The 114,624-nt window shown below is 61.3% G+C and carries 105 protein-coding genes and 7 pseudogenes (1 of these 112 only partly in view); 45 read left to right on the forward strand and 67 right to left on the reverse strand.

Annotation, left to right across the window (positions count from 1 at the left end):
• Positions 1–227: 227 nt before the first annotated feature.
• Entirely contained in the window at positions 228–2,282 is a 2,055-nt protein-coding gene (locus IVB22_RS09075; RefSeq protein ID WP_247516997.1) for an ATP-dependent helicase, read from the reverse strand.
• 555 nt (positions 2,283–2,837) lie between these two features.
• On the opposite strand from IVB22_RS09075, the gene IVB22_RS09080 reads away from it, so the two are divergent.
• From IVB22_RS09080 to IVB22_RS09095, 3 genes are all read left to right on the forward strand, one after another.
• Positions 2,838–3,074: a hypothetical protein gene (locus IVB22_RS09080; RefSeq protein WP_247516998.1), complete on the forward strand. Its 237-nt coding sequence runs from the start codon at positions 2,838–2,840 to the stop codon at positions 3,072–3,074.
• 439 nt (positions 3,075–3,513) lie between these two features.
• Positions 3,514–3,666, forward strand: coding sequence for a DUF2171 domain-containing protein (locus tag IVB22_RS09090; RefSeq protein WP_247517000.1), 153 nt, complete (start codon positions 3,514–3,516; stop codon positions 3,664–3,666).
• A 275-nt stretch (positions 3,667–3,941) separates the two neighbouring features.
• Positions 3,942–4,415 (forward strand): hypothetical protein, encoded by a 474-nt coding sequence (locus IVB22_RS09095; protein ID WP_247517001.1) that lies wholly within the window; start codon positions 3,942–3,944, stop codon positions 4,413–4,415.
• Here IVB22_RS09095 and IVB22_RS09100 read toward each other — a convergent pair.
• The 3 genes from IVB22_RS09100 to IVB22_RS09115 all read right to left on the reverse strand — a co-directional run bounded on the left by IVB22_RS09100 (position 4,409) and on the right by IVB22_RS09115 (position 8,114).
• A complete protein-coding gene (locus IVB22_RS09100) occupies positions 4,409–4,633 on the reverse strand; it encodes a hypothetical protein (RefSeq protein WP_247517002.1) in 225 nt (74 codons plus the stop codon). The two genes, IVB22_RS09095 and IVB22_RS09100, sit on opposite strands and share 7 nt — an antisense overlap.
• Positions 4,634–4,701: 68 nt before the next feature.
• Positions 4,702–5,364 (reverse strand): SOS response-associated peptidase, encoded by a 663-nt coding sequence (locus IVB22_RS09105; RefSeq protein WP_247517003.1) that lies wholly within the window; start codon positions 5,362–5,364, stop codon positions 4,702–4,704.
• A 1,085-nt stretch (positions 5,365–6,449) separates the two neighbouring features.
• Positions 6,450–8,114, reverse strand: a complete 1,665-nt coding sequence (locus IVB22_RS09115; protein WP_247517005.1) for a recombinase family protein — start codon at positions 8,112–8,114, stop codon at positions 6,450–6,452.
• A 188-nt stretch (positions 8,115–8,302) separates the two neighbouring features.
• On the opposite strand from IVB22_RS09115, the gene IVB22_RS09120 reads away from it, so the two are divergent.
• Together IVB22_RS09120 and IVB22_RS09125 are read left to right on the forward strand one after the other, a co-directional pair.
• On the forward strand, positions 8,303–8,650 hold the full coding sequence (locus IVB22_RS09120) for a hypothetical protein (protein WP_247517006.1): 348 nt from the start codon (positions 8,303–8,305) through the stop codon (positions 8,648–8,650).
• A 46-nt stretch (positions 8,651–8,696) separates the two neighbouring features.
• Positions 8,697–9,074 (forward strand): type II toxin-antitoxin system HigA family antitoxin, encoded by a 378-nt coding sequence (locus tag IVB22_RS09125; protein ID WP_247517007.1) that lies wholly within the window; start codon positions 8,697–8,699, stop codon positions 9,072–9,074.
• A gap of 631 nt (positions 9,075–9,705) precedes the next feature.
• Here IVB22_RS09125 and IVB22_RS09130 read toward each other — a convergent pair.
• From IVB22_RS09130 to IVB22_RS09155, 6 genes and pseudogenes are all read right to left on the reverse strand, one after another.
• Positions 9,706–10,017: pseudogene (locus IVB22_RS09130) on the reverse strand (ATP-binding protein); the annotation flags it as partial.
• A gap of 76 nt (positions 10,018–10,093) precedes the next feature.
• Positions 10,094–12,061: an AI-2E family transporter gene (locus tag IVB22_RS09135; protein WP_247517008.1), complete on the reverse strand. Its 1,968-nt coding sequence runs from the start codon at positions 12,059–12,061 to the stop codon at positions 10,094–10,096.
• 21 nt (positions 12,062–12,082) lie between these two features.
• Entirely contained in the window at positions 12,083–13,132 is a 1,050-nt protein-coding gene (locus IVB22_RS09140) for an alpha/beta fold hydrolase (RefSeq protein ID WP_247517009.1), read from the reverse strand.
• A gap of 213 nt (positions 13,133–13,345) precedes the next feature.
• Positions 13,346–13,935: pseudogene (locus IVB22_RS09145) on the reverse strand (hypothetical protein).
• Between the two features lie 12 nt (positions 13,936–13,947).
• Positions 13,948–14,265, reverse strand: a pseudogene (locus IVB22_RS09150) (hypothetical protein).
• Between the two features lie 464 nt (positions 14,266–14,729).
• Positions 14,730–15,893: a sensor histidine kinase gene (locus IVB22_RS09155; RefSeq protein WP_247517010.1), complete on the reverse strand. Its 1,164-nt coding sequence runs from the start codon at positions 15,891–15,893 to the stop codon at positions 14,730–14,732.
• Positions 15,894–16,356: 463 nt separating this feature from the next.
• Here IVB22_RS09155 and IVB22_RS09160 point away from each other — a divergent pair, with 463 nt between their 5' ends.
• Positions 16,357–17,370 carry a PhnA-like protein gene (locus IVB22_RS09160; RefSeq protein WP_308200372.1) on the forward strand — a complete coding sequence of 338 codons (1,014 nt, stop codon included), beginning with the start codon at positions 16,357–16,359 and terminating at the stop codon, positions 17,368–17,370.
• Positions 17,371–17,538: 168 nt separating this feature from the next.
• Here IVB22_RS09160 and IVB22_RS41340 read toward each other — a convergent pair whose 3' ends face one another.
• From IVB22_RS41340 to IVB22_RS09175, 4 genes are all read right to left on the reverse strand, one after another.
• Positions 17,539–17,664: a hypothetical protein gene (locus tag IVB22_RS41340; protein ID WP_256467392.1), complete on the reverse strand. Its 126-nt coding sequence runs from the start codon at positions 17,662–17,664 to the stop codon at positions 17,539–17,541.
• Between the two features lie 263 nt (positions 17,665–17,927).
• On the reverse strand, positions 17,928–19,697 hold the full coding sequence (locus IVB22_RS09165) for an adenylate/guanylate cyclase domain-containing protein (protein WP_247517011.1): 1,770 nt from the start codon (positions 19,695–19,697) through the stop codon (positions 17,928–17,930).
• A gap of 294 nt (positions 19,698–19,991) precedes the next feature.
• On the reverse strand, positions 19,992–20,174 hold the full coding sequence (locus IVB22_RS09170) for a hypothetical protein (protein WP_247517012.1): 183 nt from the start codon (positions 20,172–20,174) through the stop codon (positions 19,992–19,994).
• 791 nt (positions 20,175–20,965) lie between these two features.
• Positions 20,966–21,181 (reverse strand): hypothetical protein, encoded by a 216-nt coding sequence (locus tag IVB22_RS09175; protein ID WP_247517013.1) that lies wholly within the window; start codon positions 21,179–21,181, stop codon positions 20,966–20,968.
• A 361-nt stretch (positions 21,182–21,542) separates the two neighbouring features.
• On the opposite strand from IVB22_RS09175, the gene IVB22_RS09180 reads away from it, so the two are divergent.
• Complete coding sequence (locus IVB22_RS09180; RefSeq protein ID WP_247517014.1) at positions 21,543–21,746, forward strand: cold-shock protein; 204 nt, start codon at positions 21,543–21,545, stop codon at positions 21,744–21,746.
• Positions 21,747–21,941: 195 nt separating this feature from the next.
• Here IVB22_RS09180 and IVB22_RS09185 read toward each other — a convergent pair whose 3' ends face one another.
• The 3 genes from IVB22_RS09185 to IVB22_RS09195 all read right to left on the reverse strand — a co-directional run bounded on the left by IVB22_RS09185 (position 21,942) and on the right by IVB22_RS09195 (position 22,970).
• Positions 21,942–22,106: a hypothetical protein gene (locus tag IVB22_RS09185; protein WP_247517015.1), complete on the reverse strand. Its 165-nt coding sequence runs from the start codon at positions 22,104–22,106 to the stop codon at positions 21,942–21,944.
• Between the two features lie 430 nt (positions 22,107–22,536).
• Entirely contained in the window at positions 22,537–22,683 is a 147-nt protein-coding gene (locus tag IVB22_RS09190; RefSeq protein ID WP_247517016.1) for a hypothetical protein, read from the reverse strand.
• Complete coding sequence (locus IVB22_RS09195; protein ID WP_247517017.1) at positions 22,680–22,970, reverse strand: hypothetical protein; 291 nt, start codon at positions 22,968–22,970, stop codon at positions 22,680–22,682. The genes IVB22_RS09190 and IVB22_RS09195 overlap by 4 nt, the downstream gene beginning before the upstream one ends.
• Before the next feature lie 640 nt (positions 22,971–23,610).
• On the opposite strand from IVB22_RS09195, the gene IVB22_RS09200 reads away from it, so the two are divergent.
• On the forward strand, positions 23,611–26,949 hold the full coding sequence (locus IVB22_RS09200; protein WP_247517018.1) for an adenylate/guanylate cyclase domain-containing protein: 3,339 nt from the start codon (positions 23,611–23,613) through the stop codon (positions 26,947–26,949).
• A gap of 857 nt (positions 26,950–27,806) precedes the next feature.
• Complete coding sequence (locus IVB22_RS09205; protein ID WP_247517019.1) at positions 27,807–28,226, forward strand: VOC family protein; 420 nt, start codon at positions 27,807–27,809, stop codon at positions 28,224–28,226.
• Between the two features lie 329 nt (positions 28,227–28,555).
• Here IVB22_RS09205 and IVB22_RS09210 read toward each other — a convergent pair whose 3' ends face one another.
• From IVB22_RS09210 to traA, 4 genes and pseudogenes are all read right to left on the reverse strand, one after another.
• A complete protein-coding gene (locus IVB22_RS09210; RefSeq protein WP_247517839.1) occupies positions 28,556–28,990 on the reverse strand; it encodes a hypothetical protein in 435 nt (144 codons plus the stop codon).
• 175 nt (positions 28,991–29,165) lie between these two features.
• Positions 29,166–29,345 (reverse strand): annotated as a pseudogene (locus tag IVB22_RS09215) (transposase); the annotation flags it as partial.
• Between the two features lie 89 nt (positions 29,346–29,434).
• Positions 29,435–29,650 carry an AlpA family transcriptional regulator gene (locus tag IVB22_RS09220; protein ID WP_247517020.1) on the reverse strand — a complete coding sequence of 72 codons (216 nt, stop codon included), beginning with the start codon at positions 29,648–29,650 and terminating at the stop codon, positions 29,435–29,437.
• Between the two features lie 129 nt (positions 29,651–29,779).
• A complete protein-coding gene (gene traA / locus IVB22_RS09225; RefSeq protein ID WP_247517021.1) occupies positions 29,780–32,743 on the reverse strand; it encodes a Ti-type conjugative transfer relaxase TraA in 2,964 nt (987 codons plus the stop codon).
• A gap of 171 nt (positions 32,744–32,914) precedes the next feature.
• Here traA and IVB22_RS09230 point away from each other — a divergent pair, with 171 nt between their 5' ends.
• The 5 genes from IVB22_RS09230 to IVB22_RS09250 all read left to right on the forward strand — a co-directional run bounded on the left by IVB22_RS09230 (position 32,915) and on the right by IVB22_RS09250 (position 37,443).
• Positions 32,915–33,241, forward strand: a complete 327-nt coding sequence (locus IVB22_RS09230; RefSeq protein ID WP_247517840.1) for a conjugal transfer protein TraD — start codon at positions 32,915–32,917, stop codon at positions 33,239–33,241.
• A 1-nt stretch (position 33,242) separates the two neighbouring features.
• Positions 33,243–33,488 (forward strand): conjugal transfer protein TraD, encoded by a 246-nt coding sequence (locus tag IVB22_RS09235; RefSeq protein ID WP_247517022.1) that lies wholly within the window; start codon positions 33,243–33,245, stop codon positions 33,486–33,488.
• A 433-nt stretch (positions 33,489–33,921) separates the two neighbouring features.
• Positions 33,922–34,188, forward strand: a complete 267-nt coding sequence (locus tag IVB22_RS09240) for a hypothetical protein (protein ID WP_247517023.1) — start codon at positions 33,922–33,924, stop codon at positions 34,186–34,188.
• A 526-nt stretch (positions 34,189–34,714) separates the two neighbouring features.
• Positions 34,715–36,793: an ATP-binding protein gene (locus IVB22_RS09245; protein ID WP_247517024.1), complete on the forward strand. Its 2,079-nt coding sequence runs from the start codon at positions 34,715–34,717 to the stop codon at positions 36,791–36,793.
• The gene (locus IVB22_RS09250) at positions 36,790–37,443 is read left to right on the forward strand and encodes a response regulator transcription factor (RefSeq protein WP_247517025.1); all 654 of its coding nucleotides are present in this window, start codon (positions 36,790–36,792) and stop codon (positions 37,441–37,443) included. The genes IVB22_RS09245 and IVB22_RS09250 overlap by 4 nt, the downstream gene beginning before the upstream one ends.
• A gap of 67 nt (positions 37,444–37,510) precedes the next feature.
• On the opposite strand, the gene IVB22_RS09255 is transcribed toward IVB22_RS09250, so the two are convergent.
• The 14 genes and pseudogenes from IVB22_RS09255 to dctP all read right to left on the reverse strand — a co-directional run bounded on the left by IVB22_RS09255 (position 37,511) and on the right by dctP (position 46,067).
• Positions 37,511–37,816 carry a DUF6719 family protein gene (locus IVB22_RS09255; protein WP_247517026.1) on the reverse strand — a complete coding sequence of 102 codons (306 nt, stop codon included), beginning with the start codon at positions 37,814–37,816 and terminating at the stop codon, positions 37,511–37,513.
• A gap of 1 nt (position 37,817) precedes the next feature.
• A complete protein-coding gene (locus tag IVB22_RS09260; RefSeq protein WP_247517027.1) occupies positions 37,818–38,192 on the reverse strand; it encodes a hypothetical protein in 375 nt (124 codons plus the stop codon).
• A gap of 65 nt (positions 38,193–38,257) precedes the next feature.
• Complete coding sequence (locus tag IVB22_RS09265) at positions 38,258–38,521, reverse strand: hypothetical protein (protein ID WP_247517028.1); 264 nt, start codon at positions 38,519–38,521, stop codon at positions 38,258–38,260.
• A 354-nt stretch (positions 38,522–38,875) separates the two neighbouring features.
• The gene (locus IVB22_RS09270) at positions 38,876–39,079 is read right to left on the reverse strand and encodes a hypothetical protein (protein WP_247517029.1); all 204 of its coding nucleotides are present in this window, start codon (positions 39,077–39,079) and stop codon (positions 38,876–38,878) included.
• 14 nt (positions 39,080–39,093) lie between these two features.
• On the reverse strand, positions 39,094–39,291 hold the full coding sequence (locus IVB22_RS09275) for a hypothetical protein (protein ID WP_247517030.1): 198 nt from the start codon (positions 39,289–39,291) through the stop codon (positions 39,094–39,096).
• 451 nt (positions 39,292–39,742) lie between these two features.
• Positions 39,743–39,904 carry a DUF2934 domain-containing protein gene (locus IVB22_RS09280; RefSeq protein ID WP_247517841.1) on the reverse strand — a complete coding sequence of 54 codons (162 nt, stop codon included), beginning with the start codon at positions 39,902–39,904 and terminating at the stop codon, positions 39,743–39,745.
• Positions 39,905–40,824: 920 nt separating this feature from the next.
• Positions 40,825–41,050 (reverse strand): annotated as a pseudogene (locus IVB22_RS09285) (transposase); the annotation flags it as partial.
• A 298-nt stretch (positions 41,051–41,348) separates the two neighbouring features.
• Positions 41,349–41,636 carry a hypothetical protein gene (locus IVB22_RS09290; RefSeq protein WP_247517031.1) on the reverse strand — a complete coding sequence of 96 codons (288 nt, stop codon included), beginning with the start codon at positions 41,634–41,636 and terminating at the stop codon, positions 41,349–41,351.
• A 402-nt stretch (positions 41,637–42,038) separates the two neighbouring features.
• Positions 42,039–42,329 carry a hypothetical protein gene (locus IVB22_RS09295; RefSeq protein ID WP_247517032.1) on the reverse strand — a complete coding sequence of 97 codons (291 nt, stop codon included), beginning with the start codon at positions 42,327–42,329 and terminating at the stop codon, positions 42,039–42,041.
• 24 nt (positions 42,330–42,353) lie between these two features.
• Positions 42,354–42,674: a hypothetical protein gene (locus tag IVB22_RS09300; RefSeq protein WP_247517033.1), complete on the reverse strand. Its 321-nt coding sequence runs from the start codon at positions 42,672–42,674 to the stop codon at positions 42,354–42,356.
• Between the two features lie 207 nt (positions 42,675–42,881).
• On the reverse strand, positions 42,882–43,106 hold the full coding sequence (locus IVB22_RS09305; RefSeq protein WP_247517034.1) for a hypothetical protein: 225 nt from the start codon (positions 43,104–43,106) through the stop codon (positions 42,882–42,884).
• Positions 43,103–44,428 (reverse strand): TRAP transporter large permease, encoded by a 1,326-nt coding sequence (locus IVB22_RS09310; protein ID WP_247517035.1) that lies wholly within the window; start codon positions 44,426–44,428, stop codon positions 43,103–43,105. The genes IVB22_RS09305 and IVB22_RS09310 overlap by 4 nt, the downstream gene beginning before the upstream one ends.
• Complete coding sequence (locus IVB22_RS09315) at positions 44,425–44,937, reverse strand: TRAP transporter small permease (protein WP_247517036.1); 513 nt, start codon at positions 44,935–44,937, stop codon at positions 44,425–44,427. Before IVB22_RS09315 ends, IVB22_RS09310 begins: the two co-directional genes overlap by 4 nt.
• 134 nt (positions 44,938–45,071) lie before the next feature.
• Positions 45,072–46,067 (reverse strand): TRAP transporter substrate-binding protein DctP, encoded by a 996-nt coding sequence (gene dctP, locus IVB22_RS09320; protein WP_247517037.1) that lies wholly within the window; start codon positions 46,065–46,067, stop codon positions 45,072–45,074.
• A 1,743-nt stretch (positions 46,068–47,810) separates the two neighbouring features.
• On the opposite strand from dctP, the gene IVB22_RS09325 reads away from it, so the two are divergent.
• Positions 47,811–48,200: a recombinase family protein gene (locus IVB22_RS09325; RefSeq protein ID WP_247517038.1), complete on the forward strand. Its 390-nt coding sequence runs from the start codon at positions 47,811–47,813 to the stop codon at positions 48,198–48,200.
• Positions 48,201–48,350: 150 nt separating this feature from the next.
• Here the strand turns inward: IVB22_RS09325 and IVB22_RS09330 are convergent, their stop codons facing one another.
• Together IVB22_RS09330 and IVB22_RS09335 are read right to left on the reverse strand one after the other, a co-directional pair.
• Complete coding sequence (locus tag IVB22_RS09330) at positions 48,351–49,064, reverse strand: hypothetical protein (protein WP_247517039.1); 714 nt, start codon at positions 49,062–49,064, stop codon at positions 48,351–48,353.
• A 255-nt stretch (positions 49,065–49,319) separates the two neighbouring features.
• On the reverse strand, positions 49,320–50,681 hold the full coding sequence (locus tag IVB22_RS09335; RefSeq protein ID WP_247517040.1) for an integrase family protein: 1,362 nt from the start codon (positions 50,679–50,681) through the stop codon (positions 49,320–49,322).
• Positions 50,682–51,256: 575 nt separating this feature from the next.
• Between IVB22_RS09335 and IVB22_RS09340 the strand changes: the two genes are divergently transcribed.
• Both IVB22_RS09340 and IVB22_RS09345 read left to right on the forward strand, forming a co-directional pair.
• The gene (locus IVB22_RS09340; protein WP_247517041.1) at positions 51,257–51,436 is read left to right on the forward strand and encodes a hypothetical protein; all 180 of its coding nucleotides are present in this window, start codon (positions 51,257–51,259) and stop codon (positions 51,434–51,436) included.
• Between the two features lie 274 nt (positions 51,437–51,710).
• The gene (locus IVB22_RS09345; RefSeq protein ID WP_247517042.1) at positions 51,711–53,693 is read left to right on the forward strand and encodes an autotransporter outer membrane beta-barrel domain-containing protein; all 1,983 of its coding nucleotides are present in this window, start codon (positions 51,711–51,713) and stop codon (positions 53,691–53,693) included.
• A 252-nt stretch (positions 53,694–53,945) separates the two neighbouring features.
• On the opposite strand, the gene IVB22_RS09350 is transcribed toward IVB22_RS09345, so the two are convergent.
• Complete coding sequence (locus IVB22_RS09350; protein ID WP_247517043.1) at positions 53,946–54,431, reverse strand: hypothetical protein; 486 nt, start codon at positions 54,429–54,431, stop codon at positions 53,946–53,948.
• Positions 54,432–55,266: 835 nt separating this feature from the next.
• Positions 55,267–55,562: pseudogene (locus IVB22_RS09355) on the reverse strand (catalase-related domain-containing protein); the annotation flags it as partial.
• Positions 55,563–56,186: 624 nt separating this feature from the next.
• Between IVB22_RS09355 and IVB22_RS09360 the strand changes: the two are divergent.
• Complete coding sequence (locus tag IVB22_RS09360) at positions 56,187–57,053, forward strand: hypothetical protein (protein ID WP_247517044.1); 867 nt, start codon at positions 56,187–56,189, stop codon at positions 57,051–57,053.
• Between the two features lie 13 nt (positions 57,054–57,066).
• Here the strand turns inward: IVB22_RS09360 and IVB22_RS09365 are convergent.
• The 9 genes and pseudogenes from IVB22_RS09365 to IVB22_RS41875 form a co-directional block, all read right to left on the reverse strand.
• Positions 57,067–57,300 (reverse strand): annotated as a pseudogene (locus IVB22_RS09365) (AAA family ATPase); the annotation flags it as partial.
• A gap of 59 nt (positions 57,301–57,359) precedes the next feature.
• Positions 57,360–58,532, reverse strand: a complete 1,173-nt coding sequence (locus IVB22_RS09370) for an LLM class flavin-dependent oxidoreductase (protein WP_247517045.1) — start codon at positions 58,530–58,532, stop codon at positions 57,360–57,362.
• Positions 58,533–58,724: 192 nt separating this feature from the next.
• Positions 58,725–59,009 carry a GYD domain-containing protein gene (locus IVB22_RS09375; protein ID WP_247517046.1) on the reverse strand — a complete coding sequence of 95 codons (285 nt, stop codon included), beginning with the start codon at positions 59,007–59,009 and terminating at the stop codon, positions 58,725–58,727.
• A 139-nt stretch (positions 59,010–59,148) separates the two neighbouring features.
• Positions 59,149–59,619, reverse strand: a complete 471-nt coding sequence (locus tag IVB22_RS09380) for an isoprenylcysteine carboxylmethyltransferase family protein (RefSeq protein WP_247517047.1) — start codon at positions 59,617–59,619, stop codon at positions 59,149–59,151.
• Positions 59,620–59,627: 8 nt separating this feature from the next.
• Positions 59,628–59,948, reverse strand: coding sequence for a hypothetical protein (locus IVB22_RS09385; RefSeq protein WP_247517048.1), 321 nt, complete (start codon positions 59,946–59,948; stop codon positions 59,628–59,630).
• Between the two features lie 49 nt (positions 59,949–59,997).
• Positions 59,998–64,821 (reverse strand): NAD-glutamate dehydrogenase, encoded by a 4,824-nt coding sequence (locus tag IVB22_RS09390; protein ID WP_247517049.1) that lies wholly within the window; start codon positions 64,819–64,821, stop codon positions 59,998–60,000.
• A gap of 325 nt (positions 64,822–65,146) precedes the next feature.
• On the reverse strand, positions 65,147–65,416 hold the full coding sequence (locus IVB22_RS09395) for a hypothetical protein (RefSeq protein WP_247517050.1): 270 nt from the start codon (positions 65,414–65,416) through the stop codon (positions 65,147–65,149).
• A 320-nt stretch (positions 65,417–65,736) separates the two neighbouring features.
• Positions 65,737–67,056, reverse strand: a complete 1,320-nt coding sequence (locus IVB22_RS09400) for an alpha-hydroxy acid oxidase (RefSeq protein ID WP_247517051.1) — start codon at positions 67,054–67,056, stop codon at positions 65,737–65,739.
• Positions 67,057–67,861: 805 nt separating this feature from the next.
• The gene (locus IVB22_RS41875; RefSeq protein ID WP_374207518.1) at positions 67,862–68,062 is read right to left on the reverse strand and encodes a serine hydrolase domain-containing protein; all 201 of its coding nucleotides are present in this window, start codon (positions 68,060–68,062) and stop codon (positions 67,862–67,864) included.
• A gap of 117 nt (positions 68,063–68,179) precedes the next feature.
• Here IVB22_RS41875 and IVB22_RS09405 point away from each other — a divergent pair, with 117 nt between their 5' ends.
• The 6 genes from IVB22_RS09405 (at position 68,180) to IVB22_RS09430 (ending at position 75,087) form a co-directional block, all read left to right on the forward strand.
• Positions 68,180–69,427, forward strand: coding sequence for an FAD-binding oxidoreductase (locus IVB22_RS09405; protein WP_247517052.1), 1,248 nt, complete (start codon positions 68,180–68,182; stop codon positions 69,425–69,427).
• A 365-nt stretch (positions 69,428–69,792) separates the two neighbouring features.
• The gene (locus IVB22_RS09410) at positions 69,793–70,710 is read left to right on the forward strand and encodes an ABC transporter permease (protein ID WP_247517053.1); all 918 of its coding nucleotides are present in this window, start codon (positions 69,793–69,795) and stop codon (positions 70,708–70,710) included.
• A complete protein-coding gene (locus tag IVB22_RS09415; RefSeq protein WP_247517054.1) occupies positions 70,707–71,588 on the forward strand; it encodes an ABC transporter permease in 882 nt (293 codons plus the stop codon). Before IVB22_RS09410 ends, IVB22_RS09415 begins: the two co-directional genes overlap by 4 nt.
• Entirely contained in the window at positions 71,585–72,565 is a 981-nt protein-coding gene (locus IVB22_RS09420) for an ABC transporter ATP-binding protein (RefSeq protein ID WP_247517055.1), read from the forward strand. Before IVB22_RS09415 ends, IVB22_RS09420 begins: the two co-directional genes overlap by 4 nt.
• Positions 72,562–73,494, forward strand: coding sequence for an oligopeptide/dipeptide ABC transporter ATP-binding protein (locus tag IVB22_RS09425; protein ID WP_247517056.1), 933 nt, complete (start codon positions 72,562–72,564; stop codon positions 73,492–73,494). Before IVB22_RS09420 ends, IVB22_RS09425 begins: the two co-directional genes overlap by 4 nt.
• A 63-nt stretch (positions 73,495–73,557) precedes the next feature.
• A complete protein-coding gene (locus IVB22_RS09430) occupies positions 73,558–75,087 on the forward strand; it encodes an ABC transporter substrate-binding protein (protein ID WP_247517057.1) in 1,530 nt (509 codons plus the stop codon).
• Positions 75,088–75,337: 250 nt separating this feature from the next.
• Here IVB22_RS09430 and IVB22_RS09435 read toward each other — a convergent pair whose 3' ends face one another.
• Positions 75,338–75,703: a hypothetical protein gene (locus tag IVB22_RS09435; protein WP_247517058.1), complete on the reverse strand. Its 366-nt coding sequence runs from the start codon at positions 75,701–75,703 to the stop codon at positions 75,338–75,340.
• A gap of 373 nt (positions 75,704–76,076) precedes the next feature.
• Between IVB22_RS09435 and IVB22_RS09440 the strand changes: the two genes are divergently transcribed.
• Positions 76,077–76,310 (forward strand): hypothetical protein, encoded by a 234-nt coding sequence (locus IVB22_RS09440; protein ID WP_247517059.1) that lies wholly within the window; start codon positions 76,077–76,079, stop codon positions 76,308–76,310.
• 90 nt (positions 76,311–76,400) lie between these two features.
• Here the strand turns inward: IVB22_RS09440 and IVB22_RS09445 are convergent, their stop codons facing one another.
• Positions 76,401–77,105: a glutathione S-transferase family protein gene (locus tag IVB22_RS09445; protein ID WP_247517060.1), complete on the reverse strand. Its 705-nt coding sequence runs from the start codon at positions 77,103–77,105 to the stop codon at positions 76,401–76,403.
• A 109-nt stretch (positions 77,106–77,214) separates the two neighbouring features.
• Between IVB22_RS09445 and IVB22_RS09450 the strand changes: the two genes are divergently transcribed.
• Entirely contained in the window at positions 77,215–77,568 is a 354-nt protein-coding gene (locus IVB22_RS09450; RefSeq protein ID WP_247517061.1) for a helix-turn-helix domain-containing protein, read from the forward strand.
• Positions 77,569–77,585: 17 nt separating this feature from the next.
• Here IVB22_RS09450 and IVB22_RS09455 read toward each other — a convergent pair whose 3' ends face one another.
• The gene (locus IVB22_RS09455; RefSeq protein ID WP_247517062.1) at positions 77,586–79,316 is read right to left on the reverse strand and encodes a tetratricopeptide repeat protein; all 1,731 of its coding nucleotides are present in this window, start codon (positions 79,314–79,316) and stop codon (positions 77,586–77,588) included.
• Positions 79,317–79,518: 202 nt separating this feature from the next.
• Between IVB22_RS09455 and IVB22_RS09460 the strand changes: the two genes are divergently transcribed.
• Positions 79,519–82,713: an autotransporter domain-containing protein gene (locus IVB22_RS09460; protein WP_247517063.1), complete on the forward strand. Its 3,195-nt coding sequence runs from the start codon at positions 79,519–79,521 to the stop codon at positions 82,711–82,713.
• Between the two features lie 103 nt (positions 82,714–82,816).
• Positions 82,817–82,990 carry a hypothetical protein gene (locus IVB22_RS09465; protein WP_247517064.1) on the forward strand — a complete coding sequence of 58 codons (174 nt, stop codon included), beginning with the start codon at positions 82,817–82,819 and terminating at the stop codon, positions 82,988–82,990.
• Between the two features lie 134 nt (positions 82,991–83,124).
• On the opposite strand, the gene IVB22_RS09470 is transcribed toward IVB22_RS09465, so the two are convergent.
• The 5 genes from IVB22_RS09470 to IVB22_RS09490 form a co-directional block, all read right to left on the reverse strand.
• On the reverse strand, positions 83,125–84,600 hold the full coding sequence (locus IVB22_RS09470; RefSeq protein ID WP_247517065.1) for an amidase: 1,476 nt from the start codon (positions 84,598–84,600) through the stop codon (positions 83,125–83,127).
• 128 nt (positions 84,601–84,728) lie between these two features.
• Positions 84,729–85,007, reverse strand: a complete 279-nt coding sequence (locus IVB22_RS09475) for a DUF1488 domain-containing protein (RefSeq protein WP_247517066.1) — start codon at positions 85,005–85,007, stop codon at positions 84,729–84,731.
• A gap of 47 nt (positions 85,008–85,054) precedes the next feature.
• Positions 85,055–85,237 (reverse strand): hypothetical protein, encoded by a 183-nt coding sequence (locus tag IVB22_RS09480; protein ID WP_247517067.1) that lies wholly within the window; start codon positions 85,235–85,237, stop codon positions 85,055–85,057.
• Positions 85,238–85,322: 85 nt separating this feature from the next.
• Positions 85,323–85,622: a hypothetical protein gene (locus IVB22_RS09485; protein ID WP_247517068.1), complete on the reverse strand. Its 300-nt coding sequence runs from the start codon at positions 85,620–85,622 to the stop codon at positions 85,323–85,325.
• Positions 85,615–85,884, reverse strand: coding sequence for a hypothetical protein (locus IVB22_RS09490; protein WP_247517069.1), 270 nt, complete (start codon positions 85,882–85,884; stop codon positions 85,615–85,617). The genes IVB22_RS09485 and IVB22_RS09490 overlap by 8 nt, the downstream gene beginning before the upstream one ends.
• Positions 85,885–86,077: 193 nt before the next feature.
• On the opposite strand from IVB22_RS09490, the gene IVB22_RS09495 reads away from it, so the two are divergent.
• Positions 86,078–86,884 (forward strand): transglutaminase family protein, encoded by an 807-nt coding sequence (locus IVB22_RS09495; RefSeq protein ID WP_247517070.1) that lies wholly within the window; start codon positions 86,078–86,080, stop codon positions 86,882–86,884.
• A 43-nt stretch (positions 86,885–86,927) separates the two neighbouring features.
• On the opposite strand, the gene IVB22_RS09500 is transcribed toward IVB22_RS09495, so the two are convergent.
• Positions 86,928–87,155, reverse strand: coding sequence for a hypothetical protein (locus IVB22_RS09500; protein WP_247517071.1), 228 nt, complete (start codon positions 87,153–87,155; stop codon positions 86,928–86,930).
• 567 nt (positions 87,156–87,722) lie between these two features.
• Between IVB22_RS09500 and IVB22_RS09505 the strand changes: the two genes are divergently transcribed.
• The 7 genes from IVB22_RS09505 to IVB22_RS41345 all read left to right on the forward strand — a co-directional run bounded on the left by IVB22_RS09505 (position 87,723) and on the right by IVB22_RS41345 (position 93,583).
• Complete coding sequence (locus IVB22_RS09505; RefSeq protein WP_247517072.1) at positions 87,723–88,658, forward strand: class I mannose-6-phosphate isomerase; 936 nt, start codon at positions 87,723–87,725, stop codon at positions 88,656–88,658.
• A complete protein-coding gene (locus tag IVB22_RS09510) occupies positions 88,655–90,940 on the forward strand; it encodes a glycosyltransferase family 4 protein (protein WP_247517073.1) in 2,286 nt (761 codons plus the stop codon). The genes IVB22_RS09505 and IVB22_RS09510 overlap by 4 nt, the downstream gene beginning before the upstream one ends.
• A 39-nt stretch (positions 90,941–90,979) precedes the next feature.
• Positions 90,980–92,275, forward strand: a complete 1,296-nt coding sequence (locus IVB22_RS09515) for a glycoside hydrolase family 130 protein (RefSeq protein ID WP_247517074.1) — start codon at positions 90,980–90,982, stop codon at positions 92,273–92,275.
• A 45-nt stretch (positions 92,276–92,320) separates the two neighbouring features.
• Positions 92,321–92,563 carry a hypothetical protein gene (locus IVB22_RS09520; RefSeq protein WP_247517075.1) on the forward strand — a complete coding sequence of 81 codons (243 nt, stop codon included), beginning with the start codon at positions 92,321–92,323 and terminating at the stop codon, positions 92,561–92,563.
• Positions 92,564–92,927: 364 nt separating this feature from the next.
• Positions 92,928–93,125 (forward strand): hypothetical protein, encoded by a 198-nt coding sequence (locus tag IVB22_RS09525; protein WP_247517076.1) that lies wholly within the window; start codon positions 92,928–92,930, stop codon positions 93,123–93,125.
• 32 nt (positions 93,126–93,157) lie between these two features.
• The gene (locus IVB22_RS09530) at positions 93,158–93,397 is read left to right on the forward strand and encodes a hypothetical protein (RefSeq protein ID WP_247517077.1); all 240 of its coding nucleotides are present in this window, start codon (positions 93,158–93,160) and stop codon (positions 93,395–93,397) included.
• Between the two features lie 51 nt (positions 93,398–93,448).
• A complete protein-coding gene (locus tag IVB22_RS41345) occupies positions 93,449–93,583 on the forward strand; it encodes a hypothetical protein (RefSeq protein WP_256467394.1) in 135 nt (44 codons plus the stop codon).
• A gap of 102 nt (positions 93,584–93,685) precedes the next feature.
• Here IVB22_RS41345 and IVB22_RS09535 read toward each other — a convergent pair whose 3' ends face one another.
• Positions 93,686–94,648 carry a VOC family protein gene (locus IVB22_RS09535; protein ID WP_247517078.1) on the reverse strand — a complete coding sequence of 321 codons (963 nt, stop codon included), beginning with the start codon at positions 94,646–94,648 and terminating at the stop codon, positions 93,686–93,688.
• 174 nt (positions 94,649–94,822) lie between these two features.
• On the opposite strand from IVB22_RS09535, the gene IVB22_RS09540 reads away from it, so the two are divergent.
• Positions 94,823–95,107: a hypothetical protein gene (locus IVB22_RS09540; protein WP_247517079.1), complete on the forward strand. Its 285-nt coding sequence runs from the start codon at positions 94,823–94,825 to the stop codon at positions 95,105–95,107.
• Between the two features lie 57 nt (positions 95,108–95,164).
• On the opposite strand, the gene IVB22_RS09545 is transcribed toward IVB22_RS09540, so the two are convergent.
• Positions 95,165–96,907 carry an ATP-dependent Clp protease adaptor ClpS gene (locus IVB22_RS09545; RefSeq protein WP_247517080.1) on the reverse strand — a complete coding sequence of 581 codons (1,743 nt, stop codon included), beginning with the start codon at positions 96,905–96,907 and terminating at the stop codon, positions 95,165–95,167.
• 626 nt (positions 96,908–97,533) lie between these two features.
• Here IVB22_RS09545 and IVB22_RS09550 point away from each other — a divergent pair.
• Both IVB22_RS09550 and IVB22_RS09555 read left to right on the forward strand, forming a co-directional pair.
• A complete protein-coding gene (locus IVB22_RS09550; protein WP_247517081.1) occupies positions 97,534–98,100 on the forward strand; it encodes a thiamine pyrophosphate-binding protein in 567 nt (188 codons plus the stop codon).
• The gene (locus tag IVB22_RS09555) at positions 98,097–98,699 is read left to right on the forward strand and encodes a thiamine pyrophosphate-dependent enzyme (protein ID WP_247517082.1); all 603 of its coding nucleotides are present in this window, start codon (positions 98,097–98,099) and stop codon (positions 98,697–98,699) included. Before IVB22_RS09550 ends, IVB22_RS09555 begins: the two co-directional genes overlap by 4 nt.
• Before the next feature lie 156 nt (positions 98,700–98,855).
• Here IVB22_RS09555 and IVB22_RS09560 read toward each other — a convergent pair whose 3' ends face one another.
• The gene (locus tag IVB22_RS09560) at positions 98,856–99,779 is read right to left on the reverse strand and encodes a LysR substrate-binding domain-containing protein (protein ID WP_247517083.1); all 924 of its coding nucleotides are present in this window, start codon (positions 99,777–99,779) and stop codon (positions 98,856–98,858) included.
• 168 nt (positions 99,780–99,947) lie between these two features.
• Here IVB22_RS09560 and IVB22_RS09565 point away from each other — a divergent pair, with 168 nt between their 5' ends.
• The gene (locus IVB22_RS09565) at positions 99,948–101,180 is read left to right on the forward strand and encodes a rhodanese-like domain-containing protein (RefSeq protein WP_247517084.1); all 1,233 of its coding nucleotides are present in this window, start codon (positions 99,948–99,950) and stop codon (positions 101,178–101,180) included.
• A gap of 46 nt (positions 101,181–101,226) precedes the next feature.
• Here IVB22_RS09565 and IVB22_RS09570 read toward each other — a convergent pair whose 3' ends face one another.
• Positions 101,227–101,946, reverse strand: a complete 720-nt coding sequence (locus IVB22_RS09570; RefSeq protein WP_247517085.1) for a DNA-3-methyladenine glycosylase I — start codon at positions 101,944–101,946, stop codon at positions 101,227–101,229.
• A 320-nt stretch (positions 101,947–102,266) separates the two neighbouring features.
• Between IVB22_RS09570 and IVB22_RS09575 the strand changes: the two genes are divergently transcribed.
• Positions 102,267–104,135 carry a DEAD/DEAH box helicase gene (locus IVB22_RS09575; protein WP_247517086.1) on the forward strand — a complete coding sequence of 623 codons (1,869 nt, stop codon included), beginning with the start codon at positions 102,267–102,269 and terminating at the stop codon, positions 104,133–104,135.
• A gap of 343 nt (positions 104,136–104,478) precedes the next feature.
• Entirely contained in the window at positions 104,479–105,735 is a 1,257-nt protein-coding gene (locus tag IVB22_RS09580; RefSeq protein ID WP_247517087.1) for an aminopeptidase, read from the forward strand.
• Positions 105,736–105,760: 25 nt separating this feature from the next.
• Here the strand turns inward: IVB22_RS09580 and IVB22_RS09585 are convergent, their stop codons facing one another.
• The 3 genes from IVB22_RS09585 to IVB22_RS09595 are packed head-to-tail and all read right to left on the reverse strand — an operon-like array spanning position 105,761 to position 108,734.
• The gene (locus tag IVB22_RS09585; RefSeq protein ID WP_247517088.1) at positions 105,761–106,813 is read right to left on the reverse strand and encodes an amidohydrolase; all 1,053 of its coding nucleotides are present in this window, start codon (positions 106,811–106,813) and stop codon (positions 105,761–105,763) included.
• A 49-nt stretch (positions 106,814–106,862) separates the two neighbouring features.
• Entirely contained in the window at positions 106,863–107,861 is a 999-nt protein-coding gene (locus tag IVB22_RS09590) for an alpha/beta fold hydrolase (RefSeq protein WP_247517089.1), read from the reverse strand.
• Positions 107,862–107,906: 45 nt separating this feature from the next.
• A complete protein-coding gene (locus IVB22_RS09595; protein ID WP_247517090.1) occupies positions 107,907–108,734 on the reverse strand; it encodes an MBL fold metallo-hydrolase in 828 nt (275 codons plus the stop codon).
• Between the two features lie 152 nt (positions 108,735–108,886).
• On the opposite strand from IVB22_RS09595, the gene IVB22_RS09600 reads away from it, so the two are divergent.
• Together IVB22_RS09600 and IVB22_RS09605 are read left to right on the forward strand one after the other, a co-directional pair.
• A complete protein-coding gene (locus tag IVB22_RS09600; RefSeq protein ID WP_247517091.1) occupies positions 108,887–109,831 on the forward strand; it encodes an alpha/beta fold hydrolase in 945 nt (314 codons plus the stop codon).
• Between the two features lie 94 nt (positions 109,832–109,925).
• Positions 109,926–110,909 carry a tripartite tricarboxylate transporter substrate binding protein gene (locus IVB22_RS09605; RefSeq protein WP_247517092.1) on the forward strand — a complete coding sequence of 328 codons (984 nt, stop codon included), beginning with the start codon at positions 109,926–109,928 and terminating at the stop codon, positions 110,907–110,909.
• Between the two features lie 143 nt (positions 110,910–111,052).
• On the opposite strand, the gene IVB22_RS09610 is transcribed toward IVB22_RS09605, so the two are convergent.
• The 3 genes from IVB22_RS09610 to IVB22_RS09620 form a co-directional block, all read right to left on the reverse strand.
• Positions 111,053–111,310: an AbrB/MazE/SpoVT family DNA-binding domain-containing protein gene (locus IVB22_RS09610; protein ID WP_247517093.1), complete on the reverse strand. Its 258-nt coding sequence runs from the start codon at positions 111,308–111,310 to the stop codon at positions 111,053–111,055.
• An 88-nt stretch (positions 111,311–111,398) separates the two neighbouring features.
• Entirely contained in the window at positions 111,399–112,922 is a 1,524-nt protein-coding gene (locus IVB22_RS09615) for a permease (RefSeq protein WP_247517094.1), read from the reverse strand.
• A complete protein-coding gene (locus tag IVB22_RS09620; protein ID WP_247517095.1) occupies positions 112,919–113,671 on the reverse strand; it encodes an ABC transporter ATP-binding protein in 753 nt (250 codons plus the stop codon). The genes IVB22_RS09615 and IVB22_RS09620 overlap by 4 nt, the downstream gene beginning before the upstream one ends.
• Before the next feature lie 289 nt (positions 113,672–113,960).
• Between IVB22_RS09620 and IVB22_RS09625 the strand changes: the two genes are divergently transcribed.
• A protein-coding gene (locus tag IVB22_RS09625) for a branched-chain amino acid ABC transporter permease (RefSeq protein ID WP_247517096.1) crosses the window boundary here: on the forward strand, positions 113,961–114,624 show its 5' portion. It continues 212 nt past the right edge of the window; only the first 664 of its 876 coding nucleotides appear in the window; its start codon is at positions 113,961–113,963; the stop codon falls past the right edge of the window.

The following is a 114,624-nucleotide window of genomic DNA, read 5'->3' on the forward strand; positions in this document are numbered from 1 at the left end:
TTGTCGGAACACCTCGATCTCAAGACAGGACGCCCCGTTGCGCTATCCCATTGGCCCTGACGCCCGCAGCAGTACCCTACCGCGCGAGCGGTTTAGTCCTTTGGCACTTTGCGGACGTCGCAGATGGATGGTTAAATGTCCGCTGTTGAGAGAAGAACAGACATCGACGTTCCATAACGGCTAGTACGCGAAAAGCGCACCGCCAGACGTCGCGCCCGCAAGATCCCCTAGCGCCACATGCGGCGCATCTGCGCTTGAATGTCGATCTGAGGCCCCTGACCGGCCGTCGAAGACCGGGGCGCCATGACAACCGGCCAAGCGGTCCTTTCAAAGTTCGGCAACAGCGCTTCCGGGATGAACCGCGTGCGCGACGCGTACATATGGCGGTCGCCTTTTGAATGTTGCCCGTGGGTAAAGAAACGCTGCGGAATGACAAGATGGAGATCGTCCTTTGCCCGCGTCATCGCCACGTAGAGGAGTCGCCGTTCTTCTTCGAGTTCTGCACTTGTGCCGGCGCCCAGATCCGATGGCATACATCCATCGACGACGTTCAGCACGAAGACAGACTTCCACTCCTGCCCCTTGGCAGAATGGATCGTTGAGAGGATCAGATAGTCTTCATCAAGCAGCGGTACACCGGCCTGGTCGCTCGTCGCGTCCGGCGGATCAAGCGTGAGTTCGGTTAAGAAACGTTCGCGCGATGGATAGCCGCACGCAATCTGTTCGAGCTGGATCAAATCGGCTCGCCGCACTTCGCTGTCGTCATGAATGCGGTCCAGATGCGGCTCATACCAAAGCCGCGCCCGTTCGATATCGGCTGGCCATTCGGAGTAGCGGAGGTTGGCGATGGTGTGGACGAATGCCGTCCAATCGTCACCGGAGCGGGGCGGCGGGGGCAGGCCGCAGAGTGTGCCGATCGGATCGGCGGATTCGGCCATATGGTCGAGGACCCGTTGCGCCGAAGCCGGTCCAACGCCTGGTAGCAGGTGAAGAATGCGAAAGCCGGCAACGCGATCACGCGGATTTTCGACGAAGCGGAGCAATGAAAGCATGTCTTTGACGTGGGCGGCTTCAAGAAATTTTAGGCCGCCAAATTTTACAAAAGGAATATTGTGCCGCGTGAGCTCGATCTCAAGCGGTCCACTATGCGAAGAAGTCCGAAACAGTACCGCCTGATGCTTGAGGAGAGAGCCTCCTTCGCGGTTCTCCAGTACGCGTTCTACGATAAAGCGAGCCTGATCGGCCTCATCGCGGACGGTGACCAGCTGCGGCTTCTGCGCTGACGTCCGGTCTGTCCAGAGGTTCTTCGTGAACCGCTCTTTAGCCAAGCTGATTACGGCATTCGCGGCCGACAGGATCGGCTGCGTTGAGCGGTAGTTGCGGTCAAGCGTAACGACGTCAGCCCACGGTTTGAAATGATCCGGAAAGTCCAGGATGTTTCGCACCGTGGCTGCGCGAAAGGAATAGATCGATTGCGCATCGTCACCGACCACGGTGAGGCCACGCCCGGTCGGCTTTAGTGCCAGCAGGATCGATGACTGTAGACGGTTGGTGTCTTGGTATTCATCAACCATCACATGATCGAACCGGCCGCCAATCTCATCGGCGAGCTCGCTGTCCGAAACCATCTGAGCCCAGTAGAGCAGTAGATCGTCATAATCGAGAACATTTTGCTTTTGCTTGGCGTCTACATAGGCGGCGAATAGTTGTTTCAGTTCGCTAGCCCACCCGGAGCACCACGGGAAAAACCGCCCAAGTGCCATTTCGATCGGTATCTCGGCATTTACGCACCGAGAGTAGATCGCGAGGCAAGTTCCTTTGGTTGGGAAACGACTTTCCGTCTTTGAGAATCCAAGTTCATGACGAATCAGGTTCATCAAGTCGCTCGAGTCCTCGCGATCGTGGATTGTAAACGCCGGTTGAAGGCCAATGCGTTCGGAATATTCGCGTAGGAGTCTGGCGCCGATTCCGTGGAATGTACCGGCCCAGGTGAGGGCGTCCGTCATCACGTTGGCATTGTTGCCGAGCACCTGACGGGCGATCCGTTCGACGCGTCGGGTCATTTCCGCCGCGGCACGCCTCGAGAAGGTCATCAACAGGATCCGGCGGGGGTCCGCGCCATTGACAATGAGATGGGCGACCCGATGGGCAAGGGTGTTTGTTTTGCCCGAACCAGCTCCTGCGATCACCAGCAGCGGCGACCCAATGGTTCCGTCCACGTCAACACCGTGTTCAACGGCTCGTCGTTGCTCTGTGTTAAGTGAATCAAGGTAGGTGGTCACAGCGTCTGGCACGAATCGCCCCAGCAAAGAGGCAAGATTCGGCGATTCCCGCTTTAACTGCAATGAAAGATCCGTGCTTCCTTCAGCGGAAGCAGCCTCGGTAAGCCTAACTTCCGACGTGAGAGGTCACACTCCTGATGGCCGGTTCGCATTCCGAAGCGCAATGCATCAGTCTGAAGCAGGTCGCAGATATCGCAGGCAAGTCTGAATCAACAATGCGGGCCCGGGCCGAAGAGCGCGGGCTGGGCCGACGAATTGGGGGCGGGACATGGTCCATTAGCCGTGTCGCTCTGGCGATATTGCTCGACGGGCAGGAAAGGGCGCTGAGGGCCTACCACGCAGGCGACCGGGTAACGGACCTTGTTGCTGGCTATTTCGCTCGGGTTGGCCTCGCAGAGATGGTTGATGCCTGATTACCGTTTGCTCGCCGCGACTCAGCAAAGCCCGGCGATTTTACCCGGTTTTCACCAACAGGAGCGGTTAGACGCGCGCGTTTACCGATCTCTATAGTCCAGGTCTGATCCTTGCGGGGATTGATAGGCTTGGGGACAGACGATGCCCGTCGACCACGAAAATCTGCGTCTCGACCACACGCACTGCCGCGCCATTTGCGACGAGATAGGTGAGCGCCTTCGCGAGATCATGGGACAGGAGTCGGCAAACATGACGCCTTACCTACGGCGTCTCATCGATCGGCTGGATGAATTGGATAATGTGTGGTCGCCTGGGATCGTGCCCATAATCGAGGATCCGCAGGACTCGACGATTTCGGCAGTTCTTGAACGGGCCTAACGACCGGGGGGGAGCGATGCATTAACGTCGCCTAGCCACAGCGACACCCAACAAGAAGGCGACCAAGAGCGATCCAAGTGGCGCCTCACGGGCAATGTTGCTTAGGATGCTTAGCGGCATGCCGGGTTTCCGACCGGTCTCGATCGCGTCGCTTACTCGGCTAGCGGCGCCCTTAACTGCGTCAGACACCTCTTCAATCGTGGACTTCGCCTCTGGGACCGGATCTAGGCCTTCGTACACAAACGGCTGGGGCGGTATGTCATCGGCCATGGGCGAAACTCCGGATCGGTGCCAATCGATCGGATCGCAATTCGTTCCTATTTTGCAGGATCTCCCCCTAAGGCCTGAAGGAAGGAAGGGAGGCTGATGGCCTTACTCCGGGTCGTTCGGCGAACGTTTGACGTCCTAGCGCGTTGCTCCCCCTCACAGAGGGTATCCCATGACCGAGATCAAAGAGCACATGGAAGTCATCGGCGCAGACGGCGTTCATTATCACTTCATCGATAAAGGCTTGGTTGCCGGAGTGGAGGGCAACAAGGTTAGGCTCTCGGCGAACGCAGATGTCGCGGTGACGATGGAAGAGGAAAAATGACGTTCGACCAAGGCGCCGATATCAACGGGAGAAAGTCCCAATGCCGGCATGCCCAAGCCCGATCAAAGCCCGGCACCTAAAGGCCAATCCTTGGAGGCGTCGGCTAGCAACCAATGGTCTACCGTTGAAAATTGCCAAAGACGTTGTTTGATGAGCTGTGGGTAATTCCCTCGCACCCTAGACAGACCCCTCCACTCGAACAATATGCGCCTTGAGACGGAATCTCTGGAGGGCCTAGGGTAACAGTCTCGAAGGCCACGCGGCATAACGCCCGCGTGGTCTTTTTTATTGGCAAGCGCAGCAATCTTCGCAGCCTCAACGATCTCCGCAACATCAGCGGCTCCGCTGTAGCGGTGTCCGTTCGCATCTTCAGCATGTCCGAGTTGTTCGCCCGGAAGCGAACGACGCGGATGCCCCAATCCTTAGTCCATGGCGTCCGGCGATCTTTGATCACCCTTGGCCGCGTCGGGTCTTTCCGGGTCGGGCGCCATGGAGACCTTATGCGCAAGCTTCTCTCAGTTTGGATTGTCCTGGCGGCCATCGTCGGTGCAAACGTGACGGCTTTGCCGCAATGTATTGGTATGGGTATGGGTCCCGGACCGGGAATGGTGCACTCGACGGGTGGCGGAGGCGGATCGCTTACGCGCAACGCCAACGTCACCGCCGTGCAGGCGTTGGGCGAGGCCCAGAAATCCGTCAAAGCGGGAAAGCGGTTCAAGCCTAGGGAATTTCGCCAAGGTCATCACTGATCTCTCTTCAGCTTGCGCTTGCCCCAATGGTGGTCTTTTCGATTGGAATTGAACACCCGCTCGACAAGACGGTTCAACGCCTTCGTGACCCCGATCCCCGCTATCATCGTCGGGCCGCCGCGGCTGCACAGCATGAGCGCTTCGATCGCCGTTTGCCATTCCGGCAGTGCGGATTCCTTCTTTGGGAGCCCGGTTATGTATTCGGCGGCGTCCTTCAAGGTGAGGAGCTTCCGACCGTCAGGCAGCGATATCGGATCCTCGAACTCGCGCTGCCAGCCGTGCTCGCTCACACTGCCGCCTTGTCTTCCTTGTCGGATCCGCGCGCCACAATTTTCAATGCATCGTCGGGCAGCGGCCGCTGCAGCGTCTTTGCCTCATCCCACGGCGCGCGCATCCAGACGTCGCGCTCCTCATCAGTCAACAGGATGACCGGCATCGCTTTGGGATGGATCGGTTCGACCACAGCGTTCGGCGAAGTGGTGAGAAAGCCGTAGACCTGATGCGGGCCAGGAATCGGTTTCGATTTCGTCCCGCGGTCACCCTTGAATTCGGTCCAGATGCCGCCGAAGCAGGTCGGCGGCCGATCGTCATTGATCGCGAACCAGACGACATCCTTCTTCTTCGTCTCCGGATTCTGCTCAGGCGCGTATTCAGCGAAGCTGTTGAACGGCACCAGACAGCGGCTTTCAGGCTTCAGCCAGCCGCGCCAGTGCGGTGACGACGTCTTGCGGATGTTTGTGACCGGCGGTCCACCCGTGCGCGGCGGTGGCGGCATCCCCCAGCGCATCAGGACGAGTTCGCGCTCAGTCCCAGTGTTGCGGACGACCGGCGCCGGGTAGTCAGGAAAAACACCCGTCATGGATGGCAGGTTGCCGATGTATCGATTGATGACCCGGAAAAGCTGCCTGATCGCTTCCTGGTTGGTGGTGATCGAATAAAGATTGCACATTCAATGACGGTCCCGTTGGTCGCCATGATACCAGGGCTCTTGCCGCGTCGTGATGTTTGTGCGCCGGAGCCGGACCAGGTGGCCGCGCTTGTACGGATAACCGCGGGTCTCGGAACACGGCCGACAACGCATCCGCTGTTCAAGCTGCCAGATTGGTGTTTCACGGGAGCGCCGTAGGGTCGTGAGATCGACGGTGCTGTGCGTGCTGCAGCCGGCACATTTGACCTCGAGATACCGGAAGCCGGCGTTCAGCGCGTCGCCAATCGGCGGGGACGGCTGTGCGGGGCCACCGTAGCCCTCCATGCGGTAATTCCAGGCGTCGCAGGCCGCGACATCGGCAATAAACCGCGTCTCCCTGGCGCGCTGTTCCGCATGCCGGATCGTCTCACCCCAATGGCGCTCTTTTGAGGGTCCGCCCATGGGCTACGAGGATGCGCCCGTCCCGGCGGCATCAGCAACCAGCCACAGATTGTGGCGTTAAGGCCGTCGTTGAGGCGTCAATTTGACCGCTCGTTCTAGCCGCGGTTGGCGATGCTCGGCTCCACAAGACGGTAGATCGGATACCACCACCGATCCTTATCGTATGCGCGGTTACGGTTCGCGATGCCGTCGTGGGCCGACTGGATTAGGCAGAAAAAAGAGCGTGATCGCAAACACCAAGCCGGAGGCGTCCAGCGCTGTCCTGATTTCAGGACTGTCTTCGCGCGGAGCCGCTTTAGGTAATTCATGAGATCGACGCTCGGGATCGGCGTTTGGTCGGGAGATGACGCATGTCATTGATAGCTGCTTCCCATCAAAGCGCTAGAAGTTCGGCGTGCGCTGCGCCGATTCTTTTCGGTTGCGTCGTCGGGCAAATCAGTGGTTAAAGGCCAACCTACCGCGTAGGCCTTGCGACTTCCTTCCCAAGCCCGTAGAGCGGTTTCTCCCATACCTTAACCTGTACAGCGGCACACAATTTGATTGCGTGGCCGAAGGAGATGTCATGTCTGACCAATCTTCGGAGCTTGTCGAGATATCGAAACTCAACGGCGACTTCAGAAGAAACTACGGCAAGTTAATCGGCGCCTACCTTTATCTACGATCCGTCAGTGCCGCGCGCGGCCGTTCTTGGTTTTGGGCCGGCCTCGCTTCCTTCGTGTGTTCTTTAGCTTTGGCTTGGTTGGCGCGACATGGTTGGACGCGCTCAATCTGGTTTTGATCGCTCGGATCAGCCCGTCCAAGCTATCGACGTGCATGGCTTTTTCGCGAGCCAAAGTTGTATCCGAAAGCGTTACCCAAGCCCCGGTTCCGGTCCCCCATGAAGCAGGTATCACCAGATAATCCTTAACGGCTTTGTTGAGTTCGTTTAGCCGAAGTACGACCAGAACCCCGGCGGATATTTCCCCGCGGTAGGCTCTCCAGTGCGGGGATTCATTTGGGCCTCTCTTTGACAGTCGTCGCGCGACCAGAAAGGTGATCTTGAACTTTCCATTCACCATCAAGCCGGCGCGACTCTGCTCGACGATCGCCTTAATTCCCGGCTCCATCTTCAGGGCTTCGGCCAATTGGGTGGCATGCTTTGCCAAAACGTCAGACCAAAAAACGCGAGCATCGATCCAGTCGCAGTGGCGCGAGGGGTCATACCCGAGCAGGGCATAAACTTTTCGCAACGATCCGAAATGGTCGGCATATGTCCCGGCAGAGGGGAGCCCGGGCGTGTTGTTGATGATGGTCCAACTCAGCTTTCCCTTTCGATGGAGAGTCGTCCGCAGCCTCAGCAACATCTGATTTTCCGGGATCTGGACGCGCCGCTCGGCTATGAGTTTTTGTGCACGCGCAAAGATACTGGGATCAACGATTGGAGCGATAGCTGCGAGACCTCGAACCCACCGCTCTTGAGGATTGCTCATCTGCTTCTGTCCAAGGGATCGGGTAGTGCGGTTGTAAACGATATTGCCGATGTAGTTCTCATTCAGGAGAATGATGCGGATCATGGGGCCGGTCCATGGTCGCCCTTGATTGGTGATCTTGGCCCGATTGAGTTCCCGGGTGATTTGACTGTACGACTTTCGCTCGACGACAAACTGATGGAATATCCATCTGACGACGGCGGTCTCCTCATCAGAACCGGGCTGAAGCCGCACACGGTCCGTTTGCAGGGCCTTACGCTCCCCCTTGGCTAGCTTGCCTTTCGAACGCTGCTTCTCATCGACCATCTCCCTCCGGAGACCGAACGTGAGCGGCCCACCAACGCGATAGCCTAGGCCCGCTATCCGGCAGTGACCGGTGTGCACCTTGACGCCAAGCTCTCGGCTGTACTCCGCGGCCATCACGCGTTTGATGTTCTTGACGACGCTCGATAGAAGGCTTCCGTCATTGTCGAATTGTTCAGCGCAATAGGCAACCTTGATGCCGTTTCGCTTGCAGACAAACTCGTGATGCGCGCTCTCGTCGACATCCTGAAAGCGTCCCCATCGGCTGACGTCGTAGACCAAAATGTGGTCGAAGTCCGCGTGTCCTGATTGGACATCCTCAAGCAGTTCGATCAGGCCAGGGCGCCCGTTGATCCTCAGACCACTGCGTCCTTCATCGAGGTAAGTCCGAACGATTGTGAGGTTGCGTTGTTGAGCATACGCCGCAATTGCGGCGGCTTGGTTCTGGATCGAGTATCGCTGAAAATCGGTCGACATTCGCACATACTGCGCCGCGCGAAGGGCCCTCTGGGCTTTTTCCAGTTGCGTATTGCGGCGAATGACGAGCGCATTGACCATGGGGCTTGCTCGCGATCAGTTTATTCCGCAATCCAATTCCCAGACCGGTGCTAAAGCAAGGGCGCAGTTCACTGCGATTTGCCAAATATGGCGCATATGACTGAGGCGGACTATAACGGGACTCGGAATGCAGCCCGATGGCAAGGTTGTTGTCGCCTGATCTGGTTCTTTCATTGTAGGAAAACGCGATGACCCGAACCTACGCTATAGCCGATGTCCGAGGCCGCTTCGATCTTCTCCTCCGCGCCATTGAGGCGATCTCCAGCCATGCTCGCGAGCGCCGCACGGGCTCGCTTCCGGAGCATAAGATCGTTATTCTCGGCAATGTTGAGCGAGGGCCAGACAGCGAGCAAATAGTCGAGTATCTGACCCTGGAGCGACTGCGCCACCGCGCTGCTCCTATTATTTTGGACGAAGGCTCAAAATACGGTTTCGTTAGCAGCGATCTCGGCCCGGATCGGCTCGTGATCGGCATCTTCGACGACGATAATGTCTCAAGCGGTCCAGTCGATTTCATCGACATTAACGCTCGCTGAATGCAAGACCTGAACTAGCTGCTAACTGCGTGACGGAGGGTCTATCATGGTGGACGTAAGACCTCTTCATAATGAACAGGATTACGACTGGGCGATCCGGGAAGTCGCGCGCTATTTCGAAGTTGATCCCGCGTTGGGAACTGCTGATGGCGACCGTTTCGAGGTCCTGTCTATTCTCATCAAGGAGTACGAGGACAAGCACTTCGCGATGCCTTGTGGGGACCCGGTAGATGTTCTCCGTTTTGCGATTGAGTCTATGGGCAAATCGCAAGCAGAGCTCGCCGCCCTGGTGGGGCGCAATCGCGCTTCAGAAATCTTGAACCGACTTCGGCCCCTGACGCTGGAAATGATCCGTGCGATCAGCAAGGAATGGAAGATACCCGTTGAAATGTTGACAGCTCAGTATGAATTAAACCGCGTGTAGGCCTGACGCTGCGGCATGGCGGACCTAGGATTTGCCAGACGATCGCAAGCGCCAAGATCACGAGCATGGCGTAGACGGTCCCGCGGCCAATGCGGTTCGTCAGTTGCAGTAGGTATGAACCCGTCCCATGCCAACGTTCATTGACTGGCATCTGGTTGGCTGGGGAATAGGTTGGAGCATTGGGGGTGCTGGGGGGGTGCGGGCTCGTGCTCGGGCGCCGTGCCGAGGGGCTTGTTCGAACAATCCAGAGGGTAATGAGGGAGCGCTATGGACCTGGATCACGTCCGTTCCGAAATCGAGCATATGCGCGTCCAGGTCGGGAGACAGCGCAGGGACATCCTCCAGCTCCAAAGGGCAGGGGTCTCTACCGCCTCGGCCGAACTGCTTGGCGGCCGGAGTTGGTGACCGCAGAGCCTGTCAAACGGTACGATGAGAACGCCGGACAGTGCGCTCTGTCCCCGGAAGGCCGTTTGCCCTCTTAGGGGCCTTGGGAGGGCAAGGACCAAGCGCGCTGCTGGGCTAGAACGACAACCGCTTTCGGAACGTCGCATGGAACGGAGAAGGGTCGATCCCAGTTCCTCTCCCTCCGCCATGGAAACTGCATAAAGTATTGATATAGTTCAAATATCTGTCAATCGGCGTTGAAATTTGACCCCTCATCGGCTTCCAATTTTGACCCCTTTGAGCGGCGGGGTTTGGCGGTAGCGCTCGGCTCGTCGGAGCTGGCCGGGATTGCGGAGACGAGACGAGCGCGGGTTGCGTGATCGTCGTCGCGGCTTTTGAAGCGCCAGCTGTTATTGCCGGTCTCGACGATGTCACGGTGATGGGTCAACCGGTCGAGCAGCGCGGTCGTCATCTTGGCGTCGCCGAACACGCTGGGCCATTCGCCGAACGCGAGATTGGTGGTGACGATGACGGAGGCGCGCTCGTAGAGCCGGCTGAGCCTGAAGGTTCGGAAATGTTACGAGACCATTAACTTCGTTACCATTCGCGGGGCGTAAGCGCGTTCGTCTCCGTCCCTAAGCCGCGGTCCCCGAAAGCTGAACTCCAGGTATTGTCGAAATATCAACCACACCTGTCGCCTCAATGCAGTGCTTAAGCGCACCGCCCAGGCTTGTAGCAGCCAGGTCGGCTTTGGCCCCTTCCCGCAGGCTTTCTAACGCCGCCGGGTCCATGTCCTTCATCCAGCAACCCAAAATGATTGTAGCCTTCGGCAACTTACGACGAAGCCGTCGGACCGAGTAACGCATATGAGCCGGACCGCTTGCCTCCATGTAGACTAGGCAGACGATCGCGACCCCGGCGGTCTCAAGCCGGAAGATATTGGCGGTCGACAACGCTTCGGCTCCCTCGACGCGAGCTAACAAACCATGCGCGGTCGAGAGTTGACCCAGCATGATCGCGGCGGCTTCATCGATAAGGCTACGCCCGGCCACGCAGAGGACGGGATTCTCGCCTTGCCATTCGGGAGGTAAATCTTCTTTGCGGAGAACTGGTAGATTCTCATAAGGCGCATCTTCAGCCACGGTCTCTACCGCGGACGTAGCTTCCACGTCGGTGGTTGGAACAATCTTTGCCGGTAGACGGTCATCCTGTTCCGAAATGTTATTGGCAAATTCGCTGACAGCATCTCTTATCTTAATCAGACGTTCAGAATCCAGCGCGCCGCGTTCGGCATCGGCTTGGGCCAACTGCAATCCTTTTAAGGCGACTTCGTCATAGTAGGAACTGAGAGATCGCTCCTTCAAAAACTCTTCGGCCTTTTCAGACGCTTCGGTCGGATCGCCAGCGAGCATCCGCTGATAAAATATCTCGGGCGGAGAGAGCGCGGGTCGGTCTCCAAACATGACGTCAAGGAACTCCAGACGTTCGACGTGCCGCCCGAGTACAACCAGGCACACTGTGAGGGGCGTCGCCAGGACAAGGCCAATCGGGCCCCACAGCGCCGTCCAAAACGTTGCAGATGCCACGACAGCGACGGGTGAGAGCCCCGTGCTGTGTCCATAGACCATCGGTTCGATCACATGGCCAACGATCGGCTCGACCACGAGAAATAGCGCGACCGTCCAAAGCAGCATGGTCCAGGTTGGATCGACGGCGACCGCTAGAGTGAGAGGGAACGCGGCGGCGATAACTGCTCCAATGTAAGGTACGAACCGCAATACCGCTGCCAGGATGCCCCACAGGATCGCGCTTGGAACGCCGATCAGCCAGAGGCCAATTCCGATAACGATGCCGAAGCTTCCGTTCAGAAGGAGCTGAATTAGGAAAAGCCGGCTGAGGCGATTCGCGGCATCATCAAGGGCGGCCGTCGTGCGTTGAAGATCATGCGAACCGGCCAACCTGATTAAGCGATTACGAAGGTCCTCGCGCTGAAGCAAAATGAAGATGACAAAGATGACGATGATGCCCGTTGTTGCGAGGGGATGAAGCAGTGGGGAGATAAGGCTTTGCAAACTCTCCAACGCGCCCGGATCAGGCTGGCGGACTTCCACAGGAACGGGTTTGGGCGCCGCCGCTTTCGGGCTTGCGCTGGCTCCCAGCGCGCTCGCCGACTCCTTGGGCTTATCGAGTTCTTTGCTCAGGTCCTTCAACATGCCGGACGCGCGTTCAAGCGTGCCCCGGCCCGCGGTGGTCTCACGAAATGATTGGATCTTCTCGCTTATCGTGGATTGATATCGCGGCAAATCCCCGGCCAGTTGCGCCAGTTGGGTGGCGAGTAGACTGCCCATCGCAAATATCAATGCGAAGGCGATTATGACAACGCTAACGACGGCCAACCCACGCGGGACACGCACGCGTTGGAGCAGTCCAACCAGAGGTGCCAGCACGAAGCTAAGCAAAATAGCCAAGGCTATCGGGATAATGATCTCGCGACCAAAATAGAGCAGCATTATTATGATTACAGCGAGGATCGCTGTTGCCACCGCGCTCAGAAGGGCAATCAGTTCTTCCGGGGTTCGCGCTTTGAACGGCTGTCTGATCACAGTCTCCTCCTATGCCAGAAATCAGACGTGTTCCTGGACCCCTGCATTTACGTGCGGCTCCAACTGCATATCCCCAGAAACTCGGTTTATTGCCGCCATTACTGAGCCCGTCGCCGTTTGATGCACCATGTGCCCGGCGCCTGGAACGCGGTGAAACTTACTTTGAACAATGTTTCCATGAAGTCGGCGCGACTGTGTATCGGTGTCAATCAACCGGTCTTCATCGCCCGCGATGATACTGACGGGCATCTTCAAGCTTGCATACTGATCTTGGAGATCTAAGGCAGCCGGAATCATGAGAGCAGATTCCGCGGCCGATGCTCGAATCTGCGACGGGCGTACCGCCATTTCTTTTGGAAATCCGGCAAACTTTGACGGCACGGATTGGGGACCGAAGATCTTGCTCATCAAAAACGGCCAAATAACCCGGCTAACAATCGGTGCGATGCTGTGCCTCAAGACATCGCCCACTAAGGGCACCGCGGGGGCGGATAAGGCTACGACGTCAGGACGCAACGTCGGAAAGTAATATCCTGAGGCAAGAACCAGGCCCTGGACTAGCTTCGGATATTTGAGCGCCAGCGCGACTGCGACAGAAGCGCCCCACGAGTGCCCTAAGACGAATGCATGCGGGACGCCTAGCCGACGGAGAGCGCTGTTAATCAATTCAGCCTGTGCTGCCGGGGTCCAGACAACATTACGCGGCCGATCACTATGGCCGAAGCCAGGACGATCGAAAACGATGACGCGATAATTCTTGGCGGCTAAGTCGATCAAACCGCTGGATTCGAAATCCTGGATCATGCTGCCGTTGCCGTGCAGCATTACCAGCGGCGCGCCTGAGCCACGTTCGACATAGTGCAGGCGGACGCCGTTTACCTGCAAGAACTGACCAGCAGGGGGATTGTCGTTCTCAGCATTCTTGGCTAAGCGGCGGTTCACCAAGGCCAGCAGAGCCAAGGCTCCTATGGTTGCGGCTGCACCTACTGCATAAGGATGCGCCTGGGCGATCGTACGGCTTTTATGCGCAAGGGATTTTAGGGAGTGTGTCTGGAAGTGGGCTGCGGTCATCGTATGCACTCAAAGGGGCGTGCACGAAATCCAGGAAAATCCAAGAAGTGTTGCAGCGCAGAAAGAACAATCACCCTTCAGGTTCGTTCCAAACCGGCAAAAACACGGACGACAACTTAGCGCCTAATTGCCCGCGACAACCAAAGTCCGAAAAGCCACCCTGGGATCTAGGCAAAAGACGGCCCGCCGGAGCGGGCCGTCTCAATGTTCTGCTTAACGTAGTATCCCGCCGTACAGCTGCCGCTCCTTGCGAATCTCATCAGCGCCGTAGGGTTTGCTGGCAGGATCAAACGATTTCCACCCGGCCTTTTGCCAAGCAGCACTCCGGTCAGGCAGGTTTACTGCAGACTCATTCAATATTAAGTCGAGGCGGGAACGGTCCGCATCGGGCACTCGCGCCGACACCAGCGTGCCTCAACGACGGGCGCCCTCGGCGTATGAGTTGGCATCCTCTGCCGAAACGCAAGCCTCCGTGAGCGCACCGACAATACCGCCGGTAGCTGCTCCTGCGGCCGCGCCAACCGCCGTCGCGGCCAGCCAACCAGCTGCGACAACGGGTCCGAGGCCGGGGATCGCCAGCAAGCCGAGCCCGGCAAGAAGGCCGGCACCTTTCCCAGCACCTTCGGCGCGATCGTCGACTCCATCGCGGTCGCGATCCACCTTCTTGTCGGTGTTGAACCAGCTGTCCGAATGATTGGCAACTATGCTGATGTTCGAGTGCGGCACGCCCGCGGATTCGAGGCGCCGAACAGCTGCTGAGCGTCGTTGTGGTTGTCGTAAAGACGAGAAATTGTAACGGTCATGCTAAACCTTCCTTACTTGGCGGTATTGACGTTGCCCTGAAAATCGACGCTTACCAGCGCTGGCTGACCCGCCCTTGCTGGCCTTGCCGCGCCAGACACCATTGTCGCCTTCTTCGATTCGGTGACGTTGGTGTAGCCCGCATCCTCGATCTTCGACTTGGCTTTTCCTTCAGTGAAACTGTTGCGACCAGCGACAGGAGCGTTGGAGTTGTTTTGGCCGGGGCCGTTAACCGCGCTGTTGTTCGGTCCCGACTGCGCGGGCGGATTTTGCGCCGAAGCGGCGCTAGCCGCCAACAATCCAATACAAGTTAAAAGAAGTGAGCGTTTCAGAGTGTTCTCCAGAGAATTCAGGCGCGAGCGTAATCGCTCGTCGAACCTTTAGTTCCTCGACTGCGACGTTAAGCGGCTTAAGCTGGGCTCAGATGATCCATCCTGCAACTGATGATCATCGACTCGGCGAGGGGCTTGCAGTCGGGTAAAGCCTTTGACATGCATCTCATAAAAGATGGTCCGCTCGCACGACGTTTCAGGCTTGCGTGAGGCACCCCAAGTGAAGGCGGGGATCGATCACCCGGCACTTCTCCATAAGGGGAGCACTGTCGCGCTCATCGAAAGACGTATCCTCCTCTTCAGCGAAGGGGTCGGGGAAAGACAGGATGTGTTTAAACGGCGTCGTTGCATAGTGCTGCTCCAGTGGCTGGCGGGAGCGCAATAGGCGTTCTCATCACCGATGAATGCCGGAGACCAAGCGGTGATGCGATGGAATGGGATGGTAGTAATCCGCACACCGGTGGTCACGGTATCAATGGGAACGTGAGAGTCGTTGTTGTGCCCGAACCGGAACTTTCCTGCTCGATCGTTCCACCGATTTGTCTTGCAAGAGACGCAATCAGTCTTAGCCCAGACCCACGCTCGCTAGGATTCCGGATGCCGCGCCCGTTATCCGACACTGTCAGACGGGCTTCGCCGAAGCCAACGCCTCCCACCAAGCCGACTCTGATCCTGCCGCCATCGGGACCGAAGGCATGCTTGATGCTGTTCATCGCAGTTTCGTTTAAGATGAGGCCGACTGGCAACGCCCGGTCAATACTCAATTCGAGCTCATCGGACTCTACATCGACTTCTTCAATCTGTTGACGGATAGCGCTGCAAAGAGCGCGGATATAATCGGAAAGTCTGACCGTCTGGCCTTCGTGTCGAGGCGCGAGCTGATCATGCGCCAACGAGATCGCGTTGATGCGGCTTGCGACGTGATCCGGGGCGCGATGGACCTCCGCACCTTGGTACCGACGTTTTTGGATGGAAATAGAGGACAGAACAAGCTGAAAGTTGTTTTTCACTCGATGCTGCATTTCGCGAAGTAGGATCTCACGCCTTTGCGCCTCGGCAGCGGCCGCCATCAAGCGTGCTTCTTGATCTGGTCGCGCTTTGTGGCTCAGCACAGTTCCTATTAGGGCGGCCACGGCCGTTAGGAAATCGGTAGTGTCCTCAGTGAAGTCTCTCGGCGTTGTACTGTCCACCTCTAGCACGCCCCATGCCGCACCATCGATCAGCACAGGCACGTTACTCACCGAGATGATGCCATGCTCCTTCAGGAGATCCGAACGAACGTATTCCTCTTGCTCACTGAAATTTTTGATAGTGATCGGCTCTGCTGTCTGAAATGCCCGTCCAGGCGGCGAACGTAGGTCGGCCGACAACGTTGCGCTACGAACGACGCCTTCCTTCCATCCGACACCCGCGATAAGGAGGAGATCTGAGCTGCGGGGACGATATTGAAGAACCTTTACGTGATGTATCTCGACCGCCCGGGCGATCTGGACGACGGCCTGGTCCAGGAAGCGGTTTAAGTCGGCGTTCTCACCCGCAAGTCGCCCAATATCGACCAGAATGCGAACATGGCGCCGGAGCTTATCCAGCGCGCCGCCTTCGCTTCCTTCGTTAGAACGTTCCTCCATCAGCTTCTAACGTTGAAGTCGCCGAAACGTGCCAGTCTGTCGCTGACGCCTGGTGCCACGCCGCACTCGGGATCCGCTGAATAAAACGCGCAAGGAGACCTGTGACCAGAGCGTGCGATTCTGCTTCGGATAAAGGACGCGAACTGACGTTAGTTCCAAACATATTCTCGATGACACTGATCTCCATTCATTGCTCTGGACCGCAATCAATTGCCTTAGCTGCAAGGCTCGTGATGTCTAGCTCCGACCTGGAGCGTGCATTAGGCGCGTCCAGCCCTTGGAGTAACCGAATTGGTTTGGACGACCACTGAATGGGAAGCTGGAGAGCCAGCAGGGAAGTCCCTGCGCGGCCCCTTACCGACATCGGGGAGAGTGATTTACTTACGATTTTGTTGAGTCCTTCGCTGAAGCGGCGCGGACCATCCCAGCCGCCACCTAACATATGTTTGTTTTCGAGGCGCGATTGCTCAGTTTCAAGAAATTAGGAACATCGTCAGTCCCACGGAATTGGAGCCGAAAGTTCATTCCACGAGAAAGATCAAAAATGGCTCATTCACCCGAGGTAGTTGGGACAAGCAATCGAAATCCGCGCGAGGCCATCGGAGTTACTCCGGCTGAAGACATCCGCACTGTTGTGGTGAACCAGGTCTCTTGGGGCGCTGTATTCGCAGGCGCTGCAATCGCTCTGGTGATGCAAGTCATTCTTAACATGATTGGGCTCGGCGTCGGCCTTTCAACGGTGGACATAGCCGAAGGAGATACGCCGAGTACGGGATCCCTATCGATAGGTGCCGGTATCTGGTGGGTGATTTCCGGGATGGTTGCCGCGGCGCTCGGCGGGTATATCGCTGGTCGGCTTTCGGGCAAGGCTTCGGAATCAACTACCGCTTATCACGGTTTGATTTCCTGGGCAGTCGCAACTCTCACCGTCGTCTATTTGCTATCCACTGCCGCCTCGGGCCTTCTCGGTGGCGCGATGAGCACCGCGTCGTCGGTGCTTGGCGGAGCGGGAAAGGCTGTTGGTGGGTCACTCCAGACTGCCGTTCAGACCGCGGCTCCCTCCTTGAATGATATGAGCGACCCCATGGCCGCTATTGAGAATAAGGTTCGCAGCGCCTCTGGTGGCCAAGATCCCGCTGCGCTTCGAGAGGCCGCGGCGACGGCTGTTCGTGCAGCGCTGTCGGGAGACCCCGCGAAGCAAGCCGAGGCCAATGACAAGGCCGCCGATGCGCTAGCCAAGGAACAAAATATACCAACCGATGAAGCAAAGGCACAGGTCAATCAGTATCAACAACAGTACAAGGAAACGCTGGCGAAGGCCAAGGAACGGACCAAGCAAGCCGCAGACGCTACTGCAAAAGGAGTGTCTCAAGCTGCGTTGTTCGGTTCTATAGCTCTTTTGCTAGGGGCTCTGGCTGCCTTTTTTGCAGGTCGCGCCGGTGCCGTTAGGCCGCTTGTTTCGAGGGAGCGTGGCTAGTCGGGGCTTGAAGTGGACGGCGGCCGATTTACTGGCACGCTTCGCATGATGGGGCGGATCGTAGGACCATTAAGCCCGCCGACGACCAGCGAAGAACGACGTTACAGAGCTTGGGATCGTAAAAGGCTGAGGTAGGAAGCCTCCTGGTTCGTGGTGATGGAGTATAAATTACACATTGACGAAGCCGTGGTGGTGGGGTCGTTCCGGGCGTCTAATGGTCTGGTTGGCGATCTCCAGCAGCTTGCGGGCGGCTTTCTCCGGATCGACGAAGGGGTGGGGGGCGGCGTATTTCATCGATTGTCGTACCCATCCTAGCCGGACTGCTTTCCTGACTACACGAATTGTATTTGCGTATCGCCCGGCGGCCGTAACTGACCGCCGGGCTTTCCAGCGCGGGCCTGCCTCTTCGCACCCTGCCGCACGGCCACTTCGTCGACTTCTTTAACACAATCCGCCAACAGCGGACGTGCGGTGCAGGTCGGCTTTCCCCATATCGGACATTCGCCTGTAATCACAGGCCGTCCGGATCGGGTACGGCGACGGACTTCAATGCGGCCTCAACCATTCCAGCCGGCCTTGCGTAAACCCTCGACGAGATGAGCGTGGTCCTTCGGCCGAAACCACGGAGCTCTCTTGCGGACATACATGTCGAATGCCCCCGGTGCGCGAGAGACGGCCTGCTCCAATGCTCCCTTCGCTTCCGTTGTGCGCCCAAGTTGGCCCAGCGCCGCCGCGGGCCAGCGGTAGATCATCGGAAAATCGGGAAACGACCGGATCAGTCGTTTCGCGGCTTCGATCGAAGCCTCGTATTCGCTGCAGAAATATAGTCCGCACGCAACGTGCAACAAACGTACTGCCAGATACGGATCGCGGGGATCGAGCCTGATACATGTTTCGAGAGCCGTGAGCCCTTCCCTTGGCCGTCCCGCGAAGATCAGCGTCGCGCCTCTGTGGCCATGCGCGATGGCCAGATTGGGACTCATTGAGAGAGCTCGCTCGATCTCGGCCAACGCACCGTCGGCGTCGCCGCGCGCTTGCAAGGCCCAGCCGAGGCATGAACGGGATTCTGCATCGGCGCCATCGAGCGCGACCGCCCGACGGGTCAAGGCCTCGGCCGAGCGTTGCGCGCTTGGCAGATCCAGCTTCTGGTAGATCGCGGCCGCTTGCAGCTGATACAAGACGAGCGCGCTGTAGCCGCCGGCGAAGGTCGGGTCGAGATCGATCGCCTGCTTAAAAAAACTCTCTGCCGTCGCATCGTCGTCTGGGGTAGCTTTGCTCAGATGCCACAGACCGCGCTGATAGGCCGCCCAGGCATCAAGGCTCTCCGGTGGCTTGCGCATGGCGCGTCGCAGCTCGGCGTCTGCAATGGCGGGAGCCAGGGCGGTCGTCAGCGCTTCGGTGAGTTCGTCCTGCATAGCGAAAATATCGGCGAGATCGCGGTCGTAGCGCTCGGCCCACACATGGTTGCTGGTTCCCGCCTCTATCAATTGCGCAGTGACGCGGATCCGATTGCCGGCCTTGCGCACGCTACCTTCGAGCACATAGCGCACGCCGAGCTCGCGTCCGACCTGTTTCACATCGACCGCTCGACCCTTGTAGGTGAAGGACGAGTTCCGGGCGATGACGAACAGCGAGGGATAGTGCGATAGTGCCGTGATCACATCCTCGGCGACCCCGTCGGAGACGAACTCTTGCTCGGGGTCGCCGCTCATATTGGTGAATGGCAGCACGGCGACGGACGGTTTGTCGGGCAACGCGAGTGCCGGAACCTCAGGTTTGCGCGTCGCGGGCCGCTGACTGGGATCTATGACACGGTAAACGTGGACAGGCCGGGCGATATTCTTCAGCATTTGTTCGCCCGCGTCCTCGACGTCGAAAGTTACCTTATCGCGCGCGTGACTGAGGACTGTACGTGAGATACATATGCCGCCGGGCTCGGCCAGCGCCTCAAGTCGTGCCGCGATGTTCACGCCATCGCCATAGAGGTCTCGGCCTTCGATCATCACGTCCCCAAGGTTAATCCCGACGCGAAACTCAATTCGTTTCTCCTGCGGCACGTCGGCATTGCGTTCGACCATGCCTTGCTGAACCTCGATCGCGCAGCGAACTGCATCCACCACGCTTGGAAACTCAATTAGAATTCCATCACCGGTCGTTTTCACGATGCGGCCGCGATGCTGCTTGTTCTTTGGATCGATCAGCTCGCGGCGAAGCAGCTTGAGGCGGGCGAGCGTGCCCTCTTCGTCCGCACCCATCAACCGGCTATAGCCGGCAATATCGGCGGCGAGAGCAGCGGCGAGCTTGCGTTTGATCTGATCTGAGGCCATTGGGGTCGGTTTCCCCAGTTCCTTATCTACATACTACCACCAAATGCTTTGCCTTTGGGGTCATTCACGGGGGGTGGCGCGCCGTGAGATGGGTTCTGACGTTCGACCGCGCTGCTCCAACGCGGGGGCCTTAGCACGCCGAAGCATTAAGGGATGAGGCGCCGCGCTCGGCGATCGGCAAGTTCGCACCACTCCGTCGGTCTGAGCTCGAACACTAAGGCGGCGGGTGAGGGCATGTAACCCGTTGACCTGCCAATCGACGACGACCAGAATTTAGCCGGTCATCAGTCTCAATCAGCCAGAACGCTGGTTCTGACGGTGCCACTTCCGCAGGTTGGCCGTGCTGACGAGGTCATCAAGTGCGACCGACACTTCCGGGTTTGGCACAAAACGGACATCAATCTGGTGATGGTCGATGTCCGCCATCGGGGTAAAGCCGAAATGCGGTAGCGGTGCCGTCGGGCCGCCGAACGTCATTGGCGCGCCGATTGGCACAAACGTTAGCTGTCTCCCCGCAGCTTTCTGGCGGAATAAGATCACGCTGGTGACGCACCGCTGCCACATGCTGCACATGATCAGGTGGCGAGATTGCGAGAGCGAGTATCGTTGGATTGGCGGATGTACCCAATCTCGGCGGTCCAAGAAGCTCCCGGAGATGATCTCTCCGGGAGCTTCCTCGTTTTTGGCAACACCTCTTACCGGGAATTACGCATACAAATGCTACGTATCTTTGTCGCTTCTGTTGCATCGGTGGCGATCACGATTGTGCTGCTCTACGCGACCCACGACGGCGCGCTTGCAAAATCTCCGACGCGTTGCGGCTTTTGGACTGAGATGGAGGCAGGGCTGTCCTGTCGCTAACCTGTCGAGGTTTGCCTAGGCGGTGTCATGATGGCGTTGTCTATTGTGTCGCGGAATGGTGCTGAGGTTGACTCAGACAAACGCGCAAACCGACAGCCCATGTCGGTTTGTCGGGGCAGCGGACCTCCTTTGTTGATTTTCTAGGAAGGTCCGAAAGCGCTCAGGAGCCCGACCGCTATGGGGATAATGGCGGCGCAAATCCAAAAACGGGTGCACTGGAGCTTAGGCCGGCAATGAGGATCCAAACACCAAAGCCGAAGATTCCGAGCGAGATCGCATACGCAACCGCTTTGCCCATGCTCGTCCCCAAGACTAGGGATCGATACGGCCCTAAGACTCGGCACCAGCTCAAAGGTTCCTGTGCGCGCGCTAAGACGCCCCCTAAGGGGATGGATTTTTAACGCAAATCAGCGGGTCGGCTGGGTGGTATTTCCAGTCTTTGGCTTTGCGGCTTCCTTCGCCCGCTCGGCCTGCCAGGCATCATATTCCGGCGTTCCGGGTCGTGGCGGCGTGCCCGGCGGCAGTCCGCCCATCCAATGCGGCATGTCCGCTACATGGGGACCGCTCGCACAGGCCGAGACCAGCAGGCAGAGTGTGCACAGGTTTAGAAATGTCCGGAGCATCGTCGGCTCCCTAAAGGCCGCCGCAGACGTCGCTTGCTCGTGCTTCAATCGAGCACGTTTCCCCATGGTGGGGAATTGTTTTTTAAGGATGGTCGCGGAGCCTGAGAGCTCCCGAAGCGGTCCCTTGCTGGGATGGTGCTTCATCCGCGATACGGGTCCAAATCACGGCAAGTACCCCGTTTCATAGCATACCCGCCAAAGGTGCGGTGTGTTCATGATACATCTTCTGCAAAAAATCACGATGCGGATATCGAGAACGAAACGGCTCTCGGTTCACACGTGCTGGGGCCGTTTCCCTCTTGCATTCGATAACTGATTGCCTTGGGATAGAAATCTTACAATGTCTTGGGAGAGAACGAGCGTGGCGACAGGTACAGTGAAGTGGTTCAACTCGACTAAGGGCTTTGGATTTATTCAGCCCGACACAGGCGGCAAGGACGTATTCGTTCACATCTCGGCCGTCGAGAGAGCAGGTCTGAGCAATCTGAATGAGGGCGCGAAGGTGAGCTACGAGGTAGTAGCAAACCGGGGTAAGGAATCCGCCGAAAACCTCAGGGTAGGTTGATCGTAGTCATCAAATTGGGCCCGCCGGTTCACGCTGGCGGGCCTCTGCTAGGGGATATTATCTGTCATCGAACACGATGAGACGCGATTGTCCCTGCTCCGATCAACAGTCCAATTGGATAGAACCAATAGTACGGGTTGGCCTCTAGCATCGAATGTTTGTCAATCAAATAGAACAGGCCGATCACGCCGAGCGTCACGATCGAGCAAGAGCAAGCATTGACAGGGCAGTCTGCTCTTCGGCAAGGCGGCTCTCGATGAAGTGGCGTTCGACATCCGATAGTCGGGTCTGAAGCAAACGGCGATAGCGCGCGATGTTGTTCTCGTGCGCGCGCCGGCGAGCCAATTTCTCATCGATCATCGTGATCACCCTGACGCTCTTGGGGTCGTGAGATCCAGATTTGCAATATCGGCCGCTAGGAAACCGCAAGGACTGTTTTGGAGGCGGCACGCACTGACACAGAACAAGCCGCCCGGGCGATCACCGGACGGCCCATTCCGCGACTGCTGGCACGGAGCCAGTTCCATCGCACTCTCATCTGGGCGGGGCCGTCGTCGCTGGGAGAGCGGAGCAACGGCCCCTTATCGCGCGATACGCATAGTCGGGTTTAATGCGCGCCGGCCAAAACCGCACGACTATCGAAATGCTAAAACTAAAAATGCCCGTGGCAATTGCAATTTCGAACTAGCCCCTGAGGGCGTCGTGGCGCAGTCCTGTCTTGCGGCGTACTTCATCAGTCCAGATCACGATCTCGAACCCTTGATGAAGGGAGCCGCGTGTCCGGTCCGGTTCATTCCAGAACCTCATACTCAAACGCCACACCTTCGGGATCGTTCTCCTCGAACCATTTTTCCGCGTCGTCCGTGGTGGCGAAGACCTTGATGTGGTCGGCATCACCAACCTGCTTGCTGGTGTTGACATAGACAAAAACGGTCATTGGTCTCTCTTCAGCTTGCGCTTGCCCCAATGAGGATCCTTGCGATCGGGATTGAAGACCCGTTCGACGCGACGGTTCAACGCTCGCATGACGCCGATCCGGGCCAGCATCGTCGGACCGCCGCTCTCTGCAACGAGGATCAGCGCCTCCATGGCAGCCTGCCATTCCGGCGCGGAGTGCTCGGCCTTCGATAGTTTCGCGATGTAGCTGGCGGGATCCCTCAAGGTGAGGAGCCGCCGACCATCCGGAAGCGGTATTGGATCCTCAAAGCGCAGGGACCAGGACACAATGCAACTCCGCAACGAACTCGCAAACGGCCCCGGCGCTTACAGAGCTGAGCGCCAGGACCGCCAACCCTAGTGGCAGGTTTTCCTCCGGCTGCTGGGGGGCTTAGGGGCAGAAGTGCCGGAGGCAAGGAATCGACTCTTGGGACAACTCATCGTTCCGTGGCGCCGGGAAAAATATGCAAACTGCGGCGCAGGCTGTAGCGGGGGTGGCTCGTTCCAGGCGGCTAGTGGCATTGCAAGCCGGCTCTGCATCTGCCGGCGCAAATCGACGGGATTTGATTTTCTAAGTTGGACCGAACGCGCTCAGGAGCCCGACCGCTATGGGGATGAGGGCGAGGCAAATCCATAAAGCGGGTACGCTGGAGCTTAGGCCGGCAATGAGGATCCAAACACCAAAGCCGACGAGTCCAACCGAGATCGCATAAGCAGCCGCTTTTTGCATGCTCGATCCAAAAGCGCTGGGATCGATACGGCCTTAAGACTCGCGATCGGCGCAAAGGTTCCGGTATGAGCACGGCCGCCGCCCCGACGGCCCCCAAGGAGGAAGTCCGGGTTTGACCCCAAACCGGTCATCGGCATTCCCTAGACAGACAGTCTCCCCTGGGGGATCATGCAGCGGTCGCCACAAGAGGGGCGCCCCATGGACCTCGGAGGTTGGCTGCGGAGACTTGGCCTCGAACAATATGAGGCGGCATTCCGCGAGAATGCAATCAGCGAGAAGGTCCTGCCCAACCTGACGGCGGAGGACTTGAAGGACTTGGGCGTCGGCATGGTTGGGCACCGCCGCATGCTTCTCGACGCGATTGCGGCTCTGCGCGCGGAAACGAGCGCACCCACGCCGTTATGCGACGCTCCTCTGGCAATCGACAAAGCCGCCAAGGACACCGCCGAGCGCCGCCAAATCACGGTCATGTTCTCGGACCTTGTCGGTTCGACGGCGCTCTCCGCCCGTCTGGACCCGGAAGACCTGCGCGAGGTCATTTCGGCCTACCAGAGGTGCGTCGCCGAGACCGTGCGCCGCTGCGGCGGGTTCGTGGCGAAATACATGGGCGATGGTGTGCTGATTTACTTCGGCTATCCGGCAGCGCATGAGGATGACGCCGAGCGTGCCGTTCGGTCCGGCCTCGCGCTGATCGACGCGGTGGCCACGCTCCCGGCTCCTGAGCCCCTACAAGTGCGGATAGGGGTTGCCACCGGCCTGGTGGTGGTCGGAGATCTCGTCGGCTCCGGCGAAGCGCAGGAGCGCGGTATTGTCGGCGAGACGCCGAACCTCGCCGCACGCCTGCAAGGCATCGCCGAGCCGAACACGGTCGTCATTGCTGAGGCCACGCGCAGGCTGCTGGGCAATCTCTTCGAGCTGCAGGACCTCGGGCCAAAGGAGCTCAAGGGGATCACAGGTCCAGTGACAGCTTTCGCGGCGCTGCGGGCCAGTTCGGTCGAGAGCCGCTTCGAGGCGATGCACCCCGGCGGCCTGACTGCACTGGTCGGACGAGAAGAGGAGCTTGAGCTGCTGTTGCGGCGCTGGGCGAGAGCCAAAACCGGCGAAGGCCAGGTGGTGCTGCTATCTGGTGAAGCCGGGATCGGCAAATCCAGGCTCTCCGCCGCGCTCATGGAGGGGCTTGCGGCCGAACCACACACGCGGCTGCGCTGTTTCTGCTCGCCCCAGCACACGGACAGCGCGTTCTATCCGCTCATCGGGCAGTTCGAACGGGCCGCCGGATTTGCGCACGGCGACACACCGCAAGCCAAGCTCGACAAGCTCGATGCGCTCCTGGCGCAGACTTCGACGTCCCGACAGGACGCGGCGCTGCTGACCGAGATGTTGTCGCTTCCTAACGACGGACGCTATCCCGCTCTGGAGCCTGTTCCCGAACAGCGCCGGCAGAAAATGCTGGCGGCACTCGGCGTCCAATTGGAAGCCCTAGCGCGCTCCAGCCCCGTGCTCATGATCTTGGAGGATGCGCAGTGGGCCGATCCCACGAGCCTGGAAGCGTTCGGTCGCACGGTGGACCGGATCGCGAGCCTTTGCGTGCTCATAATCGTGACGTTTCGGCCGGAGTTCGAGGCCCCCTGGGTCGGACAACCGCACGTAACAGCGCTTGCCATCAATCGGCTGGGACATCGCGACGTCGGCACCATGATCGACCGCGTCGTCGGCAACAAGGCGCTGCCGGCGAACATCAGAAAGGACATTGTCGAGCGCACCGACGGCATCCCATTGTTCGTCGAAGAGATGACAAAGGCGGTGCTGGAGGCCGGGGGCGAGCTGGAAGCGATGCAGATCGCAGCCGCGGTTCCCACCCCAGCGCTGGCGGTGCCCGCGAGCTTGCATGCTTCTCTGATGGCTCGGCTCGACCGCCTCGGCCCGGCCAAGGAGGTGGCACAGATCGGGGCTGCGATAGGTCGTGAGTTTTCGCATGCGTTGGTGGCCGCGGTGGTGTGCAAGCCAGAGCCGGAACTCGGCGCCTCACTCGACCGTCTGATCCGGGCCGGATTGCTGTTCCGCAAGGGCATGCCGCCGCACGCGATCTATCTGTTCAAGCATGCCCTCGTGCAGGACGCGGCCTATGGCACGTTGCTGCGCAGCGGCCGCCAGCAGTTGCATGCTCGTATCGCCGCGACGCTTGAAGACCAATTCCCGGAGATCGTGTTGACCCAGCCCGCGCTGCTTGCCCGGCACTGCGCGGAGGCCGGGCTGTCAGAGAAGTCGGTCGCTTATTGGCTCAAAGCCGGCAGGCGGGCGATGGCGCGCTCTGCGATGGCGGAAGCGGTCGCCCAGTTGCGGAAGGGATTGGACGCGCTAACCGGTCTGCCAGACGGCCCTCGGCGCCGGCAACAAGAGCTGGACCTGCAACTCGCGCTCCGACAGGCTCTGGCGTTCACAAAAGGTCTTTCGTCGCCGGATGTAGGCGAGACCATCGCGCGGGCGCGCGCGTTGGCCGAGCAGCTGGATCGACCCGAATACCTCGTGCGGCTGAGCTTTGGCCAATGGGCGTTTCATTTGGGCCGATCCGAACACAAGCTGGCGCTGTCGCTTGCCGAGCAGATCGAAAAAATCGCCGAGGCGCGGAACGATGCTAGAGCGCAATTGCGGGCTCGCCGCGCAAATGGAATGACCCGCCTCCATATCGGGGAGTTCGTTGCCGCCCGCGCACTCCTGGATCAGTGTCATGGCCTTGCTGACGCGCATCGCGGCATCGGTGCAGGACTGGTTGAAGATCCCTACGCTACGATGCTCGCGTACCTCGCCGTGACGTTGGCCCACCTGGGCTACATCGATCAATCACGATTGCGGCTGGAGGAGGCATTGACAGAAACCCGCCGGCTCAGGCATGCCCAAACGCTAGCTGTCGTGCTCGTTTTTGCGAATTGGACCGGCTGGATCACTCGCTCGCCTGAGACGGGACGGTACACCGAGGAACTTCTGGCTGTATCGACCGAGCACCGTTTTCCTCTTCATTTCGGTTGGGCAACGGCATTCCACGGAGCGTCGTTGACCGCGCTCGGGCAAGCACACGAAGGCCTCACGCTGCTCACACAGGGTCTGGAAGCATTACGTGCTACCGGAACTGTTCTAAATACGTCGATTGTGCTTATGTGGCTCGCCGAGGCTTACGCTATGATCGCGCAGCCTTCCGATGGACTGAATTGCCTCGCCGAGGCTGCGCGGATGATTGAGACGACCGAAGAGCGGACCAGCGAGGCTGAGTTGCATCGGTTGCGCGGCGATTTGTTGAATGCCACAGGCGATCCAGCCGCGACCGAGCGGAACTATCATCAGGCGCTCGCAGTCGCGAGGTCGCAGAGCGCCAAGCTCTTCGAATTGCGCGCCTCCACCAGCCTCGCCCGCCTCTGGCGTGACCAGGGCAAGCAGGATGAGGCGCGTAAGCTTCTCGCGCCGGTCTACGGCTGGTTCACCGAGGGCTTCGACACGTTGGACTTGAAGCAGGCCAAGGCCTTACTCGACGAGCTAGCGTGATGAGGGTGCTTGTGGTCGCCAGCATGGAAGGTCAGCTTATGGCCCCATAGCTGCGTTTGTTCGCAGCCGATGCAACCCGGGCAGCGGCGTTTGGTGCTTGATAGATCAAACACTCGACTAATCCGTAAAAACGACCACGCATGTTCACCGCCGTTCCGCTTCCAGGTCACATCCACAGCGTCCCGAGGAGCGTTGCGCCAGGCAATTCTTGCTTGCGCGCCCCGACGAGATACATGCCCTTGGCTGCGGTACAGGGGACTGGATTGAGCCAACGCGGTTTTCTCGCCGGAGCGCGCACACAAGAGAGCTCCTGTGGTTTGCGATGTTACGAAAACTGAACCGTTCGGAAAGCCGGCAGTCCGGATGTACCAATTTGGCTAGTACTGGGCAGCTGTCAGCACCGATCCGGTTCAGGTTCGTCGCTAGCTAGGGAGCAATCCCGATCCCGATAATCGCCAGCGATATGACGATCACCAGCACGTCAATCGTCCGCCATGTGGATATGCGCTTTGTTGGGTCATAGCGTGTGCCCTCCGCAGCCACGTTATGTACCGGAAGAGCGCAAGTGGCTGTGAACAAGTTCACATGTTTGAACAACCGCGGCCAGCATCACCGCCCTGGCACTTACGGGACATCATGAGCCTAACCGGCGATGTCCGCCAATGGACCCTGAACGGACCTCGCGCTGCTTTGGCTAGGTGCAGAATCCAAGACATTTGGAGCTTGACTGTTAGAATTCCAGAAAAGCGCAACATGCGGTGTCGGTTCGGCGGGCTTTCAATCGTCTTTAAGCAGGGACTGTCGCCCTTTGCGCCACTCGCTGGAGATTGGCATCCCAACAGGTAAAGGAAAGAATGATGAGCAAGATGATTTTTGTGAGCCTGCCGGTCACCGACCTCAAGGCGTCCATGGCTTTCTACGAATCCATCGGTTTCAAGAACAATCCTCAGTTCACCGACGAGACGGCTGCGTGCATGGTGTGGAGTGAAGCAATCAACTTCATGCTGCTCACCCATGCCAAATGGCGCACCTTTACGAGCCGCCCCATCCCACCAAAAACGTCGAGCGAAGTGATGCTGGCTCTGTCGTGCGACAGCCGCGACGCTGTCGATGCGATGAACGGCGCAGCCGCCACAAATGGCGGTACCGCCGACATCAATCCAATAGAAGACCATGGCTTCATGTACACCCGCGACCTCGCTGATCCCGACGGCCATGCTTTGGGAGCGATGTGGGTGGACATGTCCGCGATTCCTTCGGGCGACAAGGCGGGCTGATCGAGGTCACCCGATCCGCCTCTCAAAAGACCTGCGGCCCGGTGTGCAGAAATCAACAATTCTGCACCGAAAATTCGATCCGTCAGTTCTAGCGGTTAGCCCGTGCAGAAATTAGGTGTAAGTCGCCGCCATGTCGCATGTTGGCACAAATGCGAAGTGCAGCGATGTCCGCTATTTGGTCGCTATCAGGGGAGAAACAGACGTCGCACCGACATCGCGTTTTTGTAGATGCAGAGGTCATACGAGGCAGGCCGCTGCAACAAGTGGTGGGGCACCGCAAAGAAGAAGCAGCACTTCGTCCTCGCACACAATCCGCGGGCGTTGATGTGTTACTGCGTCAGAAATCTATATGTGACAATCAGAGCCACCATGCTCGCGAAAATCAGCAGTGCCGCGAGGGATTTTCGGATCATTGGCCTCGTCGAATGGCGCGCAGCCGAGGAGGCGGGCTGAGCTTTAGGCCGTCTCTGGACCCGCACGACTTTGCCCTCTCCCATTGGTGTGCGAGCTTTCGGTTCCGGCGCAGCGCCCACGCCTCCCATTTCGCTGTAATAAGCGCCGTAGACCTCGCGAATGGCCAGCGCCGTGGACTCGGCTTCACTCATCATTTCGAGTCGGGTTCGATAGTTCGTCAGAAAGCTCTGTGCGTTTGACGGAAGGTCATCGAAACCACCGAGCTTGGCCATCATGAGCCAAGTGGCAAAATCCGCCTCGGCCTTCGTGCGAGCTTTCTTGGCGATACTGGTGTTGGAGCTGGAACCCATGGTGGTCCGGTTGTTCGCGCGCCCAAACTCGCCGGCGTTCATGGCGATCGTTGGACAGTTCGCTTGGGTATCTCGGTTGTGCCTGTCTGCTGCGCGGTACCGATTAGATCACGATTCTAGCCTGTACAACTGGCATCCTTCCCGACCAACAGATGTCCGCTGTTGGGGTGCCGGCTCAACCGGTCGACGCAACGCAGGCGTTAAATCTCTCTGCTGGTGTTTCAAATTGCAAGGTCTCACGTGGTCGTTCGTTTAGCTGACGAGCCACTTTGTTCAGATGGGCTTGCGAATGCACCGACAAGTCGGTGCCCTTAGGAAAGTACTGTCTCAGCAGGCCATTGGTATTCTCGTTCGACCGGAGATGATCAATCACGTCCGTAAGCGAGATTCCCGGTCGGCGACCCAGCCGGCCGGGGTGGCGATCAAAAAGGTAACATACCTGCTTCATCTGACCTCATCGCACTGACGGCTCGGACGCCATGAGACGGGATCGGCGATCCAGCGGTTGATGTCGGATTCATGCCACCCAGTCCCGTTGATGCTGATTTTGAGTTGGGCCGGGAACGTGCCCTCGGCAATCTTGCGGTAGATGGTGGATCGGGACAGCCCGGTCCGGGAAAGGACAGTTTTCAGACGGATGATACGGTCTGGTTCGCTCATGGCCGCGCGGCCTCCTGCTGGCTGTTTCTGACGACTGCTGAGACCAGACAGGGCAGGCATTCAAGGACACGCAAGAGGGTTTTGCCCGTCACCGTACAGTGGCGAAGAGTCGGCGGTAAATCGGATGGGTCAAATTCCGATGCCCCGGCCTCGGCCAAGGTCTATGCCGTGGCTGAAGGCGAGTTCGAGGCCGAGCCGGCGGCCTGATTCGAACGCGATACCGAGATCCCGCTTGCGGTTGGTGAGGATGGATTCCAGTTGCGGATCGCGTTCGAGGCTTTTCGCCATGTCGCCCATCGCCGATCGCGTCGCCTTGTAGCCGGCGATGTCGCCCGCCTGATACTGACGATGGCTGGTGTGGTCCAGTTTCTGCCAGCGTTCCACGAAACGGTCGGCGCGGCGGCTCGGATCGGTGCGCAGCTCGGTTTCGAGCTGGAGAGCGCGGATGGCGCGGTTGACCCGGTCGCCAGCCGCCTCGCGGACGAGTTCCGGATTCTTCTTGTAGGCGGCTTCGGCGTCGTGCGAGCCATAGGGCCGCACCTCCTCGAAGACCTTGCGGGCCTCCTGCAATTCCTTCACCTGCGCCGGGCTGGCCTTGCCGCCCCGCTCCTGCATATCGAAGATCGCATCCACGGCTCGGGCATGGCGGACCAGCGCCTTGGTGCGGGCCTTACGCAGCACCGCTTCCGGGTCTTCCACCGCCTTCCTTTCCGGCGCTTCCCGTTCCGGCCTCCGCGCGCCGTCCGGGCCAGGCACAGCGTCGGCAGCCGGTCGAAGGCCGTCGAACATGTTGCGCACCTTCTCCGGCACAACCTGGCGCATGATCTCGGCAACGCGCTCACTGAAGGTGATCCCACGCCGCTCGGCATAGCGCTGCGCCGGATCGACGCGTTCGTAATCCGAGGCCATGTCCTTGGCCCGGTCGCGCGATAGGGTACGGGTGAGCCGGTCCTGATTGGCAAAATCGTCGCGGCCATAATGCAGGTCCACGCTGTCGCGGTGCCGCGACAGGGCGACATAGCTGCCGTGGGCGTCTATGCCCGGTGTCGCCAGCACATGGGTCCTGTCCACCGTCATGCCCTGCGCCTTGTGGATGGTCGCGGCATAACCATGATCGATGCGATTATAGTCCTTCAGGTCGAAGTGAACGGATCGGCCATCGTCGGCGCGCACCGACATCGATTTTTCGCTGACCTGTTCGATGGTCCCGAGCGTGCCGTTCTTCACGCCAAGCCCGCGTTCGTTTTGCAGGAACATGACGCGATCTCCGTTGGCGAAACTGCGTTCGCCCCGCTCGATCGTGACGCGCACGTCGTCGCCCAAATCGCCCATGGTCCGCATCCGCTCGCGCGCGCCTTCGTTGAGGGCGCGCACCTCGTCATTGGTGTGGGTCAGGATGATGCGGCTCCTGTCGGGCGACGCTTGCCGGTCGCGGTCCCAGCGGTCGATCAGATCACAGCGCGCCCGCTCGCGTGTCGCCGCCGCATGCACCATGCCATGCGCGTCATAGGTGCGAAGCGCAGCACCGGTCCTGCCGGTCGCCAAATCGCGCGTGGCGTCGCGCTGCCAGTCCTTGCGCTGGCGGCGCACCTCGCCGATCTCGACGCCGCCGTGACGCTCATGGATCGAGCGGAAGGCCGCGCCTGCCTCGATGGCTTGCAGTTGTTGCGGATCGCCGACCAGCACGACTTTTGTACCGGCCTCTGCCGCATGGGATAGCACGCGCTCGAGCTGGCGCGTACCGACCATGCCCGCCTCGTCGATCACCAGGACATCGCGGGAGATGAGCCCGTCGCGGCCCTGTTGCCAGCCATGCTCCAGGCTAGCGATGGTGCGCGAGGCGATGCCCGATCCGCTTTCGAGATTTTCCGCGGCGATGCCGGACAGCGCCACGCCCCGGACCTTGTAGCCCGCCGCTTCCCAGGCCTCCCGCGCCACGCCCAGCATCGCGCTCTTTCCCGTCCCGGCGTAGCCAACCACGATACCGAGATCGCGGCCATCTGTGATATGCGCCAGTGCCTCGGCCTGTTCGTCCGAAAGGACAAGACCGCGCACTTCCACACGCTCCAACGCCGCTCGCCTCTCGGTGCCGTTCACTTCATGGTGCGCCCGTTCTGCCATGAGTTCCGCCGCGCGATGCAGGCGTTGTTCCGCCTCGATCATGGCGCTGGTCGTGAAGCGATCCTCGCCGCGAGCGTCCTTGCCGAGTTCGACCAGATCGGGCGCGTTGCGCATCGCGCCCATGACCTCGTTGAACTGCTCGATGCCATCGCTATGCCGATGCGCGAACTTCGCTGCGTCGCGCCGGGTGAAGGTCGATTGCTGCTGCGTGATCGCATCCAGCCCAAGGGAAGGATCGGCGATGATCCGCGCGCCATTGCCGCGTGCGATCTCACGGTGCATCTCGGCGCGGTCAGCCTCGGTCGCTTCGCCCTCGATGCCCCGGTCCTCGATACGTTTGGCGGGCGCGCCGATCTGGTTTTGCGGCTCCAGTGCGATGCCCTGCGCTTCCAGACTGCGATGGTCGATCCGCGCGTCGATGTCGAGTTCAGCCAGGCGCTCGTTGGTGAGCTCGGCCCAACGTTCGCGCCAGCGCTCGACCATCTCCGTGCGGTTCCAGTCCCGCACCTTCGGGCCGAAACCGTTCTCGTCCACCGCACGCATGGTGAGCATGACATGGGCATGGGGTTTGGGCATGCCGTCTTCGCCGATATCCCAATGCACGTTGAGATCGGCGATCATGCCCAAACCTACGAACTCCGCCCGTGCGAAGTCGCGGGCGAGTTCGATGCCTTGCGCCTGCGTCAGTTCGCGCGGGATGGCGAATTCGACCTCGCGGGCAAGCTGGGCGTCCTTGCGGACTTCGAACGCCTCGACATCGTTCCAGAGCCGTTCGCGGTCGCTCCATGTCTCCGCCGCATTTTCAGGCAGCATCACCCCGGAATGGACGATGCCGCGCTTGGCGGAGAAATCGTGGCTGCGATCAAGCCGTTCGTCACGCAGCCGCGAGCCCGAGCGGTAGGCGGCTGACGCCACCGCGCTGGCGCCAGACTTGCGGCCAATGACCTTGACGTGAAGATGATAGATCGCCATCGCGATCAGATCAGTGGCACGGCAGTGCGCCCGTCGGAACGACGTATAAGCGCGCCCTCCCTCGAAAAATTCTCGGCCGGGACTACGTCGTCTCAGGCCGTCCTGATGACCTTACAGCATCGTGCCGGGTGCTCGACTATGATTTCTCAATCGACACTCATGGAGACGAGGATGCGCAAACCACGGGACTTTGATGCCGAACTGAAGGCACTCGACGACAAGGCGCGCGGGCTGAAAACCCGCAAAGTGCAGCAGCTCGGCGAACTGGTCATCGCCACCGGGGCTGACACACTCACCACCGACGAATTGGCGGGTGCGTTGATCGTGCTGGCCGAGACAAAAGAGGCCGGAAAGAGGGAGGCATGGGCCAGGCGCGGGGCTTCGTTCTTTCAAAGACGGTCGCGGCAAAATGCGCCAGCAGCTGAGCGCAACACGGACGGCCCTCCTGCGCAACCGAGCGGCGCGCAAGCGGCATCAAGCCGCAAGGGCTCGGCATGACATGCGCACATGGCAGGTCGAGCGCCGCAAGCGCACGCGGCATCTCATCGAACTCGGCGGCCTCGTCGTCAAAGCCGGTATCGTGGACCTGACCGGCGATGACCGCACCACGATCCTCGGCGCGCTAATCTGGATCGCCGAGAAACTAAAGGGCGATCAGCGCGAACAGGCCCGCGCGTTCTGGGCCGCAAGGGGAAAGCAGGCGTTCGACATGGACTCGGCAACGCACGTACGTACAGATCGTTGATGCGCGACAATGGCACGTTAGCCTGCAGCGCGACGATGAAGGCATCGAGTGGAATTTGGAAGAAACCGGGAGCTCAGCCTGTAATGAAGCCCCAGAGAAGGTGTGCCTGCTCCCAGCAAATTGGGCCGGACGGCCGCCGCCCCGTCAAGGCGCGCGTTCCGAGGCCCCCGGTTCGCGGCTGGCGGCCTTGACAGGCCGTCGGCATCCCGGACGCCTGTCAATCGGCTTGCAAATTTTGCAGGCCGAATGCCACCGGAACCCGTCTTAAGAGTCGCCTCTGGGGATTGCGGCGACAACCCGACCGAAGGGTGAGGTCCAGGCGCATCCGCGAGCTCACGAAACTAGAATGCTCGCGTGATAATCGATTCGATCTTATCACACTGTGGCTACGGACGATTTCGCGCGTCGCTTCTCGCAGAGCGGCGGAAATCTCATGTGGCTGCTCGGAGCCGGCGCTTCGGCGGCCGCGAGCATTCCGACGGCGTGGGACATGATCTGGGAGTTCAAGCAACAACTCTACGTCAGGCAGCGCCGTGTCTCGCCGAAACAGGTCGCCGAGCTGTTCACCCCTGGCCGTTCCGGGCACGTGAGCACCGCCAGTGCGACGGCTGCGCTGATCGCTGCGGCGGTTGCTGGAGCTGCGCATGTCCAAAAACTTCTCGACTGCTGCTCTCAAATGGGCGCTTTCGCTCGACAGTGACTTCGCCGACTGCAGAACTTGGGTCGAGGCGGCGCCGGTCTGTACCGAGCCGTGACTGACGTCAGCGATATTGACGGCTACTTCCTTCCCGATGGCGGCCTGTCCAACATTGGCGGCGCGTTTGTTGCGCTCTTGTTTCTGAAATCGCGACAGGCTCCGTAGCTCCTCAGCTTGCTTGGCGAAAGAAGTAGCTCCCGCAGCCCTCAGTCTCCGCGAGATTTCACGGCACTGCGGAGCTTCCGGTCGAACGTCTCGCGATGGTGACCTCATCGGATTCGGCGATCTGTTTGACCATTTCATGATTCACACCGGGATCGGCGGCCGCCTCGGGGACCCTGTAGTTCGCGTTTACCTGATCGGAACCGAAACGGCGCCTGGAAACGAGAGTGACGGCTGCGGCGCGTCAGGATTTACCTGACCTCAGCGGGCGACACGGGGCTTGGCAGACTAATGTCAGGCTGGTCCGATCGCGGAATGCAATGTAAGGGACACCACGGCATTTGTTAGTCTTCGCCGGCAAAAAGATATGCGCGCAACCGTGATCGCAGAATTGGGGAGCAGGCTTTCCTCGGGTTCAGGCCGGCCAAAGGAAGGCGTCTGGCTTTTCACGGCGCTCGTTCTCACGGCCGCCATTCCGGTCCTGCTTCTCGGGGGCTGGATGGCCTATATCACCGCGGATCAGGAACGAAGCTACGCCCGCAAGGCCGCCACAGAAGCGCTGACCCAAGCGGCGCACCGGATCGAAGGTGAGATCTCCCGTGAACTGCAGGTGGCTGAGACGCTTGCAAGCTCTGCCGCGCTCGATCAGGGGAATCTGCGGGATTTCTACCTTGAGGCAACCCGTATCGTGGCCGCCCGCCCGTTGTGGGAAACCGCTGCACTGACGAAGCCGGATCAAGAGCAGGTGCTGAATGTGCTGCGGCCGCTCGGCGCCCCGCTCGGACCGGTAACCGACGCCGAGAGCTTTAACGCCGTGCTGCGCGCACGAAAGCCGGTGCTCGGCGGGCTCGGTCCCTATCAAGCCGCCATCGGCAAGCAGCTCGTGTCCCTGCGCGTCCCTGTTATCAGGGATGGTGAACTCCGCTACGTCCTGACGATCGGGCTGTTGCCCGACCAGATCGGAACGATTCTCGGCCAGGCGGGACTACCCGCCGGATGGGCTGGCACTGTCGTTGACGCCAAGGAGAAGATCGTTGCGCGCACGCCCGACACGAAAATTGCCAAGGCAGGCGCGACGACGCCTGCCGTACAGGAAGCCATGGCGCGCGGCGGCTCGAACTCGGCACGAACGCAGACGCGTGAGGGCATCGATGTTGAAACTGTCCACCGCGTGCTCGCCGGCACGGAAGGATGGTCGGTCCACGTTGGCGTGCCGGTGTCGGAATTGAATGCGCCCGTATCCCGCTCGTTGCGGCTGTTGTTCGGTGGTACGGCGGCGAGCGTTGGTCTTGCCATCGCCCTCGGGCTGGTGATCGCCCGGGAAATTGCGCAGCGCCGGCGTATGGAGGCGCTTCAGTCCGCGGCGGCGCTGATGGACAGCGAAAAGCGGGGGGCGCTCGCGATCGATGCGGCCGAACTCGGTACATGGCGCTGGGATCTATCCGCAAACGAATTCAGCGGCTGTGGCCGCTTCTGCGCGCTTCTGGGCCTGGCAGGCGCGCGATCGGGAGAAACCCGATGGTCGGCAGACCGGATTGTCGCGCTGGTCGAACCACCGCATCGCGCCGCGCTGGCTTCGTTCGCCACCGATTGCCTCGAGAGCGGCAGATCGAGCAGCGTCGAGTTTCCGCTTCAGTCGGACGATCGCGGAGAGTATTGGTTGCGCGCGGCGGGGAGGGCCGAGGGGCCACCCAACCGACGTCATGTGATTCACGGCGTGTTGGCCGACATCGATGTTCTCAAGCGCGCAGAGACCGAACGGTCTCACTTGCTTCGACGCCTGGCTTCGGCCCAGGAAGAGGAGCAGCGCCGGATTTCGCGGGAGCTGCACGACCAGATCGGGCAGACAGTGACGGGACTGTCTCTCGGCCTGAAAGCGTTGGAGCAGGGGTTAGCCAAAGGCGGCAACGGCGAAGCGGCGACCGAGCAGGTGCGATGGCTGGAACAGCTTGCCGCGCAGATCGGCCGCGACATTCATCGCACGGCGTCGGACCTGCGGCCGACGGCCATCGATGACCTCGGCATTTTCAAGGCGATTGAAGCCTATGTTGCGGAATGGCAGGAGCGCTACGGCATTCGTGTCGATATCCAGACCTTCGGGCGCGACGATTCGCTGGCTCCCGATGTGGCGGCAGTGCTGTACCGGTTGGTTCAGGAGGGATTGACCAACGTCCTGAAACACGCCAACGCGAGCAAGGTGAGCATTGTGCTTGAGAAGAAATCGGAAGGGCTGGCGCTGGTTCTCGAGGACGACGGGATAGGTTTCGATCCCGAGAAGGTCGGCCGGGTGGCGTCACGGGGCGGTCGGACATCGGGATTGGGTCTCTCCGGCATGAAGGAGCGGGTTGCCCTTCTCGGCGGTACGATCGCCGTCGAATCTGCGGCAGGAAAGGGAAGTACGATTTTTGTTCAGATTCCGATGGAAGCGTCGGAGGCCGTCAGATGACGCCCGTTCGCATCGCACTCGTTGACGACCATCCCGTCGTGCTCGCCGGCATCCGCGCGCTGCTGCAGGGCGTGCCCGAGGTCGAACTCGTTGGCGAAGCCAACACGGGAGCCACGGGCTTGAAGGCCATTTGCGATTCCTCGCCGGATATCGCGGTCATCGATCTTTCGCTGCCTGACATCAGCGGAATGGAGCTTGCCCGTCAGGTGAGCAGGCAATGCCCTGACGTGAAGATCATTGCGCTGACCGTTCATGAAGATCGGGCCTATGTGCATCCGGTGCTTGAAGCGGGCGCGAGGGGATATTTGTTGAAGCGATCGGCCGGGGACGAGCTGCTTCGTGCCATCCGGGCCGTAAACCAGGGCGACCTCTATCTCGATCCCGCGATAGCCGAGAAGGCGGCGATGAACGCGCGCGAACCAGCCTTGTCGGAAGAGAGCGATGGTGGCGAACTCAGCCGGCGGGAAGAGGACGTGCTTAAGCTCGTGGCTCAGGGCTTCAGCAACAAGCAGATCGCAGGACAGCTTGAGGTGAGCGTCAAAAGCGTGGAGACCTACAAGGCGCGAGCGTCGGAAAAGAAGGGGCTTCATAGCCGAGCGGATATTGTCCGCTATGGCATCAAGCAGGGCTGGCTCGCCGCGCCAAACTGACATGAGGCGGGGGCAGGCAACTACACCTTGCGCTAACGCGAGCGCAAGCTGTGTCGAGGGATGTGGGCTACTTGGCGGGGCCGGAGCGCGGAACGCCCTGCAGATCGCTCATAGGCACACAGCTCTTCTTGCGGCGCTGATTCCGAGGTGCGCCCTGCACCTTCAGAACCTTGCCTGCCGAACAGGAGCCATCGTTGACATAGATCGTGGAGTACGGATCCATCATCAGTGGCTCGTAAGCGTATAGTTTCTGGGCGAAAGATGGCTGTGCCATGAACAAGGCCATCAGAAGCACCGCGAGGCCGCCTGCCTCGCGCAGGACTACAGCGCCTGAGGTGCGTCCGCGGCCCGGGCCCGGCTTGCTTGCGTGCACTTCATCGATCCCTTCGAAGCCCGCGCGTCTCTGCCGTCGGGCGAGGGCCTCGCGATTTGCCGTGGATGACATCCGTCACCGGGATGAGATTGCGAGCGTATGCTTCCTTCAGCCTTCCAATCATTTCGACGTTTTCTTCCGATGCGTTCAAGCCAAAAACATCGTCCTTGCGGACCAGCAAGCCATTGGCACAAAGTCCCTCGAGCGCTTTTGCCGTTTCGGTTTCGCCGGCGTAGATGCGGGCCGCGACCTTCGACACGCTACAGCGCTTCTCCGGATTCGACCAGATCAGGAGCAGCGCTTCAATCTGGGCTACCGAAGCGATATGCTTCAATATGAAGTCCCTGATGTCGCCGGGGACGTACTGCGTTGCCATGCCGTCGGTTGATGTTGTGGGTTCTAGACTGATCGCGGAGTGAATTCGCTTGCTGCGGAAATTTCTCACCCGGTGCGACACTCCGGCGTGCCATGGGCGGCTGCGGTCTCTCGCGGCCCGGCGGGCTGTTTTATTTCCAGCTTTGCTCGCGCCGCCTCCTTTTCATACTCGTCCACCAAGGCCTGAAGCTTTGTCGCAAATTTCGGATCGGCTGCGCCGATCGCCAGGCGCTTGAAGAAAAACGCCCGTTCGTACAGTTGCTTGCTCCGGTACTGCTTGAACGATTTGTCGTCCTTTTGGTCCACCGCGCGCCCCCTCGGAAGTTGCATGCCGTCACTCGACCAATCCCCATCCTAGAGCCCATTCCCGTGCCGGCGCGTCAGGAAAAACCTGTCTACTATTCATGCCGAACATGGCGCACTGGACATTGCGCTGCACGAAGGCGCTCGAACCGTGCAGCTTATGAAGATGATCCGGTTGCCCTTTGGTGCGCTGTATCTCTGCGCGAGTCGTTGTTGCAGACCAGGCAGACGGCTCTCGATGTAAGCCGGCCATTGACGCCCAGCCGTTCGTAGCGGTGCGGCGTTCTTTCCGAACATGGAACGCAGTAAGCCAAAGGTCGATTATCGACTGTGTTGCCATTGAACATTTTCAAGCCCCCGATGTTGAACTTAAGTCTTCCGCTACCTTTCTCTCTCGTCAGCCCCACCAACAATCGCCACCACAAGCACGAACGAGAGGGCGACAGCGGAGATGAGAGCATTGAGCCTCAATACGGAGGCAGGGACTCCCAGCCCGTAGTCGATAAGCAGCACCGTTAACAACGCGGTCACGCCGGCAGTTCCGATGAAGATGATGAGCGCAACAGCCCGATCTACGATCCTCATAGTTGGGTCACTTGCTATCGCTCCTTGCTCGCGAGCATTTCGATCGTGAGAAGGCCCGCCATGAGGGCCGCGCAGATCAGCGCCTGCTCGCGGAGCGCGGATCGAGAAAAGCCGAGACTGTTGTGTGCAAAGTGCGCCGTCGCGTACGCCACGATCGCCGCACTGCCCAAGGCAAGAACAGATATGATTACGAGATGGAAGAACTGCTTCACCTATATTCACCTCGTGCTGTCGAGATGCCCGAAGATGGTCTTGATGACACGGATTGGTCTATGGCGGATTCGATCCACTGCTCGCGCAACGAAGGCATATTAAAACTGGCGCCTGGATCGAGAATGTCAGGAAAAGCCCGTCAGCCCGTAGCGGCAGACCTTCGTGGCGTTTGGGCGGCCAGCGGCCCTGGCCAGGTCGTTATCGAGGGGGAGCGGACGAGGGAGGGCGATATTCAGCTTGCGCTAATTACCCAAGGCAAACTGGATTTGCGGCTTATTCGTCGAAGCTTCTAAATGAGCTTCCATAGTAGTCATGCACAGCAACCCGGCGGCGTCCTGTAGCCGCCGTGTACGGCTTCAAAGTACCAGCGGCGCGCTGGTCGCTCTCGGGAATTTCATCGCAATCGAGGTCAAATGCAGTTCTGGCAACAAATTCAGTAGCAGGGTAAAGTTAGAGACGTCCTTGAGACGGTGCCGGCGAGATTGTTGCAGTGATTGCATTTTCTGGAGCCTCGTTCAATTCTCGCTCAGCCTGAAGGTAAAACTCTTCGTCTCTATCTTTCGGCTCGCCTGCGTGCTGCCACAGTTCGTAAGCGCGCCGTGTGATCTTCATCTTCTGGGAATCTGCCACTGTGACCTCCTTCGAACTGAGTTGGGGACGACCAAAAATATGGGTGTTTCCCAAGTAGGCGCTCAACCAGAGAGGAGCCGACGAAATTTGCGGCTTGCACTTGAAACCAAAGATATCCTCTTCGACAACTGCCAGAGTCGCTATCAGCGGCGGAAGTTCTCCGCACCGCACACTGAAACTTTGTCGTCATGCTTTATTCGATGACTGTCACACATCATAACCACAGCGGATTGCGCATGGTAGTTAACACGAACAAAGAAGAGCTTAGAATTCGCCACAAATGACCTTGCGGGACAAGGACACAGCGGGCGCGGGGGTGTCAGGAATTTCCTTACACGAAGAGCAGCCCGCCTCCCAACCGGGATTGTTTAAACGTCGAAAGAAGGATCTGATTGACGTATTGTTACGGCTCGCAGTTCAGCGTGGCCTACGGGAGAGACGCCAACGCACACTGGGATTGTGATGCTGGCGGTGGCGTTTCTCCTCATTTGGGTCGGACGTCCCAGCAAATCGGGCAATCCATCGCAAGTTCTGGAGGGCTTAATGCGACCCTCGTTCTATGTCCGCCACTAGTATTGTCGTGCTTCGCATTCGGTGCAGAGTATTACCTCAAGCCGGCCGGAAAACTAAGGCTGGAGCTATTGAGCTTTTCTGCGCCAACGAGGATGCGTCGTCCGTCATTGACGATGATGGAGAAGCTTTCGGCTTCTGAACGTGCAACCTTGTCGCAGGAGACAGCGCTATTGAGAATTTGTGAAACTGCAGCAAGAAGTTACGCCGGCGCGGACGGCTTAGCCAGCGGATGTTATCGGAACGTCACGCGAGACCCATTCGTTTGCGCTGGCGCCGGTCATGTAGACGATAGGGAAGGCCGGATCGATCTCTCTGGCGTGCTTGGCAACGAGCGTCGCTTCGGCCAGGAGCTGCTTCAGCTTGGCGTTCTCGTCCTCCAGTGCCTTCAGTCGCTTGGTATCGGACACTTCCAGCCCGCCGAACTTGGCCTTCCATTTGTGGAAGGTCGCGCTGCTGATTCCGTGCTTGCTGCACATGTCGGCCGCCTTCGCCCCCGGCTTCCTGCTCCCGCAAGATCGCGATGATCTGTTCTTCCGTGAACCGGCTCGGCTTCATGTCAATTCCCTCCGAGGTGATGGACTCTACCCATTTTTGGAGGAAATTCTGGGCTCAGGTCGCCGAGAGCTGCCCTCCACGTACTGATCAATAGCGACGATGATTGCCTGGACGCGCAGTAGCACCAGCCCTCTTGCGAAGCTAAGCGCCGAACCTCCGCGAGCGCCCTTATCCAGGGTGGATTCTGGGATTCCATACTGACCAGGGTTGAGAGGCTCTGGCTCTTGCCTGTTTTGTAAACTTCCTCATAGCAATTGGAATAGCCGGAATAGAGGCAGCAGAGTCTCAGAACGAGCGCTCAGCATCTCGATAGGTCGCAGACTTCCAATACCCTCAATGATTTTTCTAAAACACAGTTGGAAAACTCACTACCGCCAACGCAGTCATCGATCGCTTTGTTGGTTTGATCTGTCACGCAGCCTGAGTAATTGTGACCCTTGTCTTCCCCGAATTTCTGCCGAAATTTAGCGAGGCAGGATTTGCTCGCTCTTCCAGTCTGCGCGATCCACTTGTCACGATCGATAGGCTCCGCTTGAGCAAGAAGCGTCGACCCAAGCAACATCGCGATGACCAAAGCATATCGCATGTTCTTATCTCCGCCGGTTAAGTCGGACGATACATGAAAACGCTGGACGGCACTCTATATTGGCGCGCCCTAGACTGCTCCGGACTGCCGATGAGACGGGACACGTGGCACAGGACCCCGTTGCGGAGCCAAGACCCGATCGGAGGCGCCATGCAAGTCCGCGCGCCGATTATCGGGGGGCGGAGGTGTCGAATGCAACGGTGTGTCGACGGCGGTGGTGCCCCGAGCGGTCCGAGAAACGGCAACTACAAGCACGGCCGTTTCACCTAGGATTTGCCGGATCCATTGCATTGCAGGCAGACACCGTCGCCTAAAAGCCGGAGTTTCGATCTGTGCGGTTCGTGGCAATCGCTGGAGGTGACGCCCGCGGCAAACATCCTGCTCTGCCTGAATGGTGTGTAGTCATAGGGGTCTTCCACATCTGGCCGTCAGCATGATTGGTGGTGCGCGCGAACGCTTCGCCAACAGCCACTGACCGGGCAGCCAATCCTCGTGGAAGCTAGCGCGGCGCGCGTGGCACAAGCCGTAGGTCAGGATTTCCTTGCGAAGGATAGCCAGCGCGCGCGAACGTCGCGCCGTCCCGGTCTGCGGGTCGATCGGCCAGGCGACGTCGCGACGTGCGTCGAAACGCACCAGCAGGCCCTTGCTCACATCCTGCTCCTTGCCAAAGACGATCAGCTCTTTTGCTCCCATCGGGAGCCTTGTCCGTGACAGGCCTCACAATCCACGCTGATTTCCGTAAAGGTCGTCGATCTTGGCCAGCTTCCTTTCGAGCTGCGCTTCGGCTGACGCTGTACGGATACCCGCCCTTTGGAGTACCGGGACACTCGACGGGTGAATCACGTACGCTTCAATCTCGCGATCGCGTAGCCAGCGCACCAGCCGGAAGCCATCGCGGCCGACCTCATAGGCGACGGCGATCCGCTTGATCGTGTGTCCAGCCTGAGCGGCTTCCTTCGTCCAACGATGGAGAAGCTGCAACAGTCCATCCTGGTCGGCCGTGAGCTTTTTTAGAGACTGGCGTTCGATTCCCGGCACGATCCGGCGACCAGCCAGCTCGACTGGCCCATCTCGATCGCCGCAATCAATGTGGCGTCTTGTTCGAGAGTACCGACTGATCTGCTAAAGTCGTTTCGCTGTGGCATGGACTGCTCCATCGGTTGGCTGCAGCGATGATGGTGCCATTGCTTCTCTGCGCCCATAGGAAGTCGCAATTTCTTACACGCACAAACGTGCCAAAACCGCTCAACAAGCGAACGAGATCGGCGAACCGGCCGGAGGCGAATGATTGAACTCGATGTCTACACTCTCGCGCTTAGCAAGTGGGCGGTTATGGGAAAGGCTAACCCGGCATTGCTCTTCGGCACCAATAACTCCGCACATTTCGCGCCGATCGCGGCCGCGGTCGAGCAGTGCGCGACCGCGCTCGGCGATGGTCTGCAGCAGCTCGCCGAAGAACAAAGTGTTCATTTAGGCCCTATAGCAACACCCATCAGGTGATCAGGCAACCATGTGGCGATACTTGGGAAGATAGACATAATGATAATACCGACTATCATCATCATGACATAGGGCACGGACCCCCACAGCACCGTCTTGGTGGGCACGTCCGGCGCTATGGCGTTGACCACGAACAGGTTCAGCCCGACCGGCGGGGTTATAAGCCCGATTTCCATATTGATGGTCACTATGACGCCGAACCAGACCGGGTCGAAACCGGCGGCCGTAATTATCGGCAGCAGGATCGGTGCGGTCATCAGGATGATGCCGGCGGGCGGAATGAAGCAGCCGCATACCAGCAGGAAGACGTTGATGAGTCCCATCAGCACCCAGCGATTGAGCTGAGCGTCGGCAATGGACTGCGCCAGCGTCTGGGTGATGTAGAGCGAGGTCAGCATGTAGCCGAACAGCACGGCGGTCGCGATGATCATCAGAATCATCACCGACTCGCGCGTCGTCGAGCGCAGTATCTGCCACCAGGCCGTCGGGCTCCACATCCGGTAGATTACTACGGCCAGAAGGACGCACAGTGCGGCGCCGACGCCTGCCGCTTCCGACGGCGTCGCGATGCCGCCATACAGCACGTACATCACCCCGATCACGATCACCAGGAAGGGCGCAACTTTCGGAATCGATTCAAGCTTCTCGCGCCAGGTGAACCGGAATCCTGCCTCGTATGCACGGAAGCCTTTGTACCAAATGTAGGCCAGCGTCCACAGCATGAAGAGGCCAGTCAGCAACAAGCCCGGCAGCACCCCGGCCAGGAACAGACGGCCGATAGAGGTTTCGGTCGCGATGCCGTAGAGGATGAAGGTGATCGACGGCGGGATCAGAATGCCGAGCGTGCCGCCGGCGCAGATCGACCCGGTTGCCACTTCGTCCGGATAACCACGGGCGCGCATCTCCGGTATGCCCATCTTGCCAATGGCGGCGCAGGTTGCCGGCGAGGAGCCGGTCAGCGCCGCGAACAGCGCGCAAGCGCCGATATTGGAAATCACCAGCCCGCCAGGCACCCGGTAAAGCCAGCGATCGAGCGCGATATAGAGATCCTTGCCGGCCGGCGACGAGCCGATCGCCGCCCCCATCATGATGAACATCGGAATGGAAACGAGCGTGAAATCATTCAAGCCCGAATAGAGCGTCTCTGCCGCAACCCGCAGCGAATCGGTGCCTTGGAACAGCACCAGAAACGCAACGCCAACGGCGCCGAGCGCAAAGGCGACCGGCGCGCCGGTCAGTAGTACCAGCACCGTGGTGACGAGCACGAGGACGCCTTGAGCAGCCGGGCTCATATGCCGACTCCCGGAATGTTCACATCGGTCCCGCTCTCAGGCAGGCTTGCGTCGACGGAGCGCTCATTAACCTCGATGCCAAATGGCGGCTCGCGGCCGGTGAGCAGATTGAGCAGATCGGCGACATACTGCAGCGTGAGAATCCCCAAGCCCACCGGCATGGCACCGTAGGGAATCCACAGCCGCGCTCGCCACATGGTATCGGACACCCACCGGCCCTCGTAGGCCTCATACCAGAATTGAAAGGTGAGCACGGTCATTAACAGACAAAAGCCCAGCGAGACCGTGATCGCGCAAATGGCGAGCCAGTATCGCGCGCGTTCGCCGACATAGATCGGCAACACATCCACGTTCACGTGGCCCTTGGTCAGCAGCACGTACGGCGCGCCGATGAAGGTGGCCGCAATCAGGCTGTAGGTGACGAAATCGGTCTGCCAGATCGTGTTCGCGCCGAGCACATAGCGGATGAACACCATCTGACAGACAATGATCACGGCGACCGCCGTCAATGCTGCCGCGAAAATTCCGCAGGCTTGCGATATCAGCGTTACAAGTCGATTGAGAATGTTCATCCGTCCCCCCGCTCCTGTGAGCGCAAAGAGATTGACCGGCGAACGGCCGGCCGATCCTTATCGAAGGAGCGTTACTTGACTGCCAACGCCTCGTCGATCAGCTTCTTGCCGTCGGGCACTTCCTTGGCGAACTCGGCGTAAGAGCTTTTTTGTGCCACGTCGAGCCAAGCCTGGTACTCAGCCGCCGACAGGGTAATGACTTCGATCTTGTTGTCCTGGAAGGTCTTGACCATCTTTTCGTCGAGACCCTTGCTCTCCTTCGCGAAATATTCTTCCGACTTCTTGCCGGCCTTGAGCAGCACGTCCTGTTGCTGCTTGTTGAGCTTGCCGAATGCCTTCTTCGACATCAACACCGGCTCGTACATGAACCACAGCGCATTTTCGCCCGGAGCGGTGATGCACTTGACCTGTTCGTAGATGCGGAACGAGACGAAACTGCCGGTCGAGGTGTCGGTGGCCTCCGCGACGCCCGTCTGCAGCGCGTTATAGACTTCGTTCGACGGGATCGAGACGATCGAAGCGCCTGCGGCCTGCCACATGGCCGCGAAGGTTGGGCCGGCGGAGCGGATCTTCACGCCCTTGATGTCTTCCGGCTTGCGGATGCAGCCTTTCTTGGAGGCCACAGCGCCGGCGAGCCAGGCATCGGCGAGCACGATGACGCCGGCCTTCTCGATCTTGGCCTTGATGTCCTTCATGAACGGCGAGTTCGCCATTCGCGCGGCGCGGTCATGGCTGCGGACGAGGCCCGGCATCAGAGTAGCACCGAAGTCACGCACCTTGCCGCTGGCGTAATCGAGCGGGAATGACGAGATGTCGAGTTGGCCGTTGACCATGGCGTTCCACTGGTCGTTCGGCTTGAATAACGAGGCGCCCGGATAGACCTGGATATCGAGGCCGACATTGGCGGCCTTGGCTTCCTTGGCGATGATTTGCACCATCTCGTCACGCGGATCGCCCTTGCCGCCCGGAAATTGGTGAGAGGCTTTCAGCGTCACTTGCGCTTGAACCGGTACCGACATCAGGATGGCGACTGCCGCGGCGAAAAATATTGTCGTGACGTTCCTCATGTTGTGTTCCTTCTCCATGGAGGCTTTATTGGCAGTGAGCGTACCGCTGCGTTTGGTCGATCGAACAATAACCAAATTTGCCCGTCGCGCCCAATTTCACATTGGGCCACCGGTGCGGCACGGCGCCATAGGGCCCGCGCTCCTATAACCCATGCAACCAATACACTATTCCGGCTATGGCCAGCGCCGACCGATGATCTTATGACGCTGAGTCTGCGATGCTCAACGATTTTGAGGTCAACGAGCGTTTTTCTAAAGGTCTGGAGATCAACAAGCGCGCCTTCCTCGTCGGCACCCATCAGTCGGCTATATCCAGCGACATCCGCCGAAACATGACCCCTCCAATGTCATGTGGATCAAAGACTTATCATGCAGATCGGCGTCGGGACCACACGCCGAACAGCAGCCGAAGCCCGCACGCGCCAGGTAAGCGATTTAGATTGTCGCTGGTAACCTCTGTCGCGGCGCTTTTGAAGGCTTCGACCAGCACTCGACTAGCCCATTCTTCACCACGGGTCGGGGCCATGACCTCAAGCACCGCCTCGTTGATCTCTAGGCCCTCCTTCTGCGGGGGCGCCCGCCCTTGTACCGCATGCCGACCGTGAGGTCGTCGAACCATTGGATCATGAGATCCTCCACGACAGAGCCTGTAAACATTGTGCCCCCGTAGTAGCATTGGAGCAAGCGGCGGCGGCCGACCCCAAGTCATCGAAATCCGCGAACTTTCGCCGCGCTCAGGTTCTGATGAGGGATAACATCGATTTAGACAAGCACGTTCACGACGCCTCGTATTGTTTCAAAAGGCCAGCACACCGCCGGTTGCTGTGGGCAAACCTTGGCGGTAGCGCGTGCAGTGCGCGTCGACATTTCGCCAAGTCGCCTATTGCTACCCGGATCGACGAAGTGCGCTTGCCTCCCTGCCGCAGATCGCCTTGGACCGTAAACGTCCTTTTCCGCTTTCCGACTACAACAAAGAAGCCCTTGAGCTCGGTATCTCTGGCCAGATACCAGCCGTCCTTCGGAGCGGGTAGTCGAGCGATTGCCTCGTCAGACGCCAGAGTGGAAGACGGTGCCGGTAGTCGAGGAACTGCGGGTGAATTGTTTGGTCGACGAAAAATATTCCACGATCGGTGGGGACGGTGACGGCCGTCACGCATCAACACCGCTGGAAGCCTTACAGGAGCGCACACCCTTGTTTGTCGGGGATATCCTGACGCAAGCGGAGGCCAAGGTCGGGTACAACACGGAACGATTCGATTGGTGGGATTTCGGGACAGGGCGATCGAATGGAAGAATGCGCGAGAAAGGCGTGGGTCGTAAGCATCGGCCGGCGCCAAAGAGGTGGTGTATTCTTTGAGTACTGCTTTTTCTACGTGGGGCATCCGACCAGGCAATCGGCAGTGGACGCAGTGCGCCGCAGTCTGAGTTCGCAAATCGATCTTCGGCGGGTGAAAGCAGAGCGGGAGTTGAGTTCAGACGAAATCGCCAAGGAAGGCTTGCGATACCGGCAAGTGAAGTATGCTGCTAAAGGCTCCGCCCCGCCGTGAAGAAGCTTGGAGGATCAATTCCTCTCCTCCGGCCGGAGCGGCCATGGTTCGTCGTTTAGCCCCTTGTGCGACAGCCTTGGTCGCGTCTGGTCGCGGCTCGGTGCAAGCGCTTCTTTTGTGAAAAGGAAAGCGGCACTAAGGATAATCGCCGCGTTCTCACACCAACTTCTCACTGCGGCCAGGCGATATCGTGATTGTGTCGGCTCTCGATCGTCTCACGCGGGGCGGCCCCTTCAAGATGCTGAGCGTCCTCGCCGAGATCACATCGCGTGGTGCGGCTTATAAATTTCTGGCGGAGCCGTGGGCGGACACCACGCACGAATTGGGCGAAGTGCTAGCCGCACTGGTCGGGTACATCGCTCGAAAGACACGAGAGGACATTCTTGGGCGGACCGCCGCCGGTCGCGAGCGAGCCCGGCTGCGCGGTGTGAAGTTTGGCGCAGCCCAAGCTCTGCCGGAGCAACAAAGTCAGGCGCTTCGCCGACGCCAATCCGGAGAGCGCCTGAAGTCAATAGCGGCCTGTTTCAAGGTCAGCTCGACGATGATAGCCAGGCTCAAGCCGAAAGCGTCTAGAAACGCCTCCTAGCGTGGTTTCCGGGTCAAGCCACGGCCAATGCCCAGACCTGGGCATTGGCGATGCCCGGCCCATTGCGCCGTCACAGATGGCACGTCAAGGGCGGCTTGCCGCTCGTATCACCTTTGATGTGGCGACGGGACGGAGCTGCCCCGGCAAGGATCACTCGGCCGAGTTCACGCGGATTTCGGATTGGACGAGCCTGCATCCCTTAGCTTCGGCGCAGCGGTCCATCGGAACAACAAGCATCTCCCTCAACCGGCGTTGCTTCTCTCCTTGGGAAAAAGGGGGCGCTAACTGATCGGCTCTTCTCCGAATCTCACTTTCCAAAGCGGCTCGCTGGTCAAGAGTAAGAGCCTTCCCAGCAGTCATTAAAAGGAAACCGACTAGGTCATGCCGCTGTAAGTCCAAATCCAGAATGATGAGCCCGAAAGGACCATCGGGGATGCTCACCCGCTTGAAAATGCAATCATAGCTGTTCTGGCAAAGCGAATATTGCTTCAAGTTCACATACCGCATGCTGCATTCCGGAGGCGTTTCCAAACGAACGACGCAGACCGCCAGATCCGGCGGAGCATTTTTGTTGGGGATGGGAATGGCCGTCGGACCGCGCCCCCCGCCAAGGCCTGGAATGCCGTCCCAGGGCTCTCCGTTGGCCTTCGTGTGGTCGGCCGCCACGGTGATGCTGATGGGTTCCCCTTCACCGGCTAGGCAGTAGGCGGGGAACACCAAAATGAACAAAATGGCCCACAAAGACCATCGGCTTATGCGCGAATGCCAACTAGCGACTCGGTAAGAGCGCCTGAACAAGCACAACTGGTGTGTTTGCATATTGCGCATCCGACAGGTTTTTCCTGACGCGGGCTCGCGGTTCATTGATCATCCCTTTGCGAGATCAACATATTCTCGCGTACGGGTGCGTCAACGCCTAAGCGACAAGCTCTATGGCAGAGCGCCTAAGAGAGGTACTTGTGAATTAAGCGGATTTTGATTCCGCAGTATGTAAGTCGCCGAGCTTTGGGTAATACTTCAAACCGGCACCATCAGCGAATGTCGGTATCGGTGGGTGCGAGTCCTCGATTTGAACCTATTTCCGATTGCCTTGCCTGGAGTTCACTCCGACCGCTAGCTTCAGGCGGCCTCGCGCCCGAATGCCCCATCAGCCAGGGCGCCGTTGGGTTCGATCTGAAGAGTTCGGCGTGAGGCTCTGCGACCAAGCCAATTGCGAACTGTGGTCTTTCGGACAAGCGTTTCCCCCAGAGCCGCAAATACAGCCCCACTGATTGCTTGCTGTTGGCTGCGCAGATGATCTTCGAGGAGTTTGTGCCGGGTGATGTAGCCGGCATTCACGCCGGGAATGGCATGGTTCATCAGCAGCTTTGCATCGAACTCCGACACGCCGGCCGCGGTCGCAATAGTTCGGAAGCTCTGGCGAAGATCGTTGCCCCACTTCGACAGCGTGCCTCGATCCTCCTTTTGCTCGACGAGGTGCCCTGATGCGCTGTCGGCGGGGAATATCCATTCTGCAGCCTGCGACGGATACATCTGCCGCCCGCAACGCATGGCCCGAACCAGGCACAGGACCATTTCGCGTGAGAGCGGGATATCGAAAGCCCGCTTGGCGCCGCCTTTGGGCTTGGGGATATGCACCATGCGCCGTCCAAAATTGACGTGGTTGGGTTGGATCTCCTGCAGCGCGGTAGGCCGACACCCGGAGAGCAACGTGAACAGATGGAACTCGCGGCGGATCGGATTGTCGAGAGCCGCCAATTCGGCAAACCATCCTTTCAGGTCACTGGTCCCCATCCCCGTGTCGCGACGGTTCTCTCCGTTCCAATCAATCGCATTGACGGGATTGTCGGCGGGCAATGATTTGTTGGATTTGCGAGCGTGATTGTAGATGGCGCGCAATGTTCGCATGCTGCCGTTAGCGATATAGGGGCCGCTTTCCTTCGTAATGTCGTCGTGCTTCGTAACCACTTTGACTGGATCTAAACTAAGTTCCAGCAGCGGCGAATCGAGCCATTCCACGAATACGCGTTCAACGTGATCCCTATAGCTTTCGATGGTGCGTTCGCTTCGGCCCTTCCGGATCATGTGGGCGTCCCGGTATCGCTCCCAGGCTTGCCGGAGGGTGATCCCTCCCGAAGAAGCGGTAGCACCCCCCTCGGCGGTTGCTGGCTCACCCGTTGCCGAGCCGAGCTTGTTGGCTTTCGGATGCTGTCCTCGGCTGATTTGTGCCAAATAGTCCTTGGCGGTAGCGCGTGCCGAGCGCGTCGATATTTCGCTAGTGTCGCCTATCGCTACCCGGATCGACGAGGCGCGCTTGCCTCCCTGTCGCAGGTCGCCTTGGACCGTAAACGTCCTTTTCCGCTTTCCAACGACGACGAAGAAGCCCTTCAGCTCGGTATCTCTGGCCAGATACCAGCCTTCTTTCGGAGCGGGCAGTCGAGCGATTGCCTTGTCGGTCAGCAGAATCCGGACATCAGCCATGGGGTAATCCAGGGACTAAAACGGTTTTCAAACGGTTTTGGCGAGGTGGGGAGTTCGGAGGTTTGGGCGCGACGGAGTGCGAAGATATGCGAGAAAGGCCCTAAAATAAAGGGCTACTTGCTCTCTCGTCGCGCTGCGGCGTACACTTGAAAAGTGCAGCGAAGGGATATTTTTGAACTACGAATCTGGGGGTCAGGAGTTCGAATCTCTTCGGGCGCGCCATTTTTCAATAAATCAAAGAGATATGACTGGGAAAAGCGCCGACATTCGTTTGGGCGATTTTCCGCGTGTGGGGTATGGGCTGGGGTGCGGTAGATCGGCGGTTGAGCCGAGTGCGCATTGAGCAAATCGTGAAACTTCGCCGATTGCTTTGGACCTTGATTCCCCGTGCGGCGGTTCGAATTCTCCCACCCCCGCCAGCAATTTCAGACACTTCTGCATTTGGAGCAGGGCGTTCCGGCAGGTGATCCTCTGCCTATTCGGACTCTACTCTACTTTCGGTCTTCGGTTCGCGCTTAGTGATTAGAGGTCTGCTTCTTGAACCTTTGCGATTCCTTCGTTTTCTGGTGAACGGCATGCTGGTCGGCACCAGCATCGTCTTCTACGCCGGCGCTAACGACATCCTCGGCGGCTTCGGATCGCTGCGGATCGAGCACGACATGAGTGCGCGCCTCGCTCTGTTCGCCGAGGCCCTGTTCGAGGACACCGGCTCAAGCCGCCTCCTCGCCTCAGGCGGATTGAAGCTGCGGTTCTGAGGGCCGCGCCGCACCATGCGGCCTGCCCTTCGCGCTGAAACCGGCGTTCACAGCATCGCCGCGAATTCGGCCGGCACTGCGTGCGGACCGGCCTGCGCGCAGCAGGAGTCACACGGCGTTTATGTGTTGAATCGCCGAATTGCCGGACCACTTCCTTTGTCCCCAGGTCTTGTTGATTGTGATTGCCTGGAATCACCAGCCTTGCCTAATAGTTTCAGGAGAATCCTCCCCCAGAAATGCCGACGGGAAGGGCAAGCAACGCGGATGGGGAAACATGACGCGCATTCGTGATCTGGCCCGGGCTTCGGTCGCCACAGCGGCCGTCCTCACATCGGCGCAACACGCACGCGCGCAGAGTTTCACAATTCCAGCCGGCACCACGGAGACAGTCGGCCAGGTCCTGGGCGGCAACGGCGCCATCGGCATTGTGGCACCGGGCGGGACGATCTTGACCTTCTCGAACAACGAACATGGCATCGCCGCTACCGGCGCCTTTGCTACAATCGTCAACGGCGGGACAATCTCGACCATCCGCGGCGGTGCCTTTGGCATCGACTCGCAAGGCGCCTTCGCCACGATCCGCAACAGCGGGACGATCTCGACCGCCGGGTTCCAAGCGTATGGCATCCGGTCCACCGGCGCCAATACGACGATCGCCAACAGCGGGTCGATCGCGACTGCGGGGCCCATTTCCTATGGCATCGCGTCCAACGGCACCAATATAACGATCATCAATAGTGGGACGATCTCGACTGTCGCGGCCTCTGCCTTTGCCATCGAGTCCCAGGGCGACTTTGCCACGATCACCAACAGCGGGACGATCTCGACCGCGGGGCTTGATGCCGACGCCATCGTGTCCGTTGGCGCCGGTGCCACGATCCGCAACAACGGGACGATCAGGACCTCCGGGGCCGAGGCCGACGGCATCTGGTCCAGCGGCGCCAATGCCACGATCGTCAATGGCGGCGCAGTGCTTGCGACCGGGGATGACGGTCATTCCATCATCGTCCGCGGCGCGAACTCCTCGCTGACCTTGCTGCGCGGTTCGGTGTTGCAGGGTGACCTGTGGGTGTTGTTGCCCGCCGCCAACATTCGCCTCTCCATCGCGCCCGGATTGAGCGCCGCACTGCGCTTCGATCTCACCGACCTGGCCGGAGTGCCCGGCGTCATGCCCACCTCTATCGATGCCGGCGGCATGCCGCTCGCGGTCAATGCGGCGAGCGGACTTCTCGCCACCGCCGATGTCTCGGCCCTGCGCGGCCAAAGCCAGATGCTGGGCGATCTCACCGGCGGCATCTTCGCAGCGGTGGACGGACGTCGCGGCCCGGGCGCGGCGGCGGTGCCGGTCGCCTATGCGGCCGAGACCGGCACAGACGCGGCCGCACGTACCGCCTTCGCCGCGGACTTCCGCAAGGACGAAGCACGCTACGAGCGCACCATCTGGCTGAAGGGATTCGGCGCCACCCGCAGCGAGAACGGTTCAGGCTCCTCGGTCGATCAGGACCAGAGACTCGCCGGCGCCGTGTCCGGTGTCGATCTCCTCGCCTCCGCCAGCGGCAAGGCCGGCCTGTTCTTCGGCGGCGCCTTCGGCCGCACCGACGTGCCGCAGAGTCAGGAGATCACCGCAACCAGCGCCATCGGCGGCGCCTATGCCACCGCCTGGTTCGGCAGCGCGACGCTCGATCTCGCGCTTGCCTTCGGCTGGACGCGTTATGACAGTTCGCGCCGCGTCGCCGACAACGCCGTCGCCGGCGGCATCGCCAACGCCACCGCCGACTATGACGGCGTCTTCATCGCTCCGCGCATCGCCCTCACCCAGCCCTTCCTGATCGGAGCGCAGGTCTTCGAGGCGAAGCTGTCGGGACATTATGCCGGGCTGTTCCTCGACGGCTTCACCGAGACCGGCTCGATCGGCGCATTGTCGGTGAACAAGCGCGACCTGCATCTGTTCATCGGCCGCGCCGGATTGTCGATGCCGCTGGAGCAGGGCTGGAGTTATGGGCTGACGCGCGTCATCCCCACCATCGGCATCGAAGGACGCGTGCAGACAGGCGACACGCTGGTGAACGGTACGCTGATCGGAACCGGCATCGTGTTCGATGCCGGCGCTAACGACATCCTCAGCGGCTTCGGATCGCTGCGCATCGAGCACGACATGAGTGCGCGCCTCGCTCTGTTCGCCGAGGCCGAGGCGCTGTTCGAGAACACCGGCTCATCGCGCATTCTTGCCGCCGGCGGATTGAAGCTGCGATTCTGAGAGAGCACCAGCGGGAAAGCAAACAACAGGGGACACGATGACGCGGAGGGAGACACGGGAAGCAGCGCATTCGCACTGACATATGGCAGCAACGGCACCACCGTCACCCGCACCGAGCTTGGCGCGCACATCGAGCGTTCATTCGCATTGAACGCCGCGCTGCCTGGGCGCATGACGAAGGCATCCCGGGCCGGGAAGCATTTTCGTCTGATTTCCTGCCTGCTTGTGCGAGGTGAGACAGGGGGCGCCCGACTACCCGCGTCCCGCCCCTGACGAAGGCAAGAGCGGGATACGAAGTATCTTGAAGCCTGGAATCTCAGAACTCCATACCTCCGCCGCTTCCGGAGGCCCAACAGTCACGACTGCAGCCGGCACCTCTCCATCGATCACCCGCAAGATAGCCAGGGTTGTGCCCTCGCTCATTTGAACATCAGCTGCGCCCGCTGCCACGATCGCAGTCCTTACACCAACGATAGAATCAGATGGCGAGACATCGATCGCAACGATTTTATTGGTTAGGTCGGATGCCGACATGATTTCAGGGCGAACGACTAGAACGGCAACCCGTTGGTCGGCGTTGGTTGGCGGCGCAGCCGCGATCGTTTCATCAGAAGGGGGAATGGCTGGCGCGGAATCAGAGGGATTAGTAATGCTGTCCGCCTTCTCCGGTGCCGGAGTGGCGGTCGCGGTGGTCAGGTCCTCAACGGCCGCGGCGGTCGCAGCCTGCTTCGGTGTCATTCCAGCTTCAGACTGAGAGGTCGGATTTGGTGCCGGCAACGGAACAGTTATTCTTTCAGAGGAGGTGGGCTTCTGTTCTGCACGCTCTCCGGACTGCAGATCGGCCTGTCTGGCCGGCGGTGCCTCAATGCGGGTTGGCGCTGTTTTCTTCGCCACACGAGCCGGCGCTTTCGGGGCGCTCCCTCGTATCCCTGTGTGTTGAGATTTGCCCTTCAACGATTGTTTATCAGACCGCGAGGGTAACGGCTGCGCAGAAGCGGGACGTACTTGCCTGGACATAGACACCTGTCGGGACCAGGCCATGTATGACTGGCAAGCACTGTTGCATGGTAGCCCGTCAATATACACGGTACCGGGTGAATCAAGCGGCGCAGCCTGGGAGGCTCCAATTGAGCTAATGAACAGGATGCAGGTCAGCAACATCAGTTGTTTCGGCATGACACACTACTCCATGCTGATAGTCCGACTCCGCCCCAATCAAATACGAGAGATAAGCTGCTCGAGTTTCGCGGCTGAACTCATTCTTCTAAGTTCGCCCAGTCTAATAGCTCAAGCGCCGCTGGCGTGAACTTCACGAACATTAGAAAGCCGCGGACCGCGCGTGATAAAAAAGAGTAAGCGATCCTACCTCAAGTGTAAGTGCACTAGTCTACACAAAGATCAACAAGGGCACTCCCTGGAAATTGGCCTGGACGATGCTCGTTCGCTTATTCCAATCTATCCTGTGGCGGTGCCGGCGAAGTTTCCGAGGCGATTTCACGCTGCTTGCAAACATAAATCTATTTCGGAAGCGTCGGTCTTGCCGCTTCGAACAGCGGCACGGCGGATTTGTCGTACGACCTTCGAAGTGCTGCGGTCCATTCTCAACGATGCTCAGGGCCAGAGCGGCATTGAGATCCTGACGAGTTGGCACCGCGGCGTCCGCCGGTTTGGGCATGTTTTGCAGGCCCAGTTTGACGGTGACTTTGTTGGCCAGCATCTCGTCGAATTCAAGAGATGGGAGACCATGCGCTCCCGGATCGCGGGTGTTGTGACCTTGCTGAGTTCGAACGTTAGCGCGGCGGCGATATGCGCCTGCTCTCCCATGGTCTGACTGATGAAAAATTGTCGGGCCTTGCTGTAGTGGTCCGCAATTCTCGGACCTGGCCGGTCGAACCCGACCCGGCGCCTTCGCACCGGGGCCGGGCTTCGCACCGGCCCGGGGGGTATAAGGGGGTGTGCGAAGCACATAGGTTGCGAAGCGGTACGAAGCCGGGTGCGAGGCTGCCGATAGAGATCAAAGATAGGGGGTTCAGCGCTCTATCCCGGAGAGCGCGCACTATTGATAAACCTGATCAATTTCCTTGCGGCGTCGTCCACATTGTCCCAATGCCTGACTTCGGTTCTGTAGCGCGCAACGATTCCGTAGTTTTTCGCGATACTTAGTCGCATAGCGAACTTGCTCCAAGGGGTTCAGCGCTCTTTCGCCAACAGCGTGCATGTCGGCATCGTTTGGCTATGTGCCTGCAGAATCTGATTATTTTCTTTTTCCGCGCTGCCCCATTGTCGGCAACGTCAAGAATGCGGTCAATCAAACCTACCGCTCGAAGAATCGGCAGCGCCAGATTGAAAGGTTTAGCTATGCGCCATCCCCAACGGCTCCACATAAGATTCCTTGGCACCCAAATCTGGGCCGAAGGCATTCTCGGTATTCTGGGCGCGATTGTAGTTATCAGTGCTATCTTGGCGGCCTATTTGCAAAGTTGAAGCATTTCAATGGCCGACACTGTAGGCGAACTCATTAATCAGTATCGCAGCGATCCGCACTCGTCGTTCTCAAAGATCAGCTATGCAGTCCGAATTAAGCACGAACGTTTGCTGGCACGCATAGTCCGGGAACGTGGTCAGGTCTCGCTTCAAAAACTACGCGTCCGTGATTTGATTGTTTGGCACGAAGCGTGGCTGGGAAATGGCAAGATCGCGACAGCACATGCACTGATCACTCGCCTCCGCGTGGTGTTTCGCTTTGGTGCGGCCATTTTAGAAGATCAAGAGTGCAGGTGGCTTGTCAACGCACTCGGTGAAGTACGCTTTGAAAAGCCTTCACTTCGCAATCAGCAAATGTCGTCTGAGCAAGCGAAAGCAATCCGCGTGAAGGCGCACACTTGGTTCGGTTGGTACTCGATTGCTTTAGTGCAGGCATTGCAGTTTGAACTCGGATTGAGTCAAAGGGCAGTAATCGGGGAATGGGTGCCCATCAGTGAGCATTCTTCGCAATCCGACGTAAAACGGACAACGGATCGAAGAGAGGAGAAGTGGGTGTCCGGTCTCCGCTGGTCTGACCTCGATGAGAACTTCATTTTGCGTCCCACGTTCGGCAGGAGACGGCAGCAAATAGAGTTCGATCTAAGAACCAAGCGCATGATCATGGAAGAATTAGCGCTCTATTCCCAAACGCCAATCTCCAAATTGACTCGTTTGGACCTACCTATTTCAGGGCCGATGATTTGTAACGACACCAGCGGCTTGCCATTCTCCACTTCCGAGTTCCGACGAAAATGGAGAAAGGTTGCCGACCGTGCAGGGGTTCCTAAAAACATCACGAACAAAGATAGCAACAAGCTTGCGTCTCCAAAGCAATAGTTACGCGCCGGTCTCACCGCTCGTCGCCGCCAAGCACGTCGCCAGCCGGGTCGATCACAACCAATCGAGGCTTAAAGCTTTCGACTTCGGTTTTCAGCTTCCAGTACTGCGGCGTCCAGTTCAACTGTCCTTTGTCTGAACTGGCCAGGGTCGCATCCAGTCCAGCCATTGGAATCAATCTCACGCCTTCAAGATCGGCCAGTTCATAGCTCGCATGGGTGACGGTCGCGGCAAACCGCCGGTGTAGTTCGTGCTGCGCGACCGCGGCGGCGCTGGCTCTTCAGTCGACGTGAAGATGCGCGAGCCTCAGCCGCCTCGCTTGGCGACCTCCGCGCCGTACCGCGCTCTCGCGTCCTCCACGGCCTGGGCCTGTGCCGCCGCAAGATTCTCACGCACATCCTTGGCACGGCGCGCGGCATCGAGGGTTGCTTGGGCGTGGCCCTGGAATTGCGGCATCACCTCGCGCGCGATCAGCTCGTATGAGCGCTGCGTCGCGGCCCGATTGGCCCAGTTGTGCGCGAGCAGGAGATACGCGCCGAACCCGCCGTTCGACTGCTGCCACAGCCGCTCGATCTGCGCGGCGCAGGCGTCCGCCGTGCCGATGGCGCCGAGACCGGAGCCGTTGATGAACTCGATCATCTCGCTGACCGAGTTGCCGACCACAGCCATTTGCGGAAACGCTGCGACCTGCTGGAAGTAGCGGAACCAGTGCTCGATGCCGTACTCGACGTCGCGATACGCCTGCTCCTTGGTTTCTGCGATATGGCACAAACCGACGAGCCGCCACTTGCTGCGGTCCGCGGTCTTGCCGTGCGCCTTCGCTTCTGTCGTCAGCACGTCCCAGTGCAGCGCCAGCGCGTCGAAGCCGGCGGCGGTGGTGGCCCCGACCGAGAGCATGCCGGCACCATGCCGGCCGGCGAGCTTCGCGCCGGTCGGAGAGGCGACCGCCGCGACCGCCACGTCGAACAGCGGATTGGAGTAGGGGCGCAGATGCAGCCGCGCGTCGCGCAAATCCCAGCGATCGTTCTTGAACGTGACCGGCTCGTCGCTGGTGAGAAGCTTCGTGACGATGCCCATCCCGTCTTCCAGCAGCCCGCGGGTCTGGCTCTGCTGCAAGCCGATCATGATGCCGTCCGTCGGCAGCGAGCCCGGACCGAGACCGAGCATGGCACGCCCTTGAGTCAGATGGTCGAGCAGCACGATGCGTTCAGCCACCCACAGCGGATTGTGATAGGACACGCTGATGACGCCGGTGCCGAGCTTGATGTGACGGGTTCGCTCGGCGGCCGCGGCGATCATGATTTCGGGCGAGGCCGACAGCTCGGTTCCAGCCGAATGGTGCTCGCCGAGCCAGGCCTCATCATAGCCGCATCGGTCGAGCCACTGGATAAGCTCGAGATCGCCTCGCAGCGCGAGCGTCGGGTTGATGCCGGGTTTGTGAAAGGGCGCAAGAAAGATACCGAAGCGCAGGCGGTTCATGGACGATCCTCCGCGGTTTGTTATGTGATCTTTCTCGTTGGGATAGTTCTCCGCTTCTTTGACCGGAACAAGGCGGGTTTGCGCGCAGGCGTTTCGCGTATTCCTCGAAAAGACATCAGTCAGGTGAGGGCGCCTGCGCCACCGAAGCGGCACGGGTGGTTGGCAGGATGCAGTGAGCCACCACCCGGGCGCTTAGCTCGCCGCGTCCTTGATCGCGGTTTCGAAGGTCTTTGCGTCGAAGGCCGGCATACTCTGGACCCGCCCCAGACCCTGGGTCGCGTACCAGACGGAGAACGCGAGCATCGCTCCCTCATTCGGGGCATCGACGATGTCGACGAAATCGTAATAGCCCTGCGTGTAGTGGATCGACTCGACCTTGATGCCCAGCTTGTCGAGTTTTGCCTTGGCCTTGCCGATCCGCTCCGATTGCTTGCTTGCCCACTCCGGGCTCAGATTACCAAGCAGCACATATTTCATGGCTACCTCCACGTGATGTTGGTCATGATGCGCGAAGGACCACACGATTATACGCCTTCCGGCGATCTGTGCCCATGCCGTTCTGCGTAGCGGAACCGCAAGATACGGCTCCCCGGCCCCGCATTTTGTCCGACAAGCCCTACAGCCAGCGCCGTACCCGCGCGCGGTACCGGCGATAGACATCCCCGAACTTGCGCTCGAGATAGGCTTCCTCGCGGGTGATCACACCGTAGCGGATGACAAGCGCGAAGGGCACCAGCGCCATCAGCAGCCAGAGACTGTTGAAGGCAATGGCCAGGCCGATAAGCCCCAGCATCATGCCGAGGTAGATGGGATTGCGCGTGAAGCGGTAGGGGCCGACCTCCACGATGGTCGTGGACGGCAGGTTGGTCGGCACGTTCGAGCCGGCCCGGGTCATGGTCGTGATCGCCCACGCGACCAGCGCCAGCGCAAGGACAAACACTATCGCGCCGAGCCAGCCTGCAGAAACCACGGTCGGCAGGAACGGCAAGGGCATGAGCCAGTTGAGCACGAGCCCGGCAAGCACCGCGAGCGCCCACGCGATCGGCGGCCGGATAATGACATTCGCAGTGTCTGCCGTGTCAGCCATGGCGGGGCTTACGGGATCCTTGCCACAATTTCGGGCCGGTTTTTCTCGAGCCAGGCCACCGCCTCGGGTCCGTCGACGACGCACTCGAAGGTTTCCCAGGTTGGGTCCTCCAGGGATTCCGGTTTCAGCCGCTTCGCCGCATACTCAACGAGGTCATGCAAGCTCTCGTATCCTCGGCGGCGTTCGAGGGAATCTGCAATCGCTGTACTGGCCCATCCTCGTCGGGCCAGATCGAGAATGCTCGGAGCGTCAGCCTCGCTGAACCAGGGTGTGGCATCGAACTCGATGCAGCGGACATTATCGGCGGTATGACAAGTAGCGTGGATCATTGGATTCCTCCGCACTTCAGAGTTTCAGATCGCTGCCTAGCGCGCGTCCTCAGGCTTTGACCAAGTCCCCCAGCAGGTTCGCCGCCACCGTCAGCTTGGCGAGCGTCAAGCCGCTGGCAGCAATCTCCTCGACCGCGCGGCGGATGCGCGTCGCTTCGGGATGAGCCGCGAGCCAGGTCTCGACGGCCTGCTGGCCGGACTGTCCGGTTGCCAGCATATCCGCGGCCAGTCTTCTTTCGGCGCCAGCGATCTGCTCAACGGCGCGATCGATGGCCATACGTTCGAAATAATCGTTTGCCGGCACGCTGCGCGCGGCGGCGATAATGCGGTCGAGACGGAATTTGGCCTCGGCGGCGAAGAAGGTCGCCGCCGCATCGCCGATGGCGCGCGTGGTGCGCTCTGCAACCGTCACGATGTCAGGTGCCGCGACCAGAGTGTCGAGATCGGCGAGTTCGCCGGCGAGGCCGGCGGGGACACCGGCGTCGGTGAGTTCCTGCCGCCGCTTGCCGCGCGCAGCCTGCAAGTCCGGCGGCAGGGCAGTATCGAGCCCGGCAACGATCTGGCGGATAGCAGGGCCAAAGCGCGCGATGACGGCCTCCAGCCCGTCCTTGAAATCGACATTGCGCACGTACCAGACCATGCGGGAGAGCAGGAGGTCCTGCACAGAAGCGTAGAGGGACAGCTGCACCTGCCCGTCGATGCAGGTATCGAGTGCATCGATCGCGTCATTGAGCCACTTCAGTCCGTAGCATTCATCGACCGCCACATAGGCCATGACGATGGTCTTGATATCGGCGTCCGTTTCGTCGATCAGTCGCACGACACAGGCCGGGCCGCCGCGGTTGATCACCGCATTGGCGAGGCAGGTTGCGATGATCTCCCGCCGCAGGCGATGGAATTCGACCGCTGTCGGGAATTTGTCCTGAATTTCGCGCGGAAAATACTGGGATAGCTCGCGGGCGAGATAGGGATCATCGGGCACGCTGGTGGCGAGCAGGTCATCGTAGAGGGTCAGCTTGGCGTAGGCGAGCAACACGGCAAGCTCGGGCCGCGTCAGGAACTGGCCGCGCCGTGTGCGTTCGGTGAGCGCTGCGTCGTCGGGCAAGAACTCCACCGCGCGGCTGAGCAAGCCTCGCTGCTCGAGCGACTGCATCAGGCGGGTGAGGAAGCCGGTCTCGGCCACGCCCTTGCGCTCGACGAGCGAGAGGGCCAGCGTCTGCAGATAGTTGTTGCGCAGCACCAGCGTGCCGACCTCGTCGGTCATCGCGGCAAGCAGGCTGTTGCGGTCAGTGGGGCTGAGGCGTCCTTCGCGCTCGAGGCGCGCCATCGCGATCTTGATATTGACCTCGACGTCGGACGTGTTCACGCCGGCCGAATTGTCGATGGCGTCGGTGTTGAGCTTGACGCCCTTCTGCGCCGCTTCAATGCGGCCGCGCTGGGTGACGCCGAGATTGGCGCCTTCGCCGATCACCCGGGCGCGCACGTCGCCGCCCGAGACGCGGATCGGATCGTTGGCGCGGTCGCCGACCTGATCGTCGCTTTCCCCGGAGGAGCGGACATAGGTGCCGATGCCGCCAAACCACAAGAGGTCCGCGCGCGCCTTCAGGATCGCCGTCATCACCTCGAAAGGCGTGGCTTGTGGCTTGTCGAGATCGAGCAGGGTGCGCACTGCCGGAGCAAGCGGAATTGCCTTGAGCTGGCGCGAGAACACGCCGCCACCTTCCGTGATCAGCGACTTGTTGTAGTCCTGCCAGCTCGATCGCGGCAGGTCGAACAGGCGCTTGCGCTCGGCGAAGCTGATCGAAGGATCAGGCGAGGGATCGATGAAGATGTCGCGATGATCGAAAGCCGCCACAAGCCTTGTCGCCGGCGAGAGCAGCATGCCATTGCCGAAAACGTCGCCGGACATGTCGCCCACGCCGACCGCGGTGAACGGCATGGTCTGAATGTCGGTGCCGAGCTCGCGGAAGTGGCGCTTGACCGCCTCCCAGGCGCCGCGCGCCGTGATCCCCATCTTCTTGTGGTCGTAGCCCTGACTGCCGCCGGAAGCGAAGGCATCGCCGAGCCAATGGTTCTTCTCGGCCGAGATCGCGTTGGCGGTGTCGGAGAAGGTGGCGGTGCCCTTGTCGGCGGCGACGACGAGGTAGGGGTCGTCGCCGTCATGGCGCACGATGGATTCGGGCGGCACGACGATGTCGCCGTCGAGATTGTCGGTGATTTCGAGCAGCGAGCGAATGAAGATGCGATAGGCTTCGGTGCCTTCCGCGAGCCAGGCGTCGCGATTGGAAGGTGGCGGCAGGCGCTTGGGCACGAAGCCGCCCTTGGCGCCGACCGGCACGATCACGGCGTTCTTGACCTGCTGCGCCTTCACCAGGCCGAGGATCTCGGTGCGGAAATCCTGCGGCCGGTCGGACCAGCGCAAGCCACCGCGCGCAACCTTGCCGAAGCGCAGGTGAATACCTTCCACACGAGGTGAATAGACGAAGATCTCGTAGAGCGGTCGTGGAGCCGGCAGGTCGTCGATCCGGCGCGCGTCGAACTTGAAGGAGATCACCGGACGCGGATGTCCATCCTCGCCGATCTGCCACAGATTGGTGCGGATGGTTGCCTGCACCAGATTGGTGAAGCGGCGCAGGATGCGGTCTTCATCGAGCGAGGCCACGGATTTGAGCTGCTCCTCGATCTCGGCAAGCAGGGCCGTCTCGCGCGCCGAGCGCTCGGCATCCGTCAAGGCGAGGCGTGGATCGAGGCGGGTCTGGAATAGCGCGACGAGGCTGGCCGTGATCGCGGCGTTCTTGCGCAAGGTCTCCCACATATAGTCCTGGCTGAACGGAGCGCGGATCTGGTGCAGGTAGCGCGACAGCGCCCGGATGGCCGAGACTTCCCGCCAGCCCAGGGCGGTGCGCAGGATCAGGGCGTTATATCCATCGGATTCGGCGCGATCGCGGACCACCGCCATGATCGAGGCTTCCAGGCGATGGCTGAATTCCGGGCTGATCGCAATCGGCTGGCCGTCGCTGGTCTCGATCGTCATGTCGTGGAGCCAGACCGGCGCCGGCCTGGTGCCAGGCACGATTTGATAGGTGCGTTCGTTGACCACGCGCAGGCCATGATTCTCGATCACCGGTACGCGGTAGGATAACGACAGCGGTGCCGCGTCCGAGAACACCTTCAGGCCGAAGCGCCTGGGATCGTCCTCGCCCTCGAAGCGGTAAACCGAAATCGTCACCGGGCGGGCCGGCGTGAGCTTTTCGACGGTCGTGATATCGGCGATCGCCTGTTCCGTCGTGAAGATCTCGGTATAGCCGCCGCTAAAGGCCTGGGCGTATCGGTTGGTGAGCATGCGCGCCCGCATGCCATCGGTCGATGCCGTGAGCGCGGCCCTCAGCCTGTCGGCCCAGGTCGCGGCAATGGCGCTGATCCCGGCTTCAAGGGTGGCGCGTTCGACGACGGGAGTTTTGCCTTCATAGCGCCCGATGATGAAGTGGACGCGGGCAAGCGCCCCTTCAGGGAATGATACGTAGGATGCAGCCAAGGTCCCCTTGTAGGCCTGCGCCAGGAAGGCTCCGACGCGTGTGCGGACGTCAGTGTCGTATTTCTCACGCGGAATGAAGGTGAGGATGGAGACGAAGCGATCAAACTTGTCCACCCGCGCCAGCGCCCGGACGCGGGGGCGCTCGTAGAGGATCAGGATCTCTATGACGAAATTGTTGAGAGTGTCGATGTCGATCTGGAACAGTTCGTCACGCGGATATTCTTCGAGAATATGCATGAGCGCTTTGCCGGAATGGCCGCTCGGGTCGAAGCCCGCGCGCTGCAGCACGCCCGAAATCTTGTGGCGGACATAAGGGATCTGTCGTACCGAGCGGGTATAGGCGCCTGACGTGAAAAGGCCGACGACGCGCAATTCGCCCTCGAGCCGGCCGTCGGGCGTATAGAGCTTGATGCCCACATAATCCATCCGGATGCGGCGATGAACGCGGCTGGAGACATTGGCCTTGATGACGATCAGCAGGGCCGGCTCGCGCATGAAGTCGCGAATTTCCGGCGTCATCATCACCATTTCGCTGCCGCGGCGCAGGACCTTCACATCGGGATCGCGCAAGATGCCGAGGCCTTCGCCGGTCGTGATGTCGTCGGACGCATCGCGGTCGGGCGAGAAGCGATATTCGCGCACGCCCAGGAAGGTGAAATTGTCCGCGCAGAGCCATTGCAGGAACTGGTTGGCTTCGGCGACCTCGTCGATCGGCAGCGGCGGCGGATTGGAAGAGAAAGTCTTGATCGCTTCTTCGACGCGGTCGCGCATGGCGCGCCAGTCGGTGACGCAGGCGCGGACGTCGTTCAATGTCCTGGTGAGGCCGTCGATCAGCTTCTGGCGATCGGCATCGGCGTCCAGGCGGGCGATGTGGAGGTGAATAAGGCTTTCGCGCGTGCCCTTTGCTCCCTCGGGCAGTGTTTCGCCGTAGAAGCGCAGCAGCTTGCCCTGGTCATCGCGCTCCACGGCGTTGATCGGGTGAGCGACGAGGGTGACTTCGATGCCCTGTTCGGCCAGCTCCGCCATGGTGGAATCGAACAGGAAAGGCATGTTGTCGTTGAGAATTTCGAGCACGGAAATCTCGCGCCCGTTGGGCAACATCGGGTTGATGATTCGGATATCGGCTTTGCCTGCCGTGCGCCGCTGCACGTGTTCCCAGGCTTGCTCCGCCAGGAGGGCAAGCGAGGCGGCATCGTAATTGGCGAGGTCCTCAATATTGGTGTAGCCGAACAAAGGCTCGGCAAAGGCCCGGGGGCTCTTACCCGGCTGCACGTTGCCCGCTGCATCCCGGATCAGGGTTGCCCGGGCTTTGTCGTCACGCGCCATAATGTCCTCCATTTGCCGCGCCGTCCGACCGAAGCCGCGATCATCAGCTTGATTCTGGAGTGCATCGCTTCGAACGCCGCGATCGAGTGCGTACGCGAAATCCTCGGTTTCGAAGCTTCGACGGCTGCCGACGACAATACTACGATCCCAGACCGAAAGGGGCACGCTGTCGTGAGGCGTGCTGAAATTCCCTCCGGCCGCGCGTGAGGCCGATGTCGACGCCGACGACCGTCGAACCATTGTGGATGGAAAAATCACAAGCAATATCAATTGTATATGAGTTCGCGGTTTTTATTCTGAACGGCGCGCCATTTTCTGATCCGGCATCTGCCATCGCTCATAGTGCCAGCGCATCGGGCTCAAGCTTCACGAAGGTGAAGCGCGCCACTTCGCCGATCCATCGCTGGCATTCCGAGATCGCGGGCAACGGTAGGTCCGACGGAACAAGGACCCCGTGGTCGGACAGCAGCCTGTAAAGGGACGTGTCCGGAGCTGAATCGAGGATGCGCTCTCGAAGCTTAGGCCAGTGCACAGGTTCGCTGGACGCGGCGGCAAGCAGCGTCGCGATCGCAGCGGCAGCGTCTCCATTCGTCTCAAGCGTGGCCACGTCCATTTCCGGCAAGCTCGCGCGGAGCAGCAAGTAGGATCGAGCGAACCTTTAGAGCCGCCGAGGTGTCTCGCCAGCGATCCTCGCCGCGTTGACGAGGCCTTGAACCTCTGAGCTCTGGAGCGTAACCGATCTCAGGCTCGGAAGCGGTAGAACGGTCGCTTCGGCAATTGTGATACGGCCAGTGCCGGGCACTCTCCGCGTTGAGGGAGAAGCCCTTCGCGGACCAACTGCGGGGCACCGTTCGGGTCAAATGGACAGTCCACAAGTCAAACGACGACGCGGTTCTGACATTCACTCCCACCGCAGAACTTCGTGCGCTAGACCCGCGTAACCGTATCCCGTCTGATCTGACTGACGTTGAGGGCACCTGCCTGGCGCATGATCGTGATGAACTCATCGTCCAGAATCTGGAGAACGCGGTCCACGCCGGTTTCGCCAAATGAGGCAAGACCCCATACATAGGGCCGGCCAATGCCGACGGCCGCTGCACCGACGGCGAGTGCCTTCAGGACATCGGTACCGCGACGCACGCCGCCGTCAATGAGAACTGGAATGCGGCCGTTTACCGCGTCCACGATCTCAGCCAGAACACCAATAGTCGCCTGTCCGCTCTCCTCGGCACGCCCGCCATGATTGGAAACCAGAAGGCCGTCTACGCCGTGACGCAGTGCCTCCTTGGCGTCTTCGCCGGTCACAATGCCTTTCAGCAAGAGCTTGCCTTTGACAATCTTGCGCAGCCGATCGACGAAGCCCCACGTCATGCCGGTGCCGTAAAGGTTCGTCACCTTTGAAACGTCGATGCCGGCGAAATTGGCCTTGCGGCTGACCTCATTTGCAAAGCCCGGCGTGTGACAGCCCGAACAGTCGCGCTGATCCTGACGCCGCATACGGAACAGATCCTCAGTGTTGCGGCCGCCCTGCCGATCGACGGTCAGAACTATTGCCGGACAACCAACAGCTTCGGCGCAGCTCACCAGTGTTTGCGTTACGGTCCAATCGTCTGTCGGATAAAGTTGGAACCAGACTGGCGAGCCGTGCGCCTTGCCCACATCGACGATGTTCGCGTTATCGACTGTTGAGAGGATCATCTGGTGTCCGCGCTTGCCGGCAGCGCGCGCCGCGGTGACCCCCGCCTCCGGATCGTAGGCGCCAAGACTGCTGACTGGACAGAGAAAAATAGGGCTACGCCAAGTTTCTCCGAAAATTTTCACGCTAGTATCTGCCTTGCGTGTGTCGATCAGCCGTTTCGCGCGAATCTTGTAACTGGCGTATGCGGTATGGTTGATATCGCGTGTTACGTCGCCGTCCACTCCGCTTTCCAGATAGCCCCAATGTGCCGGTGCGTCCTGGGCCAGCACAGCTTTCTTTGCCGCTGGCTCGAACTCGAACACATTCAGTGCATCCCCCGGTGCAGTGATGATCCCGTCTGGACCAAGTGCCCGGCTCGAGCCGCGCAGCACATCATAGCTTTGCGCCAGCGCGCGATCCGACCCGGAAACTAGAACCGATGCAATAGCGGTGGTGACCGTCGGAGTCGCGACAAGCGGGCTGGCTGCCAGAAAATTCAGGAATTTGCGACGTGCGATCATTCCGCGTTCCGAAATCTTGGGCGGATTAGGGGGCGTCGGCTCTTCCATGGAGGTCCTCCGTGATCAATGTAGTTCAAGACAGCGACCCGGCTAGGCCGATCGTGACAAGGACGAAGTGTAGGTCAAAGCGAAACGGATACAGATTGCGACATCGGATGGCGCGGTATGTTTGCAAGGGGTTTCTCTCACGTTCCCTTCCTAGCCTGGTCATCCGTTTCCGTCGTCAACGATTGATACCAAGACCGCCTCCTCAATGCTCGTCCTGACGAGACCATCTAGCAAGGCCGCGCAATCGCGACTATCTACCCGGTGAGCGTGGAAACCCTATCCGTTCGTATAGTGGCGGATCGTCAATGTGCTGCCAGAAATTCCGGCGTAGCAAGCAAATAGGGGTGATGGGCGTGGCTGTCAGCAAATGATCGCTAACGATGCGGCGTCTGACACCGTCGCCTTTCGTTCGTCGTAGCTGCACCCTTCCTGGCAGGGATCAAGATTCCTTTGTCGAGATTGACGAAATCGCGCCGCACGACTGTAATGCGACGGCCAAAACGTCGATAGCTCAGCTTGGTTGATGCGAGCCACCGAGACTTTCCCGTGCCTCGGCCTAGGCTGGCGCTTTAGTATCGGCGTTCAAGGGGATGCCGTTGATGTGCTTAAGTTATCGCGCACCAAAAGTACCTGAGCGCGCTGAACCACTCCATGGGCCAAACCGCCGCTAGAGCGGTGGGCAGGATTATCCGTCTAGGCATCGATTGCATCTCATGGATTTCCATGAGATGCGGCGGGCAAATGCCGCGGCTAGGGTAGCGTGTGTTCGCCCGCCCCGATATCGATGGCAGTGCAAAACGAAGCACTAAGTCCTCTGACTGTCGAAGCGCCGGAGGCATAGCTGCTGCTCGATATTGAGCAGAGCGCAGATGTGCGTCCACACATGCCGAATCGTAATAGTCTCCTTACCCGCACCGCCAAATTCCGGTAGATGCACTTTGACGGGATCATCGAGATCGACGAGGCCCTCTTGCCAAATGCGAGCAAAATGGATCGACGTGGCGATTTTCGAACACTAACGCCAAGCGCGTAGTCGTGAAAATCTCGCGTGGCCGGTCGCGTGACTTGAGCATCCCCTGAGGCTATTCCATATGAAGTCCTGGGAACGGTGTTTGGAAACTTGATGTCGGAAGAAAATGCGGATGTCGTGGTGCTCGGCGCGGGCATTGTCGGCGTATCAACAGCCTATGCCGCGCGGCAGCGCGGGATGTCGGTCGTCCTCGTCGACCGGCTCGAGCCGGGCAGCGAGACCTCTTATGGCAATGCCGGCATTATCAGCAGCGGCTCGATATCGCCGCTCAACAATCCGTCGCTGTGGAAGGCGCTGCCGAAATACCTGACCAACCGCCACGCCGCCTTGCGCTGGAATCCTCTCTGGGCGGTCCAGAACGCGGGATGGGTCGCGCGCTTTCTGGCCGATTCGGCTGCGTCGCGTTTCAGGCCGCGGGCAAGCGCCCTGCACGGATTGATCGGCGCATCGGCAAAACTGCACCGGGAATGGATCGTGAAAGCGGAGGCGGGGCATCGCATCCGTGAAACCGGCTGGCTGAGGGCGTGGCGGAGCGATGCGGTTGCATCAGCGAAGGACGAGCAGGCCCTGCTGGCCGAATACGGCATCGCCAGCGAATTGCTAGACCGCCAGGCCATCTCCGCGCTCGAGCCCGGCATCGTGCCTGTCTATAAAGTGGGCCTGCTGCATACGGAGACCGCCTCGGTCGACTCGCCGGGCGCGGTGGTCAAGGCCTATGCACGGATGTTCGCTCGTGCCGGTGGCGATGTCAGGCAGGCGGACGTCAAGGCGATCGTGCCCAACGGCGATCGCTGGCGCGTGGTGCTGGCCGATGGCGAGATTTCGGCGCGCCATGTCGTGGTCGCGCTGGGACCATGGTCCGCCGATATCTTGCGGCCGCTCGGCTACCGCGTTCCGCTCGCCTCCGAACGCGGCTACCATCGCGAATTCAAACCGAACCCGGCACGTCCGTTGCAGCGTCCGATCTATGACATCGACGGCAGTTTCATCATGACCCCGATGGAGCAGGGCATCCGTGTCACCTCAGGCGTCGAACTCACCGGCCGCGATGCGCCGTCCTCGTTCGCCCAACTCGATCAGGTCGTTCCGCTGGCGCGTGGCGTGGTCGAATTCGGCGATGCCGTCGGCGATATCTGGCGCGGGGCGCGGCCGACGCTGCCTGACAGTTTGCCGATGATAGGTGCGGCGCCCCGGCATGCCGGGCTTTGGCTTGCTTTCGGCAACCAGCACATCGGCTTCACGACAGGTCCCGCGACCGGCGCCGCCATTGCCGCCATGATCGACGGTGTGCCGCCGCCTTTCGACGTCGCGCCGTTCGCGCCGGGTCGCTACATTTCATGATCTGCGCACCGCAACAGGGATGCTGCGGTAGGCTGGAGCTTGTCGGCTTCGATCGCTGGAAAAATGGGCGTCGAGCCTTGCAAAGGTCAGGCAGGAGGACGCCGAAACCATGCGGCGTCTTGAGCTTCGGACTCCATCCCCAATTTGGTCCGGGAATGGCCCAAATTCTTAATCAAGGAGGGTCGGGAGATTACATTCTGCGTTGGCACGCACATTGCAATCATCGCAATCGGGGTTGTCGCGGTGGGTAATCGTCGCAATCGCCAACTCTCTCTTGCATGGGACAATAGTTTGGTGACACCGTTGCGCTCGCTTCGTCGACCCGAAAATGCGCCTCCGTGCGGGTCGGCGCTGGAGCTTTGTAGATGTTGCGTCTGATTGCCCGGCGTCTTGCCATCGGTGTGCTGGTCGCGCTCACCGTGATGACGCTCGCATTCCTGCTGACGCGGCTGTCTGGCGACCTCGCCATTTCGATCGCCGGCCCGTCGGCGACGCAAGCCGACGTCGAAATCGTGCGCAAGGCCTATGGCCTCGATCGCCCGCTCTACGTCCAGTTCTTCGCCTGGACCGGCCGCGCCATGGTCGGCGATTTCGGCCAGAGCTATTTCTTCAAGGACAGCGTGGCGAACCTGATCCAGAAGCGCCTGCCGATCACGCTCACGCTCGGCCTCGTTGGCCTGAGCCTTGCGTTGGTCATCTCGATTCCACTCGGCATCCTGGCGGCGCTGCGCGAAAACACCTGGATCGATCGCAGCGTCACCCTGTTCACGATGGTCGGGCAGGCGGTGCCGAGCTTCTGGCTGGCGCTGATCCTGATGATCGTGCTCGGCCTGCAGCTCGGAGTGCTGCCGATCTCGGGCACCGGCACCTGGCAGCATTTTGTGATGCCGGGCATCGTGCTCGCCTTCACGGCGATCCCGGCGCTGACGCGGCTGACGCGCTCGGGGATGATCGAGGCGATGGCGTCGGATTATATCCGCACCGCGCGCGCCAAAGGCCTGTCGCGGGCGCGCATCATCTTCAAGCACGCGCTGCGCAACGCCGCCATTCCGGTCGTGTCGATTGCCGCGGTCCAGCTCGGCTTCATGCTGGGCGGCTCGATCGTGATCGAGACGGTGTTCGCGCTGCATGGCGTTGGCTATCTCGGCTGGGAGAGCATCGCCAAGAATGATTTCCCCGTCGTGCAGGCGGTGGTGCTGGTGCTCGCCGTGTTCTATATCGGCCTCACGCTGCTGGCCGACATCCTCAATGCACTGCTCGATCCGAGGCTGCGGACGGGATGAGCGAGCCGATTGCCATTCAGGCGCCCCAGCCTTCGAGCACAGGTAGCTCGCGCATCGGCACCGCCGGCTTTGCGATCGGGATCGCCATCGTCGCGCTGGTCGCGGTGGCTGCGGTCATCGGCAACGCGCTGGTGCCGCAGGATCCGTTCACTCAGGATCTCGGCAACCGTCTCAAGCCGCCGTTCTGGATGGAGGGCACCCAGGCAGGGCACCTGCTCGGCACCGACCAGCTCGGGCGGGACTATCTGGCGCGGCTGGTCTATGGCGCGCGCATTTCGCTTTTGATCGGCATCATGACGGTGATCACGTCGGGCCTGATCGGCATCACGCTCGGCGTGCTTGGCGGCTTCTTCGGCGGCCGCGTCGACGATGTCGTGCTGTTCGCCATCACGACGCGGTTGTCGATTCCGGTCGTGCTGGTCGCGCTCGCGGTCGTTGGGCTGATGGGATCGGGCCTCGGACTCGTCGTGGCGACCCTTGGGCTATTGTTGTGGGACCGCTTCGCGGTGGTGGCGCGCGCCACCACCATGCAGGTCCGCAACCATGATTATGTCAGCGCCGCCTGGTGCGCCGGCGCCTCGACGTCGCATATCCTCATCCGGGAGATCCTGCCGAACATCGCCAGCCATCTCGCCGTGGTGGCAACGCTGGAGATGGCGCTGGCGATCCTGCTCGAAGCCGCGTTGTCGTTCCTCGGCCTCGGCGTGCCGCCGCCGCTGCCGTCCTGGGGGCTGATGATCGCCGAGGGCAAGGATTACATGTTCTTTTCGCCCTGGGTGATCATGATCCCCGGCGTCGCGCTGGCCGTTTTGGTACTCGGCATCAATCTGGTCGGCGACGGACTGCGTAATCTCCTCGGCGCGGAGCGGCTGCGATGAGCGCGCTGTTGGAGGTCGAGGAGCTTCAGGTGACGTTCGGCGGCCGCACCGCGGCGGTGCGCGGCGCCTCGTTCCGGGTCGAGAAGGGCGAAACCCATTGCCTGGTCGGCGAATCCGGGTGCGGCAAGTCGGTCACCGCACTGGCGGTGATGAGCCTGCTCGCGCGCGGCGGCCACCGTTCGGCAAAACGTATGAGCTTTGCCGGCACCGACCTTACATCGCTGTCGGACCGCGAAATGGCGCGGCTGCGCGGCAATCGCATGGCGATGATCTTCCAGGAGCCGATGACCAGCCTCAACCCGGCGTTTACGATCGGCTCGCAGATGGCCGAGGTGCTGACGCGCCACAAGGGCGGCTCGCGGGCTGCGGCGCTGGACCGCGCTGCCGAACTGATGGGCCGCGTCGGCATCACCGCGCCGGGGATGCGGCTCGGCCAGTTTCCGCACCAGCTCTCGGGCGGCCTGCGCCAGCGCGTGATGATCGCGATGGCGCTGATGTGCGATCCTGAATTACTGATCGCCGACGAGCCGACCACCGCGCTCGACGTTACCGTGCAGGCGCAGATCCTGCGGCTGCTCGCCAACCTCAAGCGCGAGTTCGGCCTCTCGATTTTGCTGATTACCCACGACCTCGGCATCGTCGCGCGCGTCGCCGACCATGTGTCTGTCATGTATGCCGGCGAGGTAGTGGAGCGTGCGCCGACCGCAGCATTGTTCCGCGCGCCGCAACACCCCTACACGCGTGGCCTATTGTCCTGCGTGCCGGTGCCGGGCCGCGTGCAGCGCGACAAGCCACTCGGCTCGATTCCCGGCGTGGTGCCGGCGATCGGGGCGGGCTTTGCCGGCTGCGCCTTTCGCTCGCGCTGCGCCCACGCCGACGAGACCTGCGCGCGCGCGATTCCGCGGCGAGAGGCGGGCGACGCGCACGACTATCTTTGCCGGCTCGAGCCGGACTGGGCGGAGTTGCAACCCGCATGACCGCCGCGATCGAGGTTGAGAACCTGCGGTGTGAGTTCCGCGTCCGCACCGGGTTGATGTCGGCGGAAAAGCGCGTGGTCGCGGTCGACGATGTGACCTTCAGCGTACCGGCTGGCAGCGTGCTCGGCGTCGTCGGCGAGTCCGGATGCGGCAAATCCACGCTCGCGCGCATGGTCCTCGGATTGCTCAAGCCGACGGCAGGGACCGTGCTGGTCGACGGCAGGCGCCTGTTCGACCTCGACCGGAAGGCGCGCGCCCGGCTGATCCAGCCCGTGTTCCAGGATCCGTTCGCCTCGCTCAATCCGCGACGTCGCATCAAGGACATCGTGGCGCTACCGCTGGAAGCCCAGGGTACATTCTCGCGCGGCGAGATCGAGCGCCGGGTCGCAGGCATTCTCGAGCGCGTTGGCCTCTCGGCCGCCATGGGCGAGCGCATGCCGGCGCAATTGTCCGGCGGGCAGCGCCAGCGCGCGGCGATTGCGCGGGCATTGGTGCTCGAGCCCAGGATCGTGATCTGCGACGAGCCGACCAGCGCGCTCGACGTCTCGGTGCAGGCGCAAATTCTCAACCTCCTTGCCGATTTGCGCCGCGATCTTGGGCTGACCTATCTCTTCATCAGCCACAACCTTGCCGTCGTGGAACACGTGGCGAGCGAAGTCGCGGTGATGTATCTCGGCCGGATCGTCGAGCGCAACGAAACCGATGCGCTGTTTCGCAGTCCCCGGCATCCCTACACGAAGGCGCTTCTGGAAAGCGTGCTGACGCCGGAGCCGGGCAAGGGCGTGCCGGACATCGGCCTCGGCGACGCCATGCCGGATCCGGCCAATATTCCGCCGGGCTGCCGGTTCATCCGCGCTGCCGCATCGCGGTCGAACGCTGCCGCCATGAGGCACCAACGCGCATGGTCCGGCCTCCCCAGGGAATGGTAGAGTGTCATCTGGCATAAGGCGTGCTTCACGCCACTTCGCAAAACACAGATAATGGAGGGCGATATGGGTATGCAAAACAAGCTCGGTGCGGCCATTCTGGCGGCGGTTGTGCTCGGCGCCGGTGCGATGCCCGCGACAGCTCAGAAATCTGCCGACACGCTGCGGATCGTGATGCGCGATGCGCTTCCCAACATCGATCCCTTTTTCAACAATCTGCGCACCGGCGTGGTGATGCACCATCAGGGCTGGGACGCACTGGTCTACCGCAATCCCGACACCTTCAAGCTGGAGCCGCTGCTCGCCACCGAGTGGAAGTTTCCGGATCCGACCACGATCGAGTTCACGTTGCGGCCCGGCGTCAAGTTCCACGACGGTAGCGCGTTCACGGCCGATGACGTGGTCTACACGATCAACCTCGTGGCCGATCCAGCGAGCCGCGTGTCGACGCCGGCGAACTACAACTGGATCGACAAGGCAGAGAAGACTGGCGAGATGTCGGTGCGGGTCAAGCTCAAGCGGCCGAACCCCGCGGCGCTGGAATATTTCGCGCTGGTTCTCCCGATCTATCCCAAGGCCTATCGCGAGAAGGTCGGTGCGGAAGGCTACGCCAAGGCGCCTGTCGGCGCGGGTCCGTACAAGATCACCAAGGTCGAGCCCGGCGTCTCCATCGATTTCGAGCGGTTTGACGATTACTGGGCCGGCAGCCCCAAGGGCAAGCCCGCGATCAAGAAGATGAGCGTGCGCTTCGTGCCGGATGCCAGCACCGAGATGACGGAATTGCTCGCCGGCCGCGCCGACTGGATCTGGAACATGAACCCCGACCAGCTTGAGCCCGTGAACCGGATGCCGCATCTGCAGGCGGTGCGCAAGGAATCGATGCGGATCGGCTATCTCTCGCTCGACGCCGCCGGCCGCACCGGTGCCGACAACCCCCTGACCAAGCAGAAGGTACGTCAGGCGATCTGGCACGCGATCGACCGCAAGGCGATCGCCGACAAGCTCGTCACCGGCGGCAGCCGCGTTCCGGGTGCGCCGTGTTTCCCGTCGCAGTTCGGCTGCGATGCCGAGGCCGCAACGGCCTACGACTACGATCCAGCGAAGGCAAAGAAGCTTCTCGCCGAGGCCGGCTATCCCGACGGTTTTGATGTGGAGCTAGCAAGCTACGTGCTGCCGCAATGGGGTTCCTCGGTCCAGAACTACCTGCATGCGGTCGGCATCCGCGCCAAGCTCAATCAGCTCCAGACGGCGGCGCTGATCCAGCGCGCCAAGGCGGGTGAGTTGCGCGCCTATCTCGGAAGCTGGGGCAGCTATTCGATCAACGACGTCTCGGCCATCATGCCCAATTTCTTCGATGGCGGCGCCGACGACTATGCGCGCGATCCGGACGTGCAGAAATCGCTGCTCCAGGGCGGATCATCCATCAATCCGGAAGTCCGCAAGGAGGCCTATTCGTCGGCGATCAAGAAGATTACCGAGCAGGCCTACTGGGCGCCGCTGCATACCTATGTGACGACCTACGGACACTCCAAGCAGCTCGACTTCACGCCATATCCGGACGAGCTGCCGCGCTTCTATCTGGCGAAGTGGAAGTAAAGGCGGATATGGCTCGCGGGCTTGATCGGCTTTGGCGAGCCTCGTGCGCGCACCGGGCTTCGGACCGGTGCGATGCTCTTAAGCCATGACCGGTCGCGTAGCTGTTTCATTCTGAGCCAACGTTTCCCGGAAAAACACAACGCCGCACCAGCGGAGTATAATCGCTGGGCGGCGTTGGTAATTTACTGGGCCCTCAAATCCCCAGCACCGATATGTCAGCAAGACGCGTGCCGGGTTCGATCACGATCGGTTAAACTGCCGGAGCCGAGGGATGATTCATTCCCGCCCTCGTCTTCACCGCCGAGGACGCAGTGAATTCTTCGACGAAGTCGCGGATGTGTTCGGGAACGCGGTTACCGGCTATGTCGTAACGGCTCTGGATCTCCCAGGCAACCTGCTCGGAAATATCCTCCGACCAGTGCTCAAGGGTGTTGAACGCGATGACCCGGTGCGGATCGTTGGCAACCCCCGACATCAAATCGTCGATCACGGATTCAAGGTCTGGCCTTTCGATTTCCTGAAAGTCGTCCGGGCCTGCCAAACGATCGACAATCACGTAGGCGGTCTGATCTGCGCCATAAGGGACGAACCCCGGCATCCATTTTGATTTGCTCATCAATGCCACTCCGGTCGAGCGCCCGCCCACGGATTATCGGAAATCGGCAAACTTTGCGCCGGGACGGCTAAAGCGTCTCGTTGATGAACTCAATTCCGGGCTACCGGTTCCATTGGAGTAAAATGCCTTGTGCCGACGAATGGGAGCCGAGGTCTGTCTATCACCCGACACTGTTGTGTTCTGACAACCTTTGATCGGTGAGATCGGGTGATGATGGGCTGAAGTCGCAATTGTGCCTGCACCAATCCGTACCTTGGCGCTCGGAGCCTTTGCAACGGTATGTCAACCAGGGGCAGGTAGCATTCTCGTCAGGCCTTGATCGTCGCTTACTCGGGCCAGGGCCGTCGTGGCCGGCCCCTTTGGATTTGGACCGATGGATTATCAGGCGTTCACCAACGATAGCCTCACCATGATGTACGAGGGCATCCGTGGCGCGCTCGCCTCTGATGATGCGCAAAAAGCGGGAGGCGACCAGCCCCGGTTTGGCATTCGGGAAACACCCGATTGGAGAAAGCACGCGGCCAATCTGGAGAGCGAGATGCTTCGGCGCGGCATGTATTTCGAGATCATCGACTGGTCGGAGGACCAGGCGCAGCTTCCGTTCTAGTCCGGCTGAACGCCGAGCTTTTGCCCGGCGTTCCACTTGCCGCGATCGAGCGCCACCCAGGATGATGCTGCCGGGCGCATTCGTGATCTCTCAGCCGCCGAACCGCTCGATCACATCCGCGAGCGGGATATGGCCGACACAAGCACCTGTACCCGAGCCGATGTCTCCGCTCTCCAACGCCGTTGCATAGATGACGGCAGGCTCGGCCTCGATGCGTCGGCGCAGGGCGGCGAGTTTTGGCCATTGTGCCGGGTCGGCGACCTGATGGAAGTCGAGCCATCGCGCGACGCCGACCAGAATGCCGTCGGCCAGCGTCGGCCGCTCGCCGATGAGAAAAGGATCATCCCCGATCATGGCCTCGAGCTTGTCGTGCCGCTCGATCACCCGTGCAGCGCCGAACTCGCGCAGCGATGCCTGCATTTGCGGATTCGGTTCCGCCATCTCCATCGCGACCCAAAGCGGAGAGAAGGCGCCGGTGAAGCCCGTGTTAACAAAGGCCATCAACTGGTGCATCCGGTCTGCTTCCGGCGACAGAGGCACGAAGCTGATGCGCCGCTCGCTGTCTCTTGCCTCGAGCCAGCCGGCGATCGCCATCGTTTCGGTCAGCACTCGCCCCGCATCCGTGATCAGGGCCGGCGTTTCATGCCGGGCATTGATGCGGGCATAGGAAGCGTCACGCATCTCGCCGAGCATATCGACACGGCAAAGCCGATAGGGTTTGCCAAGCCATTCGAGGGCGGCGACAAGCCCCATCGAGCTTCCGGCCGGGAAGCCATAAACAAGAATCGGTTCCATTGGTATGTTCTCCGTGATTTCTGCTGATCACGCTGCGCAGCGTGGCTGGAATCTACGGATCACAATCGCCGAGTAAATGACGCACCTTTTTGTAACCACGAGTGATCGGATGAAAGATCTCGTCTCCCGCTGTCCCATCGAAGAAGTGATGCAGGTCGTGAGCGGTCGCTGGCCCGGTCTGCTGATCTACTACCTGAAGCAGGGCACGAAACGCTTCAGCGACCTGCGCAGGGACAACCCTGCCATCTCGCACAAGATGCTGACCATGGAGCTTCGCAAGCTGGAGGACGCCGGCATTGTCGCGCGCAGTGAATTCGAGGGATATCCGTTGCGCGTGGAATATGATCTGACGCCGGCTGGTCTCCAGCTCGTGCCGCTGCTTGATGCGCTGGGTAGCTGGTGGGATGCGACAGCCGCTGGCCGGGGTCATGGCAGCACGTTACCGGTCGAGGTGACGGAATAATCGCAGGGCGCGCTACGTCAGCCCTCCGGCAACCCCGCCGCCGCCATCAACTGCATGATCCGTTCGGCCGCCTCGATATAGACCGGACTGGAATTCTTCCTGGGCGTCGGGACGTTGCCCACGGTCGAACCGGGTCGTATTTCACGGCCCTTTTCCATCGCCGCTCTGGCTTCATCAGTCTTGCCCAGTTGCTGATAGGCCGCCGCCAGCAGCATATGCGTGCGACCACTGGCGGCGGTGATCGCGATCGACTTCTGCAGCCACGGCACGGCGTCTTCGGCGCGGCCCATCAGCATGTTGGCCCAACCCGCACCGATCATCCACGTCCAGCGCGACACTTGCGGCGTGTCGAACCGGTCCGCCTGCTTGAACGTCGCCAGCGCGTCCTCGAAACGTCCGGTCTGGATCTGCGCGAGGCCGACATGATACAGCGCGATCCCGTTCCACGGATCGAAGCTCAGGGCTCGCGCGCAGGCCACGAGACTTGCGCGAAACTGGTTGGTCGCGTTGAGGAAGCGGCAATAGGCCTCGTGCGCTGGAATATGATTCGGCTTTGCCCGCAGCGTCTGCTGCAGCATCGCCTCGGCCTTGCTCTCCGCCGTCTCGCGCTCGGGTGAGGTCAGCCAGACCATCTGCACGCCGCGCATCAGCAGCGCGGCCAGCGCCACCTGTATGTCGACATTGTCAGGCTCTTCGGCCAGCGCCTTCTCCAGCATGGCCTGCGCCGCCTGAAAACGTTCCGGCGAGGTCTGGTTGATATGGGCGGTGGCCTGTTCGATCACGACCTTGCTCTTCGCGGATCGCGTGTCGGCATTCAGAAGTTCGTTGATGCGCAGCGCCAGAGCGTGACCGACGCCCGCCGCGAGCCGGGACTGCTGCATCTGCAGGTCCGTGTCCGCGGGGTTGACCTGATATGACGCGGTCCACTTGACCTCGCCGGTTGCCGCCTCCGTCATGCGCGTCCGTATCGTCCAGGCCTGCTCGCTCTTCTGCAGTTCGCCCTTCACCACGAAGTCGGCCTTCGGTGCACCCGTTTCCGGAGCCAGCACGCGGATGTTTTCGATCTTCGCCAGCCCGTCGGTGAGGCGGCCGCTCACGTCGGCCGCCATCTGGGCAACGAGGGGATCGTTGCTCGCATCGGCGATCGGCATCACGGCGATACTTGTCGGCCCGCGCGCAAAGATCAGGCCGGGGCGCAGCATCCACACGGCGACCGCCGTGCACAGGATGGCGAGCCCCGCGACAGAAGCGAACGCGATGCGACGCCGGCTGAAGTCGAAAAACCGCTTCGCGGGTTCACGGTTGGTTGCGACCGCCGCCGTCGTGTCTGGTGCGACCCGCTCCGGCTGGCTGACGGGCGCAATTTCCGGCGCGGCCGGGGCGGCGACCTCGGTCACGCCGGCCTCGGTCGCTTGGGCTCCCGCCACCTCGGCCTGGAACAGATAACCGCGCCCCGAAATCACCCGGACCACCTGGCGCTTGTCGTCGCCGAGCGCAGTGCGGATTTCGCGGATGCACTGGAACAGGCTGTCCTCGCCGACATGGACGTTCGGCCAGGCGGCTTCCATCAACTGTTGCTTGCTCAAGACGCGGCCGGCATTCCCGGCGAGCAGCCGCAATATCTCCAGGGTCTTGGGCCGGAGCTTGACCGTCTCGCCATCGGGCCGGCGCAGCTCGGCGCGCTCCGAATCGAGCTCGAAACCAGAAAAGCGCAGCACCCGTCCCCTCCCACCGGCAGCTGTCCCCATTTAGTCTCCGGATCGACCGAAAAAATGTACCCAGACGCACAGGGACGCCGAATATCAGAAAAATTTCAGAATGTCTCGACAGCCGTTTCAGGACGTTCCCGGCGCGAAATGAGAGGAAAGGGGAGTTGAAGTGGGGAGTCGTGCCGAATGGGGACTGCGATGCCGGACAGGCGCGCGGACCTCTGACGGCCGGGGGCAGAACATGTTCGGTACACGTTATTATTACGCCGCCACGCGCGGCATCGGCGGCAGGCGGTTGCGTGCCGCGCTCCTGGCCTCGTCGGCGCTGGCCTTGGCCTGGACGCTACCGGCGACGCCTTCCCGCGCGCAGGACGCGACCTGGCTGACCAATCCGGGGTCGGGCGACTTCTTCGACGCCAACAACTGGAGCCCGAACAGCGTGCCGATCGGCACCGCCACCTTCGGCACATCAGCCACGACCACGCTGACGCTTGGCACCGCCGGCAGCATCGGCGGCTTGACGCTCAATGCCGGAGCCTCGGCCTACACATTTGACGTCACCGCCAATCAGACCTTCACCGGCGCCGGCATCGTGATCAACGGCGGCGGCGCGACAATCAATTTCAACTCCGGCACGAACAATTACTTCGAAGGCAGCAGCGCGGCCGGCAATGCCACGATCAACCTCAGCGGCAGCGGCCTGATCTTTCGCCACACGAGCACGGCCGGCAGCGCCGCCATCACCAACAGCAGCGGGACCCTCCAGACCGCCAACACGGGTTCGCTCGGCAATGCCACCATCACCAATAACGCCTACCTTTACCTCCAGGACAGCAGCACGGCCGGCAGTGCGACGATCACCAATAGCCAAACGATATACTTCTATTACAGCTCGACGGCTGGGACCGCCACGATCGTTAACAATAACAGTCTGAATTTGTGGCAAGACTCCAACGCCGGCAGCGCGCACATCACCAACGCCGCCGCAGCCCAGTTCAATATCGAACACAACAGCACACTGGCCAACGCCACGGTGATCAATAGTGGTCAGATGGCTTTCTGGGGCAGCGGTCCCGGCAACCTCTCGACGGCCGGCAACGCGACGATCACCAACAATGCGGGCGGCACAATCGAATTCCGCAACGCCAGCACGGCGGGCGGCGCCACGATCACCAATAACTGGGGCCTGCAATTCGTCAACGCCAGCACGGCCGGCAGTGCCACCATCACCAACAACCGCGGCATTGGCTTCTATGACACCAGCACGGCGGGCAGCGCCACCATCACCATCACCAACAGTGGCACCCTGGGATTCAACGACGCCAGCTCGGCCGGCAGCGCCACCATCACCAACAGCGGCAGCCTGGGATTCGGCAACACCGGCACGGCAGGCAACGCCAACGTCACCAACAATAACAACCTTGTCTTCGGCGGCACCAGCACGGCGGGCAACGCCAATATCACCAACAACAGTCTCCTGAGCTTCTTCGACACCAGCACGGCCGGCAGTGCCGCCCTTGTCAACAATTCCGGAGGCACGGTCGATTTCTCGAACAGCACCGGCCCGAACGGCGACGGCAGGCTGAGCGCGGGATCGATCGCGGGGGCCGGCAGCTATCTCCTCGGTGCCAATGAGTTGACGGTCGGCTCAAACAATCTCTCGACCGAGGTAGGCGGCGTCATCTCGGGCAGCGGCTCGCTGGTCAAGATCGGCACGGGCATCCTGACGTTGTCGGGCGTCAACGCCTATAGCGGCTCCACGGCGGTCGATGGTGGCACGCTGGCGGTGAACGGCTCGATCCTGTCATCGTCAGGGGTGACCGTGAATGCCGGCGGCTCGCTCGGCGGCACCGGCACCGTCGGCAACACCACCATCATGAGCGGCGGCAATCTGGCGGCCGGCAATTCGATCGGCACGCTCTCGATCAACGGCAATCTCACCTTCAATGCCGGCGGCATCTATACCGTCGAGGTCTCGCCCAGCGCCGCCGACCGCACCAATGTCGCGGGCGCCGCGACCCTCACCGGCGCCACCGTGCAGGCAGTCCCGCTGATGCCCGCCAGCTTCAAGGCCCAGACCTACACCATCCTCAACGCCAGCGGCGGGTTGGGCGGCACCGAGTTCGCCGGCCTCGACGTCATCGGGAGCTTCCGTCCAGGCGCACGCAATCCGCACCTGAACTATGATGCCAACAGCGTCTATCTCGTGCTTGATCCCGGCGAGATCATCCTGCCGTCCGGCACGAACGGCAACCAGTCAAGCGTCGCCGCCGGCATCAACCGAGCCGTGCTCGGCGGCGCCACGCCGCCGGCGGCCTTCGACATCCTGCTCAATCTCGACGGCGCGCCGCTCAAGAATGCGCTGACGCAGATCTCCGGCGAGACGGGGACCGGTGCGCAGCAGAACACGTTCACTGCAATGACCATGTTCATGGGGCAACTGACCGACCCGTCCATCGCGGGGAGGGGTGATGCAAACGCACCCGCTGGCGCGTCTTCGTTCGCCGCCGCTGACGCCGGCGCAGCGAAGCGCGCCGGGACGGCGCGCGACGCCTTTGCCGCAATCGCACCGGCGACGCCGCCTTTGAGCTTCGAACAGCGCTGGAGCGTCTGGGCGGGCGGTTACGGCGGCGGACAGACCACCGACGGCAACAGCGTGACCGGAACCGGCACCGCGACCAGCCGGATCTATGGCGGCATCGGCGGCGCCGATTATCGCATTTCACGGGATACGCTGGTCGGCTTTGCGCTGGCCGGCGGTGGAACCAGCTTCAGCGTCGCCAATGGCGGCAGCGGCCGTTCCGATCTGTTCCAGGCCGGCGCGTTCGCGCGTCACCAACTCGGCGCGGCCTATCTCCTGGGCGCGCTGGCCTATGGCTGGCAGGACGTGACCACGGATCGTACCGTGACAGTCGCGGGCATCGACCGGCTACAGGCCCGCTTCAAGGCCAATACGTTCGCAGGCCGCGTCGAGGGCGGCTACCGGTTCACAACGCCGTGGATGGGCCTCTCGCCCTACGCCGCAGGCCAGGTGACGTCGTTCCAACTGCCGGCCTATGCGGAAAGCGTGCTGTCCGGCGCCAACAATTTCGCCCTGAGCTACGGCGCGAAAACCGTCACCGCCTCGCGCAGCGAATTGGGTTTGCGCACCGACAGATCATGGGCCGTAAACGACGCGATCCTGACACTGCGCGGCCGCGCCGCATGGGCGCATGATTTCAACCCCGATCGCGCAGCCGCCGCGACCTTCCAGACCCTGCCGGGCGCGAGTTTTGTCGTCAACGGCGCAGCCCAGGCGAAAGACGCTGCGCTGGCCACCGCCTCCGCCGAAATGAAATGGCGCAACGGCTTCTCGGTCGGCGCCACCTTCGAAGGCGAATTCTCCAATGTCACCCGCAGCTACGGCGGCAAGGGCGTCGCGCGCTATGTGTGGTGAATTTCACAATCGGACCGGTATTTGCATGCTAAAATTAATTCGCCCCGCCCACGAGCAGGCCTTTGAAGCCGCCGATCAGCCCGCAGAGCAAGGATCGAACAGCATGGACGATGTCCTGAACCTCGCCCGGGTCAAGGCTGAACTGTCCTATCTCAATCGTCTGGACGAAATTCGCGAGATCAATGTGGCGAGTTTGAAGCGCCTGAAGGAAGCCCGTGACGCTCTCCTTGGCAGGGGAAGTGAAGTCGCGGAGATATCAACCTCACGAAGACTCTAGAGCCGCCGATTCCGCGTCTGCGGACGACGGCCGGGCGGCGGTGTATCCCCGTCATTGCGAGCGCAGCGAAGCAATCCATGCCTCGGCGCAGGGAAAGATAGATTGCTTCGCTGCGCTCGCAATGACGGTTGAGATCAGCCGCTCGTCACATGCACGCCTGGCTTCTGCCCCGCATTCCACTTGCCACCGATCGCCCGTTCGATCTGCGCCGCCAGTTGCAATAGCAACCCGTCATTGGCTTGCTTTCCGATCGCCTGGATGCCGAGCGGCAGGCCGTGCTCGTGGGTGGCGAGCGGCAGCGAGATCGCGGGGATGCCGCAGAGATTGGCGAGCGGCGTAAAGGCAAAATTGCGCCAGAGATTGCCGAACCAGTCCAGCACGTCGGGATTGTCGCTGATCGTCAGATATTCCGTGGTGCCGACCTTCGGCGTCGGCAGCGCCGTGATCGGCGTCAGGATGATGTCCCAATCCTCGAAGAAGGCGCCGAAGCCGCGCGAGGTCGTGTTGAACACCGCCTGCATCCGTGCCCGGTCGGCATAGCTCGTGTTCCGGCCATGCTCCCAGATCCGGATGTTGATGGGCTCGATCAGATCTTCCGGCGGTTTCTCCAGCCCGCGCGCCGCCAGCATGTTACCGATGACGACGGCAAAATTGCTGATGTAGCAGGTGGTCTGCGCCGCAAAGGCTTCGCGATAGTCCAGCTCCGGCAGGGCGTAGTCGACGTGATGGCCGAGGCCTTCGAGGAAGCGTCCGACCTTCTGCAGCTCGGCCGCGATATGCGGCGTCGCGCGGTAATCGCCCCATTGGTACGACAGTGCGATTTTCAGCCGTGCCGGATCGCGCGCGATCATCCGAGTGTAGGGCTCGGGCGGACTCCAGAACGGCATGAATTCGCCGGGCGCCGGACCGCGGCAGGCGTCGACGAAGGCCGCGGTGTCGCGCACCGTGCGCGACTGGCAGCCCTGGATGGAGACCAGCCCGCTGAGGTCGGACAGAAGCGGCGACAGCGAGAACACGCCGCGCGAAACCTTCAGCCCGATATTGCCGTTGACCCCAGCGGGAATGCGGATCGAGCCGCCGCCATCGGTGGCATGCGCGATTGGGACCGTGCCTGCGGCGACCATCGCGGCGCTGCCGGCGGACGAGCCGCAGGTGGTGTAGTCGGTATTCCAGGGGTTGCGCGTGACGTAGACGGCGGGATTGTCCGCCGAGCTGCAGACCCCGAATTCCGGTGTGGTGGTGCGGCCGATCAGATTGAGCCCGGCCCCGCGCATCTTCCTGGTCATGAACGTGTCGGCGGTGGCGCGATTGCCGCGCATGTAAAGCGAGCCCATTTCCTGCAGGCGGCCCTTCATTGTCGGGCCGAGGTCCTTCATCAGGAATGGAAGTCCGGCAAACGGCCCGTCGAGATTGGTGCCGTCGGTGCCGGGGTCTGCGACCGCATCCTCGAAGATTTCGACGACGGCTGAAAGCGCGGGATCGACTTTGGCGATGCCGGCGGCCGCCTGCGCGGCCAGCTCCGCGGCCGTCAGTTCACCCTTTGCGACGCGCGCAGCCAGCGCAACGCCGTCGTGATCAGCCCATTCGTCCCAGCTCATCGGCAAGTTCATGCAATCGGTCCCCTCGGAAAATAGCTCGGACCTTAAAACATGATCGGGGAAAAGGCGGAACTTTTTTCACCGGTCCGCTGACCGGTTCATCGCGGCCTTTCGTGACGGAAGCTGAGCGGCAGCGTCTTTCAGGAACGGAAATCTATGCTGCGTACGATGATGCCGGGGGGAGTGCCTTCGAACTCCCGCGCCTCGAATTTGCGGGACGCGCACGCCTCGATCCGGTCCCGCAACCGCGCGAACTGTTCCTCGCGCCGGTTGGCCGGCGTCCGCGGCACGTGTTCCAGATCATCCATCGCCGAGGCGCTGACGGCGCAGGGCACTTCCCGAGCGCCGTCCATCATGGAAAACAGCAGGACCATCCGGTCATCGTCATAGCCCCGGATGTTGCCGCGCGCGAACGTCATCAGGCTTTCCTCTCGAAACGGAACGATCTTACCATCGACCCCTCCAGTTAGCCCTTCCTTTTTGTTGCCGGCGGCGGATTGATCTCCGCGATCCTGCGCAGGCAGTCCGCTTCGGAAGAATGCGGGCCCGAGACGAAGGTTCCACTGACCTTGGTCGAGTACCAGCCGGACTCCACCCCGAGACGGAGCGATTCTTCGGTCATGACGTGACGTGGCGAGAGATTTTGCATCAGGTGCTTTCGGGTTACGCCGTTCGATCCTGGTCGGGACGGCTGGATGAAGGAGGGCGGTGGTTGCAGCTGAACATTGGTCTGTTCAGGTCGATTCTCCCGAGAGCCGGGCGAGGTCCGCAAGCACCGCGGCCACGAGGTCGCGGTGATGGGTGTCGGTCGCCGGCAGACCGGCGGAATATAGGTTGAGCACGTAACGCGCCTTGGCCACCGCTTCGGGCCACGAGGTGGCTGGCGCGCCGAGGATCTCGATTTCGACAACGCCCTGCTTGTCACGCAGCAGTTTTGCGTTGGCCTCGACTTCGGCAATCACGCGACGGATATCGGTTGCCTTCTGCGCCGCCATGCCGCGATGCTTGTCGAGTTCGATCGGGGTCTCAGTCATGCGGCGCGCTCGCGTCGATGCGTCGCGCGTCGGACAGATCGATCGAACTGATCGAGATCATTTCCATCGCGGAACGTTGCGGCGGCGCACCGGGCACCATGATCATGGTGGCGACACGCCGAAAGCTCGGAAACGAAAGGCCCTCGATCATCTCCTCATCCGTGATGACTTCGTAGGCTCCCGGTGCGAGCTGCCGGTCGATACCCTTGATGCGGAACGGGTGCCTGAAATGAACCGTTTCCCGTCGCGAGCGCATGGTCATGTCCGCAGCTCGGCGTATCTGCGCACGAAGACATGATGTTTTTCGGACATCGTCGAACCGTGCGCGCTTTTGCAGCAATTAGCCATCGTTTTCTCTGCTGCCGGCCGCATTTAATCGAATAACCCGGCCAAAGCCTTGTATTGGGTGGTTTCGTAGCCATTTCGAGCAGTCAGCAGCCTGAAAGGCATTTCGAGTGAAGCTTCGCGTCGGATTCGAAATGCTCTACGACTTCCCGCAGCCGACGCCGATGATCATGGTGCTGGGCACACACTTCAGCCGTGCGTCCGATGTCATCGTGCCGGACTTCCTCACCACCGACCCGGTCGTCGAGATCACCCCCTATCGCGACATGTTCGGCAATTGGTGCAGCCGCATGGTCGCGCCGGCCGGCCGCGTGCGTCTTGCGGCCGATGGCGTCGTTCGCGACAGCGGCCTTCCCGATCCGGTGTTTGCTTCGGCGATTCAGCATGCGGTCGAGGATCTGCCCGCGGATACCCTGGTCTATCTGCTCGGCAGCCGTTATTGCGAGACCGACCGGCTTTCGGAAATCGCCTGGCAATTGTTTGCGAACACGGCGCCGGGCTGGGCGCGGGTTCAGGCGATCTGCGATTTCGTTCACCGTCACATCGCCTTCGGATACGAGCACGCGCGCGCCACGCGGACGGCGTGGGAGGCTTACGAGGAGGGTAAGGGCGTCTGCCGCGACTACGCCCATCTCGCCGTCGCGTTCTGCCGCTGCATGAACATTCCCGCGCGCTATTGCACGGGCTATCTCAGCGACATCGGCACGCCAAAACCCTGGGCCGCAGGCGATTTCGCCGGCTGGTTCGAAGCCTATATCGGCGGGCACTGGCGCACCTTCGATCCTCGCAACAACGTGCCGAGGATCGGCCGCATCCTGATCGCACAGGGGCGCGATGCCTCCGATGTGCCGATCACCCAGACTTTCGGGCCCAACACATTGGCCGGCTTCAAGGTCTGGACCGACGAGGTTGCGTGATACGGATCGTCCCGCGTGATAACCGCGCGACAGCGAGCTTTTGCTAGCTCAACAAGGTGCGCACCTTCATGGCGGCATCGTAGACCTGGACCTGAAGCATCGGATAAGCGGTCTTCAGCTTTCGGCCGGAGACTTCGGCAGCCTCGGCGGTGTCGAACTCCGACTTGAAATGGCCGTCGACGATCGTCGCGAACCCTTCGGTCGGAGGCCTGTCGGCCCGCACCGCCTTCTTCGGTTCCGGCTCGTCGATGGATAGCAGTGGCTTCTTCATCGTCATTCCTTTCGCGTTCACCGCAATATTCCTTTCGCGTTCACCGCAATTATTCGATCTGCGTGGAAGCTGGTTTCAAAAGCCGCGGCCGGCGCATGCGTGATGCGCATCCCCCGTCACTGCGGAGTTACCACTGGACAATAACTGCTCCAGCGATCAGGAGGCCAAGAAGCACCGGCACCAGGATCGGAGGTACCAGCCACTCTCGCAGATTGAATGATTGGCTGGTGGACATACTAACCGCCCGTCGTGTGGCGGGAGTACGAGACTCTCAGTCACCGATAGCAGCCAATGAAGGGCGGTGATGCATACAGCAGACGCTCTTTTCGTCACGATGTCGAGGGAAATCCCCGGTGCGGAAGGCAAGGGTCAGCGTTCATGCCGCATTTGATCCGATCGCGATAGCATGGTTGCTATTGGGTGCGGCAGTGCCCATATGACCAACAGCGTACCCGGTTCCGCAACAAGGCGTGTCCGGCCGACGCGACGCTTAGCCACACAATCCTACAGACGATATCGACCAACGGCATGTCGCTTCGGCATGCGCGTTACGGGTCAGGAGACGCTATGTCCATCGAACACGCGTCCGTGCAGGCCATGCGCAAGCCTTGGGGCGTCAGCGATCTCCAGCCATGGAGCCGCGTCGACGGTACCGGGGATGCCGTGGGAGAGCTCTGGTTCGAGCGCGCCGACAAGAATGCTCCGATCCCGGCGTTGCTCCTCAAGTTGCTGTTCACCGGCGCGCCGTTGTCGATCCAGGTCCATCCGGACGATACGTTTGCGCGCGCGATGGGGATGCCGAACGGCAAGAGCGAAGCATGGTATATCATCTCGGCGGAGCCGGGCGCACAGATCGGCGTCGGCCTGAATCGGCGGATCACACCACAGGAATTGCGCGCGGCGATCACGAACGGCTCGATCGTTGAGCTGGTTCAATGGCGTCCAGTTGCGAAAGGCGATGTCATCTTCATTCCGGCCGGCACCATCCACGCTCTCGGCGCCGGCATCGTGCTCGCCGAGATTCAGCAGCGCAGCGACACGACATTTCGCCTGTTCGACTACGGCAGAGCGCGCGAATTGCACATCGACAATGGCGTAGCAGTCGCCAACGTCTTCCCGCTTGGGCCTCCACGTCAACCGACCCGCCTGACTCTTGAGCGGACGGTTCTGGTCGCGAGCCAACATTTTGTGCTCGAGCTGCTCGATCTGCCCGAGGGTTCAAGCTGGGCGCTGCTCGCCGATTCGGAAACCTGGGTTCTCGCGCTTGACGGCCATGCGGCGATCGGATTGGCCGCGCTATCCATCGGGCAGGCGATCTTCGTCGGCGGCGGTCGCGCCAGCATCGAAGTCGGTGCCAACGGATTGACCGCCCTGGTCGCGTATCCCGCAAGCGCTCCGATCGGCTCCCTTTTGCACAGGCTTTCCGGGCGATCGACCCGACCTGTTCAGGCCGTTGCTGCCGACCTGGCGGAACTCACCGGCCTGGCCGAGGCGCGTACATGACGCCGCTCCGTAGGATCGCGGTGATCGGAAATTCGTTGCCGCGCCGCTGCGGAATCGCAACATTTTCGACCGACCTGCAACGCGCGATCTCCAATTCACGGCCAAACCTGCAAACCTGCATCGTGGCGATGACCGACCACGATCAGAGCTATGACTATCCTGCTTCGGTCGCGTTGCAGATCAAGGATGGCAGCATCGAGGAGTATGCCGGCGCCGCCGCGTTTCTCAACGCCGGGCGGTTCGACATCGTCTGTCTGCAGCACGAATTCGGAATTTTCGGCGGCGACGCCGGAGCCCATATCCTGGAACTGCTGTCGCGCCTGACCATGCCGGTCGTCACGACGCTGCACACGGTGCTGTCCGCGCCGACGTCAGCTCAGCGCGCGGTGATGGGGCGTATCGTCGAGATGTCCTCGAAGGTCGTCGTGATGGCCAGCAAGGGCCGTGAACTGCTGCGCAACGTCTATCGCGTGCCGGACGACAAGATCGAAGTGATAGCCCATGGCATCCCCGACTTTCCGTTCGTCGCGCCGGATACGGCAAAGGCCAAACTCGGATTCAGCAACCGGTCGGTCATTCTGACGTTCGGCCTGCTGTCCCCCAGCAAGGGCATCGAGGTCATGATCGACGCCATGCCCTCGATCCTGCAAAGGCAGCCGGACGCCGTCTATGTGGTACTCGGCGCGACGCATCCCAATCTGGTACGCGACCAGGGTGAAGCCTATCGCGGCAGCCTTATGGCGCGCGTGCGCAAACTTGGCGTCGAGGATCACGTCGTATTCCTCGACCAGTTCGTGGATCAGGCCACGCTGCTCGAATTCATTTCAATGTGCGACGTCTATGTCACGCCCTATCTCAACGAGGCGCAGATGACGTCGGGCACGCTGGCCTACAGCTTCGGCCTCGGCAAGCCGGTGGTCTCGACGCCTTACTGGCATGCGCGCGAACTGCTAGCCGACGGCCGCGGCGTTCTCGTTTCCTTTGGCGACCCGATAGAGACCGGCAACGAAATAGCAGGCCTGCTTACCGACGGCCCTCGCCGGCAGGCGATGCGCGAGCGCGCCTATGCTGCCAGCCGATCGATGACATGGGAGCGCACGGCCGAGCGTTACATCACCGCCTTCGAAAATGCGCGGCACGGCCACCGGCTGAAGGTGATCGCGCGTGCCGCGCCGGACGCGATCGCGCCGCACGGCCCCGCGGTGCCCGATATGCAATTGGGCCATTTCCTGTCGATGTGCGACGATACCGGCCTGTTCCAGCACGCCGTGCATTCGGTGCCTGATCGCGCGCACGGTTACTGCGTGGACGACAACGCCCGCGCGTTGCTGTTGGCTTGCGCGCTCAATGAGCCGGGCGAGCACCCGCTTTCGGAAAGCCAGACGGGCCGCTTTGCCGCCTTTGTTCAGCATGCGTGGAATCCCGATACCAGGCGTTTTCGCAACTTCATGGGTTTCAACCGGACCTGGCTCGAAAATGAAGGCTCCGAGGACAGTCACGGGCGAACCCTGTGGGCCCTGGGTGAATGCGCGCGAAAAGATGCCAGCCGGTCACGGCGGCGATGGGCGGCGGCTTTGTTTGCCGAAGCCCTGTCGACCGCCGCGGCTTTTCGCTCGCCTCGCGCAATGGCCTTCACGCTGCTCGGTCTGGACGCCTATTGCGCCGTGGCTCCGGATGATCAGCGCGCCCGTGAGATCAGGCATTCTCTTGCCGACACGCTGGTGTCAGCGCTTGCTTTGGTCGAGACGCCGGACTGGGTGTGGTTCGAGGAGGGCCTGGCGTATGACAATGCGCGTCTGCCGCAGGCCCTGATCGCGACAGGCCTCGCAACGCAAACGTCCGCCTATGTCGATGCCGGCTTGAAAACGCTGCGGTGGTTGATGACGCTGCAAACGACGTCGACCGGCCATTTCCGCCCGGTGGGTACGACGAGCTTCGGCGAACTTCGAAAGCCTCCCGGGGCCTTCGATCAGCAGCCGGTGGAAGCCACCGCCACGATTGCGGCATGCCTGACCGCGTGGCGCGCCGACGGCGATGCCGAATGGAAGGCCATCGCGGCCGGAGTTTTCTTCTGGTTCTTCGGCGGCAACGACCTGTCGGTTCCACTCGTCGATTCCGAGACCGGCAGTTGTCGCGATGGGCTGCATCCCGATCGTGCCAATGAAAATCGCGGTGGCGAGTCGGTCGTGTCCTATCTGCTGGCGCTGGCCGAGATGCGCCAGCTTGCGCGCGCCAATATCAATCCGACGAACCCCGTGGCGCTTCGCGCCATCGGGGCTTGAGTTAAGCGTCCACTCACGCAAACGCGAACAGAGGGCACCTTGTTGCAAGCCACTTTTGTCAACCGGCGGGCGCTCCATCTGCGGCCTGATCCCGCGCGCGTGATCGTGCGTCCGTTCAAGCCGGCGACCGAACCGCGCGATCTCAACCCGACCGACAAGACGCGCGCCAACCATATTGTCGAGCGCGTTCTCAATCTCGATCCGCAGGCCGCGGCCGGCCAGCTGGCCGACGTGCTGGAGAATTTCCAGGGCCGGCACCGCAACCTGCTGGAGACGTTCGAGCGCCGGGCCGACGAAATGGAGGAGGCGCTGCTGGCGCACTGTACGTTTTCCGAAGTACAGCGCCAGCTGATCGGCGCCTACTTCCTGCACGAATACTCATTCGAAGCGTCGGCACTGTTCAATCCAAGCATCGTGCCGCACCCCGACCAGTCGGGAATCCCGAACGGCAGTCTGCGCTTCATTCTGAGCCTGCGCGCCGTCGGCGAGGGGCACGTATCGTCCCTGACGTTTCGAGCCGGCGCCATCGCGGCGGACGGCAGCATTCGAGTCGATCCGACGGCCCGGCTCGCCACGAGTCCCCGCATCGCGCATCGGGCGGCCGGACCGATCGGCGACGAAGTCGAAATCGTTTTCGAGCCGGCACCAGACATCAGCGAACGCGTGATCTTTCCGGTGACGGAATCGCAATCGAACGGCATCGAAGACGCGCGCTTCGTCCAGTTCAGCGATGGCGGCCGGACGACCTATTACGCAACCTATACCGCCTACAAGGGCACTGCGATCCGATCGGAGCTGATTGAGACCACCGACTTCCTCTCGTTTCGGATGACGCCGCTGCAAGGCGCAGCCGCGCGCAACAAGGGCATGGCGCTGTTCCCGCGCAAAATCGACGGCAGGTACGCCATGATCGCGCGGCAGGACAACGAGAATCTCTATCTGGTCTATTCGGAAGACCTCAACAGATGGGAAGGCGGTCAGCCGATCCTGAAGCCGCAATTCCCTTGGGAGTTCGTGCAGATCGGCAACTGTGGATCACCGGTCGAGCTGGAGGAAGGCTGGCTGATGTTGACGCACGGTGTCGGCCCGGTTCGAAAATATTCGATCGGCGCAGCACTGCTCGACAAACGCGATCCCTCCAGGGTGCTGGCGCGTTCGAGCGAACCGTTGTTGCGGCCCGAACCATCCGAACGCGAAGGCTACGTTCCCAATGTGGTCTATACCTGCGGGGCGATGACGCACAATGATCAGCTCATTTTGCCCTACGCCGTGTCGGATACGTACTCCAACTTTGCAACAATCCAAATTTCCGCGCTCATGCGATCGATGTCCTGAACCGGAAATCGCTCGGTGCGGCCTGCGTCCTCAAAGGAGAGCCCCATGGTTCGCGAAACAAGCTATTTCGTTCAAGCCTTCGACGCCGGCCGGGGAGGAAACCTGAAAGCGGCCGCTCCGATCGCCTGCAAAACGGCTACGGGCGCGCTGCGAACCGCGGAGCGGCTAGCCTTGAGCAAGCTCGGGGTTGTTGCCTTTTCATCCACCGGCGACCCTGAGATGGGCGACTATGATGACGAGCCGACGGTCATCTTCCGCAAGGGAGAGCTGCCATCGGCCTTCGATTGAGACAGGCCCGGCAACTTCCGCGGACCGGGCCTGCTTTCGGACCGAACAAGTGGATCTGCTTCGGGCGGAAGCGACGGAATTGCGTCAGCGATCCTTCCGTAGTCGCGATTGAGGTTGGGGTAGGTTAAGTGCGAGCATGGCCGCCGGAAGGGCGGTCGCGATTGTCTCCGCGGCGTTTTAGCGCTCGCTATTCCCGCGACGCGCGCCTAGGGTTGATCATCACCGCGTAACTGAGGGTCAGGAACGCTCCCGTCGCGACGGACGGAGCTTCTGGTGTCCGAGTTTTGCTTGGCCGGCTGGATCGTCGCGCCGCTAATCGTCCCGCAGTTCCATTCTTTGTTGGTGTCGGCCGTGGCATCCCTGCATGGATAGGACGACCGAGCTGCATTGCCTGATCAGCGGCAACAATCAATTTGGCCGGGTCAATCTCAGCCGTGTGGCGGCTGGGGCGGCCGTCAAGAAGGCAAAGGAGCTTTTGCAGGAAGGTTATTTGGACGTGAGGATATCCACGCCCCGGGGCCGGATCCTGTTGTCTGATGAGTTCGATCAGCTTGAAGGATAGCGGAGCGCCACAAGAGGTCCAGGAGGCAAGCCATGAGCGTCAGAGCCTTCAAGACCGCCGATGAGCTCCAGGATATGATTGTCGAGCAGGCAAAAGTCCTCCATGGTCCCTGGCCTTCGGGGATGACAATGTTTGTTTTCGACGATGCTTACGGATGGAGCGCGAGCATCAGTCGGCCAATGTCGGAGGCCGACAATTTCTTTCGCACCCGCACGCTCGATCTGATCAGGACGTTGAAGGTCAGATATGATCTGGACGCGCCTCGCCTCTAGTCGACGAGTCTGCAAGAGTTCCGGCATCACCAGCAACCAAGGGAGATCGACATGGCTAAAGGCGAGCAAAGAGGCAATCGGGAGACCAAGAAACCCAAGAAAGAGAAGATCAAGGTGATTGCCGCGGCGCCAAGCCAGAAGGGCGCAGGCTGGCAGCCGACCTTGGGTTCCGGCAAGAAGAAATAAATGTTTGATGCCCCCTGGCGGGGATGGCCCTGATCTTTCGCCCGCGGTCGCGTGGTCTACCGCGGTCTGCTGAGCAGGGCTAATCGACGATTGCTGCCAGCATCAGACTTTGATCAGCCGCAGCTTCGTACCCCAGGGATCGGCGGTCTCGATGCCGTTCTCGATCGCGACGGCCGGCTTGCCCGCTTGCCGCAGGCGTAGCGTTTGGGCCTGCAGGATCTCCTGCGTCGCGACCTCCAGCGAAAACCACGCAAGCCCGGTGGCTGTGTCGTCGCGCGGGCCGGCGCCGGCGCTCTGCCAGACGTTGATCCCGAGGTGATGGTGATAGCGCCCGGAGGAAAGGAACGCGGCGCCGCTTCGCTTGCGGGTCGGGTCGAAGCCGATGGCGCCGCCATAGAAGCGGTCGGCCTCTTCGAGGTCGCCGACGCGCAGGTGCATGTGGCCGATGCGCAAGTCATCGGGGGCCTTGGCATAGTTGGTCGTGCGCGTATCCGTCAGCGCCAGCAGGCCGTCGATGTCGAGCTGGTCGGTTGCCATCGCGACCGAGCCACCATCCCATTTCCACGTTTCGGGCGCGCGATCGGCGTAGACCTCGATGCCGTTGCCTTCGGGGTCGTCGAGATAGACGGATTCGCTGACGAGGTGATCGGCGAAGCCCGACAGCGGAATCTTGTTCTTCGCCGCGTGCACCAGCCAGCGCGCGAGATCCTTGCGCGTAGGCATCAGGAACGCGGTGTGATAGAGCCCCGCCGCGTTGCGCGCCTCGCGGGTCGCGCCTTCGCGCCGTTCGAGCTCGAGCAGCGCCGCGCCGCCCGAGCCGAGACGCGCGCTTGTGGCCGAGCGTTGCATGACGGTGAGTCCGATCGCGTCTCGATAATAATCGGTCACCTTGTCGAGATCGCGCACCCGCAGCGTCACCATGCCGATCCGCATCGGCGTCCGGTTGGCGAAGGTCGGCCCTCCGCCCGCCGTGCCCTCGGCCTGGGCCGCGGCGACGGCCGCAGCGGACAATGAGGAGGCGCCGGCGAGGTGGAGCAGGGTGCGCCGTGTCAGGTCGATGGTCATGTTGGCTCCCTTTGACGACCGGTTGAGCGAAGCAAATCTTGCGCCAATCTGATCGCTGCCATGGCCCAACATACGGCCTGACGGCCGGTTATCGCAATGTCGCGATGGCCCTAACGGAACCATCGTTGCGGCAGGACGTTTGCTCCGGGCAAGCCATTACGATTGGAGATCACAATGACGCGCGTCGCGGCAGCGATTATCGCCGGGCTGTTGAGCGTGAGTGCGGCAGCCGCCCAGTCCACCGGGACATCAGGCGACAAGCCGGAAACGGCTTGCACCACGTCGCCGGCGGCAACGACGGGCAAGGGTGAGGAGAAGACAGCCAATTCAATGGCGGTCGGAAAAAGCGCGGTGCTGCCCGATGCCGGCGGCGCCAACTCCGCCGCGCCGACGGTGCAGAGCGGCGACAAGCCGATGAAGGTCAGCCCGGACTGCCCGCCGGACTCGAAGCCCAAGTAAAGCCCAGTCGCGCCAGCGCCTGACGCTGCTTCGAACGGTGTCGACGTCTCAGTCCGTTCATCCATTGATCATCTCTGGCTTAGCTTCTCGCGCCCCTCCGAGCAGTTTGATGTTGAGCTTACCGCTCGCGAACAACATGTCATCGAGTGCTTCGCCGAGGTCGGCCGAGCTGATTGTCGCGCCGCCATCGCGGCCGATACCGGCTTGTGCGGTGCGCCGCATCAACTCCTTGATGAAGGCGGCGCTGACGCCTTTGGTCCGCCGGACGGCCTCGTCGATCAGGGGTTCGTCGAGCCGCAAACCCTTGCCGTAGAGCTGAACCAGCTTCCGTCGGCCGGCATCATCCGGCAGCGGAATCTCGATCGCCTGATCGACCCGGCCAGGTCGGTTGGCCAGTGCGCCTTCGAGCTGTTCGGGCCGGTTGGTGGTGAGGACAAACAGAATGTCCGCATCCTCTTTCAATCCGTCCATCTCGTTGAGAAGCTTGTTGAGCATGGACTCTTCGCAAGGCCCCATCATCTCGCGATCGGTTGCGATGAGATCGACGTCCTCGATGATCACCATGGCCGGCTGCAGCAGGCGAGCAAGGTTTGTGTAGGCTCCGAGCAACTCAACCTGCTCGGCCGCGATGATCAACGTCGTATGGCCGGGCAGGTTGCTGGCCAGGTAGCGAATGGTATGGGTCTTTCCGGTGCCGGGCGGCCCGTACAGCAGGATTCCCTTGCGGGTCGATTGACCGAGCTGGCGCAGCTGTGCGCGATGCTGCACAAAGTCCAGGATGTTGCGGTCGAGCAGCTTCAGTGTTGCGTCGGGTAGAATCACGTTCGCGCGTTCAATGGGCGGCAGCTTGTGGACCATAAGGCCTCGCGACCTTCCACGATAATTCGCGCCGCCGTCGAACGACAGGATCTTGCCCCGGTAGCTATTCGCGGCGTTGACTGCGTCCTCGATAGCGATGAAGCAGCGCCTCACGAACTCCGCGCCCGCCGCTCCGGAAGGCGCCGCGATTTCAATGCGAACACCCGTTTCTTCGCCATGTTCGCGATGAGCAGAGAGCAAGACCGCATATCGCAGGTCTTCGGCGCCACACAGCCATAATCCATTGTCGAGGCATTTGACCGGCTCGGCTTCGCCAATCTCCACATCATGGTATTGCGCTGGCGCGATGGCATGAGCGGCCTGTCCAGCACTCGTCAGCGAGGCGAAGGTGAGGGTCTCGTAGCGGTGGCGCTCCTGAATGCCGAAGAACCTGATGCGCTGGATGGAGAACAACTTGTCCACCGCAGCCTGAACGTCGGCACGCATGTGCCCGGGAAACTGCCGCGACGTTGCGACCAACCGATCCCGAGGGATACCGGCGAAATGCCATTCAATCGCGGTACAGGCAAAGTCAAACCGCTTTGTTTCCGTGATGGCGCCGAGATTCTCCGCGGCCGCAAGAAGGCAGTTGTCGCAGACCAACGCCGCCTTGCCGACCAAACGGAGCGGGTTTTCGGAAAAACTGCCGCACAACTTGCAGCGATCATTGCTGATGTCATCACCGGCTTGGGCCGTCATCGCCAGTTGATGGCCCGACGCCCGGATTCGCTCCTGTGCAGCCTGCAAGAGCGCCTCAGCGACAGCGCGCGGATACGTGCCGCAAACCGCTTTGCCCCTCTTTTCGATTGTGATCATCACTTCAAAGGCGTCGGTTGACGATAGACTGAATACTGAACGGAGCAGGCCGATCACAAAATCCTGCGGGGTATTCTTGTCATCATGAAGAACGAGTTGAACGTGACCAGGCTGAACGCGGTCCATTGAAAACTCCAGAAAGGGAACTGAAACAGCCTGCCTGATGTACTAGAACAAAGCAAGAACAATTTTAAGTAACCCGCGGAGGTTGTCAGGAGTAAATAAGGAGGGGACCGACCGAGCCTGATGTCGCACTGGTGCAGCAGGATTTTGGACGTGATTCCCTGTCGGGCAAATCATCTTCGTCAGACCGCGGGTGCAGCGCACACCCGTCTTCCCGGCGCCCTCTATCTTTGAGGAGGCGAACGGGGAGGCAAACCTCGTGCAAAAACATGTGGCGAAAACGCGAAACTATTTCCTGTCATTGCGAGCGCAGGCAAGCAATCCATGGCTCCGCGCGCGGCTAGATGGATTGCTTCGCGGCGCTCGCAATGACGTGGCGAGAGCCGTGCCACGAGGCTGCAGCTTTTTCGTAGGATGGGTGGAGCGAAGCGATACCCATCGCCACACGCCCGGCGCTGATGGGTATCGCTTCGCTCCACCCATCCTACGGCACCGCAGATATTATCTCGCCCACCCAGCCTTTCAATTTCGCGATACAAGCCATGCTCACATTCAAATTCCTTAAGCCGCGGCGGCGACCTATGGTTTGGGCCCAATCAAACTAGGAATCGCAGAGGAAATTGAGCCCGATGGCAGAAGCAGCAAAATCACGCGGCGAGGCCCCTGCGGCGCTACCGACGTGGCCGGACGAGATCTATCGCGTGCTGAAGGACGCCGGCATTCGCCAGGTCGCGATGGTACCGGACGCCGGCCACAGCCGTCTGATCCGTTCCTTCGAGGCCGATCCCGAAACCCGCGTCGTGACGCTGACGACGGAAGAGGAAGGCGTGGCGATGCTGGCGGGCGCATGGCTCGGCGGCGAGCGCGGCGTTCTGCTGCTGCAGTCGAGCGGCGTCGGCAACTGTATCAACATGCTGTCGCTGCCCGTCATCTGCCATATGCCGCTGTTGATGATCGTCACCATGCGAGGCGATTGGGGCGAGTTTAACCCGTGGCAGATCCCGATGGGGCAGGGGACGCGACCCTCGCTGGAGGCCATGGGCGTGATCGTGAACAAGGTGGACGAGCCCGATCTCGTCGCCTCCGCCGTGCAGGGCGCGGCGCACCTCGCCTTCAATACCTGGAAGCCGGTTGCGGTCCTGCTCGGCCAGCATGTGCTCGGCGCCAAGAATTTCAAGGAGCTTGCCCGCAAATGACCACCAATCCGAACGCGCTTCTGCATCGCCGCGACGTCGTCAACGAATTGCTGCGTGACCGCGCCGATCTCCTCGTCATCGCCGGCCTCGGTGCGCCGAACTGGGACGTCTCGGCCGCCGGCGATCATCCCAACAATTTTCCGCTCTGGGGCGCGATGGGCGGCGCCTCCATGATCGGGCTTGGGCTGGCGCTGGCGCAGCCCAAGCGAAAAGTGCTCGTGATTACCGGCGATGGCGAAATGCTGATGAACATCGGCTCGCTCGCGTCAATCGCGGTGGAAGCGCCGAAGAATCTGACGATCGCCGTCCTCGATAACGAGCGCTTCGGCGAGACCGGCATGCAGAAAACCCCGACCGCTTTCGGCGTCGACCTCGCCGCCATCGCCACCGCCTGCGGCATCCGCACCTCGCGCATCGTCCGCACACAGGCCGAAGTCACCGAGCTGCGCGACCTCGCGCATGAGGGAAGGGGAACGGCCTTCGCGCAGATCAAGATCAATCCCGAGGCGCTGGCGTTCGTGATGCCGCCGGCGGACGGCGTCATCCTGACGACGCGCTTCCGGCAATCGGTGCTGGGAGATGAGGCGCTGTTTAATTGAGGCTGGGTGCTACGACCGAACTCGTCATGCCCGACCTTGTGCCGGGCATCCACGTGCCATCTGCCATTGTGCGAGAAGACGTGGATGGCCGGGACATCTGCGCGAAGACGCGCTTCGCGCTTTGGCCCGGCCATGACGGCGAGAGAGTGTGCTCCCCTACGTCGTCATGTTGATCTTCCAGAGCCCTTCCTTCGAAAGCTGCTGAATCTCGGTCACGATCAGCGTCGCAATCGTCGTCGTTGCGATCGACGGCGGATGGGCGATCGGCGAGGCCAGGATCAGTTCGCGCGACACCGACGGACTGACGGCGGCCATCTCCAGGCGTTTCGCCGCCACCTCGGTGCGGATCGCGGACGGCGGCAGCAGCGTATAGCCGAGCCCTTCCTCCATCAGGCTGATCTGGGCGCGGTAGGAATCGACCTCGATCATCGCGTCGAGCTTCAACTTCTCGCGCGCCAGCGCCTTCTCAAGCAGCGCCCGCAAGCCATGCGAAACGCTCGGCAGGATCAGCTTCTGCTTCACCAGCCATTTCAGGTCGACCTGCTTCCGCTTGCCGAGGCCCGACCCCGGCGGCCCGACGGCGACGATATCCTCACGGCCGATCGACTGGACCTGAAGATGCAGGTCGACCGCGGGGCCGTAGATGATCGCGAGATCCATTTCGCCGCGGTGCAGCCACTCGACCAGATGCCCGCCATAGCTCTCCACGATGCGCAGCGAGACGTCGGGAAATTCGCTGATGACGCGGCGGGCGAACCGTCCGGACAGCACCGCGCTCACCGTCGGCACCAGCCCGAGGATGACGCGGCCCGACGGATTGCCGTTCGCCGACTTGAGATCATCGCTGACCTGTTCGATCTGGCGGATCAGCCCGGTGGTGCGGTCGAGCAGCATCCGGCCGGCGCTGGTCAGGAGCATGCCGCGGCCGTTGCGGACGAACAGCTCGACGCGAAGTTCGTGCTCGAGCAGCTTGATGTGCCGGCTGAGCGCGGGCTGGGCGGCGCGCAGCCGGTCGGCCGCCTTGCTGAGGCTGCCGAGTTCCGCGACGGCGCGGAAGGTGCGCAATTGTTTGAGGTCCATCGGATGCCTAGGTGCTCATTCAGCGGGCATCATACGCGGTTTCGGGCAAGTCCGTGCAATTAGAACAATGCTCCCATGACATGAGAGTTAATGGGTTGCCGGGCGTGACGGGCCGCGCGCGATACTGCTATTGACGGAAGTACGGTCCACACCTGGAATTTCCGATTCATGACCTTCCCGTCCGTCACCCCATCCGAAATACGCACCGCGCTGCTGCTGCGCGAGGAAATCGCGCTGCTCGATGTCAGGCACGAGGCCGTCTTCGCCACCGGCCATCCCCTGTTTGCCGCCAACATGGCGGCTGACAGGATCACGCTGGAGGCCGAAGCGCGGATGCCGCGTAAGGACCTTCCGATAGTCCTTTACGATGACGGCGAAGGCCTCGTTGCCATGGCGGCGGACCGCCTGAAAGCCTTGGGCTACACCGATGTCCGTTTACTCGAAGGCGGGCTGCAGGGCTGGAAACAGGCCGGCTACGAACTGTTCCAGGACGTCAATTCCTATGCCAAGGCGTTCGGCGAACTGGTGGAGGCACGCCGACACACGCCTTCGCTGGCTGCCGAGGAAGTCGGCGCCTTGATTGCGAATAACGCCAACATTCAAATCCTCGATGTTCGCCGGTTCGACGAATACGCGACCATGAATATCCCGGGCTCGATCAGCGTGCCGGGCGCGGAGCTGGTGCTGCGCGCGGGCCGCGCTGCGCCGGATTCCGAAACCACCATTATCGTCAATTGCGCCGGCCGCACCCGCTCGATCATCGGTACCCAGTCGCTGATCAATGCCGGCGTCACCAACAAGGTGCGGGCGCTGCGCAACGGAACGATCGGCTGGACATTGGCTAAACAGGATCTCGAACACGGCTCCAACAGGCGCGGCGAGATCGGCACCATCGCGGGCGGTGAAGCCAGCGCGCGTGATGTCGCCTATCGCGCGGGCGTCCGGCACATCGGCCTCTCGGAAGTCGCGGCACTGCAGGCGCAGGCCGATCGCACGCTGTATCGCTTCGATGTGCGCTCGGAAGAGGAATACACCGCCGGCCATCTCGCAGGCTTTCGCCATTACCCCGGCGGGCAACTGGTGCAGGAGATCGACATGGCGGCCCCGGTGCGCGGCGCGCGCATCGTGCTGACGGACAATTTGCGTGTCCGCGCCGACATGACCGCGTCCTGGCTCGCGCAGATGGGATGGGAAACCTATGTGCTCGAAGGCGGCTATGACCGCGCGCTGGAGATCGGGCCGCCGCTTGCGATCCCAAAGCCCGACCCGTCACACCGCTACCGCCGTCCCTATGAGGGCACCGATATCAAGGAAAGCGCGATGCAGGCCTATCTCGACTGGGAATACGGTCTCGTCGAGCAGCTCCGCCGCGACGCCACGCATGGATTTTTCGTGATCTGACGGGCCGGCGACGATGCGTAGGATGGGTGGAGCGCAGCGATACCCATCACTCGTCCGTGCCCATCATGCTCTCAAGCTTCTCCGCCGCATAATTCTCTCCGATCGACAGCGCGCAAATCCGCGAGAGCTGCACGTAGGAAAGTCCCGTCTCCTCAGCCCATTCGTTGAACTGCGCCTGCACCTTGGCGAGATCGCGCTTCGAAGTCACGGTCTCCGCAATGTCGAGCCCGGCATCGCGCAGGCACAGCACCACGTCCCTTGACGTGACAAATCCGTCCCAGCCGAGGAAGCGCAGCATCATCTGCCCGGTATTGCCGCCGAGCCGGCTGCCGCGCTTGGCCAGCAATTCGAGCAGCCCGACCTCATTGGGTGAGGGCCAGTTCGCGAGGAACTTGCCGAAACTGCCGTGCTCCCTGGCGATGTCCCGGACGAAGCTCGCATTGGCGCGCACCGACATGATCTTGGCGCCGTTGCGCACGATGCGCGTGTCCTTCATCAGATCGTCCCAGAACTCGTCCGGCTTCAGCGACAGCGGGCCCGGCCTGAAGCCGAGAAACGCCTTCTCGAAACCAGGCCATTTGCTCTCGATCACGCTCCAGGCAAACCCCGCCGAGAACACCCGCTTGGTCATTTCCGCGAGAATCCGGTCGTCGCCGAGCCTGGCGAGCGCCTTCGGGTCCGGCTTTGCCGGCAGCAGCTTGGCGAGCGCCTTGGGGCCGCCCTTGCGCTTCTCGGCCCGGGCACGAATGGTCCTGAACGCGGTCACAGTGTACGGCCCCCTTGAACGCGGGCTGATGTGAAAAACATGCGCGAAACGCCTCAAAACCGCAGTGTAGCCGATCGTTCCGGGATTCCCAGCGTCGCGGTGCATGCGGCGTGAAAGGTTAACCGTCGCAGAAGTGATCGGCTGATCTGCAAAGAATGGATGGCGTATTGGCTGGTTTTCGCCTAAAGCATCCGCAACCTCAGTGAAATCGGTCAGGCCGTACGGCTGCGCTTCGTGAAACGCGCAGCTTCGAGCCATTTCGGTTCGGGGCGGTATTCAACATTTCCGGCTGATAGAGCCAACCTAAGGTCTGACATCTCGTGACATTATTGCCCACCCATCCGCCGCTCGCCCGAGCTTTGGCGGAGCGTAACTTCGATCGGCTTACACAGGTCCAGACCGCGGTGCTGGCCGATGATGCCGCCGGTCGTGACCTGCTGGTTTCCGCGCAGACCGGTTCCGGCAAGACGGTTGCCTATGGTCTGGCACTTGCGAACAACCTGCTTGATGGCGCGGAGCGGTTCGAGCGCGCCGCGGCCCCCTTGGCATTGATCGTCGCGCCGACCCGCGAGCTGGCGCTGCAGGTGCATCGCGAACTCGCCTGGCTCTATCAATATGCGGATGCGCGCGTCGTTTCCTGCGTCGGCGGCATGGACCCGCGCCGCGAGCAGCGTGAGCTTGCCGCGGGCGCCCACATCGTGGTCGGCACGCCCGGGCGGCTCTGCGATCATTTGCGGCGCGGCCGGCTCGACGTTTCGGAACTGAAGGCGATCGTGCTCGACGAGGCCGACGAGATGCTCGATCTCGGCTTTCGAGAGGATATGGAATTTATCCTTGAGGCGACGCCGGAGGACCGGCGGACGCTGTTGTTTTCGGCGACATTGCCGCGCGGCATCGTCGCGCTGGCGAAAGAGTATCAGCAATCGGCCTTTCGCGTCGAAGTCGCGGGCGAGGAAGGCGGCCACGCCGACATCGAGTACCGCGCCATCCGGATTGCTGCCGGCGATGTCGAGCACGCCGTCGTCAATATTTTGCGGTTTTTCGAATCGCCGGGCACGCTGGTGTTCTGCAACACGCGCGATGCCGTCCGGCATCTGCAGGCGACGCTGCTGGAGCGCGGCTTCTCGGTGGTGGCGCTGTCGGGCGAGTTGACCCAGAACGAGCGGACGCTGGCGCTGCAAGCCCTGCGCGACGGCCGCGCCCGTGTCTGCGTCGCCACCGACGTCGCGGCGCGTGGCATCGATCTGCCGAACCTCGATCTCGTCATCCACGCCGATATTCCGAATGATCCGGAAGTCATGCAGCATCGCTCCGGCCGTACCGGGCGCGCCGGCCGCAAGGGTGTCAGCGTCTTGCTGGTGCCGCCGGCACGCAAGCGCCGAGCCGAGATGCTGCTCAATCTGGCCGGCATCGATGCCGCCTGGGGTTTGGCACCGCAGCCGGATGAAATTCGCAAGCTCGATCAGGAGCGCATGCTGCGCGACGATCTGTTCGCGGCGGAGACGACGCCTGAGGATCTGGCGCTCGCGCAGGCGCTGCTTGCCGAACGGTCGGCAGAGGATATCGCCGCGGCGCTGGCGCGGCTCTATCGCGCGCGGCTTCCGTCGCCCGAGGACATTGTCGGTCCCGGCGAAGATCGCGTCAAATCGCGCGCGGAACGTGCGCGGGAGAGGGCCGATCGCGAGGCCGGACGGGGGTCGAAGCCTGCGAAATCATCGCCGCGCCATCGCATGGCGGAGGATTCTGTCTGGTTCAGCGCGGCGATCGGACGCCGGAAGAATGCCGAAGCGCGCTGGCTGCTGCCGATGCTGTGCCGTCGCGGCGGCATCAAGAAGGAAGACATCGGCGCTATCCGCATTCTCGATACCACCACCGAGTTCGAGATTTCCGCGCGCACGGCTGAACGTTTCGCCGCGCAAATTCGCCGTCCCGACAAGGAAGACAGTATCCGCATCGAGGCGCTCGCAGGCGCCCCATCGCGCGAGCCGGTTCGCGACGCGCCGGCGCCTAAGCACTTCGCCAAGAGGGCTGAAGGCGCCGACAGAGCGGGGTTTGACAAGAAACCGCGTTACGATACCAAGAGGCGGGATCGAGGCGAGCAGGCACACGCGGGAAAGCCGCGGCATGAAAATGGAGCGTCTGCAAAGCCCGCATTCGGAAAGAAGAAAAAGAAGAAGTTTCGCGATTGACCGGCGCGACCATCGCTGAACGCGCCGGCGCTCACCTGCCACGCAGATGAGGAGCTATCATGAGCGTCTACATTATCGCCCAGTTGAAGTTCACTCGCCGAGAACTCTACGAGGTGGCGCCGCTCAGCCCGGGACTGTCGCTGCCATTCGACTAGAAGCAGCGTTGTTTGCAGGTTCCATGCTCGGCATTGTTGCATTTCGGAACATCACCGAGGCCGGGTTTCGCCGGACCATTCTTGTGCTATTGCTGTTGTCAGGGGCTTCGCTCGCGTTGGCTTGATGGTTTGATCACGGCCGAAGGCAGCTAGGCCGGAAAAACCAAGAGCATTGGCCAAAGAGAATCATGACCGCACATCAGCGCGACGTCTCCGTCTCGATCGATCCCGTGAAACTCGACCGCCTCGCCGAAGTCGCGGTCAAGGTCGGCTTGCGGCTGCAGCCGGGACAGGACTTGCTGCTGACCGCGCCCTCGGTCGCGCTGCCGCTGGTGCGCCGGATTGCCGAACATGCCTACAAGGCCGGCGCTGGAATCGTGACCCCGTTCCTGTCGGATGAGGCGATCACGCTGGCGCGCTATCGCTACGGCCAGAACGAGAGTTTTGATCGCGCCGCCGGCTGGCTCTATGAGGGCATGGCGAAGGCGTTCACCGCCAACACCGCGCGGCTGGCCATTGTCGGCGACAATCCGATGCTGCTGTCGGGCGAAGATCCGGTGAAGGTGGCGCGCGCCAGCAAGGCCAACTCGGTCGCCTATCAGCCGGCGCTCGAAAAGATCGTCAATTTCGATACCAACTGGAACATCATCGCCTATCCGAGTCCGTCCTGGGCGAAGCAGGTTTTCCCCGATGTTCCGGAGGACGTCGCGGTAGCAAAACTGGCGGACGCGATCTTTGCGGCGTCGCGCGTCGATCAGGACGGCGCCGTCGCCGCCTGGGAAAAGCACAACGCCGTGCTGCGCGAGCGGACCGAATGGCTGAACGGCCAGCGCTTCCACGCGCTGAAATATTCCGGCCCGGGCACCGACCTGACAATCGGCCTCGCCGATGGCCACGAATGGGAAGGCGGCGCCTCGACCGCCAGGAACGGCATCACCTGCAACGCCAACATCCCGACCGAGGAAGTCTTCACCACGCCGCATTGCCGGCGCGTCAGCGGGCACGTCGTCTCCTCGAAGCCGCTATCCTACCAGGGCACGCTGATCGACAACATCGCGGTGCGGTTCGAGGAAGGCCGCATCGTCGAGGCAAAAGCCTCGCGCGGCGAGGAGGTCTTGAAGAAGGTGCTCGACACCGATGAGGGCGCGGCCCGTCTCGGCGAGGTGGCGCTGGTGCCGCATTCCTCGCCGATCTCCAAAAGCGGCCTGCTGTTTTTCAACACCCTGTTCGACGAGAACGCCGCCTCCCATATCGCGCTGGGCCAATGCTACTCGAAATGCTTCGTCGGCGGCGACAAGCTGACCCCACAGCAGATCGCGGCGCAAGGCGGCAACAAGAGCCTCATTCACATCGACTGGATGATTGGATCAAGCGAGACCAATATCGACGGCATTCACGCCGACGGAAGCCGCGTGCCGGTGTTCCGCAAGGGCGAGTGGGCGTAAGGTCGCGGCTCCACGCGGGCCGTGATCAATCGAGTTTCAGCTTGTAGAATTCCCTCGCGGTCCCGGAGAACAGCGCGGTCTTCTCGGCTTCGCTGTATTGCGCGGCCAGCCGCTTGAAGGCGTTGAAGATCACCTGATAGCTGCACTGGCCTTTATCCGGCGGAAAATTGCTTTCGAACATGCATCGATCGGGCCCGAACGCCTCGATGCAGGTTTCGATATAGGGACGCCACGCGGCTGCGGCTTCCTCGGAAGATGGCGGCTTGGGCCGCAGATGAAAATCGTAGCCGAGCAGGCACATCGCGAGCCCGCCGAGCTTGACGACGACGTTTTCACATTTGGCGATTTCCTGGATCGAGGCCTTCCACACTGGAAAGACTTCCTCGCGCCGGTTGGCGTAGCTGCCGATACCGGCAGGACCACCACAATGATCAAGCACGATTCTCGTGTCCGGAAAGGCGCGGGCGAGATCGGTGAGTTCGCCGATCTGCGGATGAAACAGCCAGGCGTCGAAGCTCAGGCCCAATGGTGCGAGGCAGGCAAAACCCTTGCGGAAGGTGCTGTCGAGCAACAGCCCTTTCGGCCGCGTCGTATACATGCCGGCCACGTTGGGATCGGCATCCCAGGCGGAGGAATGCCGGATGCCGCGGAAGCGGCCGTTGCCGGCAACGATCTCCGCCTCCAGTACCGCCTTGGCGCCTTCGCCGAGCAGCAGGTTGACGTGACTGACGATGCCGGCGCAGATCGCGGCCTTGCCGTAGCCGCCGCTCGCGGCCATCGCCGCCACGCCATTCGCAAACTCGACCTCACCGACGGGCCGGAACGCCTCGGGGCCGTGCGCGCGGTACATCGAGCGGCAATCGACATAGACGGTGGCGACGATGTTGTGGCCGGAGGCAATGTCGGCCGCCATCTCCTCGATCATGTAGCGCAGACCGCCGCGGTCCCAGAGATGGTGATGCGGGTCGACGATCGGGCGGGCGGGATCGATGATCTCCTCGGTGTGCTGCGCGAGCCAGTCCTCGCGCGGATCGGCGTAGAGCCCGCTTCTGGAGGCGGGTGCAGTGCTGGCGGCCATGAGTTTCGCTCCTCTGATTTTGTTATTGGTGGCCGTTGTCGTGAGCGCTTCAGTCCGGCAGGCCGCGGATGAAATCGATGATCGCGGCGCTGACCTCGCTCGGGCGTTCCTGCTGGGTCCAGTGTCCGCAGCCGGACAGAATTCGCACGTCACGCAGCGTCGTGACGAACTGCCTGAGGTTGGCGAGATGCTGGTCCATGCCAGGAGGAGCAGCCATCACCATGTCATGGTCGCCGGCGACAAAGAGCGCGGGGACCTTCACGGTGACGTCTGCAAACGCCGCCATCAGCTCCCAATTGCGGTCGACGTTGCGATAATAGTTGAGCGGACCGCGGAAACCGGTGCGCTTGAATTCGCCGGCATAGAAATCGATGTCCGCGTCGGTGAGCCACGCCGGCAACGTCGTCGTCGTCGATCCTTGCAACATGCCTCCGCCGCGCGGAACCATGCCGGGCGTTCGCGTGATGCCGCCGCGCGCTGCGGCGTCCCGGAATGCCGCCGCGCCTTCGCCCGCCGCGCCGTAGAGCATGCGGAGCACGGTGACCCGTGGATCCCGCTCCATCTCGGCCTCCGCTACGCCCGGCTCCTGAAAATAGAGTTGGTAGAATTGCGCGTCCGCCGTCTGCGGCATCACGCTGGTCGGGCGCGCCGGGCCACGCGGCCGAAGCGGCACGCTGAGGCTTGCAACGGCGCGGAAGCGATCGGGGCGCAGGCGTGCCGATTGCCAGGCGATTTGCGCGCCCCAGTCATGGCCGACGATAACGGCAGTTGGCGCTTCGAGGGCATCGAGCAGCCCCACCAGATCACCGATTAGATGGAAGATCGTGTATTGATCGATTGCCTCCGGCCGGTCGCTCTTGCCGTAGCCGCGCATATCAGGAGCGACGGCGTGGAAGCCGGCGGCGGCCAGCGCGGTGAGCTGATGGCGCCAGGAATACCAGGACTCCGGGAATCCGTGACACAGGATCACCGGCGGCCCGTTGCCTTGCTCGGCGATATTGAGGCGGATACCGTTGCTCTCGATGGTTCGCTGTGTCGGTCCGCTCAAGTTTCTCTCCCCTTGCATCGTCTTCGCTGCGAAATTCCACCGCGATCACACCCCATCCAGAATGATCACCGTCGGCGTGCCCGGCAGTGTATCCCGTGAAATCTTCAGCGTCCGCTCGGTCCGCTGGTCGATGACGAATTGCTGGCCGATCAGCCGCATGAATTCATCGAGCGGGGTGGCGAAGCGGTGCATCGGCAGCACCACGGCAGAGCGCAGCCGTTTGGTGATCTCGGAGACACCGTCGAGGGACATCGTATAGGTGCCGTCGATCGGCACCATGACGATGTCGAGCCGGCCGATCGCCGCGAAATGCGTATCGTCGAGCTTGTGATGCAGATGGCCGAGATGGCCAATGCAGAGGCCGGCGACCTCGAAGATGAAGATCGAGTTGCCGTCCTTGATCATCGCGCCGGAGCCCTCGCCGTAGTAGCGGCGGATGTCGGTAGGGACGTTGCGGATATAGACGTCGCCGATCCGCGTTGAGACATGCGCCGCCTGTCCGTTCTCTCCCCAGCCATGCAGGACGTGCGGGATCTTGGGATCCGGAAACAGAGTGTAGTGCGTCGAATGCGCCCGGTTCATGGTGACGACGTCGGGCAGGCGGCCGGTCCGGTAGACACCGTTGAAATCGGTCCCGATCCGCACGCCCTCGGGCGTGTCGATATAATAGGTGGAATGTCCGACATAGGTGATCGCGACTTGTTCCTGCTTCGCAGCGACACGCCGAAGACTGACCGGCAACGCGCGCGGCGGCCCGTTCGCCATCGCGAGGCATTCGCTGCGCAAAGGCTGCTGCTGGGCGGCCGCCGGCACGATCAGCGAAGTGAGGAAGGCAAGGGCGACAGCAAGGGATACATTAAGCGATCGCAACATGGCATGACCCATCCGCGGCAAAGGCCGCAGGCCGCACTGTATCGCCGAATTCCGTGGACGTCATGATGGCATTCGCGCACGGCAGCGTGCCGGATTTGCTTCATTGGGGGCGGACAAATGCCGTATTGTAATATGCACCCAAGGAGTTCGCCGTGACTGAAAAGGCCGCCGCCTCGCCCCCGCGCACCCCGTCATCGAAGCGGCTGGAGCCGTTGCGCCAGGTCGATGCCGGTGTCCTCAGTATCGCCTATTACGAGGCGGGTCCCGCCGATGGACCGGCCGTGATGCTCATGCATGGCTTCCCCTACGACATCCATTCCTATGTCGACGTCGCGCCGCAACTGGCGGCCCAAGGCTGCCGCGTCATCGTTCCCTATTTGCGCGGCTATGGGCCGACCCGGTTTCGTAGCTCCGCGACGCCGCGCTCGGGCGAGCAGGCGGCGGTCGGCGCCGACATGATGGCGCTGATGGATGCGCTTGGCATCCGCCGCGCGGTGTTAGCGGGCTATGACTGGGGTGGCCGCGCGGCCTGCGTCGGTGCCGCGCTGTGGCCGGAGCGTTGCATCGGGCTTGTCTGCGTCAACTCTTACCTGATCCAGGATATCGTCAACGCCATGGCGCCGATGCGCCCCGAACGCGAGCTGGCGCTGTGGTACCAGTATTATTTCCAGCTCGAGCGCGGCCGCGCCGGCCTTGCCGCCAACCGGCGCGAGATCGCCAGGATACTGTGGACACAATGGTCGCCGAACTGGCCGTTCGACGATGCCTGTTTCGATCGGACGGCAGTCGCCCACGACAATCCCGACTACGTTGATGTCGTGATCCACAGCTATCGCCACCGCTTCGGCCTTGCCGAGGGTGATCCGCAATATGCTGATATTCAGCGCAGGCTGGCGGCGCTGCCTCCCATCACCGTATCAACGATTACATTGGACGGGGCAGGCGACGGCGTTGCGCTGGCAACCGATGGCACCGCCAGCGCGCCAAAGTTTACCGGCCATCGCGTTCATCGCGTGGTGCCGCGCGCCGGGCACAATCTGCCGCAGGAAACGCCCGAAGCGTTTGCGGAGGCGGTGATGGAGCTGATCCGCGGCTAGGTCGACTTTGCCGCATGGCAAGTCGTGCCAAAAATCGTCATCCTCGCCGCGCAAGTCCTCTTCAGAAGGACAGAATTTTACGGGGCGAAATTCCATGGCAAAGCGTCACGTCTTGCTTGCGATCTGGCTGGTGTCCTTTGCCTCGATCACATCGGCCTCCACGTCGGCCTCGGCCGAGGAGTTCCCCAGCCGTCCGATCACCTGGGTCGTGCCATTCGCGCCGGGCGGCATCACCGACACGACGTCGCGCATCGTCGCCGAGGAAATGTCGAGGACGCTTGGCCAGTCGGTGGTGATCGATAACCGTGCTGGCGGCGGCGGGGCCGTCGGCACCGAGCAGGTGGCGCGTTCCAAACCCGATGGCTACACGATGATCTACGGCACGCAGGGCACGATGGCGGCCAACGTCACGCTGCGCAAAAATCTGTCGTACGATCCGCTGGCGAGTTTTCTGCCGGTGCATCTGGTCGGCGAGAGCCCGAACCTGTTCGTCGCCTATCACGGCGCGCCCTATAATTCGGTGCCGGAGTTCATCGCCTACGCCAAACAGAATCCGGGCAAGGTGACGTTCTCCTCTTCGGGCGTCGGCACCGCGACGCATCTGGTCGCCGAATTGTTCAAGACTGTCGCCGGCATCGAGATGCAGCACGTGCCTTACCGAGGCAGCGCGCCGGCGCTGAACGACATGATCGCCGGCCGCGTCGATGTCATGTTTGACTATCCGGTCTCGGTCGGCCCGCATGTCGAGGCCGGCAAGCTGAAGGTGCTGGCCACGACCGCGCCGGAGCGCTTGCGTGCATTCGCTGATGTGCCGACCATGGCCGAACTCGGCATGAAGGAAATGACCACCCAGAGCTGGTCCTCGATCATGGTGCCCGCAGGCACGCCTGCGCCGGTCGTCGACCGGCTGGCGGCAGCCGCGCATGCCGCGCTGACGTCGGAACGCGTGCGCACGCATTTCGAGAAGCTCGGCACCCGCCCGATGACGCTGCAGAAGGCCGAGATGATCCCGTTCATCGAGAAGGAAATCGTGCGCTGGCGCGACGTGATCGAACGGGCGGGGCTGGAGAAGCAGTAGCTTCCGTATGGTCCGTCTCGGCTTGTCAACGGCTTGGGCAGCTAGCTCGTCATGGCCGCGCTTGTCCCGGCCATCCACGTCTTTCTCGCCCAAGTGAACCGAAGACGTCGATGCCCGGGACAAGCCCGGGCATGACGGAGAGGTCAGTCGCCTTTGTAGCCCCACCTTCGCGCAATGACGTCGTTCATTTCATTGATCGAAAGCGACTTGCCCTTTCGCTTCGTTTTTAGGAGCCCGAAAACATCGGAAATCTTGCCGGTCGATCGAGCTGCCTTAATCTCTATTGTCCCGTTGGGAAGCTTGCTTATGGTGACTTTGCCGCCTGGACGCACGCCTATGTGCTCAAGCAAGTCCCTGCGCAGGGTGACCCGACCTTTGGCGGTGACGACAAGTGTGCCCATAGGAAATCTCAGAATTGATCTCTGAACAGTGAGGCAGGAGAGGCTAACATTCAAGGTCAACTGGGATAGCATCGCCCCGGACGAGCCTTTAGTCCCGCCGCGGACTGATCTTCCACGTCGCAGCCAGAATGCCGACGGTCAGCGCGCCGCTGATCAAGGCGGCGATCGGAATCGTGACCGCGAGCGCCGCAGTCGCAGCCCAGCCGATCGAGCAGAAGGCTTCCGCGAATGTCGCCAGCCGCGACGAGGTCTGGCGGCGGCGGAATTGGCTGCGCTTGGCCTGCACGCGAAACCAGAGCTGGATCGCAGCCGCCGAGACGGTTGCGACGATGACGCCGAGCGCGGTGACGATTGCCTGCGTTACGGAAGCAAACGCCAGCGCTGCAATCAGCGGTGCGAAGATGGCACCGATCGAGAGAAGCACCACCTCGACCTTGGCGCGGATCACGCGCGACGGCGGCAGCGGTGCGGTCGCGACCAGGTCGGCAGCGTCCTCGCCCGAGATCGTCAGCCAGGCGAGGCCACCGGCAAGCTGACCGGCCGCCATCACGATCACGGGCGTTATCAGTACGATCGCGTCCGAGCTTTCGGAAAAACTTCGCCACAGCATCAGGGCCGGCGGCACCAGATAGAGCAGTTGCATCAGGCTTTGCGACAGCAGCCACGGGTCGCGCCGCAACAGCAGGAATTCCTTGGTGCGCAGCGCCTGTTGCCGCGTACCGCCGCGAAATGCCGTCGCGCGCGGCCCGCGACGGACGGTGCGGGCGGTTGCGGCGACGCTGACGACGGTATCGGCAAATTTCGGCGAGAAGACTGCCATCACGACGCCGAGCAGCAGGAGCCCGCCGGCCATCAGCCACGACAGTACCATGCCATCGCCGATCGCCGCGCGCGCCGGCCACCACAGCGGGCTGTCGAGCGCCGGCGCATAGGCTGACGCGGCATCGGAGGTCAGCACCGTAAAGCGAGACAACGTCCCGTAGGAAAGGATGGCAGCGACCTGGAGCGCGATGACGAAGCCGGCGCCGATGATGGCCGCCACGATCTGCGCGACGAGGCGGGTACGGCTTGGACCGATCAACCTGAACAGCGCGACCGTGATTGCGATCGCAACGGCCGCGGCTGAAAGGCCGATGGCGATGACGACGCCGAACGCAGAAAGCCATCGGATGCCGCCGCCGATCACGAGAACGTCGACAAAGGGCGTCGACAGCAACAGCGCCATCCCGATCACGGACAGCCCGATCGCCGCGATTCGTACCGAGAACACGTTGGCGAGGTTCGCCGGCGACGACATGATGAGATCGAGATCGGCGCGGGCGTAGAACACCCGCGTCACCGATTCGATGGCCTGCGACAGCATCAGGGCCCAGGCGAGGAAGATGGTCGCCGTGATGACGATCAGTTCCGGCTTGCCGAGCGGGGCTTGCAGATCGGCGAAGCGGCCGATCACGGCATAGGCCGGCAGGTGCATGATGGCGACGAACACGGTCAGGGCGATGATCGCGCGCTTTCGCTTGCCACGTCTGCCGGCAATCATCGCCAGCCATTCGCGCCAGGCCAGACGGATCTCGTGGCGGGCAAACCAGGTGAGCGCCGCGGCCGAGCTCATGCGGCGGCCGCCTCGGCATCGACGAGCGCGATGAACATGTCTTCGAGGCTGGTGTCGTTGCTGCCGTTCTGCTGGCGCAGCTCAGTGAGCGTGCCTTCGGCCACCAGCCGTCCCGCGGCGATAACGCCGATACGGTCGGCCATCCGCTCGGCGACTTCGAGAATATGCGTCGTCATGATCACGGTGCAGCCTGCACGGACGCGCTCCTGCAGCAATCCCTTGACGTGACGCGCCGACAGCGCATCAAGGCCGGTCAGCGGCTCGTCCAGGATGATCAGTTTGGGATCGTGAACCAGCGCGCCGGCCAGCGCCACCTTCTGGCGCATGCCCTTGGAAAATCCCTCACAGCGTTCGTGCAGATGCGGCTCCAGCCCGAGCGACACCAGAAGCTGCAGCGCCGAGGGGCTGGAAACCGCGGGATCGATGCCCCAGAGGCCGGCAACGAATTCGAGATATTCCAGCGGCGTCAGCTTGTCGTAGATCATCGGCTCGTCGGAGACCCATGCCATGATCTGCTTGGCGGCGACGGGATCGGCAAGCGCGTCGATGCCCCAAATGGCGACCGAGCCATTATCGGGCTTGAGCAGGCCGGCGACCATCCGCAACGTCGTGGTCTTGCCGGCGCCGTTGGGGCCGAGCAGGGCGTAGAACTCGCCGGTCCGAATGGTGAGGTCGAGCGCGTCGACCGCCGGGCGGTCAAAACGCTTCGTTAACCCTCGCACTTCGAGCGCCAATACATCTGACTTCATGACTTCCGGGCGATCCAGTTGTTCCTTGCGGACCATGCACCGAAGAGCTTTCGGCGCGGTGAATCTTGCACGCCAAATCGCAGCAAACCCCGCAACTTCCCGGACTGCGGCATTTCTCCGCAATTGTTAACGGCGCGGCACGCAGCGCTTTGTTGACAGGGCTCGGCGCTTTGGGCTCAATGCAGCGGGACATATGCAGCTGTTCGGCATCGTGGATGCCGGGTAGCGTGTAGACACAAGATGCAGAAAAGGCGGTCGAAAGAATCGCCTGGCATCGGGGAGGGAAATGATGCTGGACTTCGTTCAGCAGCTGGTGAGTGGCATCGCGCTCGGCTGCGTTTACGGCTTGATCGCGCTCGGTTTCGTGCTCGTTTACAAGGCAACCGAGGTCGTCAATTTCGCCCAGGGCGATTTGATGATGCTGGGCGGGTTCTTCGCCTTCACATTTATCGGCATGCTCGGCCTCAATTACTGGCTCGGATTCGCCGGCGCAGTCGCGGCTATGGCGCTGTTCGGCATGCTGGCCGAACGCGTGGTGGTGCGGCCGATCCTCGGCTATCCGCAGTTTTCGATCATCATGGCGACGATCGGGCTCGGATACTTCCTGCGCTCCGTGGTCGGCATGATCTGGGGCACCGACGATTTCAAGATCGATACGCCGTTCAGCGATGGCGTGTTGCGGATCGGCTCGCTGGTGCTGGCATACGACAAGCTCTCGGTGATCGCCGCAACCATCATCCTTTGCGCGCTGCTTTATCTCTTCTTCAACCGCACCACGCTCGGCACCGCGATGCGTGCCAGCTCCGAGAACATGTTGGCCGCCTATTACATGGGCATTCCGGTCAAGCGCGTGGTGTCGATCGTGTGGGCGATCAGCGCGGCGGTCGCGACCGCTGCCGGCGTGCTGCTGGCGCCGATCACCTTCATTCACTCCAATGTCGGTCTCGTACTCG

The organism is Bradyrhizobium sp. 190, from assembly GCF_023073415.1.
GTDB lineage: Bacteria > Pseudomonadota > Alphaproteobacteria > Rhizobiales > Xanthobacteraceae > Bradyrhizobium.

Bases quoted from the DNA above. Each gene is read 5' to 3' on its own strand.
- IVB22_RS09270 (WP_247517029.1), bottom strand. From the start codon at position 39,079: ATGAGGATCGTAGATCGGGCTGTTGCGCTCATCATCTTCATCGGAACT.
- IVB22_RS09350 (WP_247517043.1), bottom strand. From the start codon at position 54,431: ATGACACCGAAGCAGGCTGCGACCGCCGCGGCCGTTGAGGACCTGACC.
- IVB22_RS09310 (WP_247517035.1), bottom strand. From the start codon at position 44,428: ATGAGCCCGGCTGCTCAAGGCGTCCTCGTGCTCGTCACCACGGTGCTG.
- IVB22_RS09230 (WP_247517840.1), top strand. From the start codon at position 32,915: ATGCGCAAACCACGGGACTTTGATGCCGAACTGAAGGCACTCGACGAC.
- IVB22_RS09345 (WP_247517042.1), top strand. From the start codon at position 51,711: ATGACGCGCATTCGTGATCTGGCCCGGGCTTCGGTCGCCACAGCGGCC.
- IVB22_RS09220 (WP_247517020.1), bottom strand. From the start codon at position 29,650: ATGAGCGAACCAGACCGTATCATCCGTCTGAAAACTGTCCTTTCCCGG.
- IVB22_RS09330 (WP_247517039.1), bottom strand. From the start codon at position 49,064: ATGAACCGCGAGCCCGCGTCAGGAAAAACCTGTCGGATGCGCAATATG.
- IVB22_RS09580 (WP_247517087.1), top strand. From the start codon at position 104,479: ATGACCGCACATCAGCGCGACGTCTCCGTCTCGATCGATCCCGTGAAA.
- IVB22_RS09505 (WP_247517072.1), top strand. From the start codon at position 87,723: ATGTCCATCGAACACGCGTCCGTGCAGGCCATGCGCAAGCCTTGGGGC.
- IVB22_RS09140 (WP_247517009.1), bottom strand. From the start codon at position 13,132: ATGACCGCAGCCCACTTCCAGACACACTCCCTAAAATCCCTTGCGCAT.
- IVB22_RS09620 (WP_247517095.1), bottom strand. From the start codon at position 113,671: ATGAAGTCAGATGTATTGGCGCTCGAAGTGCGAGGGTTAACGAAGCGT.
- IVB22_RS09125 (WP_247517007.1), top strand. From the start codon at position 8,697: ATGGTGGACGTAAGACCTCTTCATAATGAACAGGATTACGACTGGGCG.
- IVB22_RS09385 (WP_247517048.1), bottom strand. From the start codon at position 59,948: ATGATCCACGCTACTTGTCATACCGCCGATAATGTCCGCTGCATCGAG.
- IVB22_RS09410 (WP_247517053.1), top strand. From the start codon at position 69,793: ATGTTGCGTCTGATTGCCCGGCGTCTTGCCATCGGTGTGCTGGTCGCG.
- IVB22_RS09090 (WP_247517000.1), top strand. From the start codon at position 3,514: ATGACCGAGATCAAAGAGCACATGGAAGTCATCGGCGCAGACGGCGTT.
- IVB22_RS09240 (WP_247517023.1), top strand. From the start codon at position 33,922: ATGTGGCTGCTCGGAGCCGGCGCTTCGGCGGCCGCGAGCATTCCGACG.
- IVB22_RS09420 (WP_247517055.1), top strand. From the start codon at position 71,585: ATGAGCGCGCTGTTGGAGGTCGAGGAGCTTCAGGTGACGTTCGGCGGC.
- traA (WP_247517021.1), bottom strand. From the start codon at position 32,743: ATGGCGATCTATCATCTTCACGTCAAGGTCATTGGCCGCAAGTCTGGC.
- IVB22_RS09460 (WP_247517063.1), top strand. From the start codon at position 79,519: ATGTTCGGTACACGTTATTATTACGCCGCCACGCGCGGCATCGGCGGC.
- IVB22_RS09525 (WP_247517076.1), top strand. From the start codon at position 92,928: ATGGATAGGACGACCGAGCTGCATTGCCTGATCAGCGGCAACAATCAA.
- IVB22_RS09440 (WP_247517059.1), top strand. From the start codon at position 76,077: ATGGATTATCAGGCGTTCACCAACGATAGCCTCACCATGATGTACGAG.
- IVB22_RS09360 (WP_247517044.1), top strand. From the start codon at position 56,187: ATGGCCGACACTGTAGGCGAACTCATTAATCAGTATCGCAGCGATCCG.
- IVB22_RS09335 (WP_247517040.1), bottom strand. From the start codon at position 50,681: ATGGCTGATGTCCGGATTCTGCTGACCGACAAGGCAATCGCTCGACTG.
- IVB22_RS09430 (WP_247517057.1), top strand. From the start codon at position 73,558: ATGGGTATGCAAAACAAGCTCGGTGCGGCCATTCTGGCGGCGGTTGTG.
- IVB22_RS09200 (WP_247517018.1), top strand. From the start codon at position 23,611: ATGGACCTCGGAGGTTGGCTGCGGAGACTTGGCCTCGAACAATATGAG.
- IVB22_RS09405 (WP_247517052.1), top strand. From the start codon at position 68,180: ATGTCGGAAGAAAATGCGGATGTCGTGGTGCTCGGCGCGGGCATTGTC.
- IVB22_RS09435 (WP_247517058.1), bottom strand. From the start codon at position 75,703: ATGAGCAAATCAAAATGGATGCCGGGGTTCGTCCCTTATGGCGCAGAT.
- IVB22_RS41340 (WP_256467392.1), bottom strand. From the start codon at position 17,664: ATGAAATACGCCGCCCCCCACCCCTTCGTCGATCCGGAGAAAGCCGCC.
- IVB22_RS09565 (WP_247517084.1), top strand. From the start codon at position 99,948: ATGACCTTCCCGTCCGTCACCCCATCCGAAATACGCACCGCGCTGCTG.
- IVB22_RS09295 (WP_247517032.1), bottom strand. From the start codon at position 42,329: ATGGGAGCAAAAGAGCTGATCGTCTTTGGCAAGGAGCAGGATGTGAGC.
- IVB22_RS09185 (WP_247517015.1), bottom strand. From the start codon at position 22,106: ATGATCGATGAGAAATTGGCTCGCCGGCGCGCGCACGAGAACAACATC.
- IVB22_RS09555 (WP_247517082.1), top strand. From the start codon at position 98,097: ATGACCACCAATCCGAACGCGCTTCTGCATCGCCGCGACGTCGTCAAC.
- IVB22_RS09250 (WP_247517025.1), top strand. From the start codon at position 36,790: ATGACGCCCGTTCGCATCGCACTCGTTGACGACCATCCCGTCGTGCTC.
- IVB22_RS09585 (WP_247517088.1), bottom strand. From the start codon at position 106,813: ATGGCCGCCAGCACTGCACCCGCCTCCAGAAGCGGGCTCTACGCCGAT.
- IVB22_RS09115 (WP_247517005.1), bottom strand. From the start codon at position 8,114: ATGGTCAATGCGCTCGTCATTCGCCGCAATACGCAACTGGAAAAAGCC.
- IVB22_RS09210 (WP_247517839.1), bottom strand. From the start codon at position 28,990: ATGGGTTCCAGCTCCAACACCAGTATCGCCAAGAAAGCTCGCACGAAG.
- IVB22_RS09500 (WP_247517071.1), bottom strand. From the start codon at position 87,155: ATGAAGAAGCCACTGCTATCCATCGACGAGCCGGAACCGAAGAAGGCG.
- IVB22_RS09490 (WP_247517069.1), bottom strand. From the start codon at position 85,884: ATGACCATGCGCTCGCGACGGGAAACGGTTCATTTCAGGCACCCGTTC.
- IVB22_RS09190 (WP_247517016.1), bottom strand. From the start codon at position 22,683: ATGACCGTTTTTGTCTATGTCAACACCAGCAAGCAGGTTGGTGATGCC.
- IVB22_RS09540 (WP_247517079.1), top strand. From the start codon at position 94,823: ATGACGCGCGTCGCGGCAGCGATTATCGCCGGGCTGTTGAGCGTGAGT.
- IVB22_RS09080 (WP_247516998.1), top strand. From the start codon at position 2,838: ATGCCCGTCGACCACGAAAATCTGCGTCTCGACCACACGCACTGCCGC.
- IVB22_RS09390 (WP_247517049.1), bottom strand. From the start codon at position 64,821: ATGGAGGACATTATGGCGCGTGACGACAAAGCCCGGGCAACCCTGATC.
- IVB22_RS09340 (WP_247517041.1), top strand. From the start codon at position 51,257: ATGCTGGTCGGCACCAGCATCGTCTTCTACGCCGGCGCTAACGACATC.
- IVB22_RS09465 (WP_247517064.1), top strand. From the start codon at position 82,817: ATGGACGATGTCCTGAACCTCGCCCGGGTCAAGGCTGAACTGTCCTAT.
- IVB22_RS09175 (WP_247517013.1), bottom strand. From the start codon at position 21,181: ATGCTCCGGACATTTCTAAACCTGTGCACACTCTGCCTGCTGGTCTCG.
- IVB22_RS09280 (WP_247517841.1), bottom strand. From the start codon at position 39,904: ATGAAGATCACACGGCGCGCTTACGAACTGTGGCAGCACGCAGGCGAG.
- IVB22_RS09550 (WP_247517081.1), top strand. From the start codon at position 97,534: ATGGCAGAAGCAGCAAAATCACGCGGCGAGGCCCCTGCGGCGCTACCG.
- IVB22_RS09155 (WP_247517010.1), bottom strand. From the start codon at position 15,893: ATGGAGGAACGTTCTAACGAAGGAAGCGAAGGCGGCGCGCTGGATAAG.
- IVB22_RS09535 (WP_247517078.1), bottom strand. From the start codon at position 94,648: ATGACCATCGACCTGACACGGCGCACCCTGCTCCACCTCGCCGGCGCC.
- IVB22_RS09595 (WP_247517090.1), bottom strand. From the start codon at position 108,734: ATGTTGCGATCGCTTAATGTATCCCTTGCTGTCGCCCTTGCCTTCCTC.
- IVB22_RS41345 (WP_256467394.1), top strand. From the start codon at position 93,449: ATGGCTAAAGGCGAGCAAAGAGGCAATCGGGAGACCAAGAAACCCAAG.
- IVB22_RS09290 (WP_247517031.1), bottom strand. From the start codon at position 41,636: ATGCGATATGCTTTGGTCATCGCGATGTTGCTTGGGTCGACGCTTCTT.
- IVB22_RS09470 (WP_247517065.1), bottom strand. From the start codon at position 84,600: ATGAACTTGCCGATGAGCTGGGACGAATGGGCTGATCACGACGGCGTT.
- IVB22_RS09370 (WP_247517045.1), bottom strand. From the start codon at position 58,532: ATGAACCGCCTGCGCTTCGGTATCTTTCTTGCGCCCTTTCACAAACCC.
- IVB22_RS09170 (WP_247517012.1), bottom strand. From the start codon at position 20,174: ATGACGTTCGGCGGCCCGACGGCACCGCTACCGCATTTCGGCTTTACC.
- IVB22_RS09545 (WP_247517080.1), bottom strand. From the start codon at position 96,907: ATGGACCGCGTTCAGCCTGGTCACGTTCAACTCGTTCTTCATGATGAC.
- IVB22_RS09475 (WP_247517066.1), bottom strand. From the start codon at position 85,007: ATGACGTTCGCGCGCGGCAACATCCGGGGCTATGACGATGACCGGATG.
- IVB22_RS09260 (WP_247517027.1), bottom strand. From the start codon at position 38,192: ATGGCAACGCAGTACGTCCCCGGCGACATCAGGGACTTCATATTGAAG.
- IVB22_RS09455 (WP_247517062.1), bottom strand. From the start codon at position 79,316: ATGGGGACAGCTGCCGGTGGGAGGGGACGGGTGCTGCGCTTTTCTGGT.
- IVB22_RS09265 (WP_247517028.1), bottom strand. From the start codon at position 38,521: ATGCAACTTCCGAGGGGGCGCGCGGTGGACCAAAAGGACGACAAATCG.
- dctP (WP_247517037.1), bottom strand. From the start codon at position 46,067: ATGAGGAACGTCACGACAATATTTTTCGCCGCGGCAGTCGCCATCCTG.
- IVB22_RS09205 (WP_247517019.1), top strand. From the start codon at position 27,807: ATGAGCAAGATGATTTTTGTGAGCCTGCCGGTCACCGACCTCAAGGCG.
- IVB22_RS09425 (WP_247517056.1), top strand. From the start codon at position 72,562: ATGACCGCCGCGATCGAGGTTGAGAACCTGCGGTGTGAGTTCCGCGTC.
- IVB22_RS09530 (WP_247517077.1), top strand. From the start codon at position 93,158: ATGAGCGTCAGAGCCTTCAAGACCGCCGATGAGCTCCAGGATATGATT.
- IVB22_RS09375 (WP_247517046.1), bottom strand. From the start codon at position 59,009: ATGAAATATGTGCTGCTTGGTAATCTGAGCCCGGAGTGGGCAAGCAAG.
- IVB22_RS09445 (WP_247517060.1), bottom strand. From the start codon at position 77,105: ATGGAACCGATTCTTGTTTATGGCTTCCCGGCCGGAAGCTCGATGGGG.
- IVB22_RS09610 (WP_247517093.1), bottom strand. From the start codon at position 111,310: ATGGGCACACTTGTCGTCACCGCCAAAGGTCGGGTCACCCTGCGCAGG.
- IVB22_RS09480 (WP_247517067.1), bottom strand. From the start codon at position 85,237: ATGCAAAATCTCTCGCCACGTCACGTCATGACCGAAGAATCGCTCCGT.
- IVB22_RS09615 (WP_247517094.1), bottom strand. From the start codon at position 112,922: ATGAGCTCGGCCGCGGCGCTCACCTGGTTTGCCCGCCACGAGATCCGT.
- IVB22_RS09510 (WP_247517073.1), top strand. From the start codon at position 88,655: ATGACGCCGCTCCGTAGGATCGCGGTGATCGGAAATTCGTTGCCGCGC.
- IVB22_RS09245 (WP_247517024.1), top strand. From the start codon at position 34,715: ATGCGCGCAACCGTGATCGCAGAATTGGGGAGCAGGCTTTCCTCGGGT.
- IVB22_RS09605 (WP_247517092.1), top strand. From the start codon at position 109,926: ATGGCAAAGCGTCACGTCTTGCTTGCGATCTGGCTGGTGTCCTTTGCC.
- IVB22_RS09415 (WP_247517054.1), top strand. From the start codon at position 70,707: ATGAGCGAGCCGATTGCCATTCAGGCGCCCCAGCCTTCGAGCACAGGT.
- IVB22_RS09485 (WP_247517068.1), bottom strand. From the start codon at position 85,622: ATGACTGAGACCCCGATCGAACTCGACAAGCATCGCGGCATGGCGGCG.
- IVB22_RS09560 (WP_247517083.1), bottom strand. From the start codon at position 99,779: ATGGACCTCAAACAATTGCGCACCTTCCGCGCCGTCGCGGAACTCGGC.
- IVB22_RS09105 (WP_247517003.1), bottom strand. From the start codon at position 5,364: ATGTGCAATCTTTATTCGATCACCACCAACCAGGAAGCGATCAGGCAG.
- IVB22_RS09520 (WP_247517075.1), top strand. From the start codon at position 92,321: ATGGTTCGCGAAACAAGCTATTTCGTTCAAGCCTTCGACGCCGGCCGG.
- IVB22_RS09165 (WP_247517011.1), bottom strand. From the start codon at position 19,697: ATGGCCTCAGATCAGATCAAACGCAAGCTCGCCGCTGCTCTCGCCGCC.
- IVB22_RS09380 (WP_247517047.1), bottom strand. From the start codon at position 59,619: ATGGCTGACACGGCAGACACTGCGAATGTCATTATCCGGCCGCCGATC.
- IVB22_RS09400 (WP_247517051.1), bottom strand. From the start codon at position 67,056: ATGGAAGAGCCGACGCCCCCTAATCCGCCCAAGATTTCGGAACGCGGA.
- IVB22_RS09305 (WP_247517034.1), bottom strand. From the start codon at position 43,106: ATGAACACTTTGTTCTTCGGCGAGCTGCTGCAGACCATCGCCGAGCGC.
- IVB22_RS09120 (WP_247517006.1), top strand. From the start codon at position 8,303: ATGACCCGAACCTACGCTATAGCCGATGTCCGAGGCCGCTTCGATCTT.
- IVB22_RS09235 (WP_247517022.1), top strand. From the start codon at position 33,243: ATGCGCACATGGCAGGTCGAGCGCCGCAAGCGCACGCGGCATCTCATC.
- IVB22_RS09450 (WP_247517061.1), top strand. From the start codon at position 77,215: ATGAAAGATCTCGTCTCCCGCTGTCCCATCGAAGAAGTGATGCAGGTC.